The sequence below is a fragment of the Bacillus sp. EB106-06-01-XG163 genome (genome assembly GCF_058791615.1).
In genome coordinates, this window is sequence record NZ_JBYTDS010000005.1 from 57,275 (window position 1) to 171,757 (window position 114,483).

At 47.7% G+C, this 114,483-nt stretch carries 115 protein-coding genes, 1 tRNA gene, 2 pseudogenes and 1 other annotated feature (1 of these 119 running past the window's edge); of the genes and pseudogenes, 28 read left to right on the forward strand and 90 right to left on the reverse strand.

Going from position 1 to position 114,483, the window contains the following annotated elements:
- Positions 1-22 precede the first annotated feature (22 nt).
- Genes AC3WTF_RS07845 through AC3WTF_RS07860 form a run of 4 tightly spaced genes read right to left on the reverse strand, consistent with a single transcriptional unit; the run spans position 23 to position 3,466 of the window.
- Complete coding sequence (locus AC3WTF_RS07845) at positions 23-700, reverse strand: ABC transporter permease (protein ID WP_042635496.1); 678 nt, start codon at positions 698-700, stop codon at positions 23-25.
- Positions 701-718: 18 nt separating this feature from the next.
- Complete coding sequence (locus AC3WTF_RS07850; RefSeq protein ID WP_015240602.1) at positions 719-1,636, reverse strand: osmoprotectant ABC transporter substrate-binding protein; 918 nt, start codon at positions 1,634-1,636, stop codon at positions 719-721.
- A gap of 14 nt (positions 1,637-1,650) precedes the next feature.
- Complete coding sequence (locus AC3WTF_RS07855; RefSeq protein WP_017418898.1) at positions 1,651-2,304, reverse strand: ABC transporter permease; 654 nt, start codon at positions 2,302-2,304, stop codon at positions 1,651-1,653.
- A gap of 16 nt (positions 2,305-2,320) precedes the next feature.
- Entirely contained in the window at positions 2,321-3,466 is a 1,146-nt protein-coding gene (locus tag AC3WTF_RS07860; protein WP_072589575.1) for a betaine/proline/choline family ABC transporter ATP-binding protein, read from the reverse strand.
- A gap of 285 nt (positions 3,467-3,751) precedes the next feature.
- Here AC3WTF_RS07860 and AC3WTF_RS07865 point away from each other — a divergent pair, with 285 nt between their 5' ends.
- Positions 3,752-4,285 carry a GbsR/MarR family transcriptional regulator gene (locus AC3WTF_RS07865; RefSeq protein WP_003151660.1) on the forward strand — a complete coding sequence of 178 codons (534 nt, stop codon included), beginning with the start codon at positions 3,752-3,754 and terminating at the stop codon, positions 4,283-4,285.
- Between the two features lie 33 nt (positions 4,286-4,318).
- On the opposite strand, the gene opuCD is transcribed toward AC3WTF_RS07865, so the two are convergent.
- The 4 genes from opuCD to opuCA are packed head-to-tail and all read right to left on the reverse strand — an operon-like array spanning position 4,319 to position 7,755.
- Positions 4,319-4,993, reverse strand: coding sequence for a glycine betaine/carnitine/choline/choline sulfate ABC transporter permease OpuCD (opuCD, locus tag AC3WTF_RS07870; protein WP_012118473.1), 675 nt, complete (start codon positions 4,991-4,993; stop codon positions 4,319-4,321).
- A gap of 17 nt (positions 4,994-5,010) precedes the next feature.
- A complete protein-coding gene (gene opuCC / locus AC3WTF_RS07875) occupies positions 5,011-5,904 on the reverse strand; it encodes an osmoprotectant ABC transporter substrate-binding lipoprotein OpuCC (protein ID WP_088005516.1) in 894 nt (297 codons plus the stop codon).
- Positions 5,905-5,941: 37 nt separating this feature from the next.
- The gene (locus AC3WTF_RS07880; RefSeq protein WP_061047072.1) at positions 5,942-6,595 is read right to left on the reverse strand and encodes an ABC transporter permease; all 654 of its coding nucleotides are present in this window, start codon (positions 6,593-6,595) and stop codon (positions 5,942-5,944) included.
- Positions 6,596-6,615: 20 nt separating this feature from the next.
- Positions 6,616-7,755 carry an osmoprotectant ABC transporter ATP-binding protein OpuCA gene (opuCA, locus tag AC3WTF_RS07885; RefSeq protein WP_003151651.1) on the reverse strand — a complete coding sequence of 380 codons (1,140 nt, stop codon included), beginning with the start codon at positions 7,753-7,755 and terminating at the stop codon, positions 6,616-6,618.
- Between the two features lie 260 nt (positions 7,756-8,015).
- On the opposite strand from opuCA, the gene AC3WTF_RS07890 reads away from it, so the two are divergent.
- Positions 8,016-8,573 carry a GbsR/MarR family transcriptional regulator gene (locus AC3WTF_RS07890; RefSeq protein ID WP_007409974.1) on the forward strand — a complete coding sequence of 186 codons (558 nt, stop codon included), beginning with the start codon at positions 8,016-8,018 and terminating at the stop codon, positions 8,571-8,573.
- Positions 8,574-8,593: 20 nt separating this feature from the next.
- Here AC3WTF_RS07890 and AC3WTF_RS07895 read toward each other — a convergent pair whose 3' ends face one another.
- Positions 8,594-9,226, reverse strand: a complete 633-nt coding sequence (locus AC3WTF_RS07895; RefSeq protein WP_007409973.1) for an NAAT family transporter — start codon at positions 9,224-9,226, stop codon at positions 8,594-8,596.
- 438 nt (positions 9,227-9,664) lie between these two features.
- Here AC3WTF_RS07895 and AC3WTF_RS07900 point away from each other — a divergent pair, with 438 nt between their 5' ends.
- Complete coding sequence (locus AC3WTF_RS07900; protein WP_492314229.1) at positions 9,665-10,375, forward strand: zinc ribbon domain-containing protein; 711 nt, start codon at positions 9,665-9,667, stop codon at positions 10,373-10,375.
- A 40-nt stretch (positions 10,376-10,415) separates the two neighbouring features.
- On the opposite strand, the gene AC3WTF_RS07905 is transcribed toward AC3WTF_RS07900, so the two are convergent.
- Positions 10,416-12,206, reverse strand: a complete 1,791-nt coding sequence (locus AC3WTF_RS07905; RefSeq protein WP_047936213.1) for a zinc ribbon domain-containing protein — start codon at positions 12,204-12,206, stop codon at positions 10,416-10,418.
- Between the two features lie 131 nt (positions 12,207-12,337).
- On the opposite strand from AC3WTF_RS07905, the gene AC3WTF_RS07910 reads away from it, so the two are divergent.
- Positions 12,338-12,799, forward strand: a complete 462-nt coding sequence (locus tag AC3WTF_RS07910; RefSeq protein WP_007409969.1) for a GNAT family N-acetyltransferase — start codon at positions 12,338-12,340, stop codon at positions 12,797-12,799.
- A 43-nt stretch (positions 12,800-12,842) separates the two neighbouring features.
- Here AC3WTF_RS07910 and AC3WTF_RS07915 read toward each other — a convergent pair whose 3' ends face one another.
- From AC3WTF_RS07915 to araE, 17 genes are all read right to left on the reverse strand, one after another.
- Positions 12,843-14,078 (reverse strand): MFS transporter, encoded by a 1,236-nt coding sequence (locus tag AC3WTF_RS07915; protein WP_047936214.1) that lies wholly within the window; start codon positions 14,076-14,078, stop codon positions 12,843-12,845.
- Positions 14,053-14,973, reverse strand: coding sequence for a sugar phosphate isomerase/epimerase family protein (locus AC3WTF_RS07920; protein ID WP_492314230.1), 921 nt, complete (start codon positions 14,971-14,973; stop codon positions 14,053-14,055). The genes AC3WTF_RS07915 and AC3WTF_RS07920 overlap by 26 nt, the downstream gene beginning before the upstream one ends.
- Positions 14,974-14,980: 7 nt before the next feature.
- Positions 14,981-15,658, reverse strand: coding sequence for a PIG-L deacetylase family protein (locus tag AC3WTF_RS07925; protein WP_007409965.1), 678 nt, complete (start codon positions 15,656-15,658; stop codon positions 14,981-14,983).
- Positions 15,621-16,379: a WbqC family protein gene (locus tag AC3WTF_RS07930; protein ID WP_007409964.1), complete on the reverse strand. Its 759-nt coding sequence runs from the start codon at positions 16,377-16,379 to the stop codon at positions 15,621-15,623. The genes AC3WTF_RS07925 and AC3WTF_RS07930 overlap by 38 nt, the downstream gene beginning before the upstream one ends.
- The gene (locus AC3WTF_RS07935; RefSeq protein WP_023357141.1) at positions 16,352-17,233 is read right to left on the reverse strand and encodes a GNAT family N-acetyltransferase; all 882 of its coding nucleotides are present in this window, start codon (positions 17,231-17,233) and stop codon (positions 16,352-16,354) included. The genes AC3WTF_RS07930 and AC3WTF_RS07935 overlap by 28 nt, the downstream gene beginning before the upstream one ends.
- Before the next feature lie 11 nt (positions 17,234-17,244).
- Positions 17,245-18,501 (reverse strand): aminotransferase class V-fold PLP-dependent enzyme, encoded by a 1,257-nt coding sequence (locus AC3WTF_RS07940; protein WP_327992084.1) that lies wholly within the window; start codon positions 18,499-18,501, stop codon positions 17,245-17,247.
- Positions 18,467-19,396 carry an NAD-dependent epimerase/dehydratase family protein gene (locus AC3WTF_RS07945; RefSeq protein ID WP_492314231.1) on the reverse strand — a complete coding sequence of 310 codons (930 nt, stop codon included), beginning with the start codon at positions 19,394-19,396 and terminating at the stop codon, positions 18,467-18,469. Before AC3WTF_RS07945 ends, AC3WTF_RS07940 begins: the two co-directional genes overlap by 35 nt.
- Positions 19,393-20,523, reverse strand: a complete 1,131-nt coding sequence (locus AC3WTF_RS07950; RefSeq protein WP_042635501.1) for a DegT/DnrJ/EryC1/StrS family aminotransferase — start codon at positions 20,521-20,523, stop codon at positions 19,393-19,395. The genes AC3WTF_RS07945 and AC3WTF_RS07950 overlap by 4 nt, the downstream gene beginning before the upstream one ends.
- Before the next feature lie 48 nt (positions 20,524-20,571).
- A complete protein-coding gene (locus AC3WTF_RS07955) occupies positions 20,572-21,906 on the reverse strand; it encodes a nucleotide sugar dehydrogenase (protein WP_047936219.1) in 1,335 nt (444 codons plus the stop codon).
- A gap of 263 nt (positions 21,907-22,169) precedes the next feature.
- Positions 22,170-23,450, reverse strand: coding sequence for a M20/M25/M40 family metallo-hydrolase (locus AC3WTF_RS07960; protein ID WP_032867010.1), 1,281 nt, complete (start codon positions 23,448-23,450; stop codon positions 22,170-22,172).
- A 168-nt stretch (positions 23,451-23,618) separates the two neighbouring features.
- The gene (eno, locus tag AC3WTF_RS07965; RefSeq protein ID WP_007409956.1) at positions 23,619-24,911 is read right to left on the reverse strand and encodes a phosphopyruvate hydratase; all 1,293 of its coding nucleotides are present in this window, start codon (positions 24,909-24,911) and stop codon (positions 23,619-23,621) included.
- A gap of 27 nt (positions 24,912-24,938) precedes the next feature.
- Complete coding sequence (gene gpmI / locus AC3WTF_RS07970) at positions 24,939-26,474, reverse strand: 2,3-bisphosphoglycerate-independent phosphoglycerate mutase (protein ID WP_003151620.1); 1,536 nt, start codon at positions 26,472-26,474, stop codon at positions 24,939-24,941.
- Entirely contained in the window at positions 26,467-27,228 is a 762-nt protein-coding gene (tpiA, locus tag AC3WTF_RS07975) for a triose-phosphate isomerase (protein ID WP_003151618.1), read from the reverse strand. The genes gpmI and tpiA overlap by 8 nt, the downstream gene beginning before the upstream one ends.
- A gap of 25 nt (positions 27,229-27,253) precedes the next feature.
- Complete coding sequence (locus AC3WTF_RS07980) at positions 27,254-28,438, reverse strand: phosphoglycerate kinase (RefSeq protein WP_003151616.1); 1,185 nt, start codon at positions 28,436-28,438, stop codon at positions 27,254-27,256.
- 321 nt (positions 28,439-28,759) lie between these two features.
- Entirely contained in the window at positions 28,760-29,767 is a 1,008-nt protein-coding gene (gene gap / locus AC3WTF_RS07985; RefSeq protein ID WP_003151611.1) for a type I glyceraldehyde-3-phosphate dehydrogenase, read from the reverse strand.
- Positions 29,768-29,800: 33 nt separating this feature from the next.
- Complete coding sequence (cggR, locus tag AC3WTF_RS07990) at positions 29,801-30,835, reverse strand: gapA transcriptional regulator CggR (protein WP_003151607.1); 1,035 nt, start codon at positions 30,833-30,835, stop codon at positions 29,801-29,803.
- Positions 30,836-31,099: 264 nt separating this feature from the next.
- Positions 31,100-32,494 carry an arabinose-proton symporter AraE gene (gene araE / locus AC3WTF_RS07995; protein WP_003151605.1) on the reverse strand — a complete coding sequence of 465 codons (1,395 nt, stop codon included), beginning with the start codon at positions 32,492-32,494 and terminating at the stop codon, positions 31,100-31,102.
- A 256-nt stretch (positions 32,495-32,750) separates the two neighbouring features.
- On the opposite strand from araE, the gene araR reads away from it, so the two are divergent.
- On the forward strand, positions 32,751-33,839 hold the full coding sequence (araR, locus tag AC3WTF_RS08000) for an arabinose utilization transcriptional regulator AraR (protein ID WP_007409953.1): 1,089 nt from the start codon (positions 32,751-32,753) through the stop codon (positions 33,837-33,839).
- 35 nt (positions 33,840-33,874) lie between these two features.
- On the opposite strand, the gene AC3WTF_RS08005 is transcribed toward araR, so the two are convergent.
- On the reverse strand, positions 33,875-34,882 hold the full coding sequence (locus AC3WTF_RS08005; protein ID WP_007613877.1) for an LLM class flavin-dependent oxidoreductase: 1,008 nt from the start codon (positions 34,880-34,882) through the stop codon (positions 33,875-33,877).
- Between the two features lie 275 nt (positions 34,883-35,157).
- Here AC3WTF_RS08005 and AC3WTF_RS08010 point away from each other — a divergent pair, with 275 nt between their 5' ends.
- Positions 35,158-35,565, forward strand: a complete 408-nt coding sequence (locus tag AC3WTF_RS08010) for a hypothetical protein (RefSeq protein ID WP_003151600.1) — start codon at positions 35,158-35,160, stop codon at positions 35,563-35,565.
- Positions 35,566-35,598: 33 nt separating this feature from the next.
- On the opposite strand, the gene AC3WTF_RS08015 is transcribed toward AC3WTF_RS08010, so the two are convergent.
- The gene (locus AC3WTF_RS08015) at positions 35,599-36,477 is read right to left on the reverse strand and encodes a LysR family transcriptional regulator (RefSeq protein ID WP_020956365.1); all 879 of its coding nucleotides are present in this window, start codon (positions 36,475-36,477) and stop codon (positions 35,599-35,601) included.
- Positions 36,478-36,574: 97 nt separating this feature from the next.
- On the opposite strand from AC3WTF_RS08015, the gene AC3WTF_RS08020 reads away from it, so the two are divergent.
- Positions 36,575-37,492, forward strand: a complete 918-nt coding sequence (locus AC3WTF_RS08020) for a DMT family transporter (RefSeq protein ID WP_032876372.1) — start codon at positions 36,575-36,577, stop codon at positions 37,490-37,492.
- Positions 37,493-37,525: 33 nt separating this feature from the next.
- Here AC3WTF_RS08020 and AC3WTF_RS08025 read toward each other — a convergent pair whose 3' ends face one another.
- Complete coding sequence (locus AC3WTF_RS08025) at positions 37,526-38,866, reverse strand: amino acid permease (protein WP_007407366.1); 1,341 nt, start codon at positions 38,864-38,866, stop codon at positions 37,526-37,528.
- Positions 38,867-38,927: 61 nt separating this feature from the next.
- Positions 38,928-39,167: a binding site (T-box leader), on the reverse strand.
- A gap of 91 nt (positions 39,168-39,258) precedes the next feature.
- The gene (locus AC3WTF_RS08030; RefSeq protein WP_007613883.1) at positions 39,259-39,417 is read right to left on the reverse strand and encodes a hypothetical protein; all 159 of its coding nucleotides are present in this window, start codon (positions 39,415-39,417) and stop codon (positions 39,259-39,261) included.
- A 151-nt stretch (positions 39,418-39,568) separates the two neighbouring features.
- Here AC3WTF_RS08030 and AC3WTF_RS08035 point away from each other — a divergent pair, with 151 nt between their 5' ends.
- From AC3WTF_RS08035 to AC3WTF_RS08045, 3 genes are all read left to right on the forward strand, one after another.
- A complete protein-coding gene (locus tag AC3WTF_RS08035; protein WP_047936221.1) occupies positions 39,569-40,426 on the forward strand; it encodes a MurR/RpiR family transcriptional regulator in 858 nt (285 codons plus the stop codon).
- 172 nt (positions 40,427-40,598) lie between these two features.
- The gene (gene gntK / locus AC3WTF_RS08040; protein ID WP_007407372.1) at positions 40,599-42,143 is read left to right on the forward strand and encodes a gluconokinase; all 1,545 of its coding nucleotides are present in this window, start codon (positions 40,599-40,601) and stop codon (positions 42,141-42,143) included.
- Between the two features lie 26 nt (positions 42,144-42,169).
- Positions 42,170-43,498, forward strand: a complete 1,329-nt coding sequence (locus tag AC3WTF_RS08045) for a GntP family permease (RefSeq protein WP_007407373.1) — start codon at positions 42,170-42,172, stop codon at positions 43,496-43,498.
- A gap of 89 nt (positions 43,499-43,587) precedes the next feature.
- Here AC3WTF_RS08045 and AC3WTF_RS08050 read toward each other — a convergent pair whose 3' ends face one another.
- From AC3WTF_RS08050 to lutR, 6 genes are all read right to left on the reverse strand, one after another.
- On the reverse strand, positions 43,588-43,875 hold the full coding sequence (locus AC3WTF_RS08050; RefSeq protein ID WP_326244808.1) for a transposase: 288 nt from the start codon (positions 43,873-43,875) through the stop codon (positions 43,588-43,590).
- A gap of 58 nt (positions 43,876-43,933) precedes the next feature.
- Positions 43,934-44,656 (reverse strand): LutC/YkgG family protein, encoded by a 723-nt coding sequence (locus AC3WTF_RS08055; protein ID WP_015240625.1) that lies wholly within the window; start codon positions 44,654-44,656, stop codon positions 43,934-43,936.
- A complete protein-coding gene (locus AC3WTF_RS08060) occupies positions 44,656-46,086 on the reverse strand; it encodes a LutB/LldF family L-lactate oxidation iron-sulfur protein (RefSeq protein ID WP_007407375.1) in 1,431 nt (476 codons plus the stop codon). The genes AC3WTF_RS08055 and AC3WTF_RS08060 overlap by 1 nt, the downstream gene beginning before the upstream one ends.
- A 27-nt stretch (positions 46,087-46,113) precedes the next feature.
- Entirely contained in the window at positions 46,114-46,830 is a 717-nt protein-coding gene (locus AC3WTF_RS08065; RefSeq protein WP_007613889.1) for a (Fe-S)-binding protein, read from the reverse strand.
- Between the two features lie 181 nt (positions 46,831-47,011).
- Positions 47,012-48,202: an aminotransferase-like domain-containing protein gene (locus AC3WTF_RS08070; RefSeq protein ID WP_047936222.1), complete on the reverse strand. Its 1,191-nt coding sequence runs from the start codon at positions 48,200-48,202 to the stop codon at positions 47,012-47,014.
- Positions 48,203-48,232: 30 nt separating this feature from the next.
- The gene (lutR, locus tag AC3WTF_RS08075; protein ID WP_007407377.1) at positions 48,233-48,952 is read right to left on the reverse strand and encodes an L-lactate utilization/bacilysin biosynthesis transcriptional regulator LutR; all 720 of its coding nucleotides are present in this window, start codon (positions 48,950-48,952) and stop codon (positions 48,233-48,235) included.
- A 205-nt stretch (positions 48,953-49,157) separates the two neighbouring features.
- Between lutR and lutP the strand changes: the two genes are divergently transcribed.
- Complete coding sequence (lutP, locus tag AC3WTF_RS08080; RefSeq protein ID WP_007407378.1) at positions 49,158-50,834, forward strand: L-lactate permease LutP; 1,677 nt, start codon at positions 49,158-49,160, stop codon at positions 50,832-50,834.
- Positions 50,835-50,871: 37 nt separating this feature from the next.
- Here the strand turns inward: lutP and rpoN are convergent, their stop codons facing one another.
- On the reverse strand, positions 50,872-52,182 hold the full coding sequence (rpoN, locus tag AC3WTF_RS08085) for an RNA polymerase factor sigma-54 (protein ID WP_015240629.1): 1,311 nt from the start codon (positions 52,180-52,182) through the stop codon (positions 50,872-50,874).
- 77 nt (positions 52,183-52,259) lie between these two features.
- Here rpoN and yvfG point away from each other — a divergent pair, with 77 nt between their 5' ends.
- Positions 52,260-52,478, forward strand: a complete 219-nt coding sequence (gene yvfG / locus AC3WTF_RS08090; RefSeq protein ID WP_003151570.1) for a protein YvfG — start codon at positions 52,260-52,262, stop codon at positions 52,476-52,478.
- A gap of 13 nt (positions 52,479-52,491) precedes the next feature.
- Here the strand turns inward: yvfG and AC3WTF_RS08095 are convergent, their stop codons facing one another.
- From AC3WTF_RS08095 to AC3WTF_RS08165, 15 genes are all read right to left on the reverse strand, one after another.
- Positions 52,492-53,457, reverse strand: a complete 966-nt coding sequence (locus tag AC3WTF_RS08095; RefSeq protein ID WP_094032510.1) for a polysaccharide pyruvyl transferase family protein — start codon at positions 53,455-53,457, stop codon at positions 52,492-52,494.
- Positions 53,436-54,608, reverse strand: coding sequence for a DegT/DnrJ/EryC1/StrS family aminotransferase (locus AC3WTF_RS08100; protein WP_053104525.1), 1,173 nt, complete (start codon positions 54,606-54,608; stop codon positions 53,436-53,438). Before AC3WTF_RS08100 ends, AC3WTF_RS08095 begins: the two co-directional genes overlap by 22 nt.
- 4 nt (positions 54,609-54,612) lie before the next feature.
- Complete coding sequence (locus AC3WTF_RS08105; protein WP_053104526.1) at positions 54,613-55,260, reverse strand: acetyltransferase; 648 nt, start codon at positions 55,258-55,260, stop codon at positions 54,613-54,615.
- Positions 55,257-55,865 (reverse strand): sugar transferase, encoded by a 609-nt coding sequence (locus AC3WTF_RS08110; protein WP_012118505.1) that lies wholly within the window; start codon positions 55,863-55,865, stop codon positions 55,257-55,259. The genes AC3WTF_RS08105 and AC3WTF_RS08110 overlap by 4 nt, the downstream gene beginning before the upstream one ends.
- Positions 55,862-57,379, reverse strand: a complete 1,518-nt coding sequence (locus tag AC3WTF_RS08115) for an MATE family efflux transporter (RefSeq protein WP_047936224.1) — start codon at positions 57,377-57,379, stop codon at positions 55,862-55,864. Before AC3WTF_RS08115 ends, AC3WTF_RS08110 begins: the two co-directional genes overlap by 4 nt.
- Positions 57,376-58,410 (reverse strand): glycosyltransferase, encoded by a 1,035-nt coding sequence (locus tag AC3WTF_RS08120; protein ID WP_047936225.1) that lies wholly within the window; start codon positions 58,408-58,410, stop codon positions 57,376-57,378. Before AC3WTF_RS08120 ends, AC3WTF_RS08115 begins: the two co-directional genes overlap by 4 nt.
- A complete protein-coding gene (locus tag AC3WTF_RS08125; RefSeq protein WP_039063683.1) occupies positions 58,407-59,483 on the reverse strand; it encodes a polysaccharide pyruvyl transferase family protein in 1,077 nt (358 codons plus the stop codon). The genes AC3WTF_RS08120 and AC3WTF_RS08125 overlap by 4 nt, the downstream gene beginning before the upstream one ends.
- A gap of 4 nt (positions 59,484-59,487) precedes the next feature.
- Positions 59,488-60,525, reverse strand: a complete 1,038-nt coding sequence (locus AC3WTF_RS08130) for a glycosyltransferase family 2 protein (protein WP_047936226.1) — start codon at positions 60,523-60,525, stop codon at positions 59,488-59,490.
- 18 nt (positions 60,526-60,543) lie between these two features.
- Positions 60,544-61,647: a biofilm exopolysaccharide biosynthesis protein EpsG gene (gene epsG, locus AC3WTF_RS08135; RefSeq protein WP_032867035.1), complete on the reverse strand. Its 1,104-nt coding sequence runs from the start codon at positions 61,645-61,647 to the stop codon at positions 60,544-60,546.
- A gap of 3 nt (positions 61,648-61,650) precedes the next feature.
- Positions 61,651-62,787, reverse strand: a complete 1,137-nt coding sequence (locus AC3WTF_RS08140) for a glycosyltransferase family 1 protein (RefSeq protein WP_047936227.1) — start codon at positions 62,785-62,787, stop codon at positions 61,651-61,653.
- The gene (epsE, locus tag AC3WTF_RS08145; protein ID WP_020954328.1) at positions 62,780-63,622 is read right to left on the reverse strand and encodes a glycosyltransferase EpsE; all 843 of its coding nucleotides are present in this window, start codon (positions 63,620-63,622) and stop codon (positions 62,780-62,782) included. Before epsE ends, AC3WTF_RS08140 begins: the two co-directional genes overlap by 8 nt.
- On the reverse strand, positions 63,619-64,758 hold the full coding sequence (locus AC3WTF_RS08150; RefSeq protein ID WP_047936228.1) for a glycosyltransferase family 4 protein: 1,140 nt from the start codon (positions 64,756-64,758) through the stop codon (positions 63,619-63,621). The genes epsE and AC3WTF_RS08150 overlap by 4 nt, the downstream gene beginning before the upstream one ends.
- Positions 64,759-64,773: 15 nt before the next feature.
- Complete coding sequence (locus AC3WTF_RS08155; protein WP_180375362.1) at positions 64,774-66,591, reverse strand: polysaccharide biosynthesis protein; 1,818 nt, start codon at positions 66,589-66,591, stop codon at positions 64,774-64,776.
- A 221-nt stretch (positions 66,592-66,812) separates the two neighbouring features.
- Positions 66,813-67,493, reverse strand: coding sequence for a protein tyrosine kinase EpsB (gene epsB, locus AC3WTF_RS08160; RefSeq protein WP_007407393.1), 681 nt, complete (start codon positions 67,491-67,493; stop codon positions 66,813-66,815).
- A 5-nt stretch (positions 67,494-67,498) separates the two neighbouring features.
- A complete protein-coding gene (locus tag AC3WTF_RS08165) occupies positions 67,499-68,206 on the reverse strand; it encodes a YveK family protein (protein WP_007407394.1) in 708 nt (235 codons plus the stop codon).
- A 244-nt stretch (positions 68,207-68,450) separates the two neighbouring features.
- On the opposite strand from AC3WTF_RS08165, the gene slrR reads away from it, so the two are divergent.
- From slrR to AC3WTF_RS08180, 3 genes are all read left to right on the forward strand, one after another.
- Positions 68,451-68,906 carry an HTH-type transcriptional regulator SlrR gene (slrR, locus tag AC3WTF_RS08170; protein ID WP_003151541.1) on the forward strand — a complete coding sequence of 152 codons (456 nt, stop codon included), beginning with the start codon at positions 68,451-68,453 and terminating at the stop codon, positions 68,904-68,906.
- 80 nt (positions 68,907-68,986) lie between these two features.
- Complete coding sequence (locus AC3WTF_RS08175; RefSeq protein ID WP_047936229.1) at positions 68,987-70,435, forward strand: carboxylesterase/lipase family protein; 1,449 nt, start codon at positions 68,987-68,989, stop codon at positions 70,433-70,435.
- A 151-nt stretch (positions 70,436-70,586) separates the two neighbouring features.
- Positions 70,587-70,787 carry a hypothetical protein gene (locus AC3WTF_RS08180; RefSeq protein WP_020956378.1) on the forward strand — a complete coding sequence of 67 codons (201 nt, stop codon included), beginning with the start codon at positions 70,587-70,589 and terminating at the stop codon, positions 70,785-70,787.
- 31 nt (positions 70,788-70,818) lie between these two features.
- Here AC3WTF_RS08180 and AC3WTF_RS08185 read toward each other — a convergent pair whose 3' ends face one another.
- Both AC3WTF_RS08185 and AC3WTF_RS08190 read right to left on the reverse strand, forming a co-directional pair.
- Complete coding sequence (locus tag AC3WTF_RS08185; protein WP_219371664.1) at positions 70,819-71,349, reverse strand: dihydrofolate reductase family protein; 531 nt, start codon at positions 71,347-71,349, stop codon at positions 70,819-70,821.
- A 79-nt stretch (positions 71,350-71,428) separates the two neighbouring features.
- Positions 71,429-72,058: a YczE/YyaS/YitT family protein gene (locus AC3WTF_RS08190; RefSeq protein ID WP_094032512.1), complete on the reverse strand. Its 630-nt coding sequence runs from the start codon at positions 72,056-72,058 to the stop codon at positions 71,429-71,431.
- A gap of 134 nt (positions 72,059-72,192) precedes the next feature.
- On the opposite strand from AC3WTF_RS08190, the gene paiA reads away from it, so the two are divergent.
- Positions 72,193-72,711 (forward strand): spermidine/spermine N(1)-acetyltransferase, encoded by a 519-nt coding sequence (gene paiA / locus AC3WTF_RS08195; protein WP_007407399.1) that lies wholly within the window; start codon positions 72,193-72,195, stop codon positions 72,709-72,711.
- 41 nt (positions 72,712-72,752) lie between these two features.
- Here the strand turns inward: paiA and padC are convergent, their stop codons facing one another.
- The 3 genes from padC to AC3WTF_RS08210 form a co-directional block, all read right to left on the reverse strand.
- Entirely contained in the window at positions 72,753-73,241 is a 489-nt protein-coding gene (gene padC, locus AC3WTF_RS08200) for a phenolic acid decarboxylase (RefSeq protein WP_007407400.1), read from the reverse strand.
- Between the two features lie 21 nt (positions 73,242-73,262).
- The gene (locus AC3WTF_RS08205; protein ID WP_106079939.1) at positions 73,263-73,718 is read right to left on the reverse strand and encodes a DUF3237 domain-containing protein; all 456 of its coding nucleotides are present in this window, start codon (positions 73,716-73,718) and stop codon (positions 73,263-73,265) included.
- A 296-nt stretch (positions 73,719-74,014) separates the two neighbouring features.
- Entirely contained in the window at positions 74,015-74,356 is a 342-nt protein-coding gene (locus tag AC3WTF_RS08210) for a DUF1433 domain-containing protein (protein WP_047936231.1), read from the reverse strand.
- A 66-nt stretch (positions 74,357-74,422) separates the two neighbouring features.
- Here AC3WTF_RS08210 and AC3WTF_RS08215 point away from each other — a divergent pair.
- A pseudogene (locus tag AC3WTF_RS08215) lies at positions 74,423-74,533 on the forward strand (sporulation transcription factor Spo0A); the annotation flags it as partial.
- Between the two features lie 180 nt (positions 74,534-74,713).
- On the opposite strand, the gene AC3WTF_RS08220 reads toward AC3WTF_RS08215, so the two are convergent.
- Positions 74,714-75,028: a DUF1433 domain-containing protein gene (locus tag AC3WTF_RS08220; protein ID WP_020954330.1), complete on the reverse strand. Its 315-nt coding sequence runs from the start codon at positions 75,026-75,028 to the stop codon at positions 74,714-74,716.
- Between the two features lie 21 nt (positions 75,029-75,049).
- On the opposite strand from AC3WTF_RS08220, the pseudogene AC3WTF_RS08225 reads away from it, so the two are divergent.
- Positions 75,050-75,436: pseudogene (locus AC3WTF_RS08225) on the forward strand (hypothetical protein); the annotation flags it as partial.
- A 272-nt stretch (positions 75,437-75,708) separates the two neighbouring features.
- Here the strand turns inward: AC3WTF_RS08225 and AC3WTF_RS08230 are convergent.
- The gene (locus tag AC3WTF_RS08230) at positions 75,709-75,996 is read right to left on the reverse strand and encodes a DUF1433 domain-containing protein (RefSeq protein WP_017418857.1); all 288 of its coding nucleotides are present in this window, start codon (positions 75,994-75,996) and stop codon (positions 75,709-75,711) included.
- Positions 75,997-76,106: 110 nt separating this feature from the next.
- Between AC3WTF_RS08230 and AC3WTF_RS08235 the strand changes: the two genes are divergently transcribed.
- Both AC3WTF_RS08235 and AC3WTF_RS08240 read left to right on the forward strand, forming a co-directional pair.
- Complete coding sequence (locus tag AC3WTF_RS08235; RefSeq protein WP_106079938.1) at positions 76,107-77,525, forward strand: lipase; 1,419 nt, start codon at positions 76,107-76,109, stop codon at positions 77,523-77,525.
- Positions 77,526-77,541: 16 nt separating this feature from the next.
- Positions 77,542-77,853 (forward strand): hypothetical protein, encoded by a 312-nt coding sequence (locus tag AC3WTF_RS08240; RefSeq protein ID WP_007407407.1) that lies wholly within the window; start codon positions 77,542-77,544, stop codon positions 77,851-77,853.
- Positions 77,854-77,912: 59 nt separating this feature from the next.
- Here the strand turns inward: AC3WTF_RS08240 and AC3WTF_RS08245 are convergent.
- The 3 genes from AC3WTF_RS08245 to AC3WTF_RS08255 all read right to left on the reverse strand — a co-directional run bounded on the left by AC3WTF_RS08245 (position 77,913) and on the right by AC3WTF_RS08255 (position 80,921).
- A tRNA-Arg gene (locus AC3WTF_RS08245) sits at positions 77,913-77,988 on the reverse strand.
- Positions 77,989-78,204: 216 nt separating this feature from the next.
- The gene (locus AC3WTF_RS08250; RefSeq protein WP_326245825.1) at positions 78,205-79,674 is read right to left on the reverse strand and encodes a glycoside hydrolase family 32 protein; all 1,470 of its coding nucleotides are present in this window, start codon (positions 79,672-79,674) and stop codon (positions 78,205-78,207) included.
- Positions 79,675-79,688: 14 nt separating this feature from the next.
- The gene (locus AC3WTF_RS08255) at positions 79,689-80,921 is read right to left on the reverse strand and encodes an MFS transporter (RefSeq protein ID WP_020956388.1); all 1,233 of its coding nucleotides are present in this window, start codon (positions 80,919-80,921) and stop codon (positions 79,689-79,691) included.
- Between the two features lie 389 nt (positions 80,922-81,310).
- On the opposite strand from AC3WTF_RS08255, the gene AC3WTF_RS08260 reads away from it, so the two are divergent.
- Both AC3WTF_RS08260 and clpP read left to right on the forward strand, forming a co-directional pair.
- Positions 81,311-82,285, forward strand: a complete 975-nt coding sequence (locus tag AC3WTF_RS08260) for a LacI family DNA-binding transcriptional regulator (protein WP_029325818.1) — start codon at positions 81,311-81,313, stop codon at positions 82,283-82,285.
- 246 nt (positions 82,286-82,531) lie between these two features.
- On the forward strand, positions 82,532-83,128 hold the full coding sequence (gene clpP / locus AC3WTF_RS08265) for an ATP-dependent Clp endopeptidase proteolytic subunit ClpP (RefSeq protein ID WP_003151513.1): 597 nt from the start codon (positions 82,532-82,534) through the stop codon (positions 83,126-83,128).
- 42 nt (positions 83,129-83,170) lie between these two features.
- Here the strand turns inward: clpP and AC3WTF_RS08270 are convergent, their stop codons facing one another.
- A complete protein-coding gene (locus AC3WTF_RS08270) occupies positions 83,171-84,031 on the reverse strand; it encodes a LysR family transcriptional regulator (RefSeq protein WP_003151510.1) in 861 nt (286 codons plus the stop codon).
- Between the two features lie 173 nt (positions 84,032-84,204).
- Here AC3WTF_RS08270 and AC3WTF_RS08275 point away from each other — a divergent pair, with 173 nt between their 5' ends.
- Positions 84,205-85,335 (forward strand): 2-methylaconitate cis-trans isomerase PrpF family protein, encoded by a 1,131-nt coding sequence (locus AC3WTF_RS08275; protein ID WP_047936234.1) that lies wholly within the window; start codon positions 84,205-84,207, stop codon positions 85,333-85,335.
- 43 nt (positions 85,336-85,378) lie between these two features.
- Positions 85,379-86,755: an MFS transporter gene (locus tag AC3WTF_RS08280; RefSeq protein ID WP_047936235.1), complete on the forward strand. Its 1,377-nt coding sequence runs from the start codon at positions 85,379-85,381 to the stop codon at positions 86,753-86,755.
- Between the two features lie 243 nt (positions 86,756-86,998).
- Here the strand turns inward: AC3WTF_RS08280 and AC3WTF_RS08285 are convergent, their stop codons facing one another.
- Complete coding sequence (locus tag AC3WTF_RS08285) at positions 86,999-87,574, reverse strand: LOG family protein (protein ID WP_007407415.1); 576 nt, start codon at positions 87,572-87,574, stop codon at positions 86,999-87,001.
- Between the two features lie 115 nt (positions 87,575-87,689).
- On the opposite strand from AC3WTF_RS08285, the gene AC3WTF_RS08290 reads away from it, so the two are divergent.
- A complete protein-coding gene (locus AC3WTF_RS08290) occupies positions 87,690-88,010 on the forward strand; it encodes a MazG nucleotide pyrophosphohydrolase domain-containing protein (protein WP_003151506.1) in 321 nt (106 codons plus the stop codon).
- A 44-nt stretch (positions 88,011-88,054) separates the two neighbouring features.
- On the opposite strand, the gene AC3WTF_RS08295 is transcribed toward AC3WTF_RS08290, so the two are convergent.
- Complete coding sequence (locus AC3WTF_RS08295) at positions 88,055-89,644, reverse strand: SulP family inorganic anion transporter (protein WP_047936434.1); 1,590 nt, start codon at positions 89,642-89,644, stop codon at positions 88,055-88,057.
- Positions 89,645-89,646: 2 nt separating this feature from the next.
- Entirely contained in the window at positions 89,647-90,228 is a 582-nt protein-coding gene (locus AC3WTF_RS08300; RefSeq protein ID WP_047936236.1) for a beta-class carbonic anhydrase, read from the reverse strand.
- Between the two features lie 400 nt (positions 90,229-90,628).
- On the opposite strand from AC3WTF_RS08300, the gene AC3WTF_RS08305 reads away from it, so the two are divergent.
- Both AC3WTF_RS08305 and AC3WTF_RS08310 read left to right on the forward strand, forming a co-directional pair.
- Entirely contained in the window at positions 90,629-91,594 is a 966-nt protein-coding gene (locus tag AC3WTF_RS08305; protein WP_007407418.1) for a 2-hydroxyacid dehydrogenase, read from the forward strand.
- Positions 91,595-91,797: 203 nt separating this feature from the next.
- Positions 91,798-92,187, forward strand: a complete 390-nt coding sequence (locus AC3WTF_RS08310) for a ribonuclease (protein ID WP_223204413.1) — start codon at positions 91,798-91,800, stop codon at positions 92,185-92,187.
- Positions 92,188-92,247: 60 nt separating this feature from the next.
- Here AC3WTF_RS08310 and AC3WTF_RS08315 read toward each other — a convergent pair whose 3' ends face one another.
- The 20 genes from AC3WTF_RS08315 to AC3WTF_RS08410 form a co-directional block, all read right to left on the reverse strand.
- Complete coding sequence (locus AC3WTF_RS08315) at positions 92,248-92,994, reverse strand: arylamine N-acetyltransferase family protein (protein WP_047936237.1); 747 nt, start codon at positions 92,992-92,994, stop codon at positions 92,248-92,250.
- A gap of 24 nt (positions 92,995-93,018) precedes the next feature.
- Complete coding sequence (locus AC3WTF_RS08320; RefSeq protein WP_003151495.1) at positions 93,019-93,276, reverse strand: HPr family phosphocarrier protein; 258 nt, start codon at positions 93,274-93,276, stop codon at positions 93,019-93,021.
- 23 nt (positions 93,277-93,299) lie between these two features.
- Positions 93,300-94,250, reverse strand: coding sequence for a DNA-binding protein WhiA (gene whiA, locus AC3WTF_RS08325; protein WP_007407421.1), 951 nt, complete (start codon positions 94,248-94,250; stop codon positions 93,300-93,302).
- Positions 94,251-94,276: 26 nt separating this feature from the next.
- Complete coding sequence (locus AC3WTF_RS08330; protein WP_007407422.1) at positions 94,277-95,230, reverse strand: gluconeogenesis factor YvcK family protein; 954 nt, start codon at positions 95,228-95,230, stop codon at positions 94,277-94,279.
- Positions 95,227-96,114 carry an RNase adapter RapZ gene (gene rapZ / locus AC3WTF_RS08335; RefSeq protein WP_012118535.1) on the reverse strand — a complete coding sequence of 296 codons (888 nt, stop codon included), beginning with the start codon at positions 96,112-96,114 and terminating at the stop codon, positions 95,227-95,229. The genes AC3WTF_RS08330 and rapZ overlap by 4 nt, the downstream gene beginning before the upstream one ends.
- 25 nt (positions 96,115-96,139) lie before the next feature.
- Positions 96,140-96,607, reverse strand: a complete 468-nt coding sequence (locus AC3WTF_RS08340) for an 8-oxo-dGTP diphosphatase (protein ID WP_003151491.1) — start codon at positions 96,605-96,607, stop codon at positions 96,140-96,142.
- A gap of 273 nt (positions 96,608-96,880) precedes the next feature.
- The gene (gene trxB, locus AC3WTF_RS08345; protein ID WP_007407423.1) at positions 96,881-97,831 is read right to left on the reverse strand and encodes a thioredoxin-disulfide reductase; all 951 of its coding nucleotides are present in this window, start codon (positions 97,829-97,831) and stop codon (positions 96,881-96,883) included.
- A 206-nt stretch (positions 97,832-98,037) separates the two neighbouring features.
- Positions 98,038-99,450, reverse strand: a complete 1,413-nt coding sequence (cwlO, locus tag AC3WTF_RS08350) for a peptidoglycan DL-endopeptidase CwlO (RefSeq protein WP_007407424.1) — start codon at positions 99,448-99,450, stop codon at positions 98,038-98,040.
- A gap of 396 nt (positions 99,451-99,846) precedes the next feature.
- Entirely contained in the window at positions 99,847-101,301 is a 1,455-nt protein-coding gene (locus AC3WTF_RS08355) for a tetratricopeptide repeat protein (protein ID WP_007407425.1), read from the reverse strand.
- A gap of 115 nt (positions 101,302-101,416) precedes the next feature.
- On the reverse strand, positions 101,417-102,478 hold the full coding sequence (locus AC3WTF_RS08360; protein ID WP_007614006.1) for a sensor histidine kinase: 1,062 nt from the start codon (positions 102,476-102,478) through the stop codon (positions 101,417-101,419).
- Positions 102,475-103,152 (reverse strand): response regulator transcription factor, encoded by a 678-nt coding sequence (locus tag AC3WTF_RS08365; RefSeq protein ID WP_012118540.1) that lies wholly within the window; start codon positions 103,150-103,152, stop codon positions 102,475-102,477. The genes AC3WTF_RS08360 and AC3WTF_RS08365 overlap by 4 nt, the downstream gene beginning before the upstream one ends.
- A 201-nt stretch (positions 103,153-103,353) precedes the next feature.
- Positions 103,354-105,123 carry an ABC transporter ATP-binding protein gene (locus AC3WTF_RS08370; RefSeq protein WP_053104532.1) on the reverse strand — a complete coding sequence of 590 codons (1,770 nt, stop codon included), beginning with the start codon at positions 105,121-105,123 and terminating at the stop codon, positions 103,354-103,356.
- 212 nt (positions 105,124-105,335) lie between these two features.
- Positions 105,336-105,956 (reverse strand): bifunctional phosphoribosyl-AMP cyclohydrolase/phosphoribosyl-ATP diphosphatase HisIE, encoded by a 621-nt coding sequence (gene hisIE, locus AC3WTF_RS08375; protein WP_014305903.1) that lies wholly within the window; start codon positions 105,954-105,956, stop codon positions 105,336-105,338.
- Positions 105,953-106,711, reverse strand: coding sequence for an imidazole glycerol phosphate synthase subunit HisF (gene hisF, locus AC3WTF_RS08380; RefSeq protein WP_191974032.1), 759 nt, complete (start codon positions 106,709-106,711; stop codon positions 105,953-105,955). Before hisF ends, hisIE begins: the two co-directional genes overlap by 4 nt.
- Entirely contained in the window at positions 106,708-107,445 is a 738-nt protein-coding gene (hisA, locus tag AC3WTF_RS08385) for a 1-(5-phosphoribosyl)-5-[(5-phosphoribosylamino)methylideneamino]imidazole-4-carboxamide isomerase (RefSeq protein WP_032869587.1), read from the reverse strand. The genes hisF and hisA overlap by 4 nt, the downstream gene beginning before the upstream one ends.
- Positions 107,442-108,080, reverse strand: coding sequence for an imidazole glycerol phosphate synthase subunit HisH (gene hisH / locus AC3WTF_RS08390; RefSeq protein ID WP_047936238.1), 639 nt, complete (start codon positions 108,078-108,080; stop codon positions 107,442-107,444). The genes hisA and hisH overlap by 4 nt, the downstream gene beginning before the upstream one ends.
- Complete coding sequence (gene hisB / locus AC3WTF_RS08395) at positions 108,081-108,665, reverse strand: imidazoleglycerol-phosphate dehydratase HisB (protein WP_007614023.1); 585 nt, start codon at positions 108,663-108,665, stop codon at positions 108,081-108,083. It abuts the gene before it with no gap.
- The gene (gene hisD, locus AC3WTF_RS08400) at positions 108,631-109,944 is read right to left on the reverse strand and encodes a histidinol dehydrogenase (protein WP_136803272.1); all 1,314 of its coding nucleotides are present in this window, start codon (positions 109,942-109,944) and stop codon (positions 108,631-108,633) included. Before hisD ends, hisB begins: the two co-directional genes overlap by 35 nt.
- A complete protein-coding gene (hisG, locus tag AC3WTF_RS08405; protein WP_012118547.1) occupies positions 109,941-110,582 on the reverse strand; it encodes an ATP phosphoribosyltransferase in 642 nt (213 codons plus the stop codon). Before hisG ends, hisD begins: the two co-directional genes overlap by 4 nt.
- A complete protein-coding gene (locus AC3WTF_RS08410) occupies positions 110,575-111,747 on the reverse strand; it encodes an ATP phosphoribosyltransferase regulatory subunit (protein WP_007407436.1) in 1,173 nt (390 codons plus the stop codon). The genes hisG and AC3WTF_RS08410 overlap by 8 nt, the downstream gene beginning before the upstream one ends.
- Positions 111,748-111,984: 237 nt before the next feature.
- On the opposite strand from AC3WTF_RS08410, the gene AC3WTF_RS08415 reads away from it, so the two are divergent.
- Positions 111,985-112,710, forward strand: a complete 726-nt coding sequence (locus AC3WTF_RS08415; protein ID WP_047936240.1) for a C39 family peptidase — start codon at positions 111,985-111,987, stop codon at positions 112,708-112,710.
- Positions 112,711-112,726: 16 nt separating this feature from the next.
- Here the strand turns inward: AC3WTF_RS08415 and AC3WTF_RS08420 are convergent, their stop codons facing one another.
- The 3 genes in view from AC3WTF_RS08420 to lgt are tightly spaced (at most 25 nt apart) and all read right to left on the reverse strand, a layout consistent with a single transcriptional unit that may run on beyond the window.
- The gene (locus AC3WTF_RS08420) at positions 112,727-113,245 is read right to left on the reverse strand and encodes an acyltransferase (RefSeq protein ID WP_047936241.1); all 519 of its coding nucleotides are present in this window, start codon (positions 113,243-113,245) and stop codon (positions 112,727-112,729) included.
- A 3-nt stretch (positions 113,246-113,248) separates the two neighbouring features.
- The gene (gene ppaX, locus AC3WTF_RS08425; RefSeq protein ID WP_007407439.1) at positions 113,249-113,899 is read right to left on the reverse strand and encodes a pyrophosphatase PpaX; all 651 of its coding nucleotides are present in this window, start codon (positions 113,897-113,899) and stop codon (positions 113,249-113,251) included.
- Between the two features lie 25 nt (positions 113,900-113,924).
- Positions 113,925-114,483, reverse strand: partial view of a prolipoprotein diacylglyceryl transferase gene (gene lgt, locus AC3WTF_RS08430; protein ID WP_007407440.1) — the 3' portion only. 257 nt of this gene lie beyond the right edge of the window; the window shows 559 of its 816 coding nt (coding positions 258-816); the start codon falls outside the window, past its right edge — the gene reads right to left on this strand; the stop codon is at positions 113,925-113,927.

The following is a 114,483-nucleotide window of genomic DNA, read 5'->3' on the forward strand; positions in this document are numbered from 1 at the left end:
TTCACGCGGAAGAATGCTTTTTTCATGAGGCTGAGCGTACGATCAGCTTTCTTTTTTGTTTTTTCACCGGGCTGAGGGCTCGTTCCAGCCACGCCATCAGCAGGTCTGCGGCTACCGCCATCAGCGCGGTCGGGATGGCGCCCGCCAAAATAATGGCGGTTCCGTTTGTCGCGTTCGACCCTCTGACGATCATATCGCCGAGGCCGCCCGCCCCGACGAAGGTGCCGATCGCCGTGATGCCGATCGCAATGACGAGCGCCGTTCGGAGACCCGCCATAATGACGGAAAGCGCAAGCGGCAGCTCCACCATACGAAGGATTTGGTATTTCGTCATGCCCATCGCTTTTCCCGATTCGAGATAAGCGTGCTCGATATTGATAATGCCCGTGTGCGTATTTCTGAGAATCGGCAGCAGTGAATACAAAAACAAAGCCGTGATGACCGTATTGGCGCCGAGTCCCATGACGAGCATCAGGACGGCGAGCATCGCAAGCGCCGGAACGGTTTGAATCACGTTCGCCACAGCAAACACCCAGCCGGCGAGACGCCCGTGCCTTGCTGTCACAATTCCGGCCGGAATGGCGAAAATGGCGGCGAAAACGACGCCGTACGCCGACATGAGAAAGTGCCGCCAGCACTCATACAGAACATAACTGCCGTTTTGAGCATAATACGTAAACAGCTCCTTCATCGTGTCCATCCGCACATCTCCTTTCCGTTATTCAAAGTAATGATGTTTTTCTAAATATTCCTTGGCCACGACGGACGGCTCTTTTAATCGGCCGTCAACTTCGTAATTCATTTTCTGCATCATCTTTGTATCAATCGCGCCGATCATTTTATTGATCACGCCCTCCAGTTCGGGATGCTCTTTTAATACTTGATCCGGAACGACGGGTGAACAGTCATACGGAGGAAAGAACCGCTTATCATCCTTCAGCGTTTTCAGTCCGTAAGCGATGATTCTTCCGTCGGTGGAATAAGCGAGCGCGATATCCATCTTTCTGCTTTTCAGGGCGTCGTAAACAAGGCCGATCTGCATCGGATACGTGCCTTCAAATGACATTCCGTATGTGTTCATAAAATCCTGATATCCGTTGCCTCTCAGCTTCATCCAGTAGTTATCGACGCCGAATTTCAGATGAGACGCTTCTTTTTTGACATCGGATACCGATTCTAAATGATACTTGCGGGCAAGCTGTCCGGAAACGGTAAAGACGTATGTATTATCAAAGCCGTAAGAATCAAACCATTTCATGTCATATCTGTTTTGAAATTCACGCTGAACGAGCCGCAGCGCTTTGTCCGGGTCTTTTTCCGGCTCCATGCGAAGCGTCCCGGTCAGCGCGTCACCTGTATAGCGCGTAGCGGCGATATCAATATCACCGTTGATCAAGGACTGCTGCTGTACGGCATTGGAGCCGAGATTTTTAATAACCGTTGTCTTCAACCCGCTGTGATGTTCGATCATCTGTCCGAGCATGCTCGCGATGATTTCTGATTCGGTCATGCTTTGCGCGCCGATTTTAATGGTGTCCTCCGATGCGGCGCTCAATCCCGGGAGCGAGCATCCGCCAAGGAGCAGCATGCCGATACAGGCGATTGCGAGCAGCCGTTTTTTGCATCTATTCCCCATGAGAGACCTCCTCCTTATGAAGCGTCCTTTATGCTTTTCAGCCCGTCAGGCGTGACTTTCCGTTCTGTCATCCCCAGCATGTAATCGACGGCTGCCGCCAGCACTGTGACCGGAACGGCGCCTGCGATAATATACTCCGGCTGATAAAGGTTCAAGCCGATAAAAATGTAATCTCCCAGCCCGCCTCCGCCGATAAAGGAGGCGAGCGTCGCCCAGCCGATTAAATAAATCGAAGACGTCCTGATGCCCGCCATGATGACCGGAGCGGCAAGCGGGAGCTCTACAAGCCTGATCTGCTCCCATGCCGTCATGCCGATTCCTTTTCCCGATTCCAAAAGATGCCGATTGACGCCGAGAATCCCCGTATACGTGTTTCTGAGAATCGGCAGCATGGAATAGAAAAACAGCGCCGCAACAGCCGGGACCTTTCCTACGCCTAAAAGCGGAATAAAAAACGCAAGAATGGCAAGGCTCGGCAAGGTTTGAATGATGTTGACGATGCCGATGACGGCACCGGCTCCTCTTTTCATCCTCGTCAGCAGGACGCCGAGCGGAACGGCGGCGAGAATGCCCGCCATGACGGCGATTAATGAGATGTACAGATGCTCCCATGTTTTATAAAGCATCTCTCCTCCATTTGCCTGTAAAAATTGCACGGTCTGATTCATATCAATTGAAGCCTCCTCATGACATCACCGCGAGCTGATTCTCTTCTCCCCAGATGGAGTCATAGACGATGTCAACGAGGCTTGTCCTTGTCACGATTCCCGTTAGCCGGCCGGCTTCATCAAGGACCGGCACAAATTTCATGCCTCTTTTTAAAATTTTATGGACGGCGTCGCGAAGCAGAGTGCCGCTTCTGACCGTGTACAGATCCCGCTCAAGCACTTCCGCGACGGTTACCGCTTGTCTTCGTTTGCGGTCAATCATCTCCACATCGACATAACCTTGTAGAACGTTCTTTTCATCAATGACGAGCAGCGAATCCACTCGCTCGGCACGCATCAGCTGAATGGCGGCTGACAGTGTTTTCTCAGGTGTTACCGTCACGGGATCGGGATTCATGATCTGCTCCACCCGTTCAATATCAGGGCTGGATGATTGGATCAGCCGTTCCTTGCCGATAAACTCCTCAACAAATTCATTCGCCGGAAATCTGAGAATCTCATCAGGCGTTCCGGCCTGGACGATTTCTCCCGCTTTCAGAATGACGATTCTGTCCGCAAGCTTGATGGCTTCGTCCATATCATGGGTAACAAATACGATGGTTTTATGTAAGGTTTTTTGCAGTTTTTTAAATTCTTCCTGAAGGGAATCTCTCGTAATCGGGTCAAGCGCCCCGAACGGTTCATCCATTAAGATGAGCGGCGGCTCTGCGGCAAGTGCCCGTAATACACCTATTCGCTGCTGCTGTCCTCCGCTCAGTTCATGAGGGTAACGGTCTAAATATTCAGGCCCCATATCAACGAGCTTTAAAAGCTCCCGCGCCCGTTCCTTCCGTTTTTCGGCAGGATGCTTTAAAAGCTTCGGAACGAGCGTAATGTTCTGCTGAATGGTCATATGCGGAAACAGCCCGATCTGCTGGATGACATAGCCGATGCTTCTTCTGAGTTCCACCGGGTCTTGTTCCATAATGTTTCGGCCCTCTATCAAGATTCTGCCTTCTGTCGGTTCAATTAAGCGGTTGATCATTTTCATCGTCGTCGTTTTGCCGCAGCCGCTCGGCCCGATAAAACAAATAAATTCGCCTTTGGCGATATTCAGGTTGATGCTGTTGACGGCTTTTTTCCCGCCTTTATACATTTTCGAGACATTTTCTAATGTCAGCAAACACTCACACCTCCACGATTAAGTTTATTCAATTCGTTAAATTCAAATTTAACTTTTCAGACAATTGAACGTTTTCCATTATAAATTAAACTTTGTAAATTAAAAAGTTTACAATTTGTCCATATTATATATAAAGGTTGTGTAAGCACTGATTAACCCGTATTGACCGGCAAAGTTCTTCTTATTGCTCCGGATTACTGCCAAATTCTCTCGGAAGAGCATTTCCGCCGGTTTAAAAATGTGGTATATTGACATCGGAATTGCTGACTGAAAGGATTGAAACTGTTGGAGAAAGATCCGTTACACGTAATCGAACAAGCTGAAGATCATTTGATAGAACGAATCGCTGAAAATATGCATACATTCGGAATGCCCGCGACGGTGGGGCGCATTTTAGGCATTATTTATATGAACCGCAAGCCGATGACCTTAACTGAATTATCAGAAGCGACCGGCATGAGCAAGACGAGAATGAGTCAGGCGGTCCGTGAAATGCTTGACGTCAATCTGGCGGAAAAAGTGTTTGAAAAAGGCGTCCGCAAAGATTTATACGACGTCGAGCAGGATTATTACCAAACCTTTATTACGCTGTTTACGGCCACATGGAGCAAGGTCGTCAGCAAAAATAAAATGATGCATAAAAAGCTGAACCGCGAACTGACAGCCGTCCTTGAAAACGGCGTGCCGGAAGAAGCTGAGGAAAAAATCAACGAACTGCTGAAAGAATTAAAGGATTGGCTAGATTACTACAACTGGATCAGCCGTCTGATCGAGTTTTTTGAAAGCGAAGAAATTTTCAAGCATGTTCCGAAGCCATAAGAAAAAAACGCCCTGACCCGCAAGGCGTTTTTTTCATGCCGCATTCGGCGCTTTGGTTCGTTTTTTCTTTCTCACCGGACTCAGCGCCCGCTCCAGCCATGCCATCACAAGATCTGCGATAACGGCCATCAGCGCTGTCGGAATGGCGCCGGCCAAAATAATCGCGGTTCCGTTCGTGGCGTTTGAGCCCCTGACAATAATGTCACCGAGTCCGCCCGCGCCGACAAACGTACCGATTGCCGTAATGCCGATCGCGATGACGAGCGCCGTCCGCAGCCCCGCCATGATGACGGAAAGCGCAAGCGGCAGCTCCACCATGCGGAGCACCTGAAATTTGGTCATGCCCATCGCTTTTCCCGATTCAAGATAAGCGTGTTCAATGCTGGCGATTCCCGTGTACGTATTCCGGATGATCGGAAGAAGCGAATATAAAAACAGCGACAATATCACCGTATTGGCGCCGAGCCCCATGACGAGCATCAGCACCGCAAGCATCGCAAGCGCCGGCACGGTCTGAATCACGTTTGTCACCGCGAATACCCAGCCGCTTAATGTTCTGTGCCTGGCAATGAAGATGCCGAGCGGAACCCCGACGATCGCCGCAAATAAAACGCCGTATACCGACATGAGAAAATGGCGGTAAAACTCCTGAAGCACATAGGCGCCGTTTTGAGAATAATAAGTGCCGAGCTGCTGCAGCACTTCCATTTGCCCCACCTCATTTCTTATTCAAAATAATGATGTTTCTCCAAAAATTCTTTAGCGACGACGGACGGTTCTTTCAGCTTGCCGTCCACCTCGTAATTCAATTCCTGCATCGTTTCCGTATCGATTTTGCCGATCAGTTTATTCACAATGCCCTTCAGTTCAGGATGCTGCTTCAGCACGCTGTCGGGAATGACCGGCGAACAGTCATACGGCGGGAAAAACTGCTTGTCGTCTTTTAAAATTTTCAGATCGTACGCTTTAATCCGTCCGTCCGTTGAATAAGCGAGGACGGCGTCCATTTTCCCGTTTTTCACGGCATCGTATACAAGTCCGATCTGCATCGGATAGGTTGTGCCGAATTCAAAGCCGTACGTGTCGGTAAAGCCTTTATAGCCGTCACCTTTTCTTTTCAGCCACGCATTGTCTACACCGAGCTTAAATTGATCCGCATGCTTCTTAATATCGGACACTTTGTCTAAATGGTCTTTTTCCGCAAGCTCTTTCGTGACGGTAAAAGCGTATGTGTTCTCAAATCCGTAAGAATCAAACCATTTGTAATGGAAGCGTTTCTCAAATTCTTTCTGTACGATGGATAATGCTTTTTTCGGGTCTTTTTCCGCTTCCATGCCGAGAGTGCTCGTTAAATCCGTTCCCGAGTAGCGCGTCGCGGCGATATCGATTTCACCGCCGAGCATCGCCTGCTGCTGGACATAGTTCGATCCGAGGTTTTTAATTAATGCCGTATTCAAGTCTGTATTGTGTTCAATCATCTGTGCGAGCATATTGGCGATAATTTCTGATTCCGTCATGCTTTGCGCCCCGATTTTGATCGTATCATCGGAAGCCCCGCTCAGGCCGGGAAGGGAACAGCCGCCTAGAAGCAGAGCAGCTGACAGCGCCAGTGCGCACATCCATCTCTTTTGGTTTCTTTTCACAACAGCCAACTCCTTATGATACTTCCTTCAGTCCTTTCAGCCCTTTCGGCGTCACCTTCCGTTCCGTCGCCGCCAGCAGATAATCAATGATAATGGCTAAAATGGTGACCGGCACGGCGCCGCCGATAATATATTCAGGCTGATAGAGATTCAGGCCGATAAAAATATAGTCTCCGAGCCCGCCGCCCCCGATAAAGGAAGCAAGCGTCGCCCAGCCGATCAGATAAATGGTGGATGTGCGGATGCCCGCCATGATCACCGGAACCGCAAGCGGCAGTTCCACAAGCCTGATCTGCTCCCAGACCGTCATGCCGATGCCTTTTCCCGATTCCAGCAGATTTTTGTTTACGCCTTGAATGCCGGTATACGTGTTCCGGAGAATCGGCAGCACCGAATAGAAAAACAGCGCGACGATCGCGGGCACCTTTCCCACGCCTAACAGCGGGATAAAAAATGCCAGTATCGCGAGACTCGGCAAGGTCTGCACAATGTTGACGGCGCCGATGATGGCGCCTGCGCCCTTTTTCATTCTCGTCAGCGCCACTCCGAGCGGAACGGCGACGACAATGCCTAATATGACGGCGATGATCGAAATGTATAAATGCTCCCACGTTTTATATAACAGTTCTCCGCCGTTCGTCTGCAAAAACTTGATCATTTCATTCATTGTAAGCGTTCCTCCCCTTGTCAGCCTGTCACCAGCTGGTCTTCCTCGCCCCAGATTGAATCGTAAACGATGTCGACAAGGCTCGCTCTCGTGACAATTCCGACTAAATGCCTTTGTTCATCAACGACGGGTACATATTTCATTCCGCGCTTTAAAATTTTGCGTACGGTATCACGCAGCAGTGTCCCCTGCTCGACTGTATACAGATCAGAGCGGAGCACGTCGCCGACGAGGCTCGCTTTTTTCCGGTTCTGATCAATGATTTCGACATCAACATATCCTTGCAGCACATTCAGGTCATCAACGACAAGCAGGGAATCGACACGGTGTTCCCGCATCACCTGTATCGCCTGCGAAAGCGTTTTGTCCGCCGTAACGGTGACAGGCTTTTTATTCATCATCTGCTCGACGCGTTCAATATCCGGTCTTGATTGCAATAACCGTTCTTTGCCGATAAATTCTTCGACAAACTCATTAGCCGGATTCCGGAGGATGTCATCAGGAGTGCCGGCCTGAACGATCTCTCCCGCTTTTAAAATGACGATCCGGTCAGCCAGCTTAATGGCTTCATCCATATCGTGTGTTACAAACACAATCGTTTTATTCAATGTTCTTTGCAGTTTTTTGAATTCTTCCTGAAGGGAATCCCGCGTAATCGGGTCAAGCGCTCCGAACGGTTCATCCATGAGAATAAGGGGAGGTTCCGCTGCAAGGGCGCGCAGCACGCCGATTCTCTGCTGCTGTCCCCCGCTCAGCTCGTGAGGATAGCGGTCTAAATATTCCGGGCCCATATCGACGAGCTTCAAAAGCTCCCGCGCCCGTTCCTTCCGCTTTTGTTCCGGCCATTTCAGCAGTTTCGGCACGAGGGAAATGTTCTGCTGAATGGTCATATGAGGGAAAAGTCCGATCTGCTGAATGACGTAGCCGATTTTCCGTCTCAGCTCCACCGGGTCCTGCTCCATAATGTTTTCGCCATCGATAAAAATCTTTCCGGATGACGGCTCAATCAGTCTGTTAATCATTTTCATCGTCGTCGTTTTTCCGCAGCCGCTCGGCCCGATAAAACAAATAAATTCGCCTTTTTCGATATTTAAATCAATGCTGTTGACAGCTTTTTTTCCGCCTTTATAGACTTTTGATACATTTTCTAATCTCAGCAATCCGTGCACCTCCGAAGGGTTCCGTTATTTTTCTGAAAAGTATAATCTTTATTATAAGATGAAATTTGTAAAATAAAAAGTTTACAATGTGTTGAAATTATATACAATATACGTATTTTTTCATGTTATCCCGCTGACAATGCGGATGTTCTTACAATCGCTCCCGATAGCTCGCATATCCTGCCGCATCATCTTTTTCATCAACTGTAAAAAATATGATATATTGTCAGCATGAAAAGCCAGTGAAGGGATGATCAGCCGTGGAAAAAAACGCTCTTGATATCATCGGGCATGCTGAAGAGCATCTCATTGAGAGAATCGCCGAGAATATGCATACATTCGGAATGCCGGCCACACTGGGACGTGTGCTCGGTATTATTTATATGAACCGCAAGCCGATGACGTTAAATGAGCTGTCAGAGGCGACCGGGATGAGCAAAACGAGGATGAGCCAGGTGGTCCGCGAAATGACCGATGTCAATCTGGCTGAAAAAGTGTTTGAAAAAGGCGTTCGGAAAGACCTTTATGACGTGGAGCGTGATTATTACCAGACGTTTATCTCCCTGTTTACGGCAAATTGGACAAAGGCGGTCAGCAAAAACAAAATGCTCTATAAAAAACTGAACCGCGAGCTGACTGAGCTTCTGGAATCGGAAAATCTCAGTCCCGATATTGAAGAAAAAGCCCGTCAGCTTTTGGATGAACTGACGGATTGGCTCCATTATTATGACTGGCTGAGCCGTTTGATAGAATTTTTTGAGAGTGAAGAAGTGTTTCAGCATGTGCCGAAAATAGAAAAAAGCAGCACCCGAAGATAACCGGGCGCTGCTTTTTTAAGTCAGGAAACCAATATCGGGAACATGCCTTTCAGACCGGCGCCGATCATGCCGATGGCCACCACCGCCAAAATCAGCCCCATCAGTCGGGTAATGACGTTCATTTCGGTTTTCCCGAGCTTATTGCTGATGAAAGATGAATAGTGAAAGAAGATGAACGTCATCGCGATGACGGCCGCAATGCCGATAAGCACGCTGATGTAATGGAAGATGCCGCCATGGCCGGCCGACAGACTCATCACCGTCGCGATCGTACCGGGTCCGGCGATAATCGGAATCGACAAAGGCGTCACAGATATATCGGCTTTCTCCTTGCTCTCCCCTTTCTCTTCATGATGGAGAGACTGTACATGAGATTTCTTCGCGTTCAGAAGATTATAAGCGATGCCGAAAATAAAAATGCCGCCCGCGATACGTAAGGCATGAATGTTAATGTCAAACAGTTTAAAGATCAGATGGCCGAAGATTAAAAAAGCCGCCAAGATGATAAACGACAGCACGGAAGCCTTGCGCGCGATCGCTGTCCGTTCTTTCTCCGAGTACCCTTCCGTCAGTGAAAGGAAAATCGGCACGTTTCCGATGGGATTGGAGACTGCAAACAGTGAAATGAAGACATGAATGATGAATGAAAACATGCGTACCTCCTTATGACTTGCCGTTATTGAGTTATGTTTTGTTCTCCGCTGTTTCTTATGCATGGTTTTTACCCCGGGGTCTGCTTTTTATAACCTCAGCCGGACGATCCGGAAACAGAAAAAAACCGTCCTTGTAAGGACGGTTTTTTCCGTTTGCTATCTCCATAAGCCTTTTCCGAATTTCAACAGCCGATAAAGCATTTTCAATTTTTTTAGCATGCGTTAATTTCCTTTTTCACTCTGAATCAATGCGCCGAGAGACATGATATCTATCAGCTCCAATAAAATTCTACCATAAAGGGTACTTTTTCTCTATTATCAATTCATAGAGAAGGTGATTTGTATATCTTTAGAAAACTCCGTTACATCCGTCCTATTTTCTTTTATAATGTAAATATTGAACAAAATCCCTATATTACTTGTAAAAGGAGTTTTAGAATGTATTGTTCTCAATGCGGCCATCATACTGATGGCGGAAAGTTTTGTGAAAAGTGCGGGGCGCCCCAGCCCGGGCAGGGAGGCGCAGGCCAAACGCAGGGCCAGGCCGCTCAGACCGGCGCCGCGGCTAAGCAGGCTTCAAAGCAATTTGCCTTATTCGTGCTTGATGTGTTAAAGCGACCGTATCAAACATGTAAAACGACAGGCGGCGAACAGCTTGTCAGCAGCATCATCCACATGGTGCTTTTCTGCCTGGTGACGCCGGTTATGTTTTATATTCTCTTATCAGACGGCTTTCGTGACGTCAGTTTTACCGCGGTTGTGATCAAGCCGGCGCTTACCTTTGCATTATGCGTTTTTTGCCTGTATCTCTTGATTTTTATCGCTTTGAAGGCCGGCGGCGCCCAGGTGTCATTTAAAGATTCGCTGTCCAGATTCGGGGCATTTTTGATTCCGTTTACAGCTATTTTGCTTCTTGCCCTCATTTTTATGCTGCTTCATACAACCGTTTGCTTCACCATTCTGGCTGTCGGTCTTTTAGGAGCGGCGTTTGCCGTGCCTCCGCTCATGCTGGCGAGCTATCAGCATCAGCTCACTACTAAGGCGGATATCATTTATTCTGTTATCGTCATCTATTTGATCATTTGCGTAACGTTTCAATTCACGATCAAGCATTATATAAAAGAACTCATGAATTATTTCTTCTTTTAAAAACGGAAACCCCCGCCGCCTGATTGGCGCGGGGGTTTTTTTATTGAATGGATGTTAAATAAATTCTTCCGTCTTTAACAACGCCGCCATACGTCCAATTGTATGTTCTGAGCTTCGGACTGCCGCCGGCTTTCGTAATATAAAACTCCTCGTACGTGTGAATCGTCAGATGAGAGCCTTTCTGTGAAAAGCTTTTGACATTCACTTCATTAAATACTTCGGTCGTCCCCTCGCTGTGCAGTTTTTTGACCAGTTTCTGCTGATCAGCATACAAAGGGCTTCCCTCTTCTAAATTACCCGCCATGATGGCAAAATTGTTAAGGCTGACGGCGCTTGATTGATTTGTCAGGTAATCAGTCATAAACGATGTGACTTGCTCGTTTGTCACGCTGCCTGAAGCTGTGTTTCCTTTGGAAGATGCCCATGCGGATGTATAGGTTTTCGGCTGGTCGTTTTTTATTTTTTTTACATTTGTCCCAGAAGAATCTGAGGCAGGGTCAGCTTTTTCGAAAACCCATTTTTTATGTTTTGTATCATATGAGAGTACATAGTGAAAGCTCGGCTCAGCCTCTTCCATATCAGGCTTCGTATTCCCGTCGAAATAAGCAGACTCATGAAGCTCTTTACCCGTAACTGTTACTTGCCAGCGGCCGTTCTCTTGAGAAATCGCAAATGAATCCAGATCAAAGCTTGTCTCTTTATACTGATCCTTCAAAAAGGTGCCGGAACTCTTCATGCCGGATACCACTTCTTTCGTCTGCTCTTTCCAGGCGGAACCAGCCTCGGTCATCTGATCGGTATTTCCGTCTGCCATCGCTTTTGTATACTGCTTCGTTGTTTTGACAATCGTGTCCATGATTGTTTGCTGTGTATCTTGATCCGGGATAAGCGTTAAGTCCACATCAGTACTGTTGATCGGGACATCGGCAGTTTTCATTTTCCCCCAAGGAAAATCAGCCTCCACGGCGGCTGTCATGGAACCGTCAGTTAAGAGCGGACCATATGTAACGGATGTAAACGGATCTTTATGGACGGACTTGCCGTTTATCAGCAGATCGCCTTTCGCGCTTTTGAAGCTGTCTGCCGGAGTGAATGTCACATCCTCGGCGTCTAACGGCAGGTCAAACTCAACATTCCGGCTTCCGGCCGCCTCTGCCTCTTGCTTTTTGACAACGTCAACCGTCTCATTTTTAAGCTTGGCTTCCGCCGTGTAGACACCGGGTGCATACGGGCCGAAGATTTGGATTTCATCGGCTTTTTTGACCGTACCTGTTTTCTCGCTGTTGATATAAAGATCGGCGCCTTTATAATTGCTTGTGACGCGGAAATAAACCGGATCGACTTTCAGTTCGTAATGGTCAAACAAAAGAAGGGTTTTTCCCTCTTTTTTAACGTATACCGCATCTGTTTCTGATGAATTGCCGCGAAGCGCTGCCAGCAGTTCATCGTGTTTCTTTGCGTATGCAAGGAGCGGTTTGACATTGGTCTCATTCAGCTTCAGTTTTTTGTCTGAAGGAGTGAGCAGGGCTGCGAGCTTTTTCGTGTCCCCGTCATGAACCGCCTGTTCGAATTGATCCGTGAGCCTTTTTTCAGATGTCAGCCAGGCTCCGGTTTTATATGCGGCAATCAATAAGATCAGCGCTGCGGCAATGCCGCCCCACATGAAGAGCGTTTTTTTAGGGATCGGCTTTCTCATTTGTGAAGCAGATTCAGCCGCTTTTACAGCCGCCTGCCGCTCCAGCCGGCTTCCTTTCCCGATCGGTTTTCCGCATTCTTTACAGAAATGCGCTTCTTCATTGTTCTGCTGGCCGCAATGCTTACAAAAAAACATGACTTTCCTCCTATTCAATCTGCAAAACTTGTATAACTTTTCCTATGTTTCATATTTTATAATAAAGTAGAATGATTTTGGAGTTATTTTGAAAAATAGCTGTCGATCATAACGGAGGAGGAGAAACGGACATGCAAAAACTGAGCATCCGAAAAGCCGCGGAGCCGGATGAAGCGCTGTATGAACTATTGCTGCTGGCCGATCCGTCGAAAGAGATTGTCGATGATTATCTTGTAAGAGGAGAATGCTATACGGCTTGGACGTCAGACGAGCTTGCAGGGGTTTACGTTTTATTGCAAACAAGGCCTAAAACGATAGAAATCGTAAACATCGCGGTAAAAGAATCGCTGCAGAACAGGGGATTCGGAAAACAGCTGGTGCGGGATGCCATTGAAAAAGCGAGACAATCGGGAGCTGACACGATTGAAATCGGCACCGGAAATTCCAGTATTCATCAGCTGTCACTCTATCAAAAATGCGGATTCCGCATTCAGGCTGTCGACCATGATTTTTTTATCAGACATTATGATGAAGACATTTTTGAAAACGGCATTCAATGCCGGGATATGATACGGCTTTATTTGGATTTATGATAAAAAGGGCGCCGGCTGACATCGGCGCCCCTTCGTTTACCATTCAGACGGATTGATCCGCTTGTTTCTCTGTATTTCTTTGACTCCCTTGTCTGACTGAAAAAATAGCAAAAACGATCGTAAGGGTCAGTCCGACCGCCGCGAAAATATAATCCGCATTCATCAACAGCAGAAGCCCTGTGTAGACAGCGGCCGACAGCGGTTCACCCATTTTGACAATGGAAAAAATCAGTGCAAAGACCCTTCCGAAATATGCGGCCGGAACCGTCTTTTGGAAATACAGCACCGTTTGCACATCAATATACGAGATGATGATGCCAAGCACCAGGAAGATGATGCACTCAAACCCATGAAGGGGAAAAAACAGGAGCATAATGAGCAGTCCCGCTGCCGTTAACGTCCGCGGGTACAGCCGGTTCAAGCGTTTTGTATTCCATTTGAAAAATACGGCCAGATTGCCCAAAAGCATCCCCGCCTGAAACATTGAATACATGACGGCAAACCATACAGAATAGTTCTGCTGAAAACGCTCCACAGCAAGAATCGGCCCCATTACTGAAATAAGGCCGGCAATGACGAGATTTACGACGAAAAAGTATCCGACCGATGTCAGCCATGCCGCATTTCCTTTCAGCATTCTGTAACCGGCTTTTACATCTTCAGTTCCGTTGCTTTTTTCATTGGGCTGTTCTGAAATACGAATGAACGCGATAAATGCCGCAGAGATCAAAAAAGCAGTTCCGTTTAGGGCAAACAGCATCCCGAACGGAATAGCCGCAATCATGATCCCGCTGATCAATTTTCCGACGATGAGTCCGATCAAGTCACTCGTATTGATCAGAGATGTCGCCTGATCAAGATGCTGTTTGCGGACGAGCAGCGGAATGATCGCGACTTTCGCCGGCGCAAACAGCATCGATTGCAGAGATAGACAAAAGGCGCACACCCCGGCTATCCACACGGTTAATAAATCGTTCGCGCTGAGCACCGCCAAGAGGATCATAATGGCGGCCCGGCCCGTATTGCACAAATACAAGATCGACTTTTTTCGGAATAAATCAATCAGCGGCCCCGCCAGCACGCCAAATGTCAACGGCACGAGTTCGATAAAAGAAATAACGCCGACTAGAATTTTGCTGCCGGTCAATTCTAACACTAACAGCGGCAAAGCAATGAGCCAGACCCCATCCGCTGCTGAAGAAAACACCTGTGCACACCAAAGCTTTGCATAGTTCGGTGTTCGATATGTCATATCAGGCTCTTTTTTGATCCTCGTCATCAGAAACACCGCCGAACCATTCCAGCGTTCTCCATGATTCCCGTCTTTCCGTATAATCCTCTTCCATCACCTCAAATACAATGCCGGTATCTTGAGTCCGATAAAGCTCCTGCAAAGTATCTGCAGCACGTCTCAGCAGCTCCTCAGCGATTGTCCCTTCACTCGGATGGCGGCCCTCAAAACAGCGGACGCCGCCATGCGGGAACGCAAGCTGGCGAAATGAGCTGAAGTGATAATGCTTAATGCTCTCTTTTATCGACAGAAACTGAAAGAAATCGGGATATTTCAGCTGATCATTTCTGAACATAAGGGCGGAAGACAAGTGAGTCTGATAGGTAATCGCCCAATGGCACAGATCCCACGTAATACCGACATGCTTCAGATCCAGCTCCACCAGCTCTGTAAAATCCTCAGGATAAATGAAAATCGGATCAAAATCCTCTCCCAGATTCCCGATGATCGGAAGGTTTTCCACACCGATCCAAATGTCCGTCCCTTTCAGCCGCTCATCAAACTCCGCGAAAAACTCAACGATTTTTTTACGGTTTCCTTCCAGGTCATAGACTTGAAATTCCTCAACCGTCATAAATTGATTCGCATGAACGGTTATGCCTTTGGCGCCGTATTTCACAGCGAGCTCCGCAAAGTGATAAAGCTGTTTTTTGATGTGATCTTCATTCACATAATCGGCATGATCTGTCGGGAAATGCAGCGTCAATAATGAAGGATCAAGCTGTTTCGCATATTCCAGCGTCTGATTGAATGTTTTGAGATAATCCGCTTCCCCAAAGGAATGGCCGTCAAAAATATTCGCTTCCAGACCGTATCCCGCTTCCACCCATTTCTCATCGATTTGCTTCGGATCAAGTCCGAAAAACGGAATTTGAGCAATCATAGGACAGTCACCATGTTCCTCTCACAAGCATAAACGCTTCCGCAGCGGTAAAACCCGATTTTGCTCCCCACACATGGGCATTATGTTCGATCGCCTGCAAAGAGCGGGGATGAGGGAAGTCTCTGAGCTCGGAGCCGTAACACGCCATCGATTTCAATTTCGTTTCAAGCTCGTCTTCAATATTAACGAAGAAATTGGCATGAAACTGATCCTTCTGACAGTAATTCCATTCCGTCGAAGACAATGTTTCATAGGCAAAAACCCGTTTTACCGTATGACCGGGAAGCGGACGGGTTGCCGTCATGACCGCTCTGAATACGACGGAGTGGTCAATATTAATGTCACCGCCGTACTGGGTATACACAATGTCAGGCTGAAAACGATTGATTTGTTTCTCCGCTTCCTTCACGACATCCAGCAAATCCATTGAATCCATTCTGTTATCAGGAAGGTTCAGCCTGACAAAATCATGGATGCCCAAAGTGCTGAGCGCCTGCTCCGTTTCTTGATTAGAATGCTCCATAACGGAATCTTCAGGCTTTTTGTAATCCGTTTTTCTTGATGATTTGCCTTCCGCCATAATGACTGCCGACACGCTGTCACCTTGGCGGACATGTTTGGCGAGCGTGCCGCCGACGCCGATAATTTCATCGTCGGGATGCGCTGCAAATACCATTACTTTCATCATATTGCCCTCCTTTAACTAACATTTCAGCTGTATCCGCTCCGCAGTTCATCAGCATATCGAGCATGGAGAGGTGAGGGATATGCTCCCCGAATAATTGAGGATAGCCAAAATGTCGGATCTGCTGATACTCAATGACAATTCCGTTTCTTTCAAAATCGCTTTCTATTAAATAGTCGGAACCCTGACTGCCTGAATAATAACGGTCCGCCCCCAGCTCCTGACAAAGCGCTAAAACAAAATCGCTTTTTTTCTCCTTCCGGCATTCAAGCTCAGAGACATAACAGAGCGGCGTTTCAATTCGGAGCTCTTTTCGGAAAAATTCAATGATGTGCATATTCAAATCATGGAGATATTCCCACTCCCGCTGATAGACATCTTGAAAAAAATGCTGGTATCGCTCAAAATAGGGAGCTTTCGCATAGTTCATTTTAATCGCCATCCAATGTTTTTTCCGCCAATCCTGTGTCTGGTCGATTTTCATATGCCGAAGCTCTATGTCTTTATATTGTTTCATCTGCAAAGGCACTGTCAGCCATCGGGGGCCTTGCGGCGTTTTGATCCTGTTGCGGTTGAGAAATCCTTTTTTCTCAAATTGAGCTGTGTCATGAATGGCAAACAGATCCGACTTATACATTTTTTCAAAAAAACCGTACCACGGCAGATAACTGGATTGATGGCCGCTTATTGTTTTCATTCCGGTTTCGTAAAAAGTCGGCATTGTTTTTCTTCAGCTCCCCAATATCGTTTCGGTCTTGCGATTTCTTTACTGTGTGAATAGCCAAAATCAGCCCATTGAAGCTTGCGGCAAATGGCGAATTGCAGGGCGTCACGCATCAATAAGTAAGAGGCCTGCGCTTTTTTTCCCGCCAGGCTGTTTACATTCTGCCAATAATAGAAATGAGAGCGGTCATAGAGAAAAATACTGCTGCTGATCAGCGTCTCATCCTGATATGCTCCGATCCAAAACATCCGGTCCGCAAACGTGTCAAGCAGCTTTTGGAAAAAGCCCTGGCTCAGCACATAAGCCGCGCCGATTGCCGCCGTATGCTCTTTGTAGAGGTCATAAAACGCGCCAAGTTCTTTTCGCCCGATCAGCCGGGTGACAATATTCTCTTTTTCAGCGTATCTGACTGCCGTCCGGGCTTTTCCGGAAATGCCCGTCCAAAGCTCGTCAAACGTGTCCGGAAGCGAAAGAATCCGCGTTGCCTTTTCCGTCCATCCTTCCCTGATTTCTTCTGTAAAAGAAGTCTGACCGTACGGCAGCAGCATCCGGGATATGTTCCGGCCGAATATGGCCTGGATTTCACTTTGAAGCCATTCAAATGAGATGGGGCGATCTGAAATAACGCCGCCGTATCCGATCATATTGCCGGATAATACGCCCTTCTGTTCAAAAAGCGGAAGATAGATGACTTGTCCTCCGTCCGTTGTCAGTCTGACAGGGTGAAATGACGTGCCGGGAAGCTCTTCCATGAGGATTCCCCAATCATAGCTTTGAAACAATCCCGCCTGATACATGTCAGCGGCCCGATCCCATGCCTGGCGGGTCGTGCATACTGCTGTTTTTTGCATAGTTATCACCACTATTCAGTCTTATTCTGTTGCTCACAATATGATAAAACGGATTCGGCTATATATCTGACTTGCTTCTTTTGAAGAGGAGGTTTAAACGGCAGGGAAAGAACTCTCTTCCAAAGCGGGTCTTCCCCGCCTTCTCCCGCGTATGTTTCATAAATCGGAATACGTTCGAGAGGAAGATAGTTCCAGCATGTTTGGATGCCTCTTTCGGCTAAATAAACGGAACACCCGTACCGCTCTTCATCCCGGGGAAATACAACCGTTAAATAATTCAGATGTTCTCCTTCTTGGGGCTGGATCATTCTTATGCCGTTTGTTTCTTCCGCCTTTGCAAAGATTTCTCCCGCCGTCTCTAAGTTTCGGAGCGAAGCTGTTACAAGCTGATCCATACGTGAAAGCTGATCATCAATAATGGCTTCCCTTGCCGGATGCATGCGAAGCACGGGTACAACAGCCGGTTTATCCGGCAGAGCTTCGAGCTTTGTGGCTTTCATGGAAGGCATGGCGCCCGCTTTTCTAAACATATATGAAATAGGATGATGCCGTTTCCGTTTCATTACAGCTTGGATTCTTTGATTTCTGATATAGATTCGATAGTCAGCTGCCACTTGGCTGCGCTGTTCCATCGGGAGATTTGCTTTTTGCCGAAGCCATTCTTTCGGCGCGATTAACGCGCCGCCTCCGATACTCGCAAGCGGCTTTGAGGGGCCGAAGCTTAAAATGCCGAAATCGCCCAAACCGCCGGCAAATGTATCCGCTTGTTTTGTAAACATGGCTTGAGCGGCATCATCAATGACAGCAATTCCGTTTTCCTTCGCCCAGTCAATGATAGCGGTATTTTCTCTCCGGCCGTATACATGCGTGAGGATAACCGCACACGTCTGCCTCGTCACTTTTTTTTTGACATCCTCAAAAGATAAGGATAGATGCTCATCCAGCTGCGCAAACACAGGCGTCGCACCGGATTGCAGCACGGCATCAATGACATTCGGGCAGCTGAAGGATGAGAAAATCACTTCTTTCCCCGGCCCGGCTCCCGAATAAGTTAATGCGAGCACCAGTGCCGCACTGCCGCTGGAGGTCAGCACAACCCCTTTTCCGTAACGTTTTTCCAGTTTTTCAGTCAGTCCGCTTTGTCCGGCAGTAAGCAAGTGTTTCACCGCGCGCAGACGTCCGCTGACGGAAAACTGTCCGGGATAAACGGGATATTTGACCACTTCCGGGTTTTTAGGAAAGTGAAAGTTTGTGCTTTTGTCTTTCATCTTTTATGATCTCCAGGCCTTCATTCAGACTTACTTTCGGAGCGTAACCGAGCAAACGTTTCGCCTTCTCGATTGACGGCGCCCGTTTAAAAATTTCGATGTCTTTTCCCCTCACGCCGTCTTCGCCCAGCTTTTTAAACAGATAGTTATCCTTCTCTCTGCCTGAGAGCACATTGACTTTTTCAGCCAGTTCTTTTATCGTGATCGGCTGGTCGTTCCCGATATTGAAGTCTTCAAAGACGGCTCCTTCATGAATGAGAGCGAGATAAGTTCCGGTGACGATATCACTGATGTAGCTGAAGCAGCGTATTTGTCCGCCGTCCCCGTAAAGAGGCAGCTCAGAGCCATTCTCGGCCAGGCTGAAAAACTTGTTGATGACAAAATCCTCGCGCTGTTTCGGCCCGTATACATTAAAGTACCGGACGACCCGAATATGAAGTTCGTCGGAAGCCTGTTCTCTCAAATATTCCTCTGATTGCAGTTTGGCTTTTCCATAAGCTGATTTCGGAAGCTTTCTGCTTGTCTCGGTATAAGGAAAATCCGGTGAATCTCCGAACACTTCTGAACTCGATGAGAAAAGAAGTGTGCTGATTCCCAACTCACCGCATACCTCAGTGACGTTTTTTGTTCCTTCAAAATTGACCCGTATGACGTCTTCTTCATTGCTTCGGCAGCTGTCCACTCCGACCATTGCCGCCAAATGGACAACCGCATCCGCTCCCCGCAGTGATTCGCGAAGGGACGTCCGGTCAAGGATATCCGTTTGGCGGTATTCAGTGTCAAAAGCCGGCTTCGTTTGGTCTGCAATGATGGTGTGATAACCTTTAGCCTGTAATAATGCCGCCAGTTCGCTTCCGATAAAACCGGCTCCTCCGATAATCGCAATATGTTTCATGATCCTACCTCCTGGCTGATAGTCAAAACTTCTTTTATAGACTTGACAATATAGCTGCAATCCTCATCTGATAACTGGCTGTAAAGAGGCAGTGATACAATCTCCCGGAAAACACGTTCAGTTACCGGAAGCTCCGCAGGAAAATGTTTTTTATAGTAAGGATGCAAATGCACGGGAATAAAGTGCACGCTCAGCCCGATTTGTTTTTCTTTCATTTTCTCAATAAACAGATCTCTGTCCATACCGCCGTTTTCTCGAATCCGCAAAATAAATAAATGCCATGAGTGCGTTATGCCGCTTGGAATGTCAGAAAGCGGAAGCGCCGCTTTATCAGATTGACCTGACAGTTCACGTACATAAAATTGAGCGATCTGTTCCCGTTTTTCTTGAATGTCGTTTGCGCGCTTCAATTGAACCAGACCGAGCGCGGCCTGAATATCCGTCATATTATATTTAAAGCCCGGCAGTAAAACGTCGTATCTCCAGCTGCCTTTTTCACCGTACCGGTTCCAGGCATTTTTTGTGATGCCGTGCCAGCCGTACAGCCTCGCTCTTTCTGCGGCCTGTTCGTCTTTCATGACGAGGGCTCCGCCTTCCCCCGTTGTAATATTTTTGGTGGCATAAAAGCTGAAGCACACGGCATCGCCGTGAGTGCCGATCATGCTTCCGTTATATTTTGTACCGAGCGCATGAGCGGCGTCTTCAATCAGATACAATCCGTTTTCTTTACAAATGGATTGCAAGTTTTCCAGATCAGCCGGATAGCCGGCAAAATGAACTGCAATTACCGCTTTTGTGCGCGGCGTTATTTTCTTCCGGACATCTTCAGGATCGGCACATAGACTTTTCTCGCATATATCCGCAAACACCGGAACGGCTCCGGCGTGCAGGATGACATTGACGCTGGAACAGAACGTGAAGCTCGGCACGATGACTTCATCGCCTTCTCCCACACCGAGCGCCAATAAAGCCATATGTAATGCAGCGGTGCCTGAATTACAGCTGATGACGCGTTCGGCTCCTATACATTCTCCCAGCTTTTTTTCAAAATCGATTACCTTCGGGCCTTTCGAAATCCAGCCCGATTGAATCGTTTCGGTTACGCTTGCGATTTCTTCGTTTGTCATATCAGGTCTGTGAAAAGAGATAAATCGATTACTAATGACCGTTCCCTCCTATAAAGTGACAACTCTGCAATTGTCGGCTGATTTTTCCTTGCATACATTTCTTGTGTCAAAGATAATCGGTGAGGCATCCTTCAAAATACTGTAGTCGATTACATCGTGATCTGTATGAATGATGATGACGTCGTACTGATTGATTTGTTCTTTTGTGAAAGGGACAGATTGTTTGCAGCTTCCGTCATTCAAGCGGATCTCGCTGATAAACGGATCATGATAATCAATCGCGCATCCCTTGTCCATCAATTCTTCCATTATCGTAAACACTGAGGATTCACGCGGGTCATTTGTATTTTTTTTATAAGCGGCCCCTATTATTAAGATGCTGCATTTGTCTTTGCCCGCCAGTTTCAAAGCATAGTCAGAGACAGAAATCGGCATGTTGGAATTGATTTCGTCCGCGAGATCAATTAATTTTGTCTGCAGCCCTTTTTCATTCGCGATCCATTTGAAGTAAAAAGGATCAATCGGGATACAATGGCCTCCGACTCCGGGGCCCGGGATAAATTTTTGAAAGCCGAACGGCTTCGTGTCCGCCGCGCAGATGACTTCCCATATATCAATATCAAGTTCACGGCAATTAAGCGCCATTTCATTGATAAGAGCTATATTGACATAACGATAAGTATTCTCTAGGAGTTTAGCTGTTTCAGCTACTTCGGGTGAGGTGACCGGGTGAATGCTTGTAACAATGGTGCTGTAAAACGCTGAGGCAAGTTCTGTGCAAGTCTGTGTGGTTCCGCCGACTACTTTAGGAATATCTGAAACTTCATATTGCCTGTTGCCCGGATCGATTCTTTCCGGAGAATAAGCCGTAAAAAAGTCTGTTCCTATTTTCATGCCGCGGCTTGATGCCATTCTGTCGGCAATCTTTTTTTTCGTTGTTCCGGGATAGGTGGTGCTTTCTAAAATTAAAAGCTGATGCTGCCTTCCATAAGCAATCATGCTGTCAACTGCACTGTCGATGTAGGTTAAATCGGGGATCTTGTCTTTTTTGTTCAGGGGTGTCGGCACACATATCACAATGATGTCGCATTGTTGGATGAGCGACATGTCGGCGCTGATTTGAAAGCGTTTTGTTTGTAAAGCCGAGTTCAGTCTGTCGTCCTCTATATCTTGAATATGGCTGCTTCCGGCGGCTAACAAGGAAACCTTTTCACTGTTTTTGTCGAATCCGATAACATTGTATCCTTTATCGACGCATTCCAGCGCAAGAGGGAATCCCACATATCCCATGCCTAACACGCCTACAATCGCCTGCTTCGTTTCAATCAGATGTAACAGCCGTTTTTGACCAAGGTTGCTGGCTTCTTTTGTGACAGTATTCATTTTTCGCCCCCTAATAGATAGAAAAGAGTATTGTTTTTTACAATTTAAAACAAATATCGATCGATATCGCAATTATAACAAAAGTTAAAATTTGATAAATGAGTTTTACATCCTTTTATAAATTAGGTATTATCTATTTATTTTTCTTTTATTTGTAAAATAAAATCCTGTCAAATGGTATATATCTGGTAACGAGTGAGAAAATCTCCCTTAATTGAGAGAATATACAGAAAATAATAAAAAAACAGGCCGAAGCCTGTTTTTTATTCTTTCACTGCCTCAGTTACAGCCGCAGAAACGAGTGATCCCGCTTTCTCTAATCGTTCTTTGCTGATGTGTTTCATATTATCATTCTCAGTGTGATACCAGGGCCCCGGCTCCTGTGTATCGGGGCTGAGCCAAATCCAGTTAGCCGACGGAATCCCTGCTTCATAAAAAGAGACATGGTCTGAGTAACCGAGCTGAATCAGGTTTGGCTTGACCAACCGGGATTTTTCAGCGGCTTTTTCAGCATACCGGACGCTCGGGTTTTCCTTGCCGTCAGGAGTCGTGACACACATTTGACTCGCTTCTTCCCAGTCAGTCGCAATCATATCGGCATTAAAATTGGCCTGGCTGTGCTTTCTTTCATTGTTCGTGAGTGTACTGACGTAATAAGATGAACCCGCAGACCATAATTCTTCTGCACCGAACAGGATAAAGCGGATCTCTTTGTCTTTCGGTATGTGTTTGAGTTGCTTGCTGATTTCCAGAACGGCAGATGTGCCTGAGGCGTTATCATCCGCTCCGGGCGCGCCTTTTACGCTGTCATAATGCGCTGTGACATAAATAATATCAGCATCAGAAGAGTTGGCCTGTGCCGCTTTGCGCGTTCCTATAATATTTTGTGAGGTGCGGTTTTTATAGTTTTTAAATTGAATGACTGCCTGCTTTTCCTGCAGCAGTGCTTCACCGTCTTCTTTTTTCATACCCGCCGCCGGTATCGTGATTCCTTTATCGGTATGCGGACGGACGGCGAGCGGTTTTGTTGTCTGATTATAAATAATGACTGCTTTGGCTCCCGCTTGTTCGGCATGTTTGATCTTTTGAGAAACGGGGATCTTTCCTTCGCGTATCACTGCAATCTTTCCTTTGGCTCCTGTTACGTCATCGCGTGATCCGCAGCCGCCGTCAAAAATCCCTCCCTCAATTCTCAGCTCTTTTTCAACAGCGGATTGATCAGCGGAGCGGAGCGGGAATTCATGATCTCCCGCTGTGACTGAACCTGAAAAGTACTTTTTCAATGGAAATGACTGTACTTTGACACTGGCGCCCTGAGCCCGCAGGCGATTCGATATGTATTCAGCCGCTTCCTTTTCTTTCGCAGTTCCGGTTTCCCGCGGTCCGATGGTTTCACTCAGATCATGCATCGTGTCCAATGCCTCATCAGCATCAAAAACCGGCGCGGCCACGGCTGAATAAGCATGAGTTTCGGACAGCGGCCCGGCAGACGCGCCCCATATGACGCTTGCTGCCACCGCGGCTGACATAAATGAAAATTTCATCATAATCCCTCCTCTTATTAACACCTCTTCCCTTTCGATTGAAGAACACTGATTCCTTTAAAAAGGGGAAAAATGAATATTATTGACCAAATGAAGATGATGAAAAAGGAGGGAAAAGCCCGGGAGCATAAAAAAACGCCGGGAGAATATCTCCCGGCGTCCATTCCATTACTTATTCAAGTTATAGAAAGAGTTGATACCGTGGTATTGAGCAGTTTCAGCCAACTGATCTTCGATGCGAAGAAGCTGGTTGTATTTCGCAACACGGTCCGTACGGGACGGAGCACCTGTTTTGATTTGTCCTGCATTAGTTGCCACAGCGATGTCAGCGATTGTGCTGTCTTCAGTTTCACCTGAACGGTGAGAGATAACGGCAGTGTAGCCCGCGCGTTTCGCCATTTCGATCGCATCGAACGTTTCAGTCAATGTACCGATTTGGTTTACTTTGATCAGGATAGAGTTGCCTACGCCGTTTTTGATACCTTCAGCAAGCTTTTTCGTGTTTGTAACGAAAAGGTCGTCTCCGACAAGCTGAACTTTTTTGCCAAGACGCTCTGTAAGAAGTTTGTGGCCTTCCCAGTCGTTCTCGTCAAGTCCGTCTTCGATAGAGATGATTGGGTATTTAGAAACCATTTCTTCGTACCAGTCAACCATTTCAGCAGATGTTTTCACAACGCCTTCGCCAGACAGATGGTATTTGCCGTCTTCTTTGTTGTAGAACTCAGAAGATGCAGCATCCATCGCAAGTTTCACTTCTTCGCCAGGTTTGAAGCCGGCTTTTTCGATCGCTTCAACGATTGTTTGAAGCGCTTCTTCGTTAGAACCAAGGTTCGGAGCGAATCCGCCTTCGTCACCTACAGCTGTGTTCATTCCTTTAGCAGAAAGAACTGATTTCAGGCTGTGGAAGATTTGAGCGCCCATGCGAAGCGCTTCACGGAAGTTAGGCGCGCCTACAGGCATGATCATGAATTCTTGAATGTCTACGTTGTTGTCAGCATGCTCTCCGCCGTTTACGATGTTCATCATCGGTACAGGAAGCGTTTTTGAGTTGAATCCTCCAAGGTATTGGTAAAGAGGAATCTGTAAGAAATCAGCAGCTGCGCGCGCACAAGCCATAGATACGCCAAGGATTGCGTTCGCACCGAGTTTGCCTTTGTTTTCAGTTCCGTCAAGCTCGATTAAAAGCTGATCGATTGCGTTTTGTTCAGTTACGTCAAAGCCGAGAAGCTCTGGAGAAATGATTTCGTTTACGTTGTTAACAGCAGTTAACACGCCTTTTCCAAGGTAACGGTCTTTGTCGCCGTCACGAAGCTCAACCGCTTCGTATTCACCTGTAGAAGCTCCGCTTGGCACTAATGCGCGGCCGAAAGCTCCTGTTTCTGTATATACTTCAACTTCAACTGTTGGGTTGCCGCGGGAGTCAAGGACTTCGCGTGCATAAACATCAACAATGTATGGCATGAGTTTGTCTCTCCTTTTGATTTACGCTTATTTTTGAATTAAAGATGTTCCGGTCATTTCTTTCGGTTTTTCAACACCGAGAAGGTCTAATAACGTTGGTGCGAGGTCGCCTAGGATTCCGCCTTCGCGCAGCGTCACGCCTTCTTTCGTCACAATGACAGGGACTGGGTTTGTCGTATGGGCAGTGTGCGGTTCGCCTGTTTCTGTAATCAGAATGTCTGCATTACCGTGATCAGCGGTAATGATGGCATGTCCGCCTTTAGCGATGATGGCGTCAACCACTTCGCCTAAGCATTCATCCACTGCTTCAATTGCTTTAATCGTCGGTTCGACCATTCCGGAGTGGCCGACCATGTCAGGGTTTGCAAAATTCAGGATGATCGCGTCGTGCTTGTCAGCCGCGATTTCTTTTACAAGAGCATCCTTCACTTCATACGCGCTCATTTCAGGCTTCAAGTCATATGTCGCGACCTTCGGCGAGTTAATGAGGATGCGCTCTTCGCCCGGGAATTCTTCTTCGCGGCCGCCGCTCATAAAGAACGTAACGTGCGGATACTTTTCAGTTTCTGCAATGCGAAGCTGTTTTAACCCGTGCTGTGCCAATACTTCACCGACCGTATTGTCAAGGTTTACCGGTTTAAAAGCCACATATCCGTCAACAGATTCACTGAAGTGAGTCAGGCAGACGAAATACAGGTTTTTCGGATGATTTTCACCGCGGTCGAAATCGCGGAAATCTTTGTTGGTAAACGTGTTTGAAATCTGGATGGCGCGGTCTGGTCTGAAATTATAGAAAATCACAGAATCGCCGTCATGAATTTTCGCAACGGGTTCACCGTTTTCTTTTGTGATGACGGACGGAATGACGAATTCATCATGAATGCCGTTCGCATAAGAATCGTCGACTACATCCATCGCGCTGCGGTAAGACGGGCCTTCGCCGTAAGCCATTGCGCGGTACGCTTTTTCCACACGGTCCCAGCGTTTGTCGCGGTCCATGGAGTAGTAGCGTCCGGAAATGCTGGCGATTTCGCCGACACCGATTTCTTCGATCTGCTCATTCAGCTGCTGAATGTAAGTTTTCGCCGTTTGCGGACCTACATCGCGGCCGTCGAGGAAACCGTGAATATACACCTTCGTCAGTCCTTCACTTTTCGCAAGCTTCAGCAGCGCGAATAAATGATTGATATGACTGTGTACGCCTCCGTCAGAAAGAAGGCCGAACAGGTGCAGCGCTTTGTCGTTGTCTTTCGCGTTTTTGATGGCGTCAAGGAACGTTTGATTGCGTTCGAATTCGCCTTCGCGGATGGCAACGTTCACGCGTGTTAAGCTTTGGTACACAATACGTCCTGCGCCGATATTCAAATGACCGACTTCAGAGTTCCCCATCTGTCCTTCAGGCAGTCCGACTGCTTCGCCTGATGCCGTCAGCGTCTGATGAGGGTATTGGTTCCAATAACGGTCGAAATTCGGTTTTTTCGCTTGTGCGACTGCGTTTCCGACTGTTTCATTGCGTAATCCGAACCCATCAAGAATGATGAGTGCAGCTGGTTTTTTACTCATATTGACCTTCCTCCAATAATTGAACGAATGACTGCGGTTCAAGGCTTGCGCCGCCGACCAAAGCACCGTCAATATCGGACTCTGCCATATATTCTTTAATATTTGCAGGTTTTACGCTGCCGCCGTATTGAATGCGGAGCTTGTCAGCAGTTTCCTGGCTGAAGCTTTCAGCAACGACTTTACGGATATGCGCGCAGACGTCGTTAGCATCTTTCGCTGTAGAAGATTTGCCTGTTCCGATTGCCCAGATTGGCTCGTACGCAATAACGGAAGCGGCAACTTGCTCTTCAGAAAGACCCGCAAGACCTTTTTTCACTTGATCGGCAACAAGATCATTTGTTTTTCCGGCTTCGCGCTCTTCAAGCGTTTCACCTACGCAAATGATCGGCACAATGCCGTGTTTGAAAGCGGCATGCGCTTTTTTGTTAACTGTTTCATCAGTTTCAGCGAACATTTCACGGCGCTCAGAGTGGCCGATGACGCAGTAATCCACGCCAAGGTCTTTCAGAGCGACCGGGCTGATTTCACCTGTGAACGCACCGTTTTCTTCAAAATGCATGTTTTGGGCGCCGACTTTCAGGTCAGTTCCTTTAACAGCAGAAGTCAGCTTTTCTAAGAAAAGAGCTGGTGCGCAAACAACGGCTTCCGCTTTGTCTGCTGCTGGAATGGAAGATTTCACTTCTTCAACGAAGCTGACAGCCTCGCCGAGTGTTTTGTTCATTTTCCAGTTACCGGCTATAATTGGTTTTCTCATCTGTTCCACTTCCTTATAGCAGTTTTTATTTATCGTTCAGCGCAGCTACACCTGGAAGCTCTTTGCCTTCCATGAATTCAAGGGATGCGCCGCCGCCTGTTGAGATATGGCTCATTTTGTCAGCAAGGCCGAATTTTTCAACGGCTGCCGCAGAGTCTCCTCCGCCGATGACAGAGTATGTATCATTAGCCTCTGCCAATGCTTCAGCCACTGCTTTTGTGCCTTGAGCGAACAAGTCGATTTCGAATACGCCCATCGGTCCGTTCCATACGACAAGTTTGCTGTTTTTGATAACTTCAGCGTACGTTTCGCGGGTTTTCGTTCCGATGTCGATCGCTTCTAAATCACTTGGGATCTCAGAGATCGGCACGATTTGGACGTTTGCATCGTTAGAGAAATCATCAGCAACGAGAACGTCTTCCGGCATATAGAATTTAACGCCTTTTTCTTTCGCGCGGTCCATGAATGATTTTGCAAGTTCGATTTTATCTTCTTCAAGAAGAGATTTACCGACTTCATAACCAAGCGCTTTTACGAATGTGTAAGCAAGACCTCCGCCGATGATCAAGTTGTCCACTTTATCAAGCAGACTTTCGATTACACCGATTTTGTCTTTTACTTTCGCGCCGCCGATGATTGCCGTAAACGGGCGCTCAGGATTTGTCACGGCTTTGCCGAGAACGTCAAGCTCTTTTTCCATCAGGAATCCTGCAACCGCCGGCAGATGCTCGGCAATTCCGGCTGTAGATGCGTGAGCACGGTGGGCAGCACCGAATGCGTCATTGACATATACATCCGCAAGCTCAGCAAATGCTTTAGCAAGCTCAGGATCATTTTTCTCTTCGCCAGGGTAGAAACGTACGTTTTCCAATACAAGAACGTCTCCGTCCTTCATATCAGAAATTTGTGCTTTTACAGCATCGCCGTAAGCTTCATCCGCTTTTTTCACTTCTTTGCCGAGCAGTTCGCCTAAGCGTGCAGCGACAGGAGTTAAACGAAGCTCCTCAACCACTTCGCCTTTCGGGCGGCCTAAGTGGCTCGCAAGAAGGACTTTCGCGCCCTGGTCTGCAAGGTGTTTGATTGTTGGAAGCGCAGCGCGGATACGAGTATCGTCTGTTACTTCCCCGTCTTTCATTGGAACGTTAAAGTCAACGCGGCAGAATACGACTTTGCCTTTTACGTCGATGTCTTTTACTGTTTTTTTATTCATGCCTTAGGAGATCCTCCTTCAAAATGGTTTGCATAGCACGAAAAACGTGAAACGTGAAACCGCCTCATGATGCTTCCGCCGCGGGGCAGATTGCAGCTTCCGGGCACGGGGCAGATCGTCTTCTGAGCCAGGGCAGGCGGCTCAGAAAACGAAAGTGCCGCGGAAACTTCAAAACGCGGACGTTCTGCAGCAATCCGGCGCTTTCTGAAAGCCGGTTCTCATGGAAAAAGGGAAAGGGAGTCCGTCCCCTTCCCTTGTCCGCTTTCATTATAGCGTTTCTGTCCGAAAGAACCAAGTCCGGCCCTTTCCGGGAGCTATGAATTAAAGACCTTGTTTTGCGATGTAAGCTGCAAGGTCAACAACGCGGTTAGAGTAGCCGCTTTCGTTATCGTACCAAGAGATTACTTTTACCATGCTGCCTTCCATAACCATTGTAGAAAGAGCATCGATTGTAGAAGAGTTAGCATTGCCGTTGTAGTCTCCGGATACTAATGGCTCTTCGCTGTAGCCAAGGATTCCTTTAAGATCGCCTTCAGCCGCTTCTTTAAGAGCTGCGTTTACATCTTCAGCCGTTACGTCTTTGTTCAGTTCAGCAACTAGGTCAACAAGAGAAACGTTTGGAGTCGGCACACGCATAGCTCCGCCGTTCAGTTTGCCTTTCAGTTCAGGAAGAACAAGGGAAACTGCTTTAGCAGCACCAGTTGATGTAGGAATGATGTTTTCAGCTGCTGCACGCGCACGACGGTAGTCTTTGTGCGGAAGATCAAGAATTTGCTGATCGTTTGTGTAAGAGTGAACAGTTGTCATCATACCGCGTTTGATGCCGAATTTGTCGTTAAGTACTTTTGCAAACGGCGCAAGGCAGTTTGTTGTGCAAGATGCGTTAGAGATAACATGGTGGTTAGCCGCATCGTATTTGTCTTCGTTAACACCCATAACGATTGTGATATCTTCTTCGTTAGCAGGTGCAGAGATGATAACTTTTTTCGCGCCTGCTTCTAAATGTTTCGCAGCGTCTGCGCGTTTTGTGAAGAAACCAGTAGATTCAACTACGATTTCAACGCCTTGTTTGCCCCAGCTGAGTTTCGCAGGATCGCGCTCAGCAGAAACTTCGATTGTTTTGCCGTTAACAACAAGGTTGCTGCCGTCAACTTTAACTTCTGCATCTAATTTTCCGTGTACGGAATCATATTGTAAAAGATGAGCAAGCATGTTAGCGTCTGTTAAATCGTTAACCGCTACTACCTCAACTTCAGGATTGTTTAATGCTGCGCGGAATACGTTACGTCCAATACGACCAAAACCGTTAATACCGACTTTTACTGCCATGATTATTTCCTCCTTTAAATAAGTGAGAGATATTTATATTGAGGGACTGTTATCCCTTAATAACTTCTTTGCGGCTCCTTCGTCCGTGACGAGAACCGTGTTTCGCTGCTTTTTAAAATAAGCTTCGATTGCTTCTGCTTTTGATGATCCGCCCGCTACCGCGATAATGTCGGGAATGGCATCGAGGTCATCAAGCTGCATTCCGACTGAATGCACCTTGTGAACGACTTCTCCGTCCGCATTAAAGTAGTAGCCGAATGCCTCTGTCACCGCATGATTGTCATCTATTTTCTTCAAATCTTCCAAAGGCGTGTTTCTTCGCTCCGCCATTGTTCTAGCTTCGCCGATTCCGTGAACGAGCATACTCGCTGATTTAATCGTGTGAAGCACCTCTTTTACGGAAGGTTCTTCAATAATAGATGAGTAGGCGCCTTGTGACAGCTGTCCGGGAACGAACAAAAGCCGATAAGTGCCTGAAGCCTTTTCCGCCATATGCGCGCATATGGTGTTCGCCTGGTTTTTCACATCTTCGCCTAAACCGCCTCTTGCGGGCACAAACAGGAGCTCGCGGTTTTTTGAATCCGGCGTCATCATATCGGCGACGGCTTCAATTGTCGTACCGCCGGTTACAGCGACGATATTTTTGCCTGAAAATCTCTTTTTCATACATGCAACGGCCGCTCTCCCTAATTCTTTTTTGACCCAAGGAGATTGATCGCTGTCACCGGAAACGATAATGGCGTCTTTCAGATTAAGCCGCTCTTTTAATGTCTTTTCCAAAAGCGTCAACCCTAAAACATCCTTCATCGTATCTTCCAGAATCGAAAGCAGTGAATAGCCCTCTTCCGTCATTGTCATGCCGTTTGTTTTAATATCGATGAGATTCTGTTCTTTCAAAAACTGAACCTCGCTTCTGAGAACGCGCTCGGTCAATCCGAGACTGGCTGCAAGACTTCTGCGGCCGATCGGTTCGGTAAGCCTGATATACTGCAAGATTTCAAATCTTTTCTGCATCACAAGCAAAAGATCAGGCAATAATTTTTTTTGAGCTTGTATTAACTGGTTCATGACTCAAACGTTCCTTCCTATTCATACTGGACAGAAAATGTCCCGCTATGACAAAAAACGTCCCATCATAGCCAAAAAAAATTATGTCTGCTTTCTTTAATTATTTTAACAGGATGACATTGTTAATTCAACTGTTAAAGGTCAATTCCTCGACATTCTTCGCAGGATTTTCCAGTATCTCCTTGATACAGTCATTATATACAGAAACGGAATGAAGGTGACAGACAAAAGCCCGCCGGAGCGGACTTTTGTCGTAAAACGCTTTCATTTTATCCAGAGTTTTTCTATTTCTTCTAATGATTTATTTTTCGTCTCAGGGCAGATCGTCACGACAAACAAGAAACAGAGAATATTAATGACGGCGAATATCCAGAAGGTGTACGCGAGCCCCAACCCGCTGATCATCATCGGCACGAACTGGCCGATCGCCCAGTTGGCCCCCCATAAGAATATCGTCGCAATACCGGCGGCGCGTGCGCGGAGGTGGTTCGGAAAGATTTCCGAAATCATGATCCACGTAATCGGCCCGACTGAAACGCAGAAAGCGGCGACGAATCCCAATATGATGACGACTAAAGCCGGACCGCTCGCCAGCTGAAAATAAAAGGATGCCCCGATTAAGATCATGAACAGCGCCATAAAGGCAGATCCGACCCCCATCAGCTTTTTCCGGCCCACCTTATCGACTAAAAGAACCGCGATAATGGTGAAAATCACTTCAACGACACCGACGATGCATGTCGTGATAAACCCCGCATTCTGTCCGAAGCCCATCATTTTGAAAATTTCCGGCCCGTAATACGTAATTGCGTTCATGCCGATGACCTGATTGAATAAAGCCAGCAGAATCCCGATCACAAGCGCTTTTCTCAGCCCCGGCTTAAACAGCTGAGACAATGAACCCATTTTTTCTAATTGTAAAGACGTTTCGATTTGTTTGATTTCTTCTTTCGCGGTCTGCTCGCCGTTAATGCGCGTCAGCACGGCGAGGGCTTCATTTCGGCGCCCCGCTTTCGCAAGCCAGCGCGGACTTTCCGGCACGATAAGCAGCACGATAAAAAAGATGACGGACGGAATCATGCCGTAAGCGAGCATCCACCGCCAGCCGGTGTGCACTCCCCATTCATACGAGCCGGACTGCTGGACGGCGAGGTTAATAAAATAAGTGCCGGATATCCCTAATATCGTAAACAGCTGATACAGTGAAGACAGACTGCCGCGTATGGCCGGCGGAGCGGCTTCGGTAATATACGTGACAGAAAGCGAGGAGCCCATGCCGATTCCCAGACCGCCGATGACTCTGGCGATCACTAAGGAAGACACACTTTGAGAAAGCGCAGAGACAACCGCTGACACCGCAAACAACAGCGCCGCTGCCATCAAAATCTTTCTCCGTCCGAAACGGTCACTCAAAAATCCGGAAATCCCGACGCCGAAAACACCGCCGATCATAATGCTTGAAATCACGAGCCCTTCCATAAAAGGACTTAAGCGGTACAAATCTTTCAGGAAACCGATGGCGCCGGAAATCACCGCCGTGTCATAACCGTACAAAAGCCCTCCCAGTCCGGCCGCGCATGAGATGAGAATGACAAACCACTTGGAGTGCTGCCGAGTGACAGGTACATTTGAGCCAATTGGTGCCGGGTGATTCTTCATGAATTTTACCCTCCCGCGAATAATAGAATAAAAACGCTTACAAATCTGAGTGCGGCGCTTGATGTTGCTTTGTTTTCTTCAGAACCGCCACATTTGTACGTACTTATGAAGAATTTTATCTAAAAATAAGGAAAATTAGTACGTACAAATAAAGAATAAGCAGTTTTTCATAATCTGTCAATTATTTTTACAGCTTGATGAAAGGGCTTACTATGTTATACTGGAATTTGTCCGTATACATTTTGGAGGAATTGATATGCTACCGAAATATGCTCAAGTAAAAGAAGAAATTTGTTCATGGCTGAATCAAGGAAAAATACAGCCGGACGAAAAGCTGCCTACGGAAAATGAGCTGATGCAGCAGTTCGGCGTCAGCCGCCATACCATCAGAAAGGCGATCGGAGATTTGGTCTCGCAGGGGCTGCTGTACAGCGTTCAGGGCGGAGGCACCTTTGTCGCTTCACGCACGGCGAAATCAGCCATGCATTCAAACAAAACGATCGGCGTCATTACAACGTACATATCAGACTATATTTTTCCGAGCATCATCAGGGGAATCGAATCTTATTTAAGCGAACAGGGCTATTCCATGCTGCTGACGAGCACCAACAACAATACAGAAAGTGAACGGCGCGGTCTTGAAAACCTGCTGTCCAAAAATATAGACGGGCTGATTGTCGAGCCTACGAAAAGCGCGCTGCAGACGCCCAACATCGGCTACTATCTCAATCTGGAGAAAAACGGCATTCCGTTTGCCATGATTAACGCCTCTTATGCGGAGCTGGCCGCACCAAGCTTTTCCGTCAATGATGTCAAAGGCGGCATGATGGCTTGCGAATACGTCATGTCCCTCGGCCACACGCACATTATGGGAATCTTTAAAGCGGATGACACGCAGGGCGTCAAACGGATGAACGGCTATCTGCAGGCGCATCGGGAGCGCGGGATTTTTCCGTCTCCGGACATGATCGTGACTTATACGACTGAGGAAAAAGAAACCGTGCTTCTCCAAAAAATTAAGCATACCCTTGAGCAAAACAGCGGATCACATCCGACGGCCATTCTTTGCTACAATGACGAAATTGCGCTGAAGACGATTAATCTTCTCAGGGAATTCGGGTTAAAGGTACCTGATGACGTATCGGTCATGGGCTATGACGATTCACATTTCGCCCAGATTTCCGAGGTGAAGCTCACCTCTGTCAAGCATCCGAAATCCATTATGGGGAAAGCGGCGGCAAAATACGTCATCGACTGCTTAGAACATAAAAAACCGAAGAAGGACGACGTCGTGTATGAACCGGAACTCGTCATCCGGAATTCAGTCAAGCGGATCGGCGAATAAAAAAAGCAATGTGCGCGGCACATTGCTTTTTTTGCTCAGCTGTTTTTTAATTCGGCAATGATTTCAAATGATCTCATTCTGTCGGCATGCTCAAAGCTTTCTGAATTCACCATGATTTCATCCGCCTGTGTTGTCCGGATGAAGCTTTCCAGCTTTTCCTTCACACGCTCCGGTCCGCCGACGATCGTTGAACTGAGCTGTTCATTGACCATCGCTTTTTCATACGGCGACCAGATTTGATCCATGTCTTCAACAGGAGGCTTCAGCTGGTTCGGCGTGCCGCGGACGAGGTCTAAAAATCTTTGATAATGCGATGTCGCCAGATGCTCCGCCTTTTCATCCGTATCGGCGGCAATGACGGTGACGCCGACCATCGCGTACGGTTGATCCAGTACGTCTGACGGACGGAAGGAGCTGCGGTACAGCTCAAGAGCGGGCACGGTGTTTTTCGGTGAGAAGTGAGCCGCAAAGGCGAACGGAAGCCCGAGCTCTCCCGCAAGACGCGCGCTGAACCCGCTTGAGCCCAAAAGCCAGATCGGCACGTCCAGCCCTTCGCCCGGAATGGCGCGGACTTGATTGCGCACATTGCCGGACGGTTTGAAGTAATTTCTCAATTCTTCAAGCTGCTCCGGAAAATCTTCCCCGCTGTTTATGTTTCTTCGTAAGGCTCTCGCCGTTAATTGGTCGGTCCCCGGCGCGCGTCCGAGCCCCAGGTCAATCCGCCCCGGATACAACGTTTCAAGAGTTCCGAATTGCTCCGCAATCACAAGTGAAGAATGATTCGGCAGCATAATACCCCCAGAACCGACGCGGATTTTTTTCGTGCCGCCGGCGATGTGGCCGATCAGCACCGCCGTTGCCGAGCTGGCAACTCCTTCTATATTATGATGCTCCGCAAGCCAATAGCGGTTATAGCCCCACTCCTCGGCGCGGCGCGCTAAATCCATGCTGTTGCGGAACGATTCAGCAACCGTTCCCCCCTGTACGACCGGCGATAAATTCAATACGGAAAACGCAGTATCTTTCAATGTATGTTCAGCCATCGTTTTCTCCTTTATGGTTTAGTGTAAGCAGATCTTAAACAAGGTCTCTACCACACACCTTACCACAGCTTTTCCCGTGAGTTAAACAATTTGATTCGATGATATTCGAACAATCAGTCATCGGTCGTCACTAGTGAACTTTGTGTGAATGAATCTATTACATTCAGATATGATGAGCTTTTCATCCTATAAAAGTGAAAATCTATCGTTGAAAGAACAAACCCAATAATGTTAAGATATGTATGATATTGAATAGGAAGGAAGTCATAGTCTATATGCGTAAAAAAATCTTAATGGCACTCACAACAGCTTTACTGGCAGCAATCTTCTTTACAGGAAACACCGATAAGGCATATGCCGCAGACTTTTACTCCGGCACTCAGCAGCATTTAAATGTAAGCGGATTTACCGATGCCTCCTACTACACGAAAAAAGCGAAAAGTGTCGATTTTACTCTCAGTACAGCGTATCCGTCAGATCGAACTTTTAAAGGAAACCTATACTTACAGCGAAAGTCCGGAAAGAAATGGACGACTTGTAAAAAAACAACCTTTTCTTTCTCAGTAAGGGTGACTAAGTCATTCTCTTTAAAAGGATGCAAGACAGGTTATTATCGTGTCAAAGCCACGTTCAGCGGTTCAAAACTTGTCAATACGACAAATTCTTTTAAAATTAACCGATAAGATTCAGGGCCCTATGATTATTAGGGTCTTTTTTTATTCGTTCTTTGTGAGTTCCTGTGCGATTTGAATAAAAAGTTTTGCCGCCAATGAAGCCTCCTTTACGGACGGAACGGCAAGCAGAACATCTCGGTACACCGCACGATTGAGTTCTCTTGTCACGACATTTTCCGGCAGCGATATTCCCGACATAGACATTTGTGATAATATCGCAATTCCCAGCCCCTCTTTGATCATGCTGATGGACGTATTGACGTTGTAAACAGTGAATGCGGCAGTCAGCACAGATCCTGCCTCCTTAAACATATCAATAAACGGTGATTCGTATCCTCCGTCACAGATGATCATCGGCTGGCGGTCAAGATCTTTCAGAGTGATTGACTCACAGCTGCAAAGCGGATGATCATTTCTAAGCACGACTGCCATTTTATCTTTTTTCAGCGGCAGATATTCCATGTCTTCCGTAGGAAAAAGAGTGATACCCACATCTATTACCCGGGAGCGGAGCCATTCCTTTACTTCGTTAACCGTTCCTTCATGAAGCACCAACTCAAGCTTCGGATACCGTTTTTTAAACACGCTGATCAGCTTTGGAATGAAATAAGCGGAAGCGGCCGGAAATGTGCCGATGTGAATCGTTCCCTGTTCAAGCCCTCTTTCCGCGGCCGCCAGCTGCTCGGCTTTTTCTATGCCTTTGAGCACCTCTCTGATATGGACGAGAATTTTTCCGCCCGTGTCCGTGAGCCTTACGCCGTTGCGGCGCTCGCGGATGATCAGCTTGATGCCGAGCTCTGACTCAAGCGCAGAGATGGCATGGCTGACAGCGGGCTGCGTCATATTCAGCGCCTGCCCCGCTTTTGTAAAGCTTCCCGTTTCAGCGATTTGAACAAAAACCCGCAGTTGTGTAATCGTCATAACGTTTTACTTATGCTCCTTATAAAAAAGATTCATTTTATTTATCTTACTGATTACCGTATCATATGATGGAATTGTTCTACAAGGAGTGAACGACGTGAAACAGCTTTCGAAAATACAGACGGCTCTTATGCTGGCGTTTCTAGTCACGGTGTGGGGAATTAACTGGCCGCTGACAAAGGCCGCGCTTGCCTATTCGCCGCCTCTTCTGTTTGCCGGAATCCGCACGCTGATCGGCGGACTTCTATTATTAATGGTGGCGCTGCCCCGTTTTAAAAAGCTGCGTTTTAAAGAAACGTGGCCGATCTATCTTATTTCTGCCATTTTAAATATTACTTTATTTTACGGCCTGCAAACGGTCGGCTTGAATTACCTGCCTGCCGGCTTATTTTCAGCCATCGTGTTTTTCCAGCCGGTTTTAATGGGCGTTTTTTCTTGGCTGTGGCTCGGGGAATCGATGTATCCTTTAAAAATAGCCGGTCTTATTCTGGGCTTTGCCGGTGTCGCCGTCATCAGCGCAGCCGGTTTCGGAGGCCATATTTCCATCGCCGGCATTCTTTTGGCCTTAGGCTCCGCGGTCAGCTGGGCGCTCGGCACGGTATATGTGAAAAGAACGGGCGGACGCGCGGACTCTATCTGGATGGTCGCTCTTCAGCTTCTGATCGGCGGCGTGCTGCTTGTCAGCTCCGGCCATTTTTCAGAAAGCTTTTCAGCGATTCAATGGAAAGCTCCGTTCATTCTCAGCCTTCTGTTCATTTCAGTTTTTGTTATCGCGCTCGGCTGGCTCGCCTTTTTTACGCTTGTCGGTTCAGGGGAAGCAAGCAAGGTTGCCTCTTACACCTTCCTGATCCCGCTCATATCCATTACCGTCAGCTCGATATTCCTGCATGAGCCGCTGACCGTCAGCCTTTTAGCCGGACTGCTTCTGATCGTCACAAGCATTTGTTTTGTGAATATAACACCAAAGAAACTGAAAACACCTGCTCTGGCCGCAGAAAAAAAGGCCGTTCATTAAAAAAACTCTTGCCGCGGGGCAAGAGTTTTTTATTTATTGACGTCTCCCTTTCACGAGATACGCAGCCGTAATGAGGAGATAGATGGCCGCAGTGATGCATGTGATGACGATGGATGTCGTCGCAATTACGCCGATCAGGATGGCCAAAAGCGCAAGCACCGCAAACCATGTCGTGTACGGGAACCATTTGACGTAATAAGCCGGCTGTTCTGTTGAATGTTTTCTTGATTTCAAATGGGCGAATCCGATAATCAGCCAGATGAACAGCACGGTATAGCCGAGGGAACCCATCAAATAATTAAACGTCTGGCTTCCTGCGAATAAAGAAATCAGGACGCCTACATATAAAAATGACGTACAAGTCAGAATCGCATAGACGGGAACCTTTTTCTTCGATAGTTTTGAAAAGATTTTCGGCAGCCGGCCGTCAGAAGCCTGCGTAAACAAGACGCGGGATGATCCGTACAGTCCCGAGTTCATAGACGAGATAATCGCAAGAAGAATGACGGCATTCATAATATGGTCGGCACCCGGAATTCCGATCATCTTAAATACTATGACAAACGGGCTTTCGGGAACGCTGTTGACTTGATTCCAAGGAATCAGGCTGACGATGATGAAAAACGGCAGCAAGTAAAAAGCGACAATCCGCGTTAACGTGCTACGGACAGCTTTCGGGATCACCTTTTCGGGGTTTTTTGTCTCCGCCAGCGTGACGCCGATGATTTCCGTTCCGCCGTATGAGTAGATCACGACGAGCATCGCCGTAATGACACCCCCCGCTCCATGCGGGAAAAACCCTCCGTGATCCGTTAAATGAGACAGCCCCGGCGCCGTGTGATTGCCGAATGAGAAAAATAAAAGCAGAATCCCGCATAAAATAAAGATGACAATCACTGTAATTTTAATGAGCGCGAGCCAGTACTCCGTCTCGGCAAACAGTTTCACAGAAAGCATGTTTACGACCGTCACCACGATGGAAATGATCAAAGCCAATATCCATATCGGACATTCCGGCAGCCAATATTGAATGAAAATGGCGGCTACGACCGCCTCAGCGGCAATATTGAGCACCCACATTTTCCAATAGATCCAGTCTAAAAAGTATGCAGCGTACGACCCGAGAGACTGCTGAACCAAATCACGGAACGTCCTTGCATGTTTGTTTCTGACTGCCATTTCGGCCAGCCCTTGCATAATAAACAGCAGAATGATTCCGCCGAGGAGGTAGGCCAGCAGCACGGACGGCCCCGCTTCATCAATCGCCGTGCTGCTGCCTTTAAAGAGCCCGGCCCCGATTGCGCCTCCAAGCGCCATCATCATAATGTGTCTGGACGACATCGTCCGTTTTAACGTTTGCTTGTCCTTTTCCATCTATCACACGCCCTCTCGCAAAAAGTGTTCATCACATAAAAAAGCACGCCGCCTCTTTGGGAAAAGAGACGGCGTGCCTCAGGCAGCCGCGGTACCACTCTTGTTGATCCCGAATATCCGGAATCCAGCTTAAAAACCTTTTAACGAAGGTCAGCCGTTAGGACATAGGGAATATTCCGATAATTCCGTTCCGCCCTGCCACTTCCGGGCGAGTTCAAAGAACAATCAGTCCGCGTTGCACCAACCCGCGGCTCTCTTTTTCTGACTGGATTCTTTTACTGCTCCCGTTCACAGTGTTTTATGTTAAATGAATCTCTTGAGTTTTTATTTTCTGAATATAGTAACATAATATACAGTCTTCTATTTTCAAAGTCAATACTAATTTTTGCCGTCTATTGTCCTTCCCGGTCATTCGAAAGTCTCAGCTGAAATCCGGACACAAGGCTTTGCTTTCCGGGCGCCGCGCTTTCCGCTTTCACCTTTGTGTTTGCGTATAAAAACAGCGCAAGCGCAATGCCGAATGATATGACGAGAATCCATGCTTTTTTCATCCAGATGCCTCCTCACTTTCTATCATCGGCGGCTTTTTCTCTTTTTTTATACGCCAAATTGAAAAAACAATTTTAAAATTCTGTTTTCCTTATATTGAAACTTGCTTTATCATAAAAGTATGCGTTTACATTCGAGTAGGGAGGTTATAGCATGACCCCTGTGAATTCAAGCAGCATCGGGAAGATTCAGGCGGCCAGCAAAGGTTTGTCGCCAAAATTGAGAGCGATTGCAGACCATATCGTGAAGGAACCGAAAGACGTGGTTCACCTTTCCATCATTCAGCTGGCGGAAAAAACGAAAAGCTCTGAAGCGACGATTTTCAGGCTGTGCAAACGGCTCGGTTTTTCCGGCTATCAGGATTTAAAAATCGCGCTTGCTCAGGAGATCGTTCAGGAGCCGGTGCAGCACATTCATGAAGAAATGAGCCCCGACGACGATATCGAAGTCATCATCCAGAAAGTTTTCCGCACAAACATTTCCGGTCTGACCGATACCTTTCATTTATTAGATCCGGCCGACGTTGAAAAAGCGGTAGAAATGATCCACCGCGCAGACAGAATCGAATTTTACGGAAACGGCGGTTCCGGGCTGATCGCCATAGACGCGTATCATAAATTTATGCGTACGGGTATAAATTGCATCGCGCACACGGATTCTCACTTTCAGGCGATGTCAGCGGGTCTTCTCGGTCCCGAAAGCGCAGTCATCGGCATTTCTCATTCGGGAAGCAACAAGGACGTGCTCGACGCGGTGAAAACGGCCAAATCGCTCGGCGCCGGCACGATCGGCATTACAAGCTACCAAAAGTCGCCGCTCACCCAGATTTCCGACGTGGTGCTGTATACGTCAACAAGGGAGACGGCTTTCAGAACGGAAGCAATGTCCGCAAGGCTTGCCCAGCTGTCGGTCATTGATACCCTGTATTTCGCCACGGCCCGGCTGCGGCAGGAGAAAACGCTCGCCAACTTGCAGCAAATCAGAAAAATGATCGCGCACAAACGTTTGTAATATTTATTTTTCAAAAGAGAGAATGCCGATACAGCGGGAATTGAGGCAATTTTATGAAAAAAATTTTCTTCTTCATCGTTGATTTATAAAAAAATTATTCCTATAATTGACTTTGTAAGGGCATACATTATCAATCTATCTTATTATTCAATCAGATTAGGCGGGATATATTATGAAGGAAACCCAAGCTGTTATCGGTCTGGATATCGGCACGACCAGTACGAAAGCCGTTCTGTTCGGACCAAGAGGCAAAGTGTTAGCCAAGCATTCGGTTCACTATGATTTAATACAGCCAAAGCCGGCATGGGCCGAGCAGGATCCTGAGCACATTCTGGAAGCTGTTATCGGAAGCATCAGGGGCGCCGTCACAAAGGCCGGACTGAGCCCTGACAATCTGCTTGCAATCGGCATCAGCACCGCCATGCACTCATTGATAGCTGTCGATCAAAACGGCGGCCTGCTGACCAAAAGCATCATTTGGGCGGACAACCGCAGCGCCGAGCAATCAAAACGTATTTTAAAAGAGATGAACGGTTTTGATATTTATAAAAGAACGGGTACGCCGATTCACCCGATGTCTCCGCTTTCCAAAATTGTGTGGATGAAAGAACAGGACAAGGAGACATTCGCGAAAACCGCCAAATTCATCAGTATTAAAGAATATATTCTGCACGAGTTTTTCGGAACTTATGTCGTCGATTATTCGATCGCTTCGGCAACGGGGCTGTTCCGTTTAGATACGCTTTCCTGGGATGAAGAAGCGCTCCGGATTGCCGGAATCCGGGAAGATCAGCTGTCGGACATCGTGCCGACCACTCATCAGCTGCGCGGCCTTGCGCCGGAAATCGCTGCACGGATGGGCATTCATGCGGATACACCGTTTATTATCGGCGCAAATGACGGCGTGCTCGCCAACCTTGGAGTCGGCGCGATCGGCAAAGGCGAAGTGGCCGTTACGATCGGAACAAGCGGAGCCGTGCGTTCGGTGACGGATGCGCCGATTACGGATGAAAAAGCGCGGACATTCTGTTACGCGCTGACTGACAAGCATTGGGTCATCGGAGGCCCGACGAATAACGGAGGCATTATGCTGCGCTGGCTTCGAGACGAATTCGCTTCTCCGGAAGTCGAAACGGCGAAGCGGCTCGGCATTGATCCGTATGATTTAATGATTGATATCGCTGATAAAGTGCCCGCAGGCTCTGAGGGATTGCTGTTTCTGCCGTTTTTATCAGGGGAGCGCGCGCCGTTTTGGAATCCGAATGCCCGCGGAACGTTTTTCGGCATCAGCCTCCGCCATAAACGGGAGCATTTTATCAGAGCGGTGCTGGAAGGCGTCATCATGAGCGTCTTTTCAATCGGTGTCGCACTGAGAGATTTGGCGGGCCCCGCAAAAGACGTGCGGGCTTCGGGAGGATTTGCGAGATCGCCGCTGTGGAGGCAGATTTTGTCCGATACGATGGGACGGGAAGTCCTCGTTCCGGAAAGTTACGAAGCCTCGGCGCTCGGAGCGGCCGTTCTCGCTTTGCACAGCCTTGGCGAAATGGAACGGATCGAGGATGTTCAGGACTGGATCAGAATTTCTCACCGCCATGAACCGAACGTCAAAAACAGCGAAACATATATTGAGCTGTTTTACTTATACGAGCGGCTGTATGACAAGCTCAAAGATGAATTTGACGTCATCAGTGAATTTCAGCTCAAACAAAGCCGTTAATTCTTCTTTGAAAGGGTGAAAAGGTCATGTTACTGTTTATTGTCATTGCCGCTATTATCGTTTTACTCTTATTGATTACGGTCGCTAAATTAAATCCGTTTATCAGTCTTTTGATTACATCCATCCTTGTCGGTTTCGCAACAGGCATGAATCTGCCGGACATTATCGCTTCGATGAAAACCGGACTCGGCAATACGCTGTCGCTGCTTGCGATCGTGCTGGCCCTCGGTACGATGCTCGGAAAAATGATGGCTGAATCAGGCGGTGCGGAGCGTATTGCCCACACCCTGATCGGCCGATTCGGCAAAAAGAAAGTACATTGGGCGATGATGGCCGTCGCTTTTATCGTCGGCATCCCGGTCTTTTTCCAGGTCGGCTTCGTCCTGCTCGTGCCGCTTTTGTTTACGATTGCGATTGAAACCGGGGTTTCATTAGTGACGATCGGGATTCCGCTCCTTGCGGGACTTTCCGTCGTGCACGGATTGGTTCCGCCCCACCCGGCGGCGATGGCGGCTGTCGGCATTTATCACGCCAATGTCGGAAAAACGATTTTGTTTTCTTTAATCGTTGGGATTCCGACTGCCATCATCGCGGGGCCGCTTTACGGAAAATGGATTGGTAAGCGCATTCATAAACCCGTTCCCGAACTGTTGAAAAAACAATTTATTGAACGGAATGAAAAACGCAAGCTTCCGGGATTCGCAAATACATTGTTTACGATATTGGTACCGGTGATCCTGATGCTTATGGCAACGCTTGCCGAAATTGCGCTTCCGGAAAAAAGCACGCTCTATGAAACTTTTAAATTTATCGGCGACCCTGTCACGGCGCTTTTGATCGCCACGGTTTACTCCTTTTTCAGCCTTGGTTTTTATCAGGGCTTTGACAGAGAAAGCATTTTAAAATTCAGCAATGACTGTCTGGGACCGATTGCTTCCATTCTGCTTGTGATCGGAGCCGGCGGCGCTTTTAACAACGTCCTGATTGATTCAGGCGTCGGCACGTATATCGCTGACATGGCGAAGCATTCAAGCTTCTCTCCCGTTCTTTTAAGCTGGACGATCGCGGCGGTCATCCGTGTCGCCACGGGTTCAGCGACTGTCGCCATGATGACGGCGGCCGGCATTGTTGCACCGATTGCATCTGTCATGCCGGGCGTCAGCAGTGAGCTTCTCGTATTGGCAACGGGAGCGGGCTCTTTGATTCTGTCACATGTCAATGACTCCGGTTTCTGGCTCATTAAAGAGTATTTCGGAATGACGGTAAAAGAAACGTTCCTGACATGGACGGCGATGGAAACGATTATTTCTGTCAGTGCGATCTGTTTTATCATGATCATTAACGCGTTTATATAAAAACAAACCCCGGCCGAATGAAGTGAGCCCTGTCAAGTAGACAGTGTTAAAAAGACACGAAGCAGCCTGAGTCCTGTATTGATATGGGCTCAGGTTGTTTCACTTCTTTTGGAACCGTTGATGGTTGAAAAAAAGAATATATTTACATACTGCTTCTTGAACTGCTTCAGCTGTTTTGACCCTTTCATCCCCTCTGTCTGAAAGTAGTTAACCCATATCCTTACTTGGTTTTTATCAATGTTCATTTCTCTGGTGATTGTCTGATAACCCATCCCATCATTTAGGTGAAGATCAACAACTTTTTTCTTAAAGTGAATATCATAAGTTTTACGTGTTTTCCCTATAAAAAATCCCCTCCATTGCAGACAGATCAGTATGCTTTCTTTTTTCTGTCTGCTATGAGGGGATCATATCAGAAAACCGGGGTTTGTTTTTTTATCGGTCATTCACAAGGATATAAGCGGCTTTAACGGGTCCGTGGACGCCGACAACCAAATCCATTTCGATATCGGCCGAGTTGCTCGGTCCAGTAATATAGTTAATGCAGGAAGGAACGGTGACGCCGTCTCTGATCTGCTGTTTCAGTATATCGCTGGCCTGTGTCATTCTCGGCACAATGGAAGATTTCGGGATGATTGCGATATAGGTGGTCGGAAGCAGGCTGACAGAACGGCCGGCATGCTCTGACGCATACAAAACAACGGTGGCTGATTCCGCAAGCGTGATCTCGCTGAATGTGATGCCCACATTCGCTTGTTCCGCTTTTTCAATATTTTTCGCTCCTTGTTCCGCGTCCCATTCCCAAACGGGAATCCCTTCATCCGGCCACTCTTCTGTCATAAGGGTCTGCAAGCCGTACGTTTCAAAGCGGCTGTCCTTCGGAATGATGACAGGCCCTCCTTCAAAGCGGTTCACCTGCGTGCGCAAAGCGTCGTAAAGCCCGGCTGCATCCGTTTCGATCAGTTCGGTATGAATGTTGACGCAGTGGTCTTTCAGCATCGTGACAAGATCGTCTTCCGTACAGCCCGCATGCGTTTGATATTGAGGCTGATACTTCCATTCAGGCAGGGACACGCCTGATTTCCTGCGCTCTCTGCCCAGACGTTCGGCGATCCGGTTTAAAAAGGATTCCTGATGTGTAACCGTCCCTTTCATCATCATTCTTCCCCCTTTTGTTTTTCCCGGTCTTTAAACCAATCTCTGAATCTCGATTTATGCGGCGCCGGGAAGTCCCGTATTGCCGTCCATTCTTTTAACGGCCCCGGCCCTTTTGATATTTTGTCATCTTCCGTAAACGGCGTCATGGCGGCAGGCGCCCATTTCGATCCCATTTTATAAAGGGACGGGGATGACGAGCCGAGCCCGAAGGCTTTCATCGCCAGTTTTTCGCTGATCGGCGCTTTGCCCTCTTTTTCCACGATGTTCTGCCGATGCTTGAGCAGCAGCTCGTGCAGCGGAATTTTAACGGGACATGCTTCCGTACAGGCCGCGCATAAGGAAGATGCGTACGGGAGCTCCTTGTATTCGTCATATCCGCCGAGAAGAGGCGATAAGACGGCGCCGATCGGACCCGAATAGATGGACCCGTACGAGTGTCCGCCGACATGCCGGTACACGGGACAGACGTTGATGCAGGCGGCGCAGCGGATACATTGCAGCACTGATTGAAATTCCGTGCCGAGTATGCGGGAACGCCCGTTGTCCACAACCACGAGGTGGAATTCCTCAGGCCCGTCCGCTTCTCCTTGCTGCCGGGGACCCGTCAGCGCCGTAATGTAACTTGTAAGCCGCTGGCCGACCGCGCTTCTCGTCAGCATGCTGACAAGCACTTCAAACTCAGAAAATGACGGAACGATCCGCTCCATTCCCATCACGGTGATCTGCGTCTTCGGCAGCGCGGACACAAGGCGGCCGTTTCCTTCGTTCGTCACGAGACTGACCGATCCGGTATCCGCGATCGCAAAGTTGCAGCCTGTAATGCCGACATCCGCTTCGAGAAATTTTTTCCGGAGAACGCTGCGCGCGTGCATGACGAGCTCTTCCGGTTTTTCCGTCTGTTTGTATTCGAGTCTCTCTTTAAACACGTCACGGATCTGCTCTTTGTTTTTATGAAGAGCGGGAGCAACGATATGTGACGGCGGATCGTGATCGTCAATCTGGAGAATGTATTCGCCGAGATCCGTTTCTGTGACTTCACAGCCCTCTTCCTCAAGCACTTCGTTCATATTGATTTCTTCTGTCACCATGGATTTGGATTTCACGATTTTTTTGGCGTTTTTCTGCCGGATGACATCGCGGATATAGGAGGACGCTTCTTCCGCCGTTTCGGCGAAAAAGACGTGTCCGCCTCTGTTGGCGACATTTTCGGCGAGCTGTTCCAAATAGAAATCAAGATTGTCCAGCACATGCTGTCTGATTTCTTCCGCATGTGAACGCCAATCCTCCCAGTTTCCCAATTCTTCGGCCGCCTGCAGCCTTCTTGTCCTGAGCCGTTCCTGCGCTCCGGAGACGGCTCCTCTCATAAACTCATTATCTATTCCTTCTGATACCCGCTCTTTAAAAGCGGCGGTACCGATTTTCATCGCCATGATTTTCCCCCCTTGTTGTTTCTCGTGTTATCTGCTGTTCAGCACTTCGGCGATGTGCATGACTCTGACGTTTTTATCCTTACGGTCAAGACGCCCGCCGATATTCATCAGACAGCCGCAATCCGCCCCGATCAGCACTTCGGCCTCCGTGTCTTCCACGCAGGCGACCTTCTCATCCACCATTTGTTCAGAGATTTGAGCCATTTTCACAGAAAATGTTCCTCCGAATCCGCAGCATTGGTGCTTTCCGGGAAGCGCGGTCAGCTCGAGCCCCTTGACATGGCGCAAAAGCTTCATCGGCTCCTCCGACACGCCGAGCAGCCTCGTCATGTGGCACGATGTATGGACTGTCGCTTTTTTATGCAGCACCGCCCCGACATCCTCCACCCCGAGAACGTTGACGATAAAATCTGTTAACTCATATGTTTTGTCCGCAAGCTGCTGCGCTTTTGCCGCCCACTTCGGATCGTCCTGAAACAGATGCGGATATTCACGGAACATCGTCGTACAGGAACCTGACGGACTGACGACGTACTCCGCTTCTTCAAATGCGGCAATCATCCGCTTCATCGCTTTTTTCGCATCCGTCACATACCCGCTGTTGTATGCGGGCTGCCCGCAGCAAATCTGCCCCTCGGGAAAATCCACCTCACACCCGAGCCGTTCCAGCACCTCAACCGTCGCCTTTCCGACATTGGTCTGGAACATATCCACAAGGCACGTGACAAATAATGAGACTTTCATGATGAACCCCTCTTTCATCCTCAATATGTGATCCGGTCATCTGATGACCTGTTTTTAGGAAAGCTCTATGAATATCCTACACTATTCTGAATATGGATTGGAAGGTTTTTCTGAAAAATCCTTTCGTCCGATGCGCTGAAGGGGACAAAAAAAGAGAAGCCCGAAAGCTCCTCAAGCTGCTCTACATCCCGTTTTCCAGCAGACGTCCCAGTTTTTGCACACCCTCTTTTATCGCGGCTTTACCGGCATAACTGAACGACAGGCGAAGATATTCCGCACCGTCTTCCTGATGCAGAAAAAAATATTTACCGGGGACATAGGAAACGCCGTGAGATAGAGCCCGCGCCAGCAGTGCGGACGTATCCGCCCCCGGCGCTTTCACCCATACAAAATAACCGCCTTCCGGCACGTGCCAGGATGCGGATTCCGGGAGATATCGCGCTGATGCGGCGAGCAAAACGTCACGTTTGCTTCGATATGCTTCCCGCAAGGCGGCGAGCCGTTCTTCCACATTCGTTTGTTCCAGATAGACGGCGGTCACCGCTTGGGAAAACGGGTGGCCTAAGTCTTTTTTTAACCAAGACAATGCCGTGATGAATGCGGCGTCCCCTGCAATCCAGCCGATTCTCATACCCGGGGCGATGATTTTTGATAATGAACCGGCGTACAGCACCCGGCCGTTTTGATCCATGGCTTTCAAGGGCGGCGGAATATCGGTGAATCCGAGCTCGCCGTATGCATCATCCTCCAAGATGAGAAAATCATACGTTTCGGCAAGCTGAAGCAGGCGGGTTCTCCGCTTCGCTGACATTACGGTTCCCGCAGGATTCTGAAAAGCGGGTATCGTGTAGAGAAGACGGGGAAGCAGAAGCCCTTTTCGTTTTCTTTCCTCAAGCATGAACGCTAATGTTTCTGTTTGCAGGCCCTCTTGATCTGTCGGAATGCTCATGATATGCGGTGTGTAATTTTTAAACATCTCGAGCGCTTCCATATAAGCCGGAGCTTCAACGGCAGCGGCGGTTTGTTCATCGAGGAAAACCCGTGCAGCCAGATCTATCGCCTGACAGGCGCCTGACGTCACGAGCAGCTCATCGTCCCGACAGTGAATGCCGCGGATGGCTAACCGTTCTTGAATCTGCTTTTTTAAAACGGCCGTCCTCGGGCTTCCCATATAATGCAGCGGCAGATCGCGCTCCTCATCCAGAAGGCGGGCGGCGGCTTCTTTCAGCTCCTTGTCAGGAACGAGAGCGGGATCGGGATAGCCGGAATGCAGGGGGATGCACGCTTTCGGAACTGCCGGCATCCATTCCCCGGGAGGATCGTTTGTCAGAGCTTTCTTTACATGGTCGGAAAAAAAAGATTCGGCCTGCATGTGATGTTATCCCCTTTCACAAGTCAGCTTCTATACATTTTCTTCAAAATAAGCCCCCAGCACGTCTTCCACATTCGTCAGGTGCGCCGTCATCGCGGCTTCCGCTTCATCCGCGTCTTTGGCGGCGACGGCGCTGTAAATGCGTTCATGCTCTTCATACAATCGCTGCACGCTCGTTCGTTTAGAAAACAGCCAAATTTTTCTCGTTTCTCTCATCGTTTCCAAAAGGAGCGCGGAGACATGATTCATGAGATGCTTGAGCAGCCCGTTTTGTGATGCTTCTGCCAGCGCCATGTGAAAGGAGAAATCCGCTTTTTCGCCCAATTCTTCGTCTCCGTCAATGTCTTTCATCTCCAGGAGAGCTTGGCGGATTTTTTGTAAATCGTCTTCGGTGCGTTTTTCAGCGGCCATGGCGGCGACGCCGAGTTCAAGCAGCTTTCTGACTTCGAGCAGCTGTTTGACGTCCTCTTTTTTCATCAAAAGGGCGGAAGAAAGCGGCTGGGAAACATGAGACGGCTCAAATTCTCTTATGTATGTGCCTTCTCCCTGCTTCATGTCGACGAGCCCCATCGCTTTCAAAGCCGACAGCGCTTCTCTGACCGCCGAGCGGCTGACCTGAAAACTCTCAGAAAGCGCCTGAACGGAATCAAGCTTTTCACCCGGCTTAAGCTCGCCCGCTTTTATCTTCTCCAGCAATGCGTCAGCGACTTCCTCGTAGATTTTTTTCGTTTTAATTTGTTTATATTTCAACGCGATCACCCCGTCACTTGTGAATCTTGATGTTTATCGTCTATTATACTTCTTTTTTTGTATTGCCGACAGGTTCAGACAATTTGTTCAAGAAAAGTATTGTACTTTCAAAACTTTCAAAATATAATGCTAATTAACCCGGTCATCAGATGACCTTATCATAAAAAGTAATCGCTTACATGACATAAGGAGGGGTTTTTTAGGGATGCAATGGACACAGGGGTACGCTCCTTTAGGGGGAAATTTGCTTTTATCGGCAGCTTGCGCGCTCGTGCCGATTATCTTCTTTTTTTGGGCGCTTGCGGTGAAACGGATGAAGGGGTACATAGCGGGGCTTTTAACGTTAGCCGTTTCACTTTTAATCGCTGTATTTGTTTACGGCATGCCGGCTGAAAAAGCGGTGATGTCCGCTTCTCAGGGAGCGGTGTACGGGCTGCTTCCGATCGGCTGGATTATCGTCACATCGGTCTTTCTGTATAAAATCACCGTGAAAACGGGGCAGTTTGAGATTATCCGGAGTTCGGTGCTGTCAATTACAGATGACCGGCGTTTGCAGGCGCTGCTCATCGCCTTTTCATTCGGGGCGTTTTTAGAAGGCGCCGCCGGTTTCGGCGCTCCCGTCGCGATCTCGGCCGCTTTACTCGTCGGACTTGGTTTTCAGCCGCTGTATGCGGCGGGAATTTGCCTGATTGCCAATACGGCGCCCGTTGCCTTCGGCGCGATCGGCATTCCGATTACCGCCGTCGAAGGTCCGACCGGGATACCGGCAATGGAAATTTCTCAAATGGTCGGCCGGCAGCTTCCGTTTTTATCCGTCTTTATTCCGCTGTACTTAATCATTTTGATGAGCGGGTTTAAAAAGGCTTTTGAGGTATGGCCGGCCATTCTTGTTTCCGGCGTCTCCTTTGCGGCCGTGCAGTACGCAAGCTCGAATTTTTTAGGGCCTGAGCTTCCGGATGTGCTGTCGGCGCTTGTTTCCATGGCCGCGCTCGCTCTGTTTTTAAAGTTTTGGAAACCGAAAACGGCCTTTCGTTTCGCGGCAGAACGGGAATCAGCAGCGGCCGCTGACCGGGCGCCGATCAAGTACGGGGGCGCCGCGGTGTTTAAAGCGTGGTCTCCTTTCCTTCTTCTGACAGCCATGATATCCGTTTGGGGGATTCCCGGCGTGAAGGCTGCCTTAACCGGTCATTACGAAGGAACGTCAATGTGGCTTTCCTGGCTGAATGCAGCCGGGCGTGCATTGACCTTCACGCCTCCCGTCCCATTTGTAAATCAGCAGATTCTTCAGGCGGACGGCACGCCGATTGAAGCCGTGTACAAACTTGAGCTTTTCGGTTCAGCGGGGACGGCGATTCTGATTGCCGCCGTCATCTCCAAGTTCGCCCTCGGCATGTCGTGGAAGACATGGGGCGAAGCGTTTATAGAAACGGTGAAAGAATTAACGCTTCCGGTCGTCACCATTGTTTCTGTTGTCGGCTTTGCTTATGTGACGAATGCTTCCGGCATGAGCACGACACTCGGTCTTGCGCTTGCCATGACGGGCGCGATGTTTACCTTTTTTTCGCCGGTGCTCGGCTGGCTCGGCGTATTTATTACCGGCTCTGATACGTCGGCCAATCTGTTGTTCGGCGGATTGCAAAAGGTGACGGCGCTCTCTGTCGGGATGGACCCGGTTCTCTCCGTTGCCGCCAATTCATCGGGCGGTGTCACCGGAAAAATGATTTCTCCGCAATCCATTGCGGTTGCCTGTGCCGCTGTCGGTCTGGCGGGCAAGGAAGCCGACCTTTTCCGCTTTACGATTAAGCACAGTCTGTTTTTGCTTCTGCTCGTCTGTCTCATTACATTTTTACAGCATCATCTGTTTTCATGGATGATCCCGTAACACGGAGAACCTCCCCGGGGTTTGGCTCGGGGAGGTTTCAGCTGTACCGTTTTCTCGCCGATGACGGCGGAATATTTAATTGGTCACGGTACTTGGCGACGGTGCGCCTTGAGATTCGGATGTCATATTGTTCATGCAGCAGATCGGCAAGCTTTTGGTCTGAAAAAGGTTTCTTTTTATCTTCTTTACCGACCAATGCCTCCAGATGCGCTTTTACGGCATAATTGGAGGCGCCGCCGTCCCCCGACGATTCAGCTTTCGCCGAGAAAAATGTTTTCATTTCATACAGTCCGTACGGCGTCTGAACGTACTTCCCTTTGATGGCCCGGCTGATCGTTGATTCGTGGAGCTCCAGCGTTTCCGCCACCTCTCTTAAGGTCAGCGGCTGCATTCCGCTTTTTCCTGTGAGAAAAAAGGATTCCTGCCGTTCAGTCAGGACGCCGATAATTCTCGTGATCGTTTGTTTTCTTTGCGACAAAGCCCGGTTCAGCCAGCGCCATTCCTGATATTTTGCCGACAGATAATTTTTCGTGTCACGGCACCCGGCAGCTGACAAGAGCGGCTGATAATGGGTATGAAGCTGGATGTCAGGAAACGAACGGCTGTTGAGCCGCGCTTGAATGATGCCGTTTTTCACTGTGATGAAAATATCCGGTTCCACGTAAAAACCCGGCTCCTCATGCGCATAACGGAGCCCCGGCCTCGGATCAAGGGCGCTGATCATGTCAGCGATGTCCTGAATGTCTTTAAGCGGAATGCCCGTTTTTAGTGTAAGCGCTTTCCAGTTCTTTCTTGCAAATAGCTCAAAATAGGCGTCGGCAATCCATTCCGCCTGTTCGTTCCGCTCGGGAAGACGGCGGAGCTGAAGAAGGATGCATTCCTGCAAAGACCTGGCGCCGATTCCCGCGGGCTCAAGGGATTGAAGCTTTTTCAGAACCGCTTCCGTCTCCTCTTGTGAAGCGGATACATGGTCGGCAGCAGCTGGTATGTCCTCTTTTAAATATCCGTTTGAGTCCAATGAATGTATCAGATAATTGAAAATCTTTTTCTCATCATCGGACAGCTTCATGTCTAAGGCTTGCTGTTTGAGCGAATCCTGCAGTGTTTTGCGGGTAAGTCTGATCTGCTGGCTTCCGTCCCGTTCTTTCATCCTGTTTTTACTTGTTTTATGGTAAGATAGTGGCGGCGTGTCTGTTTCCTTTCGTTCAATCAGAGGGTTTTCCAGTGAGAGCTCATCAATATATCCGGCCAGTTCCGCGGAATTGTATCCGAGTAATGTGATAGCCTGTTTAAGCTCTTGCGTTAATTGAGGCTTTAACATTTGTGTTTGCTGAAGTTTGATATCCATCATGCTCACTCCCCTTTTTTCATTGTACATGATTGGTTTCATACCGTATATACTTATTAAAAGGAGTTGCTTTATAGATGTCAGAACTTTTTTCTGTTCCTTATTTTATTGAAAACTTTACACAGCACATTGAAATGAATCCGAATGAAGACCGAATTCATGCGATGAACAGCTATTACCGTTCCGTCGTTTCAACCCTTGTTCAGGATCAGCTGACGAAAAACTCGGTTGTGCTCAAAAGAATTCAGCATTTGGATGAGGCGTACAACAAAGTAAAACGCGGAGAAACAAAATAAACCTTCCGCTCATTCAAAGCGGAAGGTTTTCCTTCGTGCCGGCGGTTTCCCCGATCAGACGGACATCCGGCGCTTCGTGCATCCAGGTGTAATAATAGTTGGCGTTTTTCCCGTATGAATTATCAATGACGGTATTCGGTTTCCCGAGAAGCGAGGACAGAATGTGGCCGTGAAGCCTTGACGTTTCCACCGATTCGTACCTGCTGAAAAACAGGACCGATTTCTTCGTTAAGAAATCGGAATAGCGTTTCCAAAACCGCGCAATCGGCAGCGGGTTTCCCGCTTTTTTATTCAAAACATTCAGCGTTTGGAAAAAAGCGATTCCCCTGCGGTCGCTTGCTGACAGCACATCCTGCCAGTCGCAGCTTTTAACGGAAGAATTGTTTTGCAGCTTCGGATTGATTTCCCCATCCGTGCGGATAAAATGAAGCCTGCCGCGTGACGGAGCCGCTGACGCCGCCATCGGATACAGCTGATGGGCCATGTCAGGCATAAGCCCGATATGATTCGCCGAAAAAAAGCGTTTCGCAGTCTCGTATGACACATGATCTCTCGTAAACAGGTGGAGATCCTTGTGCTCCGCAAAAAGCGCCGCTGTCTTCTCAAGCCGTGTCTCATCCTGATAATAGATGGATTGCGGCAGGATGACGATCCTGTTTTCCGGAAAGGATTTGACGATTTTTTCCCTGAACGTCTGATAGTACGGATAGAGATCCCCGAAATTTCCGCCACCCTGACAGACGATGATCGTCTTTTTGTCCGCCCGGCGCCCGAATGGAAAATTGTCGGGATTCCAGCGCTGTCTGACGCGGATGCCGTGCGCTTTAAAAAACGCCTCCGTCCCTTTCATAATCAATAAATCCCCTACATTTCCGTAGAGGGGATAGTCGGCATAAATGATGTCAGATTGCGGCGGTATAACGCTGAGCAGACCCGTCAGCGTCTCTTTTAATCGGCTCATAACATGGCGGCTGTCCATGTTTTCTCCCCTTTCGTTTCAAACAGTCGCGCAAGTGCGTCAATGACACGCTGCTGCTCCTCAGAAGACAAGTCAGACCCGGACGGCAGACAGATGCCCCGGCTGAAAAGGTTCTCAGAGACACGCTCATGTTCGCTGTGAGGATAAAAGACGGAAGATGAGAAAAGCGGCTGCGTATGCAGCGGTTTCCACAGCGGCCGGGCCTCAATGTTCTGTTCTGCAAGACAGGCGACGGCTTCTTCCGGCGTCACGCCGTTATCAAGCGTCAGAGCCGTCAGCCAGCGGTTTGAAACCGTTCCTTCAAGCTCCGGCATCATGCGGATGCCCGGATACGTTTCCAGCGCTTCCCGATACCTGTGAAAGATTTCTCTCCTCGCCCGAACGCGATCTTCGAGCACTTCCAGCTGCGATATCCCCACGCCCGCGAGAATGTTGCTGAGCCTGTAGTTATACCCGAGCTCGCTGTGCTGGTAATGAACGGCGGCATCTCTCGCCTGGGACGCAAGAAACCTCGCTTTTTCAATCGCGGCTTCATCGTCAGACACGAGCATGCCGCCTCCCGATGTTGTAATGATTTTGTTGCCGTTAAAGGAATAAATGCCGAAACGGCCGAACGTGCCGCTCTGCCTGCCTTTATATGTTGATCCTAAGGACTCGGCAGCGTCTTCAATCAGACAGACGCCGTATGCGTCACAAAGGCTCATTAATTCATCCATTTTCGCGCTTTGGCCGTAAAGATTGACGGCGATCACCGCTTTCGGGAGTCTGCCGCGCCGCTTTGCATCCCGCAGCGCCCGCTCCAGCGCATCGGGCGACATATTCCACGTCTCCCATTCCGAATCAATAAAAACGGGTTCAGCCTGCTCATACACAATCGGATTCGCCGTGGCGACAAACGTAAAGGAAGGACAAAATACAACGTCTCCTTTTTTCACACCCGCAAGCCGCAGGGCAAGATGGATGGCGGCCGTCCCCGAGCTTACGGCCGCCGCGCTTTTCACTCCCGCATATTCCGCGAGCCGCGCTTCAAACGAATTGACGAGCGGACCGAGCGGGGCAATCCAATTGGAACGGAAGGCTTCTGCGATGTATTCCTGTTCTTTTCCGCTCATATGAGGCGGAGACAAATAAATCCGTTTGTTTGTTTGCATGAAATCATCCTTTTTCATTATGGATAGGGGAGATGACGCGGGCCGGAACGCCGACCGCCGTCACATGGCCGGGAAGCCGGCTGATGACCGCAGCCCCCGCGCCGATAACAGACCAAGGGCCGATGTCAATCTGCGGTATGACGGACGCTCCGATTCCGATGTGCGTTCCTTCCCCGACTTTCACTCCGCCGGCAAGCGCCGCGCGCGGTGAAAGATGGACGTAATCTCCGATTGTATTGTCATGATCGGCAACCGCCCCCGTATTGATGATGCAATGGGCGCCGATGTCAGCGCCCGCCTGAATGACGGCGCCCGCCATCACAACCGTTCCGTGTCCGACGGAAGCCGTTTCACTGACGATCGCCCCGGGGTGAATGAGTGCGGCATAATCGTCATCTTCAAGCCCAAGCGTTTCAGCAAGCTGCTTTCTGACGCCGTTGCGGCCGATGCATATCGTGAATACGGCCTCGGGGACGAGTTTCCGAAGCATGGGCACGTCTTTCGTCCGGCCCGTATATAAACCGTTCCGAACGGCAAAACCGCTGAATCCGTCATCCAATATGCCCGCAAGCTCCATATCGGAACGGGCCTGCACGATTTCCTTCACGACTTTTCCGTGTCCGCCGTTTCCGATCAGCACGACCTTTTTCACGATGACATATCTCCGCTGCCTGTGAAGCGCTTTGCCGTCACATGGCCGGCTTGATGTATGCCTTCTGACACGAGAACTTTTTTCACTGTTAAAAGCAGAATCTTTAAGTCGAGAAGAAATGTGCGGTTGTCGACGTACCACACGTCGAGCTTGAATTTTTCCTCCCATGAAATCGCGTTTCTCCCGTTAATCTGCGCCCAGCCCGTAATCCCCGGCTTCACCTCGTGGCGCCGCGCCTGCTCCGCCGTGTAAAGCGGCAGATAATCCATCAGCAAAGGGCGGGGGCCGACAAGACTGATATCTCCTTTGAGCACATTAAAAAGCTGGGGAAGCTCATCGATGCTCAGTTTTCTGATCAGCCTTCCCGTTTTGGTCAGACGGAGATGATCCGGAAGCAGCACACCGTTTTCATCACGCGCATCCGTCATCGTTCTGAGTTTATACAACGTAAACGGACGACCGTTATGCCCCGGTCTCGTCTGTTTGAACAATACCGGAGACCCGATGGCGCATCTGACGGCTGCCATGGCGAAGAGAAGGATGACGCTCGCGCCGCACAATAACAACATCGCGGCCGCTATATCAAATACACGTTTCGCCTTCAAATCTGAACAGCTCCTTTCACTTTTCGGCATTTCTGTAAAGCAAGCCGCCTTTCTTCTTTCGTACAAATGAAGAAAAAAGCGAATGCGGCATAGCTCATGCATACGGCAAGCCCCGCGGCGATCAGGCCGGCCCAGCTGTCAAGCGGTGAAAACAGCCGGATACCCCGGCAGACAGCCCAGGCAAATACGGCCGCCGCCAACGGGCCGAACATGCCTTTGTAAAACGCGGTTTTCTGAAAGCCCGTAATATGCGAAACATACAGCGGCGTGAAGACGGCATTTTTCAAAATGAGAGAGACTGCACCGGCGATGGTGATGCCGTACAGCCCGAGATGTGCCGGTCCGCTGAGAACCACGGCCAATATGACATTCAGTCCGCCTAAACATAAAGTAACGACGGCGGGCGTTTTTTGTTTATTAAAAGCCGTCCATACGTAAAAAAGCGGCATGACAGAGAGACTGACCGCCAAATACCCGGCGTGAATGTATAAAAGCGGCGCCGTCTGCACAAACGACGGGCCCAGCCAAATCGCCAGAAACGGTTCGGCAAGCCCTCCTAATAATGCGGCGGGAAGCGCGAGCAGAAGCCCGTTCATCCGCACAGCCTTATTGGCGTAAGACAGGAGACCTTCCATATCTCCTTTTGAGTAATAGGAAGTCAAAACCGGCGCAAACAGTGAAGCAAGCGTCCCTGCAAGACTTCTGAGCAGAAGCGGGAATTGAATAATCGCCGCATAGACACCCGCCTCAGACGGCCCCAGCACGAGGTTGGCCGTCATGAGGTCAATCTGCAGAAACAGCAGCACGCCGATCTGGTTGACAGAGCTCCAGGCACCGGCCGAAAACAGCACTTTGCTCGTCTGTAATGACAAGGTTTTACGGCTGAAAGAAAACCACGGAATCAATTTCTTAAAGAAGAAAAAAGTCAGCACGGCCGCACAGACGGCTCCCGCTAATGCCGAAAGCTGGATCTGCCAGATTTTCGGCGGCAGGCACGTAAACAGAGCGAGCACACACAGCACCCTGACCAGCATTTGCACGGCCTGAATGGAGCTTGTGATATAAAGCTTGTTGGCAAAAAACGGCCCCGTCGCGAAACCCGCCATAAAAAACGTCAGCATAAACAGCACGCTGCCGATTACGATAGACAGCCTCACATCCGTTAAGAGCCCGGCCGGCACATTCATAATCTTGTCAATAAAAAAAGCCGTCCCGGCGAGCGGCACAGCGAGTAATAGAGATGTCACGACAGACGCGGCTAAATAATTGCTTACATACGCATTGGCCTCATCCCTGTTCCCCCTGTGGGCGGCGACGGAGAAAAACCTCACAACGACAGAGCTCAGCGCAACGGTAATAATAGAGAAATAGTTAATGATATTCTGTGTCAGATGGACAAATCCAAAAGCCTCCACACCTAATGTTTTCACAATAAAGGGCGTCATCCACACTGATAAAAACACCGATAGTAAAAACGCCGTCACATTGGCGCCGAAATTAATGGCAAATTTCATGCTCCTTCCGCACTGCCTTTCTCTTTCGATTTCCGTTCGAAAAACGCATGCAGAAGAAGAGGAAGGCGCATTTTGCACAGGCCGAGCACCACGCGCTCCCCCGCCAGCAGCTGTTTATGGCGGCACGGCGTCCTGCGCACCGCAGTTTTTACCATGTCATACGTTAAGATTCTGCCGATGTGCGCCGTAATCTGATGTGACGGCTGCGGGGCGGCGCATGCGTTGGCGATCAGCATCGGAATCTGATGCTTGCACAAATATGTATCGATATCGCTCCGGCAGGCGGCCGTCAGCCCGTTTTCCTCATAAAAAGCCATTTTCGCTTTATATTGCTTTTGCAGTTCTTGATCTAAGTGGGGCTTAAACGGTGTTTCTGTGAGACTTTGCGGATTTTCCCGGTAGATATACAGCCCTTCGTCTATCACTTTGACACGCGCGGCTTGGCGGAACGCTGCCAAATTAAACGGAGAGTCTTCGGCAAACCGGATATCTTCATGGAACAACAGCCCTTGCAAAGATTCTCGCCGGTATATATAGCGCCACACATACCAAATAAACCGATGTTCGTGCGCGCGGGTCAGCAATGCAGTCATTTCATCCGCTGTGAAGACGCGGCCCGGCGGAAGGGACGGCGGCATATACGTTCGTTTCTTAGACGGCGTTTCCTTATAATAACCGCAGCCGGCGATATCCAGCCGGTTCTTCTCCGCTTCTTCATAAAGCCGCTCGAACATCGTTTCCGTCACATAGTCATCGCCGTCCGCAAAACCGATATAACGGCCGCGGGCGGCTTTTATTCCGGCATTGCGGGCCGAGCTGAGACCGCCGTTTTCTTTATGAATCACCCGGATTCTCGCATCTTCTGCGGCGAATTGTTCAGCAATCCGGCCTGACTGATCCGGTGAACCGTCATTGACGAAAATGATTTCGATGTCTCTCAGCGTCTGTTTTGTTAAAGAAACCGCGCATTCTTTCATAAAAGGCTCTGTCTTATACATCGGCACGATCACGCTCACAAGCGGCGCGGTCATTGGGCATCACCGCTGATTTTCGAGCGCAGCCCGGCAAAATAAACACTGCGCAAAGAACCGCCTTCCTCATGCTTGCCGCTGAGCAGCCGGTTTACGGCGGACGTTACGGCTTCAGGGTCTGGACGTTCAAGCAATGTCATGTTCGGTATGTTTTTCAGCCATTGATAGCCTTCCATCACTTTATGATCAAACGAACGAATGACGACACAAGGCGTTTTCGTCAGCGCACAAAAAATCATCCCGTGAAGCCTGTCAGTGACGACGGCTTCCGCGCCTTTCAGCGTATTCCAAAGCTCTTCCAGCTCCTTTTCGCGTGTATGGCGGCTGACCCTCCGGCCGACCGTCGTCGTAAAGGAATGCAGCTCGCCGTACTCTTTTGCCAAAGCTTCTTTAACCATCGTTCTGTCCTCAGCCGTCAGCGCACTCTCCTTATCCTCCCGTAAACAGAGGTAGATCCCTTCCCGCGGGATGCGCCGCTCGCTTTTATCCAAATATAAGACCATGTCAGGCTGTTTGAGCACTGTTTTTCCGGGAAAATGACGCTTCATCCATTGATACGTCGTCTCATCTCTCGCCATTAACAAAAGGTCGGGATGCGCATTGTACACTTTTCGGGCGCGCTTCAGTTCCTTCCGTCCCTTTTTTGATTCAGAAAAATGAGCTGTCGCCGGAAGCTGAACGATCCGATATTGCCGGAATGTTTTTATGATAAAGCGGCGCGTCCATTCCTCATACCGGTACAAATCCCCCATGTTCCCGCCGCCGATGATGAATACCATATCATCGGGGTGGCGCTTTTTGATCAGCGCTTTTGCGGATCTGTATATATCCTTCATATCCACCTCGACAATGTCAAAATCGGGATACTCCCGTTCAAGAAACGTTTTGCTTGCGTAGGCGATGGCGTGATCGCCGAGATTATCGTGGGACGGGAGCAGCGTCAGAATGATCTTTTTTCTAGCCGCTGTAAGCCCCGCCCCATCCGCTGACGTTCCGAAATGAAATTGGGACGGGTATTTGACCTTAAGCAACAGCCATTCCGCGAGATTGATTTTTAAAGATTGTATCGACATGTCTTCACCCTCTGATTTTCATTTTGTACTCGATTGCCCGCTGATACGCGGCTGATGCCAGCGACACGAACGGAATCAGCTTCAGCTTCGCCAAAAGCAGAAGGCATGAGCGTTTAGCGTCAAACGGCGCCGTTCCGGTTTTGGAAAGGCTCAGGCGAAACACGGGATCAGCGCATATCCGGCTGATATTCTTCCACTTCTCAGAAAACCGGCCGCCATTATTCCGCTTCCATTCATTCAGCAGGCAGACTGTTCCGTGCTGAACGATGAAAAAATCCAGCTCCTGCCGGTATTCCTGTAAGCAGCCGTTTTCACGCAAAAAAGCCTCGTTCAGCCGATAGAGAACGAGACCTGAGTCAAACAGCTTTTTCTGATAGCTTTGCACAATGGAAGTCAAGTGAATCCGATAATGATAGAGCGGCTGATCCACGTACGAGACCGCACCTGCGAAAACATGCGCCCGGAGGCTGAAGTACTGATCCTCCACGTGCTCCAGCTCATCACGAAGCGGAAAGCGCAGCTGATGATGCTCGATCATGGTTCTTTTGTACAGCTTGTTCCATGAAAAACCGCTGACTCTTCCTTCAAATAAATCTTTCAGGTACCATTGTTTCGGGCGGCCCGCGTACGCTGAAGCGATCGTTGAAACGGCGGTTTTCCCCGTATCCGCAAATTCGGCCGCATATTCGCAAATCACGAGATCAGCCTGATCAGCCTTCGCTTTTTCATACATGCGCAGGCAATAATCAGGTTCAACCCAGTCGTCCGCATCAATAAAAGCGATAAATTCGCCGCGCGCCGCCTCGATCCCCTTGTTGCGGACTGCGCCGAGCCCCCGGTTTTGCTGATGAATGACCCGGATTCTCTCATCCCGCTTCTGATAGGTTTCAAGAATCGCCGGGCTTTGATCCGTTGACCCGTCATTAACAGCCACGATTTCAATATTGGCGAGCGACTGATTGAGCAATGAATCTAAGCATCTTTCTAAATAAGTTTCCGTATTATACACAGCAATTAATAAACTGACCGCGGGTGTTTCCATATAAACCTCCAATATCCATTACCGGGAAAAAATCGTTCTGTACGGAAGCACAGACGAATCGACCGGCATAAGCAAGTAACTGTAAAGAAAATAACAGACAATAATGGCGATATAAATCAGCGCATTTGATTTTTCATCAAAAATCCTCACAAAATAAGGGATCAGGATCATTTGGTACAGGCCGAAATATATATTAAACCGGGCGAAAATAACATCCTTTGTCGCCAAAAGACCGAAGAGCAAGCCGAGCAGACAGAAATTCACGATGACATCAATGTCGGGCCAGAGCTTCCGCAGCCGCTCCCGATAGCAGAAAGCCAAAAACAGCGGCAGAAGCAGCACCGCGATTTTTACGACGTTCATCCCGTTCGTATTGGTCATCAGCCATTTCTCATAATGGCCGTATGAGCTGTTTTCCAGCACGACGACAAAAAGCGAAATGAACTTCTGATACAGAAACGTCATAAGAAGAAACAATGCCGACAGTCCGAAAATCGCGGGCGACCAGGCTTTTTTTCTGACGAGAAAATAAACCGGAATCATAATCAGCGCTGAGGAATGAAAAAGCGAACACAGCAGCACGATTGACATATAACGCTTCCAGCTTCCGCTGATCACGTAGCGGACGGCCCAAAACAAAACGGCCGCCACCATATACTGCCTGATCCCGTTAAAGGAAGCGTAATAGTGATACGTGCCCAAAAACAAAAACACACTCAGCTCAAACGGACGGCCGAACTCAACGAGCCCCTTTAAAATAAAGCTGCACGTCACGACCGCCACGGTGAAATACATGATTTGCGGATCTTTCGTGATAAAATTCATGAGCCAGATGAGAGCCGTAAACCCCGGATCAACGGCTGCTTTTTTCGCTCCGAACCCGAAGATCTCCCAAATGCTGCCGTAATTTCCCGCCAGCTTGTACATCAGCGCGTACGTCTGAAAATCCGTCCCGACTCTGTAGCGCAAACCGGAGACCAATACGAGCGATAGCAACGGAACGATCATGACGAGCTGATTCGGCCGGTATCCGGTCGAAAGCGATTGATCACGCCCGCCGCACATTTTCGCGAACCATGACCAAATATAAACAATTCCCATATTGACTACATATACAATCATTCGTTACTGTTCCTTTTTCCAATTCATATTGTAAAGCTTCATAACAGCCCCCGCATTTTCTCCCGCGTCATATCCCTGCCGTCTGAGGGTTTCTTTAATGCGCGCCCCGTCAGGCTTTGCCGCCTCTGCTGCCCGTAACACCGCGGATGCCCATTGTCCGGGCGGTTCTTTGAGGCTGAGCCTTTTGACCAGCCCGAGCCCGGCATCGGCTTCTTCCGTTATGCCGTCTGATATCACGCACGGCACCCCGGAGGCCTGCGCTTCAACGAGCGTGACGGGCAGCCCTTCATAAAGAGACGGCATGACAAATACATCCAGCGTTTTCAGCAGGGTATGAACGCGGTCTTCTATGCCGATAAAACGCACATCATCATCAAGCCCCAGCTTCGCCGCCAGATTTTCCATATCGGTGCGAAGCGGACCGTCTCCGGCGAGAATCAGCTGTAAACCGATGCCCCGCTCTTTCATATCAGCGGCCAGCCGGAGCAGAAATTCGTGGTTTTTTTCTTCTGTAAAGCGGCCGATATGGCCAATCACCAAACGGCCGACTGCAATGCCCCGCTTCCTTTTTTCAACTTCTGTGTCCGCGCACCCGCCGGCAAATAAGTCGAGATCAATGCCGTTCGGCAAAAGATGCACGTCTTTTTCTTTCCCGAATAAGAAACGGCCCGCGTCTTCCCCGCAGGCGCACAGTGCCGTGGCGTTTGCCGTGATCAGCCGTCTGAAAACTAACAGCTGCATCCCGGCAAGCCGCGACGCCCGCCCCCGCCACGACGTACTGTGCGAATGGCAAATCCGCACCGGGACGCCGGCTAAACGAGCGGCAAGCGCGATGAATCCCGACTGAAAATCGGTATGGGCGTGCACGGCGGCAAACGGGCCTTTTTCCTGAATCACCCGCTTGACCTGTTTCACAAATGTAATCGGGTTTGTGCTGCCGATGCTCGGCACATAAAAAAGCCGTCCGCCGAGAGCGAGAATTTCCTCATCATAAGCGCACGGATCGTTCCTATGGGTTAAAAAATCAAACTGCACCTTCGTTCTGTCCATCTTCCGGTACAAATTCATCATCATCGTTTCTGCGCCGCCCCTGTTCATCCCGCTGAAGATGTGCAGCACCCGCATCGGTTTGTCAGTCATGTTCGGCAAGCCCTTCTTTTTGGCGGATGTCCCTGTTTTTATGATAACGGTTCATGACCGCGGGCGGCGTAATGGCGCGGATGAGCGGTTTTGCGATATACGCGTAATGGGAAAGCGGCAGCTTCAGCCGTCTGCATGCCTGAAAAACGAGGACCGCGTTATCAATGGAATACGTAAACGATCTCCTTTTAAACGCATCACTGTCCTCTCTGACTTTATACAGCGTTTCTTGAAGATTGTACCCCCGGAAACCCGCTTCAAAAAAGCGCAGCCACAAATCGATATCCTCCATCCGCCGCGTCCGCCTGACTGACCGGTAGCCGCCAAGCGCTTTGTACGCTTCGGCCCGCATCATAACGGTGCCGTGGCAGAACGGTGTGCCTTTCGCCATAATTCCCGGTTTCGGCACGGGCGGCAAAAGCCGGGCGCCCCTTACGCCGAATTCGTCAAATACGAGCATCCCCGTGCCTACGACTTGATAGTGGGCGTGCTTGTTTAAGAAAGCGGCCTGTTTTTCCAGTCTCCTCGGGTTGGAGATGTCATCACCGTCCTGCCTGGCGATATAATCCCCCGTTGCGTATGTCAGACAGCGGTTCAGCGAAGCGGCAAGCCGTTGATTTGTCTTATTTTGAATCAGCGTAATCCGGTCGCCGTAATGATCCGCGTAACGGCGCGCAATCTGATACGTTCCGTCAGTTGACGCGTCATCACACATAATCAGTTCCCAATTCTTATAAGATTGGCTCAGGATGGATTCAATACTCTCCGCTAAAGTCTCTTCGCAATTATAAATTCCCATGATCACGGAAATTTTCGGTTGTGCTCCTGCATTCATACGCTTTTCTCCTTTTTATCCATATAACCGGCGTAAATGTGCGCCATTTCCTTTACCGTACGTGTTTCCGAAAAACATTCCGCCGTCCTGCGCCCTTCTTGTCCCATTGCTTTTCGCAGACACGGGGAGCGGTACAGCTTTTCAATCCGATCGGCAAATGCCGCGCTGTCTCCGGCCGGCACGAGAAAACCGTTCACGCCGTCTTCGATGATCTCACGGTGTCCCCTGTTGTCCGCGGCAACGGCCGGCTTTTCGGCAGCCATTCCTTCAAGCAGATTCATGCCGAGTCCTTCACGGATGCTTGAGGCGACAGACAGATCGGCAAGCTGAATCAGTTCATGAATATCGCGGCAAAAACCGTAAAACCGCACCATGTCGGATACACCGAGTGATTCAGCCTTTTTTCTGTACGGCGCTTCCATCGCGCCTTCTCCTGCAAATACGAGTTTCAGCTCCGGGATGCGGTTCTTCAGCAGTGCCGCAGTCTCAATGAGAAGTCCTTGGTTTTTATTGCCGTTTAATTCAGCGGGGTATACGAGAATAAATTCCCCGGCGCCGAAGCCGTGTTTTTCTCTCAGACGTTCACTCTCTTCCCGGCTCACAGGGCGAAACCTGTCTGTATTCACCCCGATGCCGTGTATTTTTTTCGCGCCGCAAGCTGTTTTTTTCATTTGCTTGGCCCGTTCGTAATCCTCTTCATTAATCGTAATTAAACAATCCGTGTAAGAAGAGAGAAATTTTTCGATCGGGTAATAAAGAAGCCAGTTTTTCAGGGGCGCTCCGTCGCAGAAGTGAAAGCCGTGCGCGGTGTACAGCACCTTTGTCCCTTTTTGGCGCGCTTGTCTCGCCGCAAGGCGTGCGAGCACGCCGCCGACCGGCGTATGGCAGTGAATCATGTCGTAGCCGTTGTCCTGAATGAGCCGTTTCAGCCGCCTGTAAACAGAAAGATTTTCGGGATGAAACGGCGAGCGCCGGATCGGAATGGAAAACTTTTCATCAACGAACGGAAGATTCATATTGCCGCCTGCCGCGACGTGCACCTCCCAGCCCATGTCCTGAAACCATTGAAAATACGGGAGATGAAAGGCTTTAAAATGATAATCGACAGTGGCGCAGAATAATACTTTTTTCGTCATCTTTCTGTCCTCCCATCACACGCCTGCGGCCGCTTCTTCATGTACTGATTCGATCGCCTCAAACAGCCTTTTTCTCAGCTCTTCTTCAGGCAGACGGCTGAATTCCTCCATAAAACGGATGAGCACGGCCCAATTCCCGTCCACCGCTTTCCCGATATGGATTTTCGGAAAAATCTGCTCCGTATGTACTTCATTATGATTCAGCAATTCTTCATACATCTTTTCTCCCGGGCGGATGCCGGAGAATTCGATGGGAATCTGTTCTGTCGTATAGCCTGATAAATGAATCAGGTTTTTGGCCAGATCGACGATTTTGACGGGTTCTCCCATATCCAGAACGAAAATCTGCCGCCCTTTTGCAAGCGCCCCCGCCTGAATGACGAGTCTTGACGCTTCGGGGATCGTCATAAAATATCTTGTCATCGCCGGATGCGTGACGGTGACGGGTCCGCCTTTTTCAATCTGCTTTTTGAAAATCGGAATGACGCTGCCGCGGCTTCCGAGCACATTTCCGAAACGGACGGCGGCGAATTTGGTGTTGCTGACCTTTCCGAGGTTCATGATGACCATTTCCGCAAACCGTTTCGTCGCGCCCATGACATTGGCCGGATTGACCGCTTTGTCAGAAGAAATCAGCACGAAGGTTTCCGTTCCGCACATGTCGGCGGCTTCGGCGACATTTTTCGTGCCGATAATGTTGTTTTTAACGGCTTCTTCCGGATTATGTTCCATTAACGGTACATGTTTATGGGCAGCCGCATGATAGACGACGTGCGGCTCGTATTTTTTCATCAAAGTAAAGATTTTATCTCTGTCCTGAATATCGGCGATCTCCGCGTGAAAGAGCACCTCTTTGCCGAAGCGTGCGGACAGCTCGGTATGTACGGAATGAATGCTGTTCTCCCCGTGGCCGAGAAGGACGATTTCCCGAGGAAGAAAGGCGCTGATCTGGCGGCAGATCTCAGAACCGATTGAGCCGCCGGCGCCCGTCACCAGAATCGTTTTTCCCTTGATGCTGTCAGAAATTTTGCTCGTATCAAGGGTGACCGGCTTTCTGCCGAGGAGATCTTCGGCTTTTACATCTCTGATGTGTCCGGCAGCCTGCGTTCCGAGCAGGATCTCATCAAATTGCGGCATGATTTTAATATGGGCGCCCGTCTGCACACATTCTTTGTATAACGTCTGAAGCTCATGGGTGCAAAGAGACGGAATGGCAATGATAATATGGTGAATTCTCAGCCTCTGCACTGCCGGCATAATGCTTTCTTTTCCGCCGATGACGGGCAGGCCCATGATTTCGAGCTTATGCTTCGTCTGGTCATCATCAATAAAAGCCACAGGCATGATTCCGAGATCATTTTTCTGGGTAAGCTGACGGACGAGCAGCGTCCCCCCCGCACCTGCGCCGATGATCAGCGCCCGGGAAGAGTCATTTTGCTTCCTGCCGATCGTTTCTTTCAGCACCCGGGAAATCATCCGGCTTCCTCCGATGAACAATAGCTGAACCATCCAGCTGACGGCCAACAGCCGGAACAAAATCGTGTGGAACACCCCGTATTGGACGGCCGCCGTTACGGCTGCTGACAGCGTGATCCCCTTCATCAAGGCAAGCAGCTCGCCTATTCCCGTGTACGTCCATACCTGCTTATACTGGTGAAACATAAAAGCGCATACATGATGGCTGATCAGCATGCTCACGGCAGTCAGCAGCAACGCTCCGGAGTCATAAAAGTGATAAGAATCCTCAAAAAATTGATATCCTATAACAACGGAAAGTAAAACGAGATACGTATCCAATGCAAAAATCATTGAAAGTCTTCTCCGGTAAGTCAATCTTTCCCCTCCTCATTTATCGGTTTAGCTGATACGGTTTTCGTAAAAACAGACATAACAGCTAAGCCGATAACAATGCATCATCTTAAGATAAAATTGGGCATTTAACCCGTCCTCACACCCCGCCACCGACGACCAGCATCTAAGGCAGCGGAAAACGCCGCCCACAGCAGAGCCGAGTGCCTCCGTTGATAAAGGTAAGGAGACATCACCTGCACCGCTCAATAAGAGTAGTGCTCCGTTTTTTTGATTTTCTTTTTATTCAGCAGCGCCCCCAAAAGCTTTGCCTTTGACTGCTGGAGCGCGTCTCTCGCCTTTTGGACGGTATCCATTTTCGTTTTTCCGCTCAAGACGACGAGAACGCTTCCATCTGTCTGGTTCGCTAAAATCTGTCCGTCCGCCACAGCCAAAAGCGGAGGTGAATCGAAAATAACCAGACTGTACCGGCTGTACATCTCCTGAATCAGCTCTCCCATCGCCTTTGAAGATAAAAGCTCAGCCGGATTCGGCGGCGTCGGCCCGCTCGTTAAGACGTAAAGGTTATCAATCAGCGTTTTTTGCACCGTTTCGCCGAGGGAAGCGTTTCCGACTAACACATTCGTAAGGCCTTGTACATTTTCAAGCTGATAGGTCTCGTGTATCGTCGGTTTTCGTAAATCCGCATCGACGAGCAGCACCTTTTTTTCCTGCTGCGCAAATACCGCGGCAAGGTTGGCGGCGCTGAATGATTTTCCTTCTCCCGGAACGGAAGAAGTGACGAGAATAGAGCGCAAATGGGTCTGAACAGAGGAGAACTCAATATTTGTCCGAATGGTGCGGTATTGTTCAGCCACCAATGATTTGTGATGTAAAACGGATATTTGAGCCAGTCCCCTTCTTGATTTCTTTTTTCTGAATCCCAAACGCCTCACTCCCCGAAATGTTTTTCATCAGACCGTGTCTGCTGATTTTTGATGTCATACACAACCCCTAAAACAGGCAAGTCTGTTTTTTCGCTGAGCTGCCGCTCGCTTTTAACGGTTTCATCAAGAAAGTGGAGAAAAAACGCAAGCGTCACACCCGCCATGAGAGCCGCACCGAACGCCATCATGATATTTCGGATGCGCGAAGGCTTGACCATCGGGCTTTCCGATGCTTTTGCCTCAGACAAAACAATGACGCCTTTTATATTCATCCTGTCACGGACTTCTTTTTTAAATGTCTTCATCAGCGTGTTCGCTATAGCGGCGGCCTGTTTCGGATTCTCGTCCTGCACCGCTACGGTAATGATCTCTGAATCGGTTTCGCTGCTTGTCGTGATCTTTGCTTTTAAAGCGGATGCCGTCTCAGAAAGATGCAGCGTCTGCTTCACTTTCTCAAGCACTACCGGGCTTTTCATTATCGTTTGAAACGTATTGTTGTAATGAAGATTCAGCTGAACGTCGCTGAGATTCGAATTTTTTTCACCGCTTGTTTCATGAATGAGCACTTGGGTCGATGCCTGATAAACGGGCGAAATCACCCGGAATTGGATGTATCCCGTCACCAGCGTTACAACTGCTGTCATGATAAAAATCAGTAAAAGTCTGTGTTTAATAATGTCAAATAATTCTTTAAAACTCATATTCTCATTCATGTAATTACAGCCTCATCCTTATTGCATCAGGCTTAAACGCCCCCTTCTGTTAATGATTGGATTATAAAAGAAAAGGTCGAAATTTGAAAATTTCAAATTAAGCCATTTAGTTCTTTTTAGAGAACATTATCATGATTTTCCTCTTATTTACTGCACTTACCTTATAATTTTAAATTTTATAAAGAACGAAAAATTTCTTATAATGAACAAAAAAATGCCAGTATACAGGGGAGAATTCAGCACAATGATTGGAAGAATAATTCGTTTATACCGCAGAAGAAAAGGCTACTCTATTAATCAGCTAGCAGTTGAAGCAGGTGTCTCTAAATCTTATTTAAGCAAGATAGAACGGGGGGTTCACTCAAATCCGTCCATCCAATTTCTGAAAAAAGTATCCGCCACCCTGCAGGTCGATCTGACGGAGCTTTTTGATGCCGAAACGATGCTGCATCACATGGGAGGCACGGAAGATGAGTGGCGCATCCACCTTGTGCAGGCCGTGCAGTCGGGCATGCCGAAAGAAGAATTGTTCACCTTTACGAACAAATTGACTGAGAAACGCCCGGAGCCCGCACCCTACCGCAACAGAAAACTGACTGAATCCAACATTGAGGAATGGAAAGCGCTGATGCAGGAAGCCAAAGAACTCGGCTTGTCCGTTCAGGAAGTCAGATCATTTTTAGAACGGAAGCGTTACTGATGATATGCTGATGAAAAGGCTTTTATTCGCTTCATGTCTTCATCTCTGTTTATAATGAAAAGAAAAAAGGGGATGAAATCATGACAAAACTTACCGTTCAAACCCGCTCCGGCGCACTGAAAGGAACTGCCGGCCGCGGTGCCCGCACATGGAAGGGCATACCGTACGCGAAGCCGCCCGTCGGAGAGCTCAGATTTAAAGCGCCGGAGCCGCCCGCACCTTGGGACGGCGTAAAACATGCCGATTCGTTCGGGCCGATTTGTCCGCAGCCGGATGATATGCTGTCTATATCGTTTTCCGGAGATGTACCGCCTCAATCTGAAGATTGCCTTTACCTCAATGTTTTCGCCCCCGATTCAGAGGGCGAAAAAAAGCCTGTCATGGTATGGATACACGGCGGGGCATTTTATTTAGGTGCCGGAAGCGAACCGCTTTACGACGGATCTGCCCTTGCCGCTGACGGAGATGTCATTGTAGTGACACTCAATTACAGGCTCGGACCGTTCGGCTTTTTACATTTGTCTTCTATTCATGACGCGTATTCCGCCAATATCGGGCTGCTCGATCAGATCGCCGCCCTGCGCTGGGTGAAGGACAATATCTCCGAATTTGGAGGAGACCCGGATAACGTCACGATATTTGGTGAATCGGCAGGCGGCATGAGCATCGCCTCCCTTATGGCAATGCCTGACGCAAAAGGCCTGTTTCATAAAGCCATTTTAGAAAGCGGCGCCTCTCATACGATCCCGGCGGACATGGCAAAAGACATCGCGGCGGCATTTATTCATGAAGCCGGCACTGATCAATTGCAGGAGCTTTCCGTTAATGACCTGCTTAAGACTGCGGATAAAGTGCGGCGCTCACTAGATCAAAACATTTTTCAGCTTTTGTTTCAGCCCGCCATCGATCCGGCCACATTGCCTGCGGAACCGGTGAAAGCCATAGCAGACGGGGCCGCAGAAGGCATACCTATGATCATCGGAACCAATCGTGATGAAGCATATTTGTTTTTCACCCCTGATACAGACATTCATTCCGAGAAAAAGCAGCAAGATTATTTGCATTATCATCTCGGAGAGAACTGCACCGAGCAAGCGGCAGATTTATATCCGCATTCATTAAAGGGACAAATCGATATGATGACGGATCTGATTTTCTGGCGGCCGGCTGTCGCTTTCGCACAAGGACAGTCGCAGCACGCACCGGTCTGGATGTACCGCTTTGATTGGCATGGCGAAACACCGCCGTTTCATAAAGCCGTTCACGCTCTGGAATTGCCGTTTGTGTTCGGAAACTTTGATTCTTTGAGAAAGACGCTGCAAGAACCGCTCGGTGATGACGCAGAACAGCTTTCCAAACAAATCCAATCCGCATGGCTCGCTTTTGCAAAAACCGGAAACCCGAACACCTCTCACTTCAATTGGCCTGAATATGATACCGATTCACGCGAAACTTTGCTTTTCAACACGGATACCGCTGTCGAAAGTGATCCCGATTCAGCAAAACGCCGCATCCTGTTTCAAGCATAAAAAACGCCAAGGGAGCCGGCTCCCTTGGCGTTTCGTTTTCATCTTACTTCAGACATCAGTCAGTTTCGCAGTATATCCATTTCCACATTACCCCTGATATGTTATATTCTAACCCAATAAGTTAACCAAACATTCATAAAAGAGTTTTTATATGGAGAAATCAAGTATTATCGGCACAGCTGCCGTTATAATCGGGGCGCTTATGACCTTAGTTTCATTTATCTTCCTGCGCGACACTGATTTCTATGCCGTGAGGTGGATAGGGGTTGTTATCATGATTGCAGGATTTTCATGCGGGCCGGCCCACACCATTTCAAAACATAAAAACAGACATGAAAAAGAAACCCGGTAACCTTTACTGGGTTTCTTTCATACACTTCATTTTATCTCACTTCATAATGCAACTCCGCAAATTGTTTGTAACGCCTGACATCAGTCAGCTTCAGTCCTGTCTCCCGGTCTCCGGGTTTGAACAAAGAAATTCCGCGTCCGAGCAGAACGGGGGCGATCTGAATGATAAACTCATCGACAAGTTTTTCCTCCAAAACCGGGTGCAGCAGATCACTCCCGCCGACAATCCAAATCCGCTTGCCTTCTTGGCGTTTCAATGCTTTTATAAAATCGGCAGGCTCTTCATGAATAAACCGCACATGTTCAGTGCCCCCGGTCAATGTCCGCGAAAACACATAGCATTCTTTACCTTTGTACGGAAATTCCTCAGGCAATAAAACCAATATGTCCTCGTATGTTTTTCTGCCCATGATGATCGTATCGACAGATTCATAGAAAGCTTCATAATCGGTGCCGTCTTCACCTTCAGTTCCGATTAACCAATCTAAAGAGTGATTTTCCCTCGCAAGATAGCCATCTGCGCTGACAGCTCCGTAAAAAACGAGCTTTCTTTGACCGCTCATAAAAATCCCTCCCCCTTTTTTATTATACCCTGAACATGCGGATGAAATGAAAAATGATAGAATCGGGTAAAAACCCCCGTTACCGGGTTTTCGTTTCTTCCTGTTTTGGAGATGCTGTTAATATGCCGTCTATCCATCTTCCGGTAATCGGCATAAAGAAATGGAGAATGACCCCTCCTAAACAAACGGTTAATAACGTTCCGATGCCTACCGGACCTTTTAGCATCACGGCCAGTATGAAAAATATGAAGTAAATGACCGTTCTTGAAAAAAAGATGCTTCTCCCGGTTAATTCGCGGACAATTAACGTTAACCGATCAACCGGGATCGGTGCGAAATTTGTGTGCAGATAGGTTGCGGTTCCTATCCCTATCACAACTAAACCGATTGCAAAACAGCCCGCCTTTCCGTACCATGGTTCAGGCGTTATGATTCGGTGCAGGAAAAAAAGCCACATATCAATCCCGATTCCCGTTATAAACGCCGTAATCATCCCTGTAAATTCCGGTCTTTGTCTTTTTAACATTGAATTACAGCAAATTAACAGGAAAGCGATGATGATTTCCCAGCTTCCCACGGTAAGCCCTGCATGGACGGACAATCCCACAATAAGCGCATCAAAAGGCGACGTTCCAAGATCTGATTGAATCGTGACAGAAATACCAAAGGTCAAGATCATGATTCCTAAAACATAAAAAACATATTTCACTTTATCGTCCTCATTTTCTTATTTTATGTTGCAAATACAACAAAAATACGTTATGTTTACTATACGGTATTTTTGTTGCAAATACAACAAAAAAATCAGCTGATATGATAAATGAAGAAAGGAGCTGTATGACCATGAGTATTCAATTAAAAAAGTGCAGCCTTAACGATATAACAGAGCTTCGGGAGATAAGCATTGAAACATTCAATGATACATTTAAGGATCAAAATTCACCAGAAAATATGAAAGCTTATTTGGAAAATGCATTCCGCTCTGAACAGCTGAAAAAGGAATTATCCAATCTGTCTTCTCAATTCTATTTTGTTTATTATCATGATGACCTTGCGGGGTATGTAAAAGTCAACATGAACGAAGCACAATCAGAAAAAATGGGTGAAGATTCTCTTGAGATTGAGCGAATTTATATAAGAAAAAACCACCAGAAACACGGACTCGGCAAATATCTGCTGAATGAAGCTGTGAAAATCGCAACAGCACACAATAAAAAGAAAATCTGGCTGGGCGTATGGGAAAAAAACGAAAATGCAATCGCCTTTTATCAAAAAATGGGGTTTGTCCAAACTGGAGAACACTCTTTTTATATGGGGGATGATAAGCAAGTCGACTTTATCATGACCAAAACCCTGTCGTAAAAGGATACAAAAAACCCGGCCAAGCTGCCGGGTTTTTTCTCTTATTTTAATTTTCCCGCACGGATATCATCGGTCATTCCTTCGTACGGCGCTTCTGAAATCAGTGCTTCGTTATTGATTCCCGCATTGTTGAGATACGTAATATCCGCAAACTCGGGAACGACATATTTCGGATACGTTTCATATTTCTCACGTGACTCTTTCATCACGTCAATGTAATCATTTTGGTAGCACACCGTGATTTCCGGATGCTCATGCACCCATTTCGGGAAGAAAATAATTCCGTGCATCCGTTTTTCATTCGGCATAAAGTTTAAGGAAACGTCTGTGCCTGTCGGTTCAGTCCATGACACTTTGTATACGCCTTCTGTCAGTTTGACGATATTCACTTCCTGGTCGCGCACCCAGCGGCCGCCTACCATTCCGCTATGAATCCGATAGTCGATCGTATGATCATTTTTAATATAGATTTCATACTCCCAGCCGTTTTCATACGTGTAAATCATATGGCTTCCGATAAAGTTTTCCATGTTGACTCACTCTCCATCTTATTATTGAACTTCATAAATATCTAACCGAATGTCATCCGGCCATCTGACCGCAGCCCCGATAAACAGCCGGTCCTGCAGATGCTGATATGCCTCGCTGCTTGTTTCAAACACAGGCACAGTGCGGAAATACACGTGCTCGGGATCAATGATGCGCCCCTCTGCAGCCTGTTGGCGGAACGGTTCACTGACTTGGCGGATGCCGTTGTTCTCTACATAGATGACTTCATGCTCCTCCGTCTCCAGCGCATATCTGGCAGAAAGATCGACCCGGCCGTTCGGACGAATGATCTGGGCATCTGCCCCGCCCGGAAGCACACGTCCCTTTACGGCGCCGCTGACCGTTCCGCCCCGTATCGGAATCAACTGCCTTTTCCCTAATCCAGTCTGCCCCGCAACGATCGGTTCATCCACTTCAATCTGCAGAGACATCACTTTTTTTAAAGAAGGTTCATTCAAGACGTATCACCTCCCGAGGTATTATGTTCACTTAAACATGTAACTATTTACACGTTTAATTGTAACGCTGTTAAAATGGACTGTCAAATAATGAGCTGCCTCTGATAAAGTTTACCCGGAAAAAGAGGTGTTCAACAAAAAAGACAAGGGCGGCAAATGCCGAAACCCTTGTCTTTTTCGTTTAGTGTAAATTCATTACCGCTTCATGCACCATATGCAGCTCGCGGACTAGAAAGATGGTTCGCGATATCCTAGCAATAAAACAAAATTAGCCCAGCTCAAGTGAGCAGGCTAATTTATCTTGTACAAAGCTTATCTTTACATTCTTCTTTTGGTTCGGCATCAACCGTATATGATAATATTTCTTTATTGCCTGGATCATACAGACCTTCAAACTCTTTTTCTCCGTTAGTATAACCCTTAACACTAATACCATCCATTGGATTAATATAATAATTCTCAGAAAAATGGATATCATCCGCATTTTTATAGTTCGTTGTTAAAAACTTTTCCATATGATTCTGGGCTTCTTCGAGTAGAGCAAACTCTTTTTCCTTTTGATCATACCGATGCTTCATAAAAAGTCCCCCAACTGCTATAATTATTAAAATAAGGATAATTATGTACTTTTTCTTCATTTGGAAATCAACCCCTTCCTATAAATAACTGTCGTTCTTAAGTAAACGAAATGAGCGAAAACTCGATATGAATATACTTTCAGCATGTCAAAAGCAAAGCTAACCAATTCAGAATTCATCGCGATTGTTGCTGACAAGTTAAGATTGGAACTTAAAGCGAGTGAAATGCTGATCTGACGTTTTTCCTATCGTTGAGTTGTCATGATATTTGTACCGTTAATATCGGGGATACCTCGACAAATGAGACGGTAGAGGCGATTGATCTCAGGAATAGGTTTGAACTGTATGAGAAACATATCTCGAATCTTGTAAGATAATTAAACAAAATAAATACCCACTCATCCTGAGGTGGGTATTTTACCTTTCTTCGGCATTGACCACTGAAATCCCTATCTCCTTATTCGTTGGATCATATATACCGGAAAATTCTTTTTCTTTATTATTATTTATGTAGCCTGAAACTTCAACTCCGCCTGTCGGATCGATATTGTAGTCTTTTGAAAAATGAACTTCCTTTACATTTTTATAGTCTTTTTTCAAGTAATTCTTCATGTGCTCTTGCGCCTCAATCACAAGTTTTTCTTCGTTTTTATGTTTATCATATTGATGCTTCACGAAAAAAACTCCCACTGCTATAATTATAACAATTAGGATAATAATGTATTTTCTCATGCGTATCATCCTTTCGGAACTATTTTACAATATAAGAAAGGTGATGTATATTTCACAAAAGGAAAAGAAATAACCGTCTCTGATGTCACAGATAAAGAATATTACCGTTTGTTTGAGTCAAGCAGCTTACAATTATAAAATGTTAGCCCTGCATATGAAATATAAAACTCCTTACAAAATAAGTAAGCGTCATATTGGTACGTTGAGAAAGCGCAGCAGGGTTCTGATACGGGGCTTGATGCCTTTGTATTCTCAAAAGGCATCAAGACAAAAAGCAGAAAATGGATCAAATCAAAAAACCCCGAGAACGTGGTCGTCGCCTTTGCGGGAACCGATATCGGAAAAGACCCGATCTCTGACTGCTGGAATATTGTTTTCGGTAATGATCCGCAAAAAGAAGTGTATTACAAGGAGAAAAACAAGAATGGCTACTCTTTAAGGAAAGGGATTTATCCGTTAGAGTTTTTGGGGCCAGCCAATACAAAAATAAAGACGCCAGTTAGGCGTCTTAAGATTTTTCTTCCGCATCCACAGAGGAGCTCCCTATTTTGTCATCTGGAGGATCATATAAACCGGCAAATTCGTTTGGTATTACATTATTCAAATATCACTAAACTGTAATTTCGCCAGCTAAATCAATAAAATAAACATAAAGAATTCTTCTCTATTCCAACGTCTTTTTAGTATTCACATTCTTTTTCCTGACACTCAGGTTTCTCTTCCGCATCGACTGACGAAACTCCTATTTCATCATTCGTTTTGTCATAAAGCCCGAAAAATTCTTTTTCCTTATTACCATTCAAGTACCCCTTCACGGAAATACCACCCATAGGATTTATTTTATAATCGTTAATGTATGTAATTTGCTTTATATTTTTGTAATTAGCTTTTATATAGCTTTTCATTTTATTTTTCGCTTGGATAAAAAGTTCTTGTTCTGCTTCTTTTTTATCATGTTGGTACTTCATGTAAATACCTCCTAATGCTATAATTATTACAGAGATTAGGATAATTATGTATTTCTTCATAAACTCATCCTTTCTTAGATTAATCTTACATCAACTCCGGGGTGTTGTACATGTCTAAAAACATCAATGTAACAAATATCAGTGACCGAGAATACTTTTATTTAAGCCAAGTATCTTATGATTATGAAACTCTTAAGAATCACTTAGAAACACAAAAGCCATTAAAATTTAAATCTTCCACCAGATGGTACGTCGATCAAATAAAATCGGACAACGATACCGGACTTGACGCGGTTGTTCTGTCACAAGCTGAAAAGAACAACGGAAAATGGATAAAATCAAAAAACCCCGAAAACGTGGTCGTCGCCTTTGCGGGAACCGATATCGCAAAAGATCCGATCAATGACGGCGCAAAAGCGGACGGCAGCAATATTGTTTTCGGAAATGATCCGAAAAAAGAAGTACATTATATTGTAAAAAAAGACGCAAAGGATACATCAAAAACACTCGGAACCTATCACGGAACGCCCTCTCAAGACGCCATGCTCACAACCGGAAAGTATAAGCTGATGACGAAAACTTCGCAAATCGATCAAGCCGATCAGCTGGTACGCAGCGTAAAGAAAAAGTATGCCGGAACGTCAACGATTATTTCAACAACCGGCCATTCACTCGGCGGCGCTGAGGCCGAATACAGCGCGGTGAATAATGATGTGTACGCCGTCGCGTTTAACAGTCCTTCCGTCGTGAAACTGCACGATGAAGAAACACAGAAAGAGATCAACAACGGCATATATGATCCTTATATCCGGTCAATTATCAATCCGGACGACATGGTCGGGGCAGGTTATTGGAACGAATATGACCGCCACAACGGGACCACAATTTATACGAAAAACCCCTCGCTCTCACAGTTCAGCCGAAAGCAGCGGCTTGATGGAAAATTGAGCGAGCAGATCGGAAAAAATCTCGCTTATTTCTTCACTACCGTCATTCTGAGAAATCCGGATACACACGGCTTAAACGAAGCAAATTTCGTGTTCGACAGAAACGGAACTATCGCAAATCCGAACGGAGATGAATTAGTCTTTGACAAAAACCTCGGCGCTCTTCTGCCGGCCGGTGCGATCGGAAGCGCAGATACAATAAAAGTAACGCCGACAAACGCAAAGAAGCTGGCTGAAAAGGTGCAGGCCATGGCTGAGGATTTGCGGACGATGAAAAAAGAAGCGCAGAACGCCTATCAGGAGCACGATGAAAAAATCGCCGAGCTGAAAACGGAATTCTACGGTCAAGTCGGACACGGCTTGTATGACCAGCTTCAAGCACAGGACGTGACCAATACAATTGAAGATATTGCGCTATCTTACGAGAAAGGCCCGATTTTTTACGACACTCAGGCTGAGCAGGCGTTTATTGATTCTTTGCAGGCAGCGATCACAGACCTTGAAGAGATCGGCGGATTCTTACATAAAATAGCAGACGAATTTCAGGAAAAAGACCAGATGCTCGCAAACTGGTTAAGATGATAGAGGTGTATACATAATGCCGACATTAGACGAACTTTTAGAACACAAGGACGATCCAATGAAGAAAATGCTGCAGCGGCAGATGCTGAAAACAGGGATGACGCAGGCAGCGGGGACAAAACTTGAAACAGTCCGCCGAACGCTGAAACCGACATTCGAAATGGATACGTTGAAAGATGAATTATATGAAGTGTATTCAGCACTATTGAACAGCTTTGAAGGTAAGGCGCAAAAAGCTCTCGCACAGCGGATCAGTGAAAGTGCGCGGCTGATTGCCGGAACCGAACATAACAGAGACACATTCGTTAACAGTTTCAAAACAAGATAAAATAAAAAAACCTCGCAGATTTATCATCTGCGAGGTTTTTCTTATCCTCTTAACTGAGACGCGCTCGGAGGGATTCGAACCCCCGACAGACGTGGTACCGGAAACCACCGCTCTATCCAACTGAGCTACGAGCGCACGTTTTTTCAATCAGATACCTTTATATTATAATAAAGAAACGCGCAGAAAGCAACTCTTTTTTGATAATGCACAACAGGATTATGCAGCGTCCTCATGCAGCATAATCCTGCATCGTTTACCGGCATTGATTTTCACAAAAAACCCATTTCAGGCGTACTGCCTCCCGGCTCGGTTCATTTTCAATCACTGCAGAAAGAGCGGTAATCACCCGTTTCAGCTTTTTTTCCAAATGTCTTTTAACGTCCAATAGGTGAATTCCTCAACTTTTACGGCGCCTTTCTCAGAAAACAGCTCAATCCCCAATCTGCCTTCATTCGGATAGATACGGCTTGTCATCGTTGTTTCTCCATGATTGGCGAATACTTCAATCGAGGATCTGTCAATAAAGATACGCAGCGCCAGCTTGCCGTTTGTATCCGTCTGCACCCTTCTCACACCGTCTTTCGCTTTCCCCATCTTGGTGCAATCAAGTGTCAGCTTTTTATCCGTTAGATTGTATGTCAGCACAAGTTCTTCTTCGTCAAGGCCGCGAATCTTAAAACCTGCCGTTTCGGCATCAGAATCGTTTATATCAAACACGACTCGGACTTCAAGCAGGTCTTCGGATGTCTTTGTCAAGTAACTCCCTGAAAGCGATCGTCCGGCACATTCCCGATACTCCATTTTCCGCAGCTGCTTGGTTTCTTCCACGGGATTCATCAAAAGTTTATGATCATCACGCAAAGTCAGTTCTCGCGGCAAAGTCAATGCACCGCACCATCCGTCCGCTTTTGTCGGCATCTCAGATTCCCACATATCCATCCAGCCGATGGCAATTCTGCGTCCTTTATCATCTAATAATGTTTGCACGGCGTAAAAGTCATGGCCGTGATCCAGTTCTTTAAAAGCACCGTGTGTAAATTTGTTTGTTTCATCATGATAGTCACCGATTAAATAACCGGTTTGATGTAAATTTTGATATGAATCACCGTCCGCCTCGATCCCCTGGGGCGAAATCAGCAGGACATGCTTGCCGCCTAATTCAAAGAAATCAGGACATTCCCACATATAGCCGAGATTACCGTCACTTTGGGCGAGAACCCCCGCGTATTCCCAATCACGCAAATCAGGTGAACGGTATAAAACGACCCGTCCGACGTTTTCTTTTGAAGAGTTGCCGATGACCATATACCAAACATCGCGATGCTTCCATACTTTCGGATCGCGGAAATGACGGGCGCTGTCTTCCGGCGGTTCCGCAATAACAGGGTTTTCCTGAAGCTTTTCAAACACGATTCCATCTTGGCTGACAGCGATATTTTGAGTTTGATAGAATAGGTCTTTCTCTTGATCAATTATATTATGTCCTGTATAGATGAGGGCTAATCTTCCATGATCATCGACCGCGCTTCCCGAAAAACAGCCGCTTTGGTCGAATGCATCGCCCGGAGCTAAGGCAACCGGCAGGTGCTCCCAATGAATGAGATCTTTACTTTTTACATGTCCCCAATGCATCGGCCCCCAATGCTCATCATACGGATGATGCTGAAAAAAGACGTGGTATTCTCCTTTAAACTGAATAAGCCCGTTCGGATCATTGATCCAATTCGCCCGGGGCATAATATGGTACCCCAATCGATATCTTTGTTTCACTTTACCCTCGGCTTCCTTCAGAGCTTCTTCCGCCTGCTGAATTCTATCCATTTGTAACATCCTCTCTATCCGATTTTTTGCAGACGCTGGACACGCCTGCTGTTTTGTTTCGGGCCCAATAAAGTAAATATGGAGATGACGGTAAAACCGAAGACGACGATTCCCATGATGAGATAGGTTTGACGGAACCCCGCACTGTCATATAATCCTCCCGCAAGCGGCGACAGAATCGACGCGCCTGCCTGAGATGCGAATTGAAAACCGACGAGATAAAGGACGGACGACAGACGCGTATCAAAATTGGCAGCCAAATATTTAAAAACGGCGATCAGCATAATCGGCAATTCCAGTGCGTGGATGAGTTTCATTGATGAAATGCCTACAGGCTCAACTGCAATTCCGGACCCGACGATGCGGAAAGCCATTAAAAACCCCGCTAAAATCAAACTGTTTTTCGCCCCGAACTTATTGACGATAAAAGGCGCAAGAAACATCATGCCGGCCTCCAAAAACACCTGGAATGAATTAAGATAGCCGAATACTTGGTTACCCGTCGACACTGAAGGAAACAAAGACGCATAGTAGATCGGAAACTGCTGATCATATACGCCGTAAATGCAAGTCACCCCGATAATGTACAGCATAAAAAACCAGAAATCTCTTAGTAAAAAGAGCCGCCCCACGTCTTTTAACCGGACCGAATCCGCTCTGTTTTTCTCATGATCGGTCATTTCTATTTTCACAGACATGATAATGGCCGTTAATATGACGGCTGAAACAGACGCGATCCAGAAGTTGATATTGGGATTGATATTGAAAAGCTGCCCTGCAAAAAATGCAGCCGCCGCCCAGCCCAGCGAGCCCCACATTCTTGATCTACCATACTCGAAATCATATTTTCGGCTGACCTTTTCAATGTACGTTTCAATCGCGCCTATCCCCGCCAAAAAAGCGGCTCCCAAATATAAGCCTCCGACAACGGCGCCAAGAAAGACGTTGTATTGTAAAAGCGGCCCATAGACGAAGATATAAAACGGACCCGTGAATATGAGAAGACAGCTGATCATAAACAATATCTTTTTCTTCAGCCCCAATTTGTCAGAGATAAAACCGTAAAGAGGCTGCATGCACAGAGCAAATACGGCGTTTACAGAAAAGATAATGCCTGTCGCTGATCCGTTTAAATTGATTTCCTGCCCTAACCAAATCGCAAATAAAGAATAGCTGGAAGACCAAGTAAAAAAGAAAAAGAAAAAATAAGCACTCAGTTTCCAATACAGACTTTTTGAGCTTTTCATTTGCACCGCTCCTTTAATAGGACCTTTTAATAGCCGTTTTAGAGCCGCATACTTCCTTCTTCATTTTCATCACATACATGCGATCTCTGAGTAAGCGCTTACTTTCTATCGCTGCTTAATTCTTTCACTTTATTGCCGCCAGCCATCTCTCCATACCCGTCACTTCCCTTCACTCCGTAAATAAAGCGCTTTCAAAAAAATTGTATGTCAACCGGTTCCATATGTCAATCGGTTGACATACAATTTTCTGATTATTTTAATCAAACAAAACGCACCCTCTTTATATGAAAACAGAAACACGGAATGTCCTTGCACATGTCAGCCTGATTCTCTAAAATAAGTGCGTGACGGAAATTGTAAGCCATTTCAGTAAGCAGGAGGGCACGGGAATGAAGCCTAACATTCATGATGTTGCGAAAATAGCGGGAGTTTCATCTACAACCGTTTCGCGGGTATTAAATAACCGCGGCTATATCAGCGAAAAAACAAAAGAAAAAGTGTACAAGGCGATGGAAGAAATCAATTACTTTCCAAACGATCTGGCCCGCTCTTTATTCCGAAAACGAACCAATTTAATAGGGCTTATCATCCCAAACTCCAGCAACCCGTTTTTCGGCGAACTCGCCTTTCATATTGAAAGCATTTGTACGTCCATGGGCTACAAACTGCTGCTTTGCAACAGTTTACATCGAAAGGATAAGGAAGAAAAATATTTGGAGATGCTGATAAGAAACCAAGTGGACGGCGTGATCGCCGTGACTTACAACCGGGGAATTCTCAATTATCACAAGCAAAATCTGCCGATTGTCGCCATTGATCATTACTTATCGGACACGATTCCCGTCGTCGGCTCAGACAACTATGACGGCGGAAAAAAGGCGGCAGAACTGCTGATTGAAAAAGGATGCCGGCACATCGTCCATATCAACGGCCCGCTTGAACTCGAAACACCTGCAAACCTCAGAAGAAAAGCATACGAAGACGTCATGCATGAACACGGACGGAAGCCTATTACATATGAAGTACCCTTTTATCAGCATTACCATGACATTATTTCAACATTATTCGATGAACAGCCTGACACCGACGGAATTTTTGCCAGCGATGATATCATGGCGGCTGCAGTGATGACCGAGGCCAAAAAACGGGGAATAGACATCCCGAATCAATTAAAAGTGATCGGTTATGACGGCACTGAAACCGTTCAATCGGTTCTGCCGGACTTGGCAACCATCCAGCAGCCGATTGAATTGATTTCCAAAACAGCCATCGAGATTTTAGCAAAAGAAATTGAAGGCGAATTTGATGATTTGCCGCTGGAAACATATTTGCCGGTACGGCTTTTGGAAGGGCGGACAACGTAGTCAGACCCTTCAGCCGTACGTAGCGACGCGATTGCGGTCTATTTTGAGCGCTCCGACCATATCATTTTCTCAAGCGCCGGCGCTGATCATCCTCATTTCCACTTTGCTGTTTGAACTTTTTGTTTTATGGGAAAAATGGTGTTAGAAGAAAAGGTTGGCATTTTGGTCAGCGTTTTGTTTGACCTTTATTGACCAAAAATGTATCATGTAAATACATACTTACCTAAAAGGTGAAGGAGGAGCATTATGAATTTAATACCTACAGTCATTGAACAAACGAACCGCGGAGAAAGAGCTTATGACATTTACTCCCGTCTTTTGAAGGACCGTATTATCATGCTTGGATCTGCGATTGATGACAACGTTGCGAACTCCATCGTGTCACAGCTTTTATTCCTTGAAGCGGAAGACCCTGAAAAAGATATTTCCATTTACATTAACAGCCCTGGCGGATCAATCACTGCCGGTATGGCAATCTATGATACAATGCAGTTCATTAAACCGAAAGTATCCACGATCTGCATCGGTATGGCCGCTTCTATGGGAGCATTTTTACTTGCAGCCGGAGAAAAAGGCAAACGTTACGCGCTTCCTAACAGTGAAGTTATGATTCACCAGCCGCTTGGCGGAGCGCAAGGACAGGCGACAGAAATTGAAATCGCGGCAAAACGCATTCTCTTGCTTCGCGACAAATTAAACAAAGTGCTTGCTGAACGTACCGGCCAGCCGCTTGAAGTCATTGAGCGCGATACAGACCGCGACAACTTCAAATCAGCTGATGAAGCCTTAGAATACGGCTTAATCGATAAAGTGCTGACACGCAATACAGAAGACCAGAAGTAATGCCCAAAAAACCTGCAAGAGCTGATGTCTCTTGCAGGTTTTTTATGCTTTATTCCCATTCAAAAAAGTAATGAATGCTTTGACGACAGATAATTCTAACGCTGAAGAATCATACATAAGCCAAGTATCGCGTATCACAGGCTCGTTATTTTTATAGGATAGCGCCAATGTGTATAATTCATCAGAAGGCTGAAGACAGATTTCCGGCACAACAGAATAACCGAGACCGTTTTTCACCATCTCTTTACAGGTTTCCTGCCTGTCTACCTCCATCGCAATGAAAGGCGGTTCAGTAAATTGGTTATTCCACCATTTTTGAATCAAACTTTTCAAAGAAGCATCAGTTTGATAATAAATCATCGGCAATTTGGGAAGGTCCTCACTGTTGATTTCAGTTTTTGAAATAAGGTACAGTCTCTCTTCATTTAGCAGTTGTTTTTCCCCTTGCCAATCATAATTTCCCCTCATAATCCCAAGGTGTACCCCCGAATGATGAAGCAGATCCATCACCTTCGCACTCCATCCCGTATTGACGTGGAATTGAACAGACGGATACTGATCAGAAAACCGTTTTAGAATCGCCGGGAGCTTATACTGAGCAAAATTGCTTGAGACTCCTAATCTGAGAACCCCGCTGACTTCATGGCTCATATTGAGCATATCATCCTTCACTCTTCTGAATTCCTGCAGCATCTCTTTCGAATAATCAACCAGATGTTCACCTTCTGAAGTGAACTCCATCCCCTTTTTTCTTTTATAAAAAAGGCGCACTCCGAATTGTGCTTCCAGGTTTTTGAGCCGATAACTTAACGCCGGCTGTGTCATATATAATCGCTCTGCCGCCTTCGTCATATTTTTTTCTTCGAATAATGTAATGAGCACAATCCAATCCTTTTCATCCATATGAAATCCCCCAAAATATTTTTCTGCTATAAAATTTCCTCCTATTATAAAAGTTTTTTATTCAACTTTATAAAAATTATATGTTTTACTTATAATCCTTATTTATCATACGATATTTTCCAAAGGGACCGGTACCTTTTTATCCACACAAAATGATGTAAGGATGAGACAGCATGGAAAAAGTTCCTGTAACCGTCATGAGAGGCGGCACCAGCAAAGGCGTTTTTATTCATCAAAAAGACATGCCAGACGATACAAACCTATGGAGCGATTTTCTTTTAGACATTATGGGGAGCCCTGACGAGAGACAAATTGACGGTCTCGGCGGCGGCCATTCTCTCACAAGCAAGGCAGCCATTATTAAGAAATCCGCCAGAAAGGATGCAGATGTTGAGTATACGTTTGCTCAGGTCAGTTTGACTGACCATTTTACCGACTTCAAAGGCAATTGCGGAAATATCTCTTCTGCCGTAGGCCCTTATGCTATTGAGAAAGGGCTCGTTCAAGCTGAAGAGCCGGTTACAAAAGTCAGAATGTTAAATACAAACACTCAAAAAGTGATCGCAGCAGAAGTTGAAGTCAGAAATGGAACATTTCATTACCAGGGGGACTGCTCTATCCCCGGGGTTCCAGGTACAGCTTCTCCTATTTATCTTTCATTTCACCAGGCTGAAGGAGCGGTGACCGGTAAGCTGTTTCCCACTGGTCAGCCTATTGATGTTCTCGATACACCGTATGGAAATATCTCGGTCTCGATTATTGATTACGCTAATCCGCTTGTCTTTGTAAAAGCAGAGGACACGGGGCTTACCGGCTTAGAACTTCCGGATGAATATACTCCGGATATATTGGAAAAGCTCGAAATGATCCGATCGATTGCAGCCGAGAAATGCAGATTCGCTCCGAGACATGAGGCTGCTGCAAAATCACCTGCCGTACCAAAACTAACATTAATCTCATCTCCAGCGGATTATATCGATACAAAAGGGATAAAGAGACACGCAGAAGAGATGGATCTTGTCATTCGTATGATGTCCATGCAAAAACCGCATCAAGCTTTAGCCATTACAGGGGCGGTTTGTACGACTGCCGGCATGCTATTGCAGGATACAATATTATCTGAATTTTCATTCTATGGCAGAACGATTCGATTGGGACATCCAAGCGGCATTTTAGAAACCGAGGCAGATGCTGATCCGGATGGAACAACGATTAAAGTAGTACGCACAGCAAGAAAAATCTCTGAAGGCTATGTGTTTACAAAGCAAAGTTACAACCTGAATACGCTGAATCACATTGGTTAATACCAGTCTTCAGACAAGTCAAAGATAAACGGAGGAATACGAGATGATCAATGTAAATGCGTCTAATCGATTAAACAGACTGCCTTTTTCAAGGGCCCATCAAGCAGTGCTCGTTATCCTTTCATTCGCTTACTTTTTTGATTTTATCGATTTAAATACGTTTTCATATGCGGCGCCTTCACTTTTAAAGGAATGGAACATTTCTACTCATACCATCGCTTTTATTACGTCTGTCTCCTATTTCGGAATGTTTATCGGCGCCTCTGCCGGAGGATGGTTTTCAGACCGTTTCGGAAGGAAAAAAGGTTTAATTCTGGTTGTCACCTTTTTCTCTTTCTTCTCCCTCCTCTCTTCTCTGGCTTGGAACCCAGAAATACTCGGTGTTTTTAGATTTCTTACGAGTTTAGGTATCGGCGCCACAACGATTGTGGCAAGTACGTATATCAGCGAATTTTTCCCATCCGCAACTAAGGGTAGATACCAGGCAATCTGTATTACAATCGGCATATGCGGAATTCCTGCAGCCGGCTGGGTGGCTAAATTGGTCGTGCCGTCCGCCTCTTACGGCTGGCGGTTTATCTTTCTATTCGGCGCGGTCGGTATTTTTTTTCCGCTGATCGCCAGAAAACTGGAAGAATCACCGAAATGGCTGGACACGAAAGGAAAAAGCGAACAAGCACACCGCATTCTGCTTGAACTGGAGGCAAAAGCAGAAAAAGAAAAGGGTGAACTGCCTGAACCAGCTCCGGCTCTGCGAAGCAGACAAACCGCTGTAAAATCCGTTCCATATCGGACGTTATTTCAAAAGCCTTTGGCAGGAAGAACTTTTGTTTTAATGACGATGTGGGCAGCTTCCACGATTGCAATTCAAGGCTTTGGCACGTGGGTTCCCACCCTTTTGGTAAAAGAAGGCGTATCAATGGATGAGTCTATCGTATACGTCACTCTGGGAACGATCGGTGCCCCGCTGGGCGCTCTCATTGCGTCGCAAATCTCTGACCGTGTGGATCGAAAGTGGGCCATTTCTGTTTTATCGTTAATTATTATGGCGCTTGGATTCTTTTACGGCATCAATCCTTTGCCGATGGTCATTGTCATATGCGGATTTCTCATGCATATGTTTGAGCGCACTTTCAGTTCAATCGCATATGCCTATACGCCGGAATTATATCCGGTTGAAGCCAGGGCATCTGGAAATGGTCTCACTTACGGCGTAGGACGTCTTGCGAATGTAGCCGGTCCCTTTGTCGTCAGTTTCCTGTATTCAGGCTACGGATTTTTAAGTGTTTTCTTGTTTTTTACAGGCTGCTGGTTTCTTTGTGCACTGACAGTCGGTATATTTGGAATCAGTTCAAAAAAACAAAAGATGCAGCAGGATGATTTCATATCGGAGGAAACATTCGTGCAACAAAAGTTGTAAACGCATACAGTCTGCAAACCGCAAAACATCCATCTCCTCTGAGGAAATGGATGTTCTTCTTTCAACCCCAACAGCATTCTCTTTCTCATCTTATTCTCATACATATGTCTTATCCTGAAGAAAGGTGTGATACGCATGAGAAAGAGAAAACGATTTCCAGAAAGAAAAGGTATTCTATAGGCGGAGAATTTTCCGTCAGAATAGATTAGATGCAACCGCCGAAACATATTTCAGACCTCTGACTTACAATTCCCGCCATTTCTTATCTAAAATCGGGTATGTATACCGATTCATCTGCTCAATCAGCTCATCCGGCCGGGAGGAACTGTGTATCAGCTTCAAATGAGACTCATTCGAAAATCCTTCCTGAATGCTGTACTTGACCATCTTCATCATCGGCTCAAAATACCCGTTCACATTGTACAGTCCGATCGGTTTTTGATGAATGCCGATTTGCGCCCAGCATAGCACTTCAAATAACTCTTCATATGTTCCGAAGCCGCCGGGCATGGCAATGTACCCATCGGCAAGTTCACTCATTTTCGCTTTCCGCTCATGCATGCCGCTGACTTCAATCAGCTCCGTCAGATTCTGATGAACAACCTCTCCGCTGAACAGCCCGCTCGGCATGACGCCGACAGCTTTTCCGCCGCCTGCCATTAACGCGTCGGCGACGGTTCCCATCAGACCGATCCGTGAACCGCCGTAAACAAGGCCGATTCCCTGCTCCGCCATATATTCACCCAGTTCGGCCGCTTTGCGTTTGTACTCTTCATTTACCCCCGGGTTTGACCCCGCAAATACACAAATGGTTTTCATTTTTTCATCTCCATATCTATATATGTACATCAATAAATCAAAATACACTATATATTGTCCCATCTCTATATGATAATATCAATAAGAATCATACAGGACATAAGGAGTGTTTCACATGCAGATGGCTGAAGCAGAACAATGGACGAAAGATTTTTATGAAAAACGAGGATGGACGGCGTACGGGCCATTTATCAGAATCGGTTTTTTAATGGAAGAGGCGGGTGAGCTCGCCCGGGCGGTAAGAGCATATGAAATCGGCAGAGACCGGCCGGATGAAAAAGACGCGACCCAGGCTGAACGCAGGCAGGAGCTGATTGAAGAAATGGGTGACGTCCTCGGAAATCTGGCTATCCTTGCTGATAAGTACGGCATCACGTTAGAAGATGCGATGAAAGCCCATCAGGAAAAACTGATCAAGCGCTTTGAAACCGAATAAAAACACGGCCTGTCCGCTTTTTCATGGACAGGCCGTATCTGAATTTATCCCGTTATCTCGTCCTGATGCTCAAAGAAATGCTGTTTCCCGATTTTATGAAACAGCCCCGTCTTCCGGATCAGCTCTCTCGGCTGTGATTGCAATCCGACGATCATCAATCTCCCGTTATGCCGTTTGATCCGGTTCATCACATTCCCCAGCACCGCTTCTGCGGAGGTATCCATGTAATGTACATTATTCATCAGCAGAATAAGCGTCTTCGGCTTTTCCTGAAGCCTCTCCAGCAGCGATGTTTCCAGTGAATCAATTGAACCGAAAAACAGCGGCCCTTCAATGGAATATGTGCTGACGGACGAATCATTTTTAACCGATTTGACAGCGGCATGCGGTGTTTTGATACGTGTTGATTCGCTCATTTTTCTGATAAAGAAAACAAAAGCGAGCACGAGACCGGCAGAAACGCCGATGATTAAATCAAACAGAACCGTCAGCAAAAAGGTTGCCGCCAGTACGAATGAATCAGTGTTTTTCAGCCGCATCATATTGGCGACTTCCTTCCGCTCACTCATGTTCCAAGCCACAACCATCAATACCGGCGCCATGCTTGCCAGCGGTACATGAACGGCAAGCGGGGCGAAGACGAGCAGGACGAGGAGGACGGTGACTCCGTGAACAACACCGGAAATCGGAGAAACTGCGCCGTTTTTAATATTTGTTGCGGTCCGCGCAATCGCTCCCGTTGCCGGTATGCCGCCGAAAAGCGGCGCGGCCATATTGGCGATGCCCTGCCCGACAAGCTCCCTATTGCTGTCATGCCGTGATCCTTTCATATTGTCCGCGACCATCGCCGATAATATGGATTCAAGTCCGCCGAGAAGCGCAATGATCAGAGCCGACGGAAACATCATGATCATGTTATCGATTGAGAAATCCGGAAGCTGGAAAGCCGGAAGCTGCCGCGGAATTTCCCCGTAAGCAGAACCGATTGTCGCCATTTTGTCAGGAAAAAACACGACCGCCGCGGCTGTAGAGACAAGCAGCGCCACAAGCGCGCCCGGAATCTTCGGCATCAGCCTGGCTGATAACAGCAAAATGGCCAAAGCAATTCCCGCGATGAGGATGCTGTATAAATTAAGGGTTCCGATCTTCTTGCCTATTTCCGCAATGTTGAGGATAAAGCTTTCATGCTTTTGGATATCGCGCAGACCGAGAAAATGGGCAATCTGCTCCGAGAAAATCAGCACCGCGATTCCGGCCGTAAATCCGACGATCACCGGCTTCGGCACGAATTTCATAATCTTTCCGAGCTTAAATACGCCAAACAGGACGAGCATGACGCCTGCCATAAAACCGGCTACGAGTAAATTCTCAAAACCATACTGCATCACAATGGCAAATAAAATGGGAACAAACGCCCCCGTAGGCCCGCCGATCTGATATTTAGAGCCGCCCAACAGCGAAATCAGAATTCCGGCCACAATAACGGTGTAAAGCCCGTATTCCGGACCGACCCCCGAGGCGATGGCAAAGGCCATTCCCAGTGGAATCGCTACAATTCCGACCACAATTCCCGCGATTAGGTCTTTCTGAAATTTCTGCAAATTGTATCCCTGATATCTGCCGGTAAATTGCATCGTCAGCTGCATCCTCCTTTGACTGTTTCATAACCGTCAACGACTACATCCAGCGTCCCCGTCCCCGGATCGATCACCAGCCCGTGCACCGGCACCTCTTCAGGCAAGAGCGGATGATGCCTGACCATATTCACGCTGTGGGCCACGCTTTCTTCGACGCTGTGAAAACCGGTCAGCCATGTTTCCAAATCGACTCCCGCATGCTGCAGAAGGATGAGACATTTGTCTTCCACGCCGCGCTCTTTCGCTTTATTTAATATGGAAGCCGCATTTAATCCCGACATTCCGCACTCGCGGTGACCTATGATGCAGACTTCCTCTGCCTGCAGTTCATAAACGGCAACCAAAATGCTCCGCATGACACTTCCAAATGGGTGAGAAACAATGGCTCCCGCGTTTTTTATGATTTTGGCATCGCCGTTTCTGAGTCCCATCGCCTGCGGCAGAAGCTCCGTCAGCCTTGTATCCATACAGGATACGATGACAAGCTTTTTTTTCGGGAATTTTGTCGTTTGGTAAGGTTCATATTTCCTTTCTTGGACAAACTGCTGGTTGTGCTCCAAAATGCTTGATAAAGAAACCATTTTTCTATTCATCTCCCATCCGATTGTATTGCAAGCCTTCTTACCCAGCTTACAGTAAGGAATTATAGCACAGAAAAAGGCCTCAAAAGCGCTTTCAAAAAAAGACACGATAATTTAACTGTAAATTCAGATTATGTTCATTTATATCTTTCAAAAATAATAAAATTTATCTTTACACCAACCTATAAAGCTTTTAAAAACAGCGGTTCCGCTCATTTTGCCTTCAGAAATATAGGCGGATTCTGTTATTGTTTGGAGAAATCAAGCATGTACATTTCTTTTTCTTTCATTTTAAGTTCAAAAGAACCAGAAATTTATCGTGATGCGTTTGAATATTTCTCACGTTACCGCTTCTCTTATATAATAAAATAGAGAAGAAAGACAAAGGAGGAGAAGCCCGTTGAAACCCTATGTATTCATCGCGAAACCGGTACCGCCGGAAGTCGAGCAAATGATAGGCGAGCATTGCCGCTATGACATCTGGAAAGAAGATACCATTCCAAAAGAGGAACTGTACGAAAAAATGAAAGATGCTGAAGGGCTGCTGACATCCGGAACGGCGATTGACAGTGATTTACTGGATCACGCGCCGAAGCTGAAGGTCGTCAGCAATAATTCTGTCGGCTATGATAATTTTAATATTGAAGAAATGAAAAGACGCGGGGTTGTCGGCACGCATACGCCGTACACCTTAGATGACACTGTCGCTGATCTGGCTTTTTCATTAATTCTGTCTTCCGCCAGACGGGTTGCCGAATTGGATCGATTCGTCCGCGCCGGCAAATGGGGAACCGTTGAGGAAGAATCTCTTTTCGGTATGGATGTCCACCATCAGACATTAGGAATTATCGGCATGGGCAGAATCGGTGAACAAGCTGCCAAACGGGCAAAATTCGGCTTCGATATGGACGTGCTGTATTATAATCGCAGCAGAAAACCGGATGCTGAGAAGGAACTCGGGGTTACATATGCCGACTTAGATACACTGCTGAAAACATCAGACTTTGTGCTGTTAATTACGCCGCTTACTGACGAAACGTATCATATGATGGGAGAGCGGGAATTTAAATTGATGAAAGATACGGCATGTTTCGTCAATATTTCCCGGGGAAAGACGGTTGATGAGAAAGCGCTCATCCGCGCATTGCAGGAGGGCTGGATAAAAGGCGCCGGTTTAGATGTGTTTGAAAAAGAGCCGATCGCCGAAGACAATCCGCTCCTGCAGCTGGAAAACGTCACATTGCTTCCGCATATCGGGTCAGCAACGGCAAAAATCCGTTTGAATATGTTCAAGCAAGCCGCACAAAACATGATTGACGCCGTATACGGAAAAACGCCGAAAAACCTCACGAAGGAATTTCAATGAGATGAAAAATCCCGGCCGTTCAGCCGGGGTTTATTTTTTGCTAGATCAAAAGTACTGTTTTTAAATTCTTTCTATTCCTTTCTCTCGATGCTGATACAATGAAAAGGAATCAGCTTCACATGATAAAAATGGGAGGTATTGCTTTGAAAAAACGATTATCGTGGATTTCCGTTTGTTTGCTGGTGCTGTTCTCCGCGGCGGGGATGCTGTTTTCCACGGCTGCCAAGACGGATACATCTTCTCACAAGGCGCACACTGAAGCACAGGTTATCAACACGTTTGACGGGGTTGCGGATTATCTTCAGACCTATCATAAGCTTCCTGATAATTACATTACAAAGTCAGAAGCGCAGGCCCTCGGCTGGGTTGCATCAAAGGGGAATCTTGCAGACGTCGCTCCGGGGAAAAGCATCGGCGGAGACATCTTCTCAAACAGGGAAGGCAAACTCCCTGCCAAAAGCGGACGGACGTGGCGTGAAGCGGATATTAACTATACATCAGGCTTCAGAAATTCAGACCGGATTCTTTACTCAAGCGACTGGCTGATTTATAAGACGACAGATCATTATAAAACCTTTACAAAAATGAGATAAACACATACAAAAAACGGCTTCCCTGCGGAGGCCGTTTTTTTTGCAGAGAACCTGCGAGCTTCATATAAAATGAGCAGTAAATTTTTCTTCAAACTCTGACCGGTCTATTCTGCTGTTTTCCGCCGTGCCATCGTGTTTTTTTATTGTTATATTGCGTTCAGACAGAACCATGTGCCCTTCCGGTGTCCGCTTAGAAGCAAGCAGGCGTTTGTTGAAAGGAGAGCGTTCATGTTCAAAGATTGTTTGTTTCATAGACTTGAGGTCCTTTTCATCGATTTCTTCAAGCGAAAATGCGTAACCTGTCTGCCAGCCGTCCCCTTTGTTCATTTCAAGCAGGTATGTCCCGAATTCCGTCTCTTCTATCCTCACGCGGAACGCTCCGGCCGCTGATACCGTCTCGTCTCCCGACATCGGCACAGGCTGCATGGCGAGATTGAGGCCGAAGCCTGCATCAGCGATGTACTCATTCCCCCCGGCGGAAAGAAGTACGGCCGCATGTGTGCCGGGCAGCGCCCAGCAGTTTTTCCAGACCGTTCCGCGGATCAATTTGACATCAAATCCGGCATCTTTCAGGATGAAATAAAGCAGTCCGTTCAAGTCATAACAAAGGCCGCCATGAGGTTCCTTCACCATATGCCGCCACAGTCCTTCTTTCGTGACGTCATATTCTTTTTTGGACAAAACCGCGCGATTTTCAAACGGAAACCGATATGCGAGCGCCTTTAAAAACTCCGGCAGGTTGCTGAAATCGAGGGAATCCTTTTCCCAGCCTATCGTTTGATAACAATCTTTCAGAAACTCATTCATCGTTCCGTCCCCCTTACAAAGTGTTTACACTTCTTCCTGCACATAAGCGGACAACTTTTCCAGCGCTTCCTTTTCATCGTCGCCTTCAGCGATCAGAGTGACTTCCGTCCCCGTGCTGACCGCCAGACTCATTAATCCCATAATGCTTTTGGCATTCACTTTCTTGCCGTTTTTCTCAAGAAACACATCTGATGCAAAACGATTTGCCTCCTGTACAAACAATGCAGCGGGACGCGCCTGCAATCCCGTCTTTAAACGCACTTCCACTTTCCCCTGAACCATAAGATCTCCCCTTTTCTGTACGGTTATTTCAAAGTGATGCTTTGTCCTGTACGCAGCTGTTCTGCGATTTCATCGAGCTTTCTCAGCCTGTGATTGATGCCGGATTTGCTGATTTTCCCGCTTGCAACCATTTCCCCCAGTTCTTTCAGCGTGACCTCCTGATAATCAATCCGCAGCTGCGCAATTTCGCGAAGCTTTTCCGGCAGCGCTTCAAGACCGATCCGTTCATCAATGTATTTAATATTTTCCACCTGTCTGAGAGAAGCACCGATGGTTTTGTTTAAGTTTGCTGTTTCACAATTGACGAGGCGGTTCACTGAGTTTCTCATGTCTCTGACAATCCGCACATCTTCAAAACGCAGCAGTGAATTGTGAGCGCCGATGACATTCAGAAATTCAGTGATTTTTTCCGCCTCTTTTAAATACGTAATATAGCCTTTTTTCCGTTCAAGCGTTTTGCTGTTCAGATGAAATTCATTCAGCAGCGCGCATAATGAATCGTTATGTTCCTTATAAAGCGAGAAGATTTCCAAGTGGTACGACGATGTTTCGGGATTATTCACAGATCCCCCCGCCAAAAACGCCCCTCTCATATAAGAACGTTTGCAGCAGCGTTTCGCCACCAGTTCCTCAGAAATATTCCGTTCAAATACAAAGTTCTCTCCGAGGATTTTCAATTCCTCTAAAATCAGCTTTGCATTTTCAGAAAAGCGCACAATATAAACATTGTTTTTTTTCAGCCGCATTTTTTTTCTGACTAACAGTTCGACCGATACATCATATTGTTTCTTCAGCAATGTATAAATGCGGCGGGCAATCGCCGCATTTTCGGTTTGAACGTCAAGCACGAGATGGCGGTTTGAAAATGACAGGGAACCGTTCATCCGAATCAGCGCGGACAGCTCAGCCTTGGCGCAGCAGTCCTTCACTTCCAGATTCGTCAGTTCTTTTTTTGTTTCCGATGCAAATGACATATTAGCCACCTCATTTCAAAAGGCCTCTAGTCCCTTAATAAATCGACAAGAAGAGAAGCCACTTTATGTGTATCGTGACGGATTACGCCATTTTTATACGTGATAATCTGATCCCTGATGACCTCAAGCCCCATGGATTTCAGCTTTTCAACATTGAAGTCGACGGGCCGAGCCAGCTCTTTCGCATATTTGCTTTTGATTTCGTCAGGGATCTCCTCATTGTTGATTAAGATCGTGTCGATAAACGGCTGCTCCATATGATCGTTCAGCGCCTTGACATGGTCGGCCGCACTGTATTGCAGCGTCTCGCCGGGCTGTGTCATGACGTTGCATATATATACTTTTTTGGCCGCAGCCTTGACGACTTCTTCTCCGATTTTCGGCACGAGCAGATTCGGAAGAATGCTTGTGTACAGGCTTCCCGGGCCGATAATGATTAAATCGGCCTGACGGATGACGTCAATCGTTTCCGGGAGCGGATCAATTTTTTCAGGCGTAAGAAACACCCGTTTAATCCGCTGGCCGTAAGAAGGGATTGTCGATTCTCCGGAGACGACCTGCCCGTCCTCCATTTCAGCGTGAAGAACGACACTGGTGTTGGCAGCCGGCAGCACTCTGCCGCGGACATTCAGCACCTTGCTCATTTCGGTGACAGCGTGAAAGAAATCACCGGTTATATTTGTCATCGCTGCCAAAATCAAATTGCCGAGCGAATGTCCGGTTAAGTCGCTTCCTTTGTTGAAACGGTGCTGAAACAGATTTTCAACGAGCGGCTCAACATCTGACAAAGCGGCCAGTACGTTACGGATGTCACCCGGCGGCGGAATTTGAAGTTCATCCCGCAGACGGCCTGAACTTCCGCCGTCATCAGCAACTGTCACAATCGCCGTAATATCAACGGGCTTATGCTTTAACCCCCGAAGCAGCACGGACAGACCCGTTCCGCCGCCGAAGATTGCGATTTTCGGCTTCTTATTCATTTCCGGCTTCTCTTTTCAATGTCCCGGTGAGTGACATGAGTATAGAAATCTTTTTTAAAATAGTCAGCCAAATATTCAGCGAGCGTGACGGAGCGGTGCTGGCCGCCCGTACAGCCGATCGCGATGACAAGCTGGCTTTTACCTTCCCGCTTATAAGACGGAAGCATAAAGCCGAGCAGATCAACAAGCTTTTCAATAAACTTTTGTGTTTCGTTCCACTTCATCACATAGGATGACACTTCCTCATCTTTCCCCGTAAGCGGCCTCATGCTTTCAATGTAGAACGGATTCGGCAGAAACCTTACATCAAACACGAGGTCGGCATCTATCGGAAGCCCGTATTTGAACCCGAATGACATTACGTTCACTGTAAATGTTTCACCTTGGTTCGTGGCGAAATGCGCCACGATTTTTTCACGCAGATCACGCGGTTTCATATCCGATGTGTCATAGATCAGCTGAGAGCGCCCTTTCAATTCTTCAAGCAGCTGGCGTTCCAGCGCGATTCCTTCGAGAGGAAGCCCGGTAGCGGCCAGCGGGTGAGAACGCCTCGTTTCTTTGTATCTCGTCACAAGGATGGAATCCTTAGCGTCTAAAAAGAGAATGCGCGGTGTAATCCACGGATTTTCCGCCATTTCATCCAGCGCCTCAATCAGCCTGTCAAAAAATTCACGTCCCCGCAGATCCATGACAAGCGCGACCTTGCTCATTTTTGAACTTGATTCTTTCATCAGCTCCAAAAATTTCGGCAGCAAGGAAGGCGGCAGATTGTCGACGCAAAAATAGCCGAGATCCTCAAAGCTTTGAATGGCGACGGTTTTACCCGCTCCAGACATTCCCGTAATGATGACGAGCTGAATATCATGGTTTTCATTCATACTCATCTTTCTCCCCCCTGCGGTCTTTCTTTTATTTGATAAGCTGCGGATCTAAACGATAGCTGAGCAGCTCGAAGTCCGGCGTATACGTAAAGGTGCCGTGCAAAAGCCCTTGGCCCTTGATCATAAAATCAAGGATATGCCCGTCTCCGGGGGCCATCGGAAGGCTGTGGATATCTTTTACGTCATGCCACTTCAGAACGCCTTCCTCTGATTCAGCGACATTTCGCCCCGTGTACGAGTCGGCGACGAAAGTAAACATCATCCACTCTGACACGATTTGTTCCTGTTCCTTAATAATAAAGGTAAACACGCCTTTTAACTGCGGATTTAGTATATAAATGCCCGTCTCTTCTCTGTACTCTCTGATGACGGAATCTCTGACGGATTCGCCGCTTTCCATCTTCCCGCCGGGCGCGACCCACCAGCCCCGTCTCGGCTTTTGGAGAAGGAGAACCTGATCATCTGTCTGCAGCACACAATTTGTCACTCTTTGCACAAGTACGTCACCTAACCTTCTCAACAAATCATCGTCTCTTCATTATACCGTTTCGGCATGTCTCTCACAATGCAGAGACACCGACATCCTTTTCTTTTATTTGACAGAAAACAGAAAATCGCAAAAAAAGGGCACGGATACTGGAATCCGTGCCAAAGTGTATTCATTAAAAAGGGGGTCAATTACTACATTCATCTTAAGACATCAGTGTTTCACCCGTGTTACAGCGTAATTAAAACACAGTAACGATTCAAAAACTGAACATTACAGTGATTATTTAACGGTTTTGAGCGTTTCCTCAAGCTCTTCCACATAATGCTGAACGCTTTGAGCCGCAATACTTCCGTCGCCTGTCGCCGTTACGATCTGGCGGAGCGTTTTTTCACGGATGTCTCCCGCGGCGAAAATGCCTGGAACTTTTGTTTCCATTTGAGCGTTTGTTTCAATGTAGCCTTCTTCATTTGTGATGCCCAAGTTTTCGAACGGTTTAGAAAGCGGAAGCATACCGATATAAATAAAGACGCCGTCAGCTTTGAATTCTTCCTCTTCTCCCGTCACGGTATCCACAAGAGTAAGTCTGCCGACTTTTCCGTTTTCCTCATGGATTTCTTTTACGGTTTTGTTCCATTTGAAGTCAATTTTCTCATTGTCAAAGGCACGCGCCTGAAGAATGCTTTGCGCCCGCAATTTGTCACGTCTGTGAACGATGGTGACTTTTGAAGCGAAGCGTGTCAGATAGACGCCTTCTTCAACGGCGGAGTCTCCGCCGCCGACAACGACAAGCTCTTTATTTTTAAAGAATGCGCCGTCACAAACCGCGCAGTACGATACGCCGCGGCCGCCCAGTTCTTTTTCGCCGGGAACACCGATCTTTTTGTATTCCGCTCCGGCAGAAATGACGATGGCTCGCGCTTTATATTCTTTTGAACCGGCTTTGACCGTTTTATATTCTTTGCCGTCAACGATTTCTTTAATATCGCCGTACGCATATTCCGCACCGAATTTTTTCGCATGTTCAAACATTTTATTAGAAAGTTCAGGGCCGAGAATGCTTTCAAAACCCGGATAGTTTTCAACATCCTCCGTGTTGGCCATCTGGCCGCCCGGAATTCCTCTTTCGATCATTAATGTGGATAAGTTCGCTCGTGATGTGTAAACAGCAGCGGTCATCCCCGCCGGACCCGCGCCGATAATGATCACATCATAAATTTTTTCTTCTGACACCATGATTCACTCCTTTTCGAAATGGGGCGCACCCTATATGACTAAGAATCCCCATCAATCGTATTCCTTACCCATATCCTATTAAATCTGAAGGCAATTCGCTATTTTTTTGCTCATTTTTCTGAAAAACCGTGATTAGGCAGCTCCTGAGCGGGTATACAAATAAAGAAAGAGCCTTCCGGGATAGAAGGCCCTTGTCTTATTCATTATTGCACGACACGTCTTACATTGCCGTTGAATGCTTTCTTCCAGTAAGGGTTGCTCATAGAATCAATGGATACACCGTGTGATGTATTATCGTTCAGGAACGTTCCGTTACCTAAGTAGATGCCGACGTGGCCGTTTGTTTTATACGTGTTGAAGAATACTAAGTCTCCGCGTTTCATGTCAGACGCGCTTACTGCCTTACCTCTTCCGATTAATGTATCTGTGTTTGTGCCGCTTGCAGGTCCGAGATTAACGCCTGCGTTAGCATAAGCCCAGCGTACGAATGAAGAGCAGTCAAAAATACGGTTGTTAATATCAGATTGAGTGCGTCCGCCGCCGAATTTGTACGGGGATTGACCCACAAGGCTTGATCCTACGCTGATCGCGCCTTCAATACCGCCTGAATTTGAAATAACAGATCCGCCGTCAGAATCATCTGAACCGCCGCTGTTATGAGATGATCCGCCTGAAGTGCTCTTCGGTTTGCTTGAGCTGTCAGATGAATCAGATGATGTTGAAACAGCCGCTTTTTTCACAGTTTTAACCGCCGGTGCCGGCTGGCTGTCATCTTTTTGGTTTTGGTCTTCAGAAGCTTTTTGCGCTTCTTCCTGTTTTTTGATCAGGGCAGCCGCTGCAGCCTGCTCAGCTTTAATGCGCTTCTGTTCTTTTTCAGTGTCAGCTTTTTCGTTTGCAAGCTTTGATGCTTCTTTTTTCAGATCAGAGATAGCGGAAGCCGCTTTTTTCTGACCGTTTTTCGCTTCGTCGAAAAGCTTGTCTTTCTGATCAAGCTGTTTGTTCAGGTCTTTTTGCATAGACTCGAGTTTCGCAAGATCATCTTGAACTTTTTTCAGCTTCACGTTAAGTTCAGCTTCTGCGTCTTCGAGTTTCGCTTTATCCTGCTCCTGCTGTTTGATCAGCTCTTTATCCGCATCAACGATAGAAGATACCGCAGTCGCACGGGAAATGAAGTCTCCGAAGCTTGTCGCCCCTAAAAGAACATCTATGTATCCTTGAGAACCGCCGTTTTCCTGTAAAGAACGAACGCGTTTTTTCAGGATTTCATTGCGTTTTTCAATACGCGCTTCTGTTTCTTTGATTTCTTTTTTCAAATCAGCGATCTGCTTTTTCGTTTTTTCGTTTTCAGCTTTTTTATCTTCGATTTTATTGCTTGTATCCAACGCTTTAGCGTTAATGTCTTTCAGTTCTTTTTCAATCTTAGCCTGCTTGTCCTGAAGCTTAGACAATTCTCTTTCTTTTGCTTCAAGGCTTGAAGCCACCTCAGATTGCTTGCTTTCAATTTTTGCTTTTTTGCTGTCTAATGTTTCCGCCGATGCAGTTTTTGTAAACGGGATCAAAAAACTGCTTGTCCCGATGACGGAAGCCAAACCAAGTGTTAATAAACTCTTTTTCACTTTTTCTTTCCTCCCTTTTACTTTAAACCTGTTCTCATTTGGAATTCTATTATGAACATCAAAGTTACGCTCCCTCACATACCCGTGAGGCTGATGATTTTTATGTATGAATCTTTAAATCTTTTAAATTGGTATAGATTATACAGCACATGTAAAATAAACTAATCTCTTATGTACGAGACTCATTATACCATCATGTTTCGACAATTTTTATTACAGTTATATTTCAATGTGATTGCAAATCTCATATTTTGCAAAATAAACGGTGATTACAGCCTGATTTCGATTCGAAAAGCAAAAAAATACGTATGAATACCTCTTTTTTCGGCGGTAAAGTTCTGTTTTGCCCCTTTCTGATAAAAAAAGAACCGACTCTTTATATAGAAAGAATCGGTTTTATTCTAATATATCATCTATTTGTCTGATGTATTTCGAAAGTGTTGCCGGCGTTATACCGTAAACGGCGGCCGTTTCTTTTTTCGTCGTTTTTTCGCCGTTTGCTTCTTTCCATACATATGCGATGGCTGCGGCCCACGCCCGCTCATTCTGTACGGCAGCGGCGGCGCGGATGTGCTGAATGACGTGAAAAACCCAGCAGCTCATGACGTCAGTTTTTAAACTGTCGGCTTCCGCTTTCTCCAGAAGCTTGACCGTCCGATACGTGAACAACGCATCACCGGAAACGCCTGAAGCGCCTTTTTCACCGGAAAGCAGCAGTCTGACGAAATCTTGTTCAAACGGTGAAACGGCGCGTTTTGCCGTCAGAACTTTTTCAAGCTGGTTCCGCTCTCCTTCAGCGCTGCTGATATAATAGGCGGCAAGCCGCTGTTCAAGTGAAGCAGGCAGCGGTTCCTGCCGCTCCGCCCAAGGCGCGGGCCGATCTGATTCGGGAAATTCGGCTTCGGCCTTTTTCCAAATGGTTTCCGCAAATTCTGTGCGGCCTGTCCCGTAGGCTGAAGCGGCAAGCCAGTAATAAAACGTTTCGTCGCCTTCAAACCCGCTTTTGTAAAGAGAACGGAGCCATTTATAACCGAGATCATGTCTGCCGACAAGCGCAAGCGTCGCCCCCAGCTTATAGCGCTGTTCGAATAAAATCGGATACACATTGGCGAGTTTTCCGCTCAATTCTCCGACTTTTTCATCTTCCCTCTCGTAATAGCAGAATACAAGGAGGTTGCACAGGGCATGGAGATTGCCTTCATTTTTCTCAAGCACTTCGAATACCGTTTGTTTCGCTTTTGTGACATTGCCTGAGTAAAAGTAAGCGAGCGCCAGGTTGTTGTATGCAGACCAAAGCTCGGGGTAATCGGCCGTAATCTCTTCAAGCATGACAACCGCTTCATGAAGCTGGCCGCTCTCAAGAAGCGTTTTTGCCCGATCCTGCCTGATCAGCAGTTCATCCTGGTCATAGAGCGATTCGTTTTCACCCGCTTCGCCGAAATCCAATAGCTCCATCAGATTTTCAATTTCTTCGCTGAATTCACCGTCCGGATCGGCATCTGAATAAGCCGCCGCTTCTTTGTATGCTTCCTGAAAGAGCCCCAAATGCGCGAAATTATTCGCTTTAAAGTAATGACACTCGGGCATTTCTTCTTTCAGGTTCACCAAAATAAAGTCGAACAGCTCATTTGACTGCTGGTAGTGGCCCATTTCAGAATAAATGACGGCCAGCCGGGAAAGCATTTCGGAATCATTCGGCTCGAGGTGGACGGCCCGCTGAATCAGTTTGCTGGCCCGTTTTAAATTCCGCTCTTTATATGCTTTTAAGCCTTTATGAAAAAAATATTGTCCATCCTGAAGCAGCTGGACAATTTGCGCGTGCTTTTTCTGTTCAGAAGTGTGTTTTCCCACAAATATCCTCCGTTTTATACGTATTACCGTCAGTAGTATACCATAAAACGGTTTCACCTCAATAGTTCAAAAGACAGGATCGGCTTCGTTTTTTACTGGCTGGTTCGACCAGATTTTAGCTGTTTTTTTCACGAGGCTCGGCTGGAAGAATGACGCGGAAAAGGGTTCCTTCGCCGCGCTTGCTCTCAACCTCTATCGAACCCCCGTGCAGCTCGGCGATTTTTTGGGCGATGGACAGGCCGAGCCCGCTTCCTCCTTCGTTTCTCGCCTTGTCCGCTTTATAAAACCGTTCAAATACACGCTCCGCCTGTTCAGGCTCCATTCCGATTCCGTCGTCGGCGATTTCGACAGCCGCCGCTCCCGGCAGATCTGCAATTTTAACGGAAATGCGGCCGCCTTCACCGGTAAATTTTACGGCATTGTGAATCAGATTCATCCATACTTGGCTGAGCAGCGCTTCATCTCCGTACACATACGACTCCTGTAAATCAATGAGAAACTCAATCTGTTTGGCGGACCACTCAGGCTCACAGGTCAATATGGTGCGCCGCAGCTGTTTGTCAATGCGGAACGGTTTTTTTTGTATCGGTTCGGTTTGGCGTTCGAGCGCAGTGAGCTTCAGCAGATTTTCACTGATTTTTGATAATCGTTCTGTTTCTGTTTCGATGATGTGTAAGTAGCGCCCCCGCTCCTCATATGATAAATCCGGTTTTTTCAGAAGGTGCGCGTAGCCCTTTAATGAAGTGAGCGGGGTTTGGATTTCATGGGAAACGTTCGAAATAAATTCTTGTTTCAGTTTTTCCATTTCACTCAGTTCCGCGGCGAGTGTCGACAGTTCATCAGCCAATTTCGTCACGGGATGGTTCCGCTCAATCTTCTCCATTTTCCGGGAAGCGGCCGCTGTGAAGTTGCCGCTCGACATTTGCTTGATCGTGGCGGTCAGCGAATCCCAGATCGCATGATGTCTTTCACGTGCTGACTTTGAAAAAATAAACATCGTTACGAACAGCAGGCCGAAAACAAGCCAAAGCGTCAGAATCTGCTCGGCGTACGGCACAAGCAAAATCGGCCATATGAGACCGAATCCCTGAACAATCAGGTGAGCCGCCAGCCATAAGAATGCGGTGACGGTGAGAAGGATGATGATTTTTCCAGCCGTTCTGAAGATCCGTTTCATCCTGTCACCACAAACCGATAGCCGAGCCCCCGCACCGTATGGATGGCAAACGGATAGTCTTTTTCCGGAAACCGTTCTCTCAGCCTTTTAATATGCACATCAACGGTACGCTCGTCACCTTCATAATCAAAGCCCCAAATATCTTCTATTAATTGTTCTCTTGAAAACGTCTTATTCGGATAACCGGCGAGCTTAAATAAAAGCTCAAATTCACGCCGGGGCAGTGTCAATCCCGCTCCGCCGCCGCGCGTTACGGTGCGGGATTGCTTATCTAATGTGACCGTTCCGATGGTCAGCAGTTTTTCAGCGGTGATCCGGTACCGTTTCAGCAATGCTTTGACCCTTGCTTCCAGCTCAAGCGGCTCAAACGGTTTGACGAGATAATCATCCGCTCCGGAAGTAAAACCTTGAACTTTGTCCAGCGTTTCGCCTTTTGCCGTCAGCATCAAAATCGGAATGTCCGTAAAGCTGCGGACGGCTTCACTGACTTCAAACCCGTCCATTTTCGGCATCATCACATCCAGTATGATGAGATCTATAGGTGCTGATTCGATCAGCCGCACCGCCGCTTCCCCGTCTTCCGCTTCTGCGACGTCAAAACCGCTCTGCTCCATCATAAGGCGGACAAGCTCACGGATATGGCGGTCATCATCCGCAACCAATATGACAGCCATGAAAATCCCTCCTTCTGCTTTTTTCTTTTCATGAATCGACATGATGTCTATAAACCGAATTTTTTCATTGTCTCCTGTACCGGCATACACGCTTATGGCTTGGCTCTTCATCGTTACCGACCGTACACCCGTAAGAACAGGACTCCGGCTGCAAAATAAAAAGCAGCTTTTTCAGCTGCTTTTGATTCATAAAGTCTTGCTTTACACAGCTTTGTTTTCTAAGTCGGCATTCAGCTTCAGCTGCTGCTCCGCAAAATCGCGGTACAGCGAATGGGATGCCATTAATTCATGGTGTGTGCCCCGTCCGGTGATTTCACCCTGTTCGACAAAGAGAAGCTGATCTGCATCCACAACCGTGGATAAACGGTGGGCAATCACGATGGTGGTGCGGCCTTTCATTAGAACTTCCAGCGCCTGCTGCACCCATTTTTCAGATTGGCTGTCCAGACTTGATGTCGCTTCATCAAGCATCAGAATGCTCGGGTTGCGAAGGAGCGCTCTGGCAATGGCGATGCGCTGGCGCTGTCCGCCTGACAGCATAATTCCCCGCTCACCGACCTCTGTTTCAAATTTCTTCGGTAAGTCTTCAATAAATTGCAGGGCGTAGGCCATGTCAGCCGCTTGCCTCAGTTCCTCATCGGTCACCTCGCGTTTTAATCCGTAGCAGATATTGTCGCGGATGGTGCCTGACATTAACGGGCTTTCTTGCGACACATAGCCGATGTGCTCCCGCCATGAATCAAGGGAATACGTATCAATCGGTTCGTTTCCGAGCAGGATGCTGCCCGCAGTCGGATTGTAGAATCGTTCAAGCAGCTTAAATAACGTTGTTTTTCCGCCGCCGCTCGGTCCGACGATCGCGGTGACTTTGCCGGCCTCAATCGTAGCCGTAATGTCTTTTAAGATGGTTTGATCTGTTTTGTAGCCGAATGAGACTTGTTCAAGTTTAATCGGCTGATCCGCGTTTTCAATGGCTTTTCCGGTTTGGATATCTTCTTCTTTTTCTGCAAGAATATGAATCATCCGTTCCGTTGCGCCGACGGATTTTTGAAGCTGTGTGAAAAATGAAGTGATCTGGCCCATCGGCATAATGATCTGAAACAAATACAGAATAAAGGCAACGAGCGCGCCGGCTGTCAATTCACCGGATGACACCTGCATCCCGCCGTACCCGATGACAGCGACCAGCGCCGCCATTAATACAAGTGTAATAAGCGGGCCTACGAGCGACTGCACCTTCGCTTCACGCAGCCCGAGTTTAAAGAGTGCCATGATGCCTGCTTTTCCGCGTCCGTATTCCGCTTCCTCAGCGTTTGACGCTTTTACAAGCCTGATTTCCGGGAGGATGTGGTTTAATAATCCGGTGAATCTCGCCGTTTCATCCTGTGTTTCCCGAGAAATTTTAAACATTTTCCGGCCGATCGGCACTAAAATCACCGCAGCCAGCGGCACGACGATCAGCACGAGCAATGTGAGCTTCCAGTTCATGAAAAATAAGATCGTCAGTGACCCGATAACGGAAATGATTCCGGTAATAAATCCGCTGATATTGTTTGTGATCAGCTCTTTTACCACCATTGTGTCATTGGTGACACGGCTGATCGTTTCTCCCGTGGCGTTTTTGTCAAAATAAGAGACGGGCAGTTTAATTAATTTCTGCCACAACAAATCACGCAGTCCCGAGATGATTTTCTGGCCGCTGTAGTTCAGGGCGTAGGTGGCGTAGGCGCTTAATGCGGCCTGTACGATAAACACGGCTGCGATGATTCCGATTTGCACGCCTGACAGCGACGACATGGAAAAGCCGTCAACGAGCTGCTTTGTCAACAGCGGAATCAGCAGGCTGACGAGCGTTGTCACAATACTGAGAGACAGCGCGAAGGCCAGCATACCGTATGATGGTTTTGTTTTTTTGACTAATGAAAAGAATGAGCTGAATTTCCCTTTAGGTTTTGGTTGTTTATTCGGCATATGTTTTCCTCCTATATCACTGTTTATACTATAACGGATGTGCATGAACGGAATATGAACAAAACGTATATTTTTGATAAAAACCAAAATAAACTCTATTAGTCAATATTATCAAATTCATCTGCCTTCGGTTGCGGAAATAAGGAATATTTTATTGAATGTTTAAGTTTGACAGAATAAAAACCTCACGGATCTCTCCGTGAGGTTTGTTTTTACTCAGATGCTGAATGGCGTTTCGCAAGGACGTCAAGCACGTCATCCAAAGGAAGCGACTGCTCACGCAGAAGAACGAGCAAATGATACAGCAAATCCGCCGCTTCCCATTTTAATTCTTCATGGTCGCGGTTTTTCGCGGCGATAATAACCTCTGCGGCTTCCTCGCCGACTTTTTTGAGGATTTTATCGACGCCTTCCCGAAACAGGTACGTTGTGTAGGCTCCGTCAGGCATCTCCGCCTGCCGTTTGGCGATCACGCTTTCCAGTTCATTCAAGATGCCGAAACGATCCTGCGCGTCTGCTTTTTCCGTGGAAAAACAGCTGTAGCTTCCCTTATGGCATGCGGGTCCTGAGGGCTCCGCAAGCACGACGAGGGCATCTTGATCGCAATCATAACGGATAGCTTTCACCTTTTGGGTATTCCCCGATGTCGCTCCTTTATGCCACAGCTCCCCGCGTGAACGGCTGTAAAACCAGGTTTCTTTCGTTTCTATCGTTTTTTCATAGGATTCTCGGTTCATATAAGCCAGTGTCAGCACTTCTTTGCTTGCCGCATCCTGTATGATGGCGGGTATCAGTCCGGCCTCGTCAAACCGCAGTTCATCTGCCTGTTTCATCTCACATTCACCCCGTGTTTCTTCATATAATCTTTCACTTCTTTTATAGATGTCTCTTTGTAATGGAAAATAGAAGCTGCAAGCGCGGCGTCCGCTTCACCGACTGTGAAGGCTTCAAGCATATGGCGCGCGCTGCCGGCTCCCCCTGACGCAATGACGGGCACCGGGACGGCACGTGTGACAAGCTGTGTGAGCGTATGATTAAAGCCTGTTTTCTCACCGTCTGCGTCCATGCTTGTCAGCAGGATTTCACCCGCTCCCCGGCTGACGGCTTCTTTTGCCCAGGCCGTGACTTCCCACTCGGTTTTCTTTCTGCCGCCGTGTGTGTACACTTTATAGCAATCCGAATCTTCATCATACTTTGCGTCAATCGCCGCGACGATGCATTGCGAGCCGAAAAAATCCGCTCCTTCCGTAATCAGCTCGGGGCGGAGGACGGCCGCTGTATTAACGGATACTTTATCAGCGCCGGCGCGAAGCATTCGTTTCATATCGCTTAATTGATTGATTCCGCCGCCGACTGTAAACGGAATCGCCAGTTTTGCCGCAACTTGTTCTACGACGTCTGTCATCGTCTTGCGGCCTTCGTGAGAGGCGGAAATGTCGAGAAAAACAAGTTCGTCAGCGCCCTCCCTGTCGTAAGCTTCGGCCAGCTCGACAGGATCGCCCGCATCTTTCAGCCCGAGAAATTGAATGCCTTTGACGACGCGGCCTTCTTTCACATCGAGACACGGAATGATTCGTTTCGTGATCATGCGTCCTTCACCCCGCTGAGCGCTTCAGCCAATGTAAATTGTTTTGTATACAGCGCTTTTCCGATAATCGCTCCCGATACGCCGGCGTCTTTGAAGCGGGCCAGTGCTTTGAGGTCGGCGACTGAGCTGACTCCGCCTGAAGCGATGACGGTTTTTCCCGTTGCTTTTGCGAGCTGAACGGTGCTTTCGATGTTCGGTCCTGACAGCATGCCGTCAGTTGCAATATCCGTGAAAATGAAGGTTTCCGCTCCTTCCTTCGCCAATTCACGGCCCAGATCGGCCGCCCTTACCGAGGATGTTTCCAGCCAGCCTTCCGTCGAGACATATCCGTTCCTTGCATCAAGACCGATCGCGATTTTGCCGCCGTATTGTTTCAGCATGCTCTTCACAAATGCCGGATCGGAAACAGCCGAGCTGCCGAGAATAACGCGATCAACATCTTGTGATAAATAACCGTACACATCCGCTTCAGAACGGATCCCGCCGCCGATCTCGACTTTGACATCAAGCTGCCGCGCAATGTCAAGAACATGCCTGTCGTTTACTTTCCTGCCTGCTTTCGCGCCGTCAAGATCCACGAGATGAATCCATTCGGCGCCTTCTTGTGCAAATTGCGCCGCCATGTCTAAAGGAGAGTCACCGTATATCGTTTCCTTGCCGTAATCGCCTTGGATGAGGCGGACGCATTTGCCGTTTCTCATATCGATTGCCGGATATAATGTAAAAGCGTTCATTTCTTCACCTTCTGTTCCGCTGCCATTTTTGTAAATTGCGTTAAGATCGCCATTCCGGCCGTACCGCTTTTTTCCGGGTGAAACTGTGCACCGAAGACATTGCGTTTCCCGACGACCGCCGGAACACGAACGCCGTACTCAGCGCTTGCCAGAAGATCGCCGTCTTCCATCCCGTCTATATAATAGGAATGGACAAAGTAAACGAAGCCTTCTTCCGCTTCCGAAAGCAAAGGAGACGTTTGGTGAAACGTCAGCCGGTTCCAGCCCATATGCGGCACCTTCAGCTTGTTTCCTTCGGCATCTCTGTCTTTGAGTCTCACAGCTTTTCCGGCTAATAAACCGAGTCCTTTTGCAGAGCCGTTTTCGGTGCTTTCTTCGAAAATGAGCTGCATGCCGAGGCAGATGCCTAGGAGCAGCTTACCCTCGTCAACCATACGGTGTACGAATTGATCAAGCTTCGCGCTGCGTAAATTGTCCATGGCGTCACTGAATGATCCGACACCGGGGAGAATAAAAGCATCCGCTTTTTCAAGCTCTTCCGGCCGGTCTGATACGACATACGGGACGCCGACGCGTTCCAGCGCCTTCGACACGCTGAATAAATTGCCCATACCGTAATCAATTACACCGATCATTTACAGCATTCCTTTCGTAGACGGCACACCCTTGACGCGCGGATCAATGGATGACGCTTCGTCCAGCGCTCTGCCAAGCGCCTTAAACACGGCTTCTATCATATGATGCGTATTCGTGCCGTAATGAACGATGACGTGCAGATTCATTCTCGCTTCCAGCGCCAGTTTCCATAAGAATTCATGTACCAGCTCGGTATCAAACGTTCCGACTTTCGCTTGCGGAAATGCAGCGCGCATCTCAAGGTGCGGCCGGTTGCTCAGGTCTACGGCGACTTGGGCGAGCGCTTCGTCCATCGGTACTAGCGCTGATCCGTACCGTTTGATGCCTTTTTTATCACCGAGCGCCTCCAAAAAAGCCTGCCCTAAGCAGATGCCGATGTCTTCAGTCGTGTGGTGATCATCTATCTCCGTATCGCCTTTTGCGTCAACAGTTAAATTGAATTGCCCGTGCTTTGTGAACAAATCAAGCATATGAGTCATAAACGGCACATCCGTGCTGATGTCGGCTTTTCCTTCTCCGTCTATTTCGAAAGCCAGCTTAATATCGGTCTCATTTGTTGTTCTGGCGCGTTCCGCTTTTCTCATCGGTCATTCCTCCGTTTCTCGCTTCAATCGATCTTGCGTGCGCTTCAAGCCCTTCCAGTCTCGCGAAGGCGGAAATGCTGTCCGCGTGCGTTTCAAATGCCTTCCGGCTGTATGAGATGATGCTCGATTTCTTTTGAAAATCTGTTACATTCAACGGGCTTGAAAACCGCGCCGTTCCGTTTGTCGGCAAAACGTGATTCGGTCCGGCAAAATAATCGCCGACCGGTTCAGCGCTGTATCGCCCTAAGAAAATCGCCCCCGCGTGTCTGATGCTTCCAAGCAAAGCCTCCGGCGAATGCGTCATGATTTCTAAATGCTCGGGCGCCAGCGCATTCACCGTGTCCACTGCATCTTCCATCGATTCCGCGATATAAATGCGGCCGTGATCCCTGATCGACGCTTCGGCGATTTCTTTGCGCGGCAGCGTCTGAAGCTGTTTATTCACCTCATCTGATACGGCTTCGGCAAGCTTCCGTGAGTCGGTGACAAGCACGCTTGAGCTGAGCGTATCGTGTTCGGCCTGTGAAAGCAGGTCAGCGGCGACTTCTTTGGGCACCGCCGTATCGTCTGCAAGGACCACGATTTCACTGGGCCCGGCAATCATGTCAATATCCACAACGCCGAAGACTTCGCGCTTCGCGAGTGCTACAAATATATTGCCGGGGCCCGTGATCTTATCAACAGGCTGTATCGTTTCGGTTCCGTAAGCGAGCGCGGCAATCGCCTGCGCGCCTCCCGCTTTGTAAATTTCCTTTATGCCGAGCTCAGACGCCGCCGCCAGAACGCCCGGCGAAAGGCGGCCGTCTTTTCCCGGAGGACTGACGAGAACGATCCGTTCCACTCCCGCAGCGAGAGCGGGGATGACATTCATTAAAACGGAAGACGGATAAGCGGCTGTCCCGCCCGGCACGTATACGCCCGCGGAATCGAGCGCCGTTATTTTCTGCCCGAGCATCGTGCCGTCTTCGCGATGGTAAAACCAAGAAGATTGCAGCTGGCGTTCGTGATATTCTTTAATATTGGCAATCGCCTGCCTGATCACTTCCAGCAGCTGATCATCAAGCAGACGGTACGCCTCGGCGATTTCTTCTGCGCTCACGGCCATTTGGTTCAGGCTGATGCCGTCAAATGTTTTTGTATAGGCCAAAACGGCTTTGTCACCGTTTTGTCTGACGTCTTCAATAATCCCCCTGACGGTTTTCCGCTGCTCTTCGGTTCCGCTGTCGATGGAACGCTTCAGTGAGAACCGCTCGCTTCTTTTTACTGCCGTTATTTTCATTGTGCCGTTTCTCCTTCCACAACCCTGGCCAGCCTGGCCGCCATTTCGTCGATTACATCATCCTTCATGCGGTAGCTGACCGGATTGACGATAAAACGCGATGTGATGTCACAAATATGTTCTGATTCAACGAGACCGTTTTCTTTTAATGTCCGCCCGGTTGATACGATATCTACGATTCTGTCAGCAAGCCCGATTAAAGGCGCCAATTCAATCGAACCGTTCAGCTTAATGATTTCCACCTGCTCGCCCTGCTCTCTGAAATAACTTGACGCAACATTCGGATATTTCGTCGCAATCCTCGGGGCGACTCCGTTCCAATCCGCTCCTGGAAGCCCCGCAACGGCGAGATGGCATTTGCTGATTTTCAGATCGAGCACCTCATACACGTCACGCTCTTCCTCAAGCATGACATCCTTTCCGGCAATACCGGCATCAGCGACGCCATGCTCGACATAAGTCGTCACATCCATCGGCTTTGCCAGAATAAAGCGGAGATTTTCTTCAGGAACGTCAATGATCAGCTTTCTCGATTCTTCAAACTCCTCGGGCAGCCTGTACCCGGCCTGCCGAAGCAACCCGGCCGCTTCTTCGAATATCCGTCCTTTTGGCATTGCCATTGTGAGTACCTTACCCATTCTGCTCTTCCTTTCTGGCACCGATAAAGTATGTGACGTTTGCAAATGATTTTGTCATATGATCGATATTTTCAATGCCCGCCAGATCCTGCAGGACGACTTTTCTGCCTCTCGCCCTTTCTTCCTCCGCGAATAAAATGGCCTGCGCCCGCTGCTCCTTGCTGAAAATCACGGCGTCCGCTTCACTAGTTTCTTCCTGGATGCCGAGCGCTTCAATCAGCCTGTCGATACGGAGCCCGAAACCCGTGGCGGGAGCGGGACTGCCGAAATGGCCGAGAAGATTGTTATAGCGTCCGCCGCTTCCGATGACAAAACCGACATTTGCCGCATACACTTCGAATAAAATTCCCGTGTAATAACTCATATGGCTTACCATATTCAGATCAAGGCGAATATGCTCGGCACATCCGTAATCCTCAAGAATGTCCCACAGGTCTTCCAGCTCCTGAATCAAGCTTTGTCCGGAGATGCCGATGATCTCCTCCGCCTTGGCGCAGATCTCTTTCCCGCCTCGCAATTCCAGAAGTGCCAGCAACCGGCTTTTGTCTATTGACGAAAGCGGAAGCGATTTGACATGTTCCCTGTATCCCACGTAATTCTTCTCAAAGAGAAAGCGCCGCAGAACATCCGCCCGCTCAGCATTGCCCAGAACCTCGACAAACAGCTCATCAGCGAGTCCGGCATGGCCGATCGCGATTTTAAACCGGTGCAATCCCGCGTTTTTCAAAGCGCCGGCCGCCAGCGCAATCACCTCGGCGTCCGCGCTTGTTGATCCGTCGCCGATCAGCTCCGCGCCGACCTGTTCGAATTCGGCCGGACGTCCGCCTTCCCGCTCTTGAGCGCGATAGACGCTTGCCGCGTACCCCGCTCTGAGCGGATGATTGTGTTTGTGCAGCTTAGACGCCGCCACCCTGGCAATCGGTCCGGTCATATCAGGCCGAAGCACAAGCGTTTTCCCGTCCTGATCGAGAAGCTTAAACAGCTGCTGTTCTTCAATGGCTGACTGGACGCCTACTGTTTCATAAAATTCAAGGGTCGGCGTCTCCATAAACTGATAACCCCATTTATCAATTAAATCCGTCAGTGTGGAACGGACTTTTTTCTTGGCTTCGTATAAACCGGGCAGCGTATCTCTCATGCCATGCGGTTTCTCAAACATAAACATTTGCCTTTTACACCTCCGCTTTGTCTGAAGGAAAATTCCGAATACTTTAGTTCGCTAATATGATAATATGTTAGCAGATAAAAGAATGAATTGCAACGCCCAATGTCCGCCTATTCTTTTCCATAAACATGGCTAAAGAATGAACAAACCTGTAAACATATCGGAACGATCGAATCATATTGAGCAGAAGTGCTATAATACATAGAATAGCTTCATCAGAAACAAGGGAGAGTAATAATGAAGACGCTTGGAACATTATGTGTGCTGATTCTGACAGCCATCCTTGTCTATCTCGGGTATAACATCTATACAAACGATATTCATTTGAATTTTTTTAATCAGCAGTCCGACGAGCCTGATGAGAAAACACCGTTAAAAGGGAGCGCGTCACCGCTGAATGTCGTTCTGTACAGACAGATGGATTCTCCCAGACTGTACAATGGCTGTGAGGTGACAAGCCTTGCTATGATTTTGAACAATGCCGGATATCATGTATCAAAAAATACATTGGCGGATAAAATCAATAAAGTTCCGCTCACATACAGCAGCGGGCTGAAGGGAGATCCGAATGAAGGATTTGCCGGAGATATGGAAAACGGCCCGGGTTTAGGCGTTTATCATGAGCCGATTGATAAACTCGCCAAAGAATATGCGGGAAACAAAGTATACGATCTGACGGGAAAAGACATTTCTTCAGTGTACCGCCAGCTTGAAAAAGGGCGGCCGGTCTGGGTGATTACCACCACATCCTTTAAGCCGGTTGATAATATGCAGACTTGGAATACGCCGAACGGAAAAATCGACATTACGTTCAGCATGCATAGCGTAGCCGTTACCGGTTATGATCACGATTATGTATACGTTAATGATCCTTACGGCTATAAAAACAGAAAAACAAACCGATCTGACTTTGAAAAAGCCTGGAAGCAGATGGGCAGCCAGGCCATTGTGATCAAGTCATAAAAAAACCCCGCTGACGTTAATCAGCGGGGTTTTCCATTCGTTTTTTCATTTCTTCGTGCGTATAGATCAGCTTCATCGGATTTCCTCCGACAAACGCCCCGGCCGGGACATCTTTATGCACCAGCGTGCCGGCTGATACAACGGCTCCGCTCCCGATGGTGACGCCGGGCAGAATCGTTGTGTTTGCCCCGATCATTACCTCGTCACCGATTGTGACATCACCGGTCCGGTACTCATGTATTAAATATTCATGAGCCAAAATCGTCGTATTGTAGCCGATGATGCTGTTTTTTCCGACAGTGATTTTTTCGGGAAACATGATATCCGGCATCACCATCAGCGCGAATGACGTCTGTTTTCCGACATTCATTTTCAAAAAGGTTCGATACAGCCAGTTTTTCACGCTTAAAAACGGCGTATACCTTGCGATCTGAATGATGATGAAATTTTTCATCACCTTCAGAAAGGGAACCGTCTGATAAACATGCCACAATGAATTTGCACCTGAAGCCGGATGGCGGTCTGTTTTTCTCACGGATTACTTCACTCCGGTGATGTGCAATAAATCACTCATTTTCTCGAGCATATAATCGGGTTCATAGGCGGAAAGCGTCTGTGCGCCTTTAATCGTCCACGCGACGCCGGCTGTTTTCGTGCCGGCGTTTTTTCCCGCCATGACATCGTGATAATTGTCACCGACCATTATGGCTTCCGACGGATCGCACCCAAGCCGGCTGAGAGCAAGCCGCACAGGTTCGGGGTCAGGCTTCGGGTGCTTAACATCATCAAGCGTGACGACAGTATCGAAAAACGCCCCGATGCCTGTCAGCTTCAATCCCATATTGACTGTATCCCTCAGCTTTGTGGTGACAATACCAAGCTGATAGCCCGCTTTTTTCAATTCATCCAGCGTTTCATAAACCGTTTCGTACTCCGTGACGAGTTCATCGTGCTTTTCATGGTTGAATGCTCTGTACATGCAGATCATCTCATCGCACTTTTCAGCATTAATGCCTGAAAACGTTTCATACAGAGGCGGGCCGATAAATGGAAGCACATCTTCCCTTTTAAACTGCCCCGGGCAATAATGATCAAGCGTATGAAGGTAAGAAGCGATAATCAGTTCATTCGTGTCAATCAGCGTGCCGTCGAGATCAAATAAAATGGCGGTTACACGTTTATCAGTCATCTTATGTCCTTTCCGATTTCAGGCGTCAGTCCGTATCAGCATACCGCTTATCGGCATACCCCTTCATGCGTCTGAAAATCATTAAAATAATCGCAAGTACAATCAGCACAATGGAAATGACCTGCGCGATCCGAAGCTGGCTCGTAAGCATCAGGCTGTCCGTCCGCATTCCCTCAATAAAGTATCTGCCGATCGAATACCAGATCACATACGTCAAAAACAGATTGCCCCTGCGCAGGTTCACGCGGCGGAGCAGAAGCAGAATCACGACGCCCGCAAAACTCCACAGCGATTCATACAAAAACGTCGGGTGATAATATTGTCCGTCTATGTACATCTGATTAATGATGAAATCCGGAAGATGCAGACTTTCCAAAAATGACCGGCTGACCGCTTCACCGTGAGCCTCCTGGTTGATAAAGTTCCCCCAGCGCCCGATGGCCTGGCCGAGCAGAATACTCGGCGCGGCAATATCCGCCAGCTTCCAGAATGAGATGCCTCTTACTTTTGAAAAGACGATTCCCGTCGCGATCGCGCCGATCAATCCGCCGTGAATCGCGATGCCGCCTTTCCAGGTTTTAATG

Bases quoted from the DNA above. Each gene is read 5' to 3' on its own strand.
- gpmI (WP_003151620.1), bottom strand. From the start codon at position 26,474: ATGAGTAAAAAACCAGCTGCACTCATCATTCTTGATGGGTTCGGATTA.
- whiA (WP_007407421.1), bottom strand. From the start codon at position 94,250: ATGTCATTTGCATCGGAAACAAAAAAAGAACTGACGAATCTGGAAGTG.
- AC3WTF_RS08175 (WP_047936229.1), top strand. From the start codon at position 68,987: ATGACAAAACTTACCGTTCAAACCCGCTCCGGCGCACTGAAAGGAACT.
- AC3WTF_RS08280 (WP_047936235.1), top strand. From the start codon at position 85,379: ATGATCAATGTAAATGCGTCTAATCGATTAAACAGACTGCCTTTTTCA.
- AC3WTF_RS08025 (WP_007407366.1), bottom strand. From the start codon at position 38,866: ATGGAAAAGGACAAGCAAACGTTAAAACGGACGATGTCGTCCAGACAC.
- AC3WTF_RS08370 (WP_053104532.1), bottom strand. From the start codon at position 105,123: ATGCCGAATAAACAACCAAAACCTAAAGGGAAATTCAGCTCATTCTTT.
- hisIE (WP_014305903.1), bottom strand. From the start codon at position 105,956: ATGAAACAGGCAGATGAACTGCGGTTTGACGAGGCCGGACTGATACCC.
- AC3WTF_RS07880 (WP_061047072.1), bottom strand. From the start codon at position 6,595: ATGAATGAAATGATCAAGTTTTTGCAGACGAACGGCGGAGAACTGTTA.
- AC3WTF_RS08235 (WP_106079938.1), top strand. From the start codon at position 76,107: ATGTCTAAAAACATCAATGTAACAAATATCAGTGACCGAGAATACTTT.
- AC3WTF_RS08260 (WP_029325818.1), top strand. From the start codon at position 81,311: ATGAAGCCTAACATTCATGATGTTGCGAAAATAGCGGGAGTTTCATCT.
- AC3WTF_RS08130 (WP_047936226.1), bottom strand. From the start codon at position 60,525: ATGGAAACACCCGCGGTCAGTTTATTAATTGCTGTGTATAATACGGAA.
- AC3WTF_RS08310 (WP_223204413.1), top strand. From the start codon at position 91,798: ATGCTGTTTTCCACGGCTGCCAAGACGGATACATCTTCTCACAAGGCG.
- gntK (WP_007407372.1), top strand. From the start codon at position 40,599: ATGAAGGAAACCCAAGCTGTTATCGGTCTGGATATCGGCACGACCAGT.
- AC3WTF_RS08210 (WP_047936231.1), bottom strand. From the start codon at position 74,356: ATGAAGAAAAAGTACATAATTATCCTTATTTTAATAATTATAGCAGTT.
- AC3WTF_RS07950 (WP_042635501.1), bottom strand. From the start codon at position 20,523: ATGACAAACGAAGAAATCGCAAGCGTAACCGAAACGATTCAATCGGGC.
- araR (WP_007409953.1), top strand. From the start codon at position 32,751: ATGCTACCGAAATATGCTCAAGTAAAAGAAGAAATTTGTTCATGGCTG.
- ppaX (WP_007407439.1), bottom strand. From the start codon at position 113,899: ATGACTGATAAACGTGTAACCGCCATTTTATTTGATCTCGACGGCACG.
- clpP (WP_003151513.1), top strand. From the start codon at position 82,532: ATGAATTTAATACCTACAGTCATTGAACAAACGAACCGCGGAGAAAGA.
- AC3WTF_RS08180 (WP_020956378.1), top strand. From the start codon at position 70,587: ATGGAGAAATCAAGTATTATCGGCACAGCTGCCGTTATAATCGGGGCG.
- AC3WTF_RS08070 (WP_047936222.1), bottom strand. From the start codon at position 48,202: ATGCAGGCCGAATCTTTTTTTTCCGACCATGTAAAGAAAGCTCTGACA.
- AC3WTF_RS08140 (WP_047936227.1), bottom strand. From the start codon at position 62,787: ATGACTGACAAACCGATGCGGGTGCTGCACATCTTCAGCGGGATGAAC.
- AC3WTF_RS08030 (WP_007613883.1), bottom strand. From the start codon at position 39,417: ATGAAAAAAGCATGGATTCTCGTCATATCATTCGGCATTGCGCTTGCG.
- AC3WTF_RS07920 (WP_492314230.1), bottom strand. From the start codon at position 14,973: ATGATTGCTCAAATTCCGTTTTTCGGACTTGATCCGAAGCAAATCGAT.
- AC3WTF_RS07945 (WP_492314231.1), bottom strand. From the start codon at position 19,396: ATGAAACATATTGCGATTATCGGAGGAGCCGGTTTTATCGGAAGCGAA.
- AC3WTF_RS08415 (WP_047936240.1), top strand. From the start codon at position 111,985: ATGAAGACGCTTGGAACATTATGTGTGCTGATTCTGACAGCCATCCTT.
- AC3WTF_RS08165 (WP_007407394.1), bottom strand. From the start codon at position 68,206: ATGAATGAGAATATGAGTTTTAAAGAATTATTTGACATTATTAAACAC.
- AC3WTF_RS07900 (WP_492314229.1), top strand. From the start codon at position 9,665: ATGTATTGTTCTCAATGCGGCCATCATACTGATGGCGGAAAGTTTTGT.
- AC3WTF_RS08065 (WP_007613889.1), bottom strand. From the start codon at position 46,830: ATGAAAGTCTCATTATTTGTCACGTGCCTTGTGGATATGTTCCAGACC.
- AC3WTF_RS07960 (WP_032867010.1), bottom strand. From the start codon at position 23,450: ATGAAATTTTCATTTATGTCAGCCGCGGTGGCAGCAAGCGTCATATGG.
- AC3WTF_RS08320 (WP_003151495.1), bottom strand. From the start codon at position 93,276: ATGGTTCAGGGGAAAGTGGAAGTGCGTTTAAAGACGGGATTGCAGGCG.
- AC3WTF_RS08360 (WP_007614006.1), bottom strand. From the start codon at position 102,478: ATGAAACGGATCTTCAGAACGGCTGGAAAAATCATCATCCTTCTCACC.
- AC3WTF_RS08365 (WP_012118540.1), bottom strand. From the start codon at position 103,152: ATGGCTGTCATATTGGTTGCGGATGATGACCGCCATATCCGTGAGCTT.
- hisF (WP_191974032.1), bottom strand. From the start codon at position 106,711: ATGATCACGAAACGAATCATTCCGTGTCTCGATGTGAAAGAAGGCCGC.
- epsG (WP_032867035.1), bottom strand. From the start codon at position 61,647: ATGATTGTATATGTAGTCAATATGGGAATTGTTTATATTTGGTCATGG.
- hisG (WP_012118547.1), bottom strand. From the start codon at position 110,582: ATGGGTAAGGTACTCACAATGGCAATGCCAAAAGGACGGATATTCGAA.
- AC3WTF_RS08010 (WP_003151600.1), top strand. From the start codon at position 35,158: ATGCGTAAAAAAATCTTAATGGCACTCACAACAGCTTTACTGGCAGCA.
- AC3WTF_RS07940 (WP_327992084.1), bottom strand. From the start codon at position 18,501: ATGAAAGACAAAAGCACAAACTTTCACTTTCCTAAAAACCCGGAAGTG.
- AC3WTF_RS07845 (WP_042635496.1), bottom strand. From the start codon at position 700: ATGGACACGATGAAGGAGCTGTTTACGTATTATGCTCAAAACGGCAGT.
- AC3WTF_RS08240 (WP_007407407.1), top strand. From the start codon at position 77,542: ATGCCGACATTAGACGAACTTTTAGAACACAAGGACGATCCAATGAAG.
- hisA (WP_032869587.1), bottom strand. From the start codon at position 107,445: ATGAACGCTTTTACATTATATCCGGCAATCGATATGAGAAACGGCAAA.
- AC3WTF_RS08285 (WP_007407415.1), bottom strand. From the start codon at position 87,574: ATGAAAACCATTTGTGTATTTGCGGGGTCAAACCCGGGGGTAAATGAA.
- paiA (WP_007407399.1), top strand. From the start codon at position 72,193: ATGAGTATTCAATTAAAAAAGTGCAGCCTTAACGATATAACAGAGCTT.
- tpiA (WP_003151618.1), bottom strand. From the start codon at position 27,228: ATGAGAAAACCAATTATAGCCGGTAACTGGAAAATGAACAAAACACTC.
- AC3WTF_RS08300 (WP_047936236.1), bottom strand. From the start codon at position 90,228: ATGGTTTCTTTATCAAGCATTTTGGAGCACAACCAGCAGTTTGTCCAA.
- AC3WTF_RS07895 (WP_007409973.1), bottom strand. From the start codon at position 9,226: ATGTTTTCATTCATCATTCATGTCTTCATTTCACTGTTTGCAGTCTCC.
- AC3WTF_RS07955 (WP_047936219.1), bottom strand. From the start codon at position 21,906: ATGAATACTGTCACAAAAGAAGCCAGCAACCTTGGTCAAAAACGGCTG.
- AC3WTF_RS07850 (WP_015240602.1), bottom strand. From the start codon at position 1,636: ATGGGGAATAGATGCAAAAAACGGCTGCTCGCAATCGCCTGTATCGGC.
- AC3WTF_RS08275 (WP_047936234.1), top strand. From the start codon at position 84,205: ATGGAAAAAGTTCCTGTAACCGTCATGAGAGGCGGCACCAGCAAAGGC.
- slrR (WP_003151541.1), top strand. From the start codon at position 68,451: ATGATTGGAAGAATAATTCGTTTATACCGCAGAAGAAAAGGCTACTCT.
- AC3WTF_RS08125 (WP_039063683.1), bottom strand. From the start codon at position 59,483: ATGTCGATACAATCTTTAAAAATCAATCTCGCGGAATGGCTGTTGCTT.
- AC3WTF_RS08115 (WP_047936224.1), bottom strand. From the start codon at position 57,379: ATGAAATTTGCCATTAATTTCGGCGCCAATGTGACGGCGTTTTTACTA.
- rpoN (WP_015240629.1), bottom strand. From the start codon at position 52,182: ATGGATATCAAACTTCAGCAAACACAAATGTTAAAGCCTCAATTAACG.
- AC3WTF_RS07925 (WP_007409965.1), bottom strand. From the start codon at position 15,658: ATGAAAGTAATGGTATTTGCAGCGCATCCCGACGATGAAATTATCGGC.
- AC3WTF_RS08045 (WP_007407373.1), top strand. From the start codon at position 42,170: ATGTTACTGTTTATTGTCATTGCCGCTATTATCGTTTTACTCTTATTG.
- AC3WTF_RS07935 (WP_023357141.1), bottom strand. From the start codon at position 17,233: ATGCAAAAAACAGCAGTATGCACGACCCGCCAGGCATGGGATCGGGCC.
- hisD (WP_136803272.1), bottom strand. From the start codon at position 109,944: ATGAAAATAACGGCAGTAAAAAGAAGCGAGCGGTTCTCACTGAAGCGT.
- AC3WTF_RS07930 (WP_007409964.1), bottom strand. From the start codon at position 16,379: ATGCCGACTTTTTACGAAACCGGAATGAAAACAATAAGCGGCCATCAA.
- AC3WTF_RS07855 (WP_017418898.1), bottom strand. From the start codon at position 2,304: ATGAATCAGACCGTGCAATTTTTACAGGCAAATGGAGGAGAGATGCTT.
- AC3WTF_RS08295 (WP_047936434.1), bottom strand. From the start codon at position 89,644: ATGCAATTTACCGGCAGATATCAGGGATACAATTTGCAGAAATTTCAG.
- AC3WTF_RS08060 (WP_007407375.1), bottom strand. From the start codon at position 46,086: ATGGCGATGAAAATCGGTACCGCCGCTTTTAAAGAGCGGGTATCAGAA.
- AC3WTF_RS08015 (WP_020956365.1), bottom strand. From the start codon at position 36,477: ATGACGATTACACAACTGCGGGTTTTTGTTCAAATCGCTGAAACGGGA.
- AC3WTF_RS08255 (WP_020956388.1), bottom strand. From the start codon at position 80,921: ATGAAAAGCTCAAAAAGTCTGTATTGGAAACTGAGTGCTTATTTTTTC.
- lutP (WP_007407378.1), top strand. From the start codon at position 49,158: ATGCAATGGACACAGGGGTACGCTCCTTTAGGGGGAAATTTGCTTTTA.
- padC (WP_007407400.1), bottom strand. From the start codon at position 73,241: ATGGAAAACTTTATCGGAAGCCATATGATTTACACGTATGAAAACGGC.
- opuCD (WP_012118473.1), bottom strand. From the start codon at position 4,993: ATGGAAGTGCTGCAGCAGCTCGGCACTTATTATTCTCAAAACGGCGCC.
- gap (WP_003151611.1), bottom strand. From the start codon at position 29,767: ATGGCAGTAAAAGTCGGTATTAACGGTTTTGGTCGTATTGGACGTAAC.
- yvfG (WP_003151570.1), top strand. From the start codon at position 52,260: ATGTCAGAACTTTTTTCTGTTCCTTATTTTATTGAAAACTTTACACAG.
- AC3WTF_RS08290 (WP_003151506.1), top strand. From the start codon at position 87,690: ATGCAGATGGCTGAAGCAGAACAATGGACGAAAGATTTTTATGAAAAA.
- AC3WTF_RS08100 (WP_053104525.1), bottom strand. From the start codon at position 54,608: ATGCAAACAAACAAACGGATTTATTTGTCTCCGCCTCATATGAGCGGA.
- AC3WTF_RS08315 (WP_047936237.1), bottom strand. From the start codon at position 92,994: ATGAATGAGTTTCTGAAAGATTGTTATCAAACGATAGGCTGGGAAAAG.
- AC3WTF_RS08270 (WP_003151510.1), bottom strand. From the start codon at position 84,031: ATGGATGAAAAGGATTGGATTGTGCTCATTACATTATTCGAAGAAAAA.
- AC3WTF_RS08220 (WP_020954330.1), bottom strand. From the start codon at position 75,028: ATGAGAAAATACATTATTATCCTAATTGTTATAATTATAGCAGTGGGA.
- hisB (WP_007614023.1), bottom strand. From the start codon at position 108,665: ATGAGAAAAGCGGAACGCGCCAGAACAACAAATGAGACCGATATTAAG.
- AC3WTF_RS08185 (WP_219371664.1), bottom strand. From the start codon at position 71,349: ATGAGCGGTCAAAGAAAGCTCGTTTTTTACGGAGCTGTCAGCGCAGAT.
- opuCC (WP_088005516.1), bottom strand. From the start codon at position 5,904: ATGTGCGCACTGGCGCTGTCAGCTGCTCTGCTTCTAGGCGGCTGTTCC.
- AC3WTF_RS08035 (WP_047936221.1), top strand. From the start codon at position 39,569: ATGACCCCTGTGAATTCAAGCAGCATCGGGAAGATTCAGGCGGCCAGC.
- AC3WTF_RS08005 (WP_007613877.1), bottom strand. From the start codon at position 34,882: ATGGCTGAACATACATTGAAAGATACTGCGTTTTCCGTATTGAATTTA.
- AC3WTF_RS07905 (WP_047936213.1), bottom strand. From the start codon at position 12,206: ATGTTTTTTTGTAAGCATTGCGGCCAGCAGAACAATGAAGAAGCGCAT.
- AC3WTF_RS07910 (WP_007409969.1), top strand. From the start codon at position 12,338: ATGCAAAAACTGAGCATCCGAAAAGCCGCGGAGCCGGATGAAGCGCTG.
- epsE (WP_020954328.1), bottom strand. From the start codon at position 63,622: ATGAATGCAGGAGCACAACCGAAAATTTCCGTGATCATGGGAATTTAT.
- rapZ (WP_012118535.1), bottom strand. From the start codon at position 96,114: ATGAGTATGAATGAAAACCATGATATTCAGCTCGTCATCATTACGGGA.
- AC3WTF_RS08120 (WP_047936225.1), bottom strand. From the start codon at position 58,410: ATGACCGCGCCGCTTGTGAGCGTGATCGTGCCGATGTATAAGACAGAG.
- AC3WTF_RS08250 (WP_326245825.1), bottom strand. From the start codon at position 79,674: ATGGATAGAATTCAGCAGGCGGAAGAAGCTCTGAAGGAAGCCGAGGGT.
- AC3WTF_RS08150 (WP_047936228.1), bottom strand. From the start codon at position 64,758: ATGACGAAAAAAGTATTATTCTGCGCCACTGTCGATTATCATTTTAAA.
- cggR (WP_003151607.1), bottom strand. From the start codon at position 30,835: ATGAACCAGTTAATACAAGCTCAAAAAAAATTATTGCCTGATCTTTTG.
- AC3WTF_RS08095 (WP_094032510.1), bottom strand. From the start codon at position 53,457: ATGGACAGCCGCCATGTTATGAGCCGATTAAAAGAGACGCTGACGGGT.
- AC3WTF_RS08055 (WP_015240625.1), bottom strand. From the start codon at position 44,656: ATGATGAAAGGGACGGTTACACATCAGGAATCCTTTTTAAACCGGATC.
- AC3WTF_RS07980 (WP_003151616.1), bottom strand. From the start codon at position 28,438: ATGAATAAAAAAACAGTAAAAGACATCGACGTAAAAGGCAAAGTCGTA.
- AC3WTF_RS07915 (WP_047936214.1), bottom strand. From the start codon at position 14,078: ATGACGAGGATCAAAAAAGAGCCTGATATGACATATCGAACACCGAAC.
- araE (WP_003151605.1), bottom strand. From the start codon at position 32,494: ATGAAGAATCACCCGGCACCAATTGGCTCAAATGTACCTGTCACTCGG.
- AC3WTF_RS08410 (WP_007407436.1), bottom strand. From the start codon at position 111,747: ATGTTTATGTTTGAGAAACCGCATGGCATGAGAGATACGCTGCCCGGT.
- AC3WTF_RS08330 (WP_007407422.1), bottom strand. From the start codon at position 95,230: ATGAATAAGAAGCCGAAAATCGCAATCTTCGGCGGCGGAACGGGTCTG.
- hisH (WP_047936238.1), bottom strand. From the start codon at position 108,080: ATGATCGGTGTAATTGATTACGGTATGGGCAATTTATTCAGCGTGTCG.
- AC3WTF_RS08230 (WP_017418857.1), bottom strand. From the start codon at position 75,996: ATGAAGTACCAACATGATAAAAAAGAAGCAGAACAAGAACTTTTTATC.
- eno (WP_007409956.1), bottom strand. From the start codon at position 24,911: ATGCCATACATTGTTGATGTTTATGCACGCGAAGTCCTTGACTCCCGC.